84 protein-coding genes and 1 pseudogene (1 of these 85 running past the window's edge) are annotated in these 115,343 nt (G+C 66.2%); 48 read left to right on the forward strand and 37 right to left on the reverse strand.

What is annotated here, in order from left to right:
- Positions 1–94 precede the first annotated feature (94 nt).
- Positions 95–324: pseudogene (locus ASE91_RS20595) on the forward strand (integrase core domain-containing protein); the annotation flags it as partial.
- Positions 325–592: 268 nt separating this feature from the next.
- Here ASE91_RS20595 and ASE91_RS09310 read toward each other — a convergent pair.
- A complete protein-coding gene (locus ASE91_RS09310; RefSeq protein ID WP_056625368.1) occupies positions 593–1,312 on the reverse strand; it encodes a FadR/GntR family transcriptional regulator in 720 nt (239 codons plus the stop codon).
- Between the two features lie 140 nt (positions 1,313–1,452).
- Here ASE91_RS09310 and ASE91_RS09315 point away from each other — a divergent pair, with 140 nt between their 5' ends.
- From ASE91_RS09315 to ASE91_RS09330, 4 genes are all read left to right on the forward strand, one after another.
- The gene (locus ASE91_RS09315) at positions 1,453–4,266 is read left to right on the forward strand and encodes a TonB-dependent receptor (protein WP_235530397.1); all 2,814 of its coding nucleotides are present in this window, start codon (positions 1,453–1,455) and stop codon (positions 4,264–4,266) included.
- 102 nt (positions 4,267–4,368) lie between these two features.
- Positions 4,369–5,082, forward strand: coding sequence for a DUF6445 family protein (locus tag ASE91_RS09320; protein ID WP_056625373.1), 714 nt, complete (start codon positions 4,369–4,371; stop codon positions 5,080–5,082).
- The gene (locus ASE91_RS09325; RefSeq protein WP_268795955.1) at positions 5,079–6,602 is read left to right on the forward strand and encodes a tryptophan halogenase family protein; all 1,524 of its coding nucleotides are present in this window, start codon (positions 5,079–5,081) and stop codon (positions 6,600–6,602) included. Before ASE91_RS09320 ends, ASE91_RS09325 begins: the two co-directional genes overlap by 4 nt.
- 41 nt (positions 6,603–6,643) lie before the next feature.
- Positions 6,644–9,868, forward strand: coding sequence for a glycoside hydrolase family 2 TIM barrel-domain containing protein (locus ASE91_RS09330; protein ID WP_056625379.1), 3,225 nt, complete (start codon positions 6,644–6,646; stop codon positions 9,866–9,868).
- 70 nt (positions 9,869–9,938) lie between these two features.
- On the opposite strand, the gene ASE91_RS09335 is transcribed toward ASE91_RS09330, so the two are convergent.
- A complete protein-coding gene (locus tag ASE91_RS09335) occupies positions 9,939–10,817 on the reverse strand; it encodes a phosphodiester glycosidase family protein (protein WP_056625382.1) in 879 nt (292 codons plus the stop codon).
- A complete protein-coding gene (locus ASE91_RS09340) occupies positions 10,814–13,372 on the reverse strand; it encodes a TonB-dependent receptor (RefSeq protein ID WP_082453935.1) in 2,559 nt (852 codons plus the stop codon). The genes ASE91_RS09335 and ASE91_RS09340 overlap by 4 nt, the downstream gene beginning before the upstream one ends.
- 111 nt (positions 13,373–13,483) lie before the next feature.
- On the opposite strand from ASE91_RS09340, the gene ASE91_RS09345 reads away from it, so the two are divergent.
- A complete protein-coding gene (locus tag ASE91_RS09345) occupies positions 13,484–14,341 on the forward strand; it encodes a DUF6528 family protein (protein WP_056625386.1) in 858 nt (285 codons plus the stop codon).
- A 49-nt stretch (positions 14,342–14,390) separates the two neighbouring features.
- A complete protein-coding gene (locus ASE91_RS09350; RefSeq protein WP_056625388.1) occupies positions 14,391–15,542 on the forward strand; it encodes an ROK family transcriptional regulator in 1,152 nt (383 codons plus the stop codon).
- 53 nt (positions 15,543–15,595) lie between these two features.
- Here ASE91_RS09350 and ASE91_RS09355 read toward each other — a convergent pair whose 3' ends face one another.
- Positions 15,596–16,393 (reverse strand): N-formylglutamate amidohydrolase, encoded by a 798-nt coding sequence (locus ASE91_RS09355; RefSeq protein WP_056625391.1) that lies wholly within the window; start codon positions 16,391–16,393, stop codon positions 15,596–15,598.
- Positions 16,394–16,410: 17 nt separating this feature from the next.
- On the opposite strand from ASE91_RS09355, the gene ASE91_RS09360 reads away from it, so the two are divergent.
- The 8 genes from ASE91_RS09360 (at position 16,411) to ASE91_RS09395 (ending at position 30,624) form a co-directional block, all read left to right on the forward strand.
- Positions 16,411–17,316 carry a transglutaminase family protein gene (locus ASE91_RS09360; protein WP_235530399.1) on the forward strand — a complete coding sequence of 302 codons (906 nt, stop codon included), beginning with the start codon at positions 16,411–16,413 and terminating at the stop codon, positions 17,314–17,316.
- Positions 17,310–18,122 (forward strand): transglutaminase-like domain-containing protein, encoded by an 813-nt coding sequence (locus ASE91_RS09365; protein ID WP_056625395.1) that lies wholly within the window; start codon positions 17,310–17,312, stop codon positions 18,120–18,122. The genes ASE91_RS09360 and ASE91_RS09365 overlap by 7 nt, the downstream gene beginning before the upstream one ends.
- Before the next feature lie 428 nt (positions 18,123–18,550).
- Positions 18,551–19,801: an MFS transporter gene (locus ASE91_RS09370; RefSeq protein WP_056625398.1), complete on the forward strand. Its 1,251-nt coding sequence runs from the start codon at positions 18,551–18,553 to the stop codon at positions 19,799–19,801.
- Positions 19,802–19,841: 40 nt separating this feature from the next.
- Positions 19,842–21,092, forward strand: coding sequence for an arsenic transporter (locus tag ASE91_RS09375; RefSeq protein WP_056625401.1), 1,251 nt, complete (start codon positions 19,842–19,844; stop codon positions 21,090–21,092).
- A 131-nt stretch (positions 21,093–21,223) separates the two neighbouring features.
- Entirely contained in the window at positions 21,224–24,337 is a 3,114-nt protein-coding gene (locus ASE91_RS09380) for a TonB-dependent receptor (RefSeq protein ID WP_056625405.1), read from the forward strand.
- A 109-nt stretch (positions 24,338–24,446) separates the two neighbouring features.
- Positions 24,447–25,949 carry a tryptophan halogenase family protein gene (locus tag ASE91_RS09385; RefSeq protein ID WP_056625410.1) on the forward strand — a complete coding sequence of 501 codons (1,503 nt, stop codon included), beginning with the start codon at positions 24,447–24,449 and terminating at the stop codon, positions 25,947–25,949.
- Entirely contained in the window at positions 25,946–27,247 is a 1,302-nt protein-coding gene (locus tag ASE91_RS09390) for a sugar porter family MFS transporter (protein WP_056625412.1), read from the forward strand. The genes ASE91_RS09385 and ASE91_RS09390 overlap by 4 nt, the downstream gene beginning before the upstream one ends.
- Entirely contained in the window at positions 27,244–30,624 is a 3,381-nt protein-coding gene (locus tag ASE91_RS09395) for a glycoside hydrolase family 2 (RefSeq protein WP_056625416.1), read from the forward strand. The genes ASE91_RS09390 and ASE91_RS09395 overlap by 4 nt, the downstream gene beginning before the upstream one ends.
- 148 nt (positions 30,625–30,772) lie before the next feature.
- On the opposite strand, the gene ASE91_RS09400 is transcribed toward ASE91_RS09395, so the two are convergent.
- Complete coding sequence (locus tag ASE91_RS09400; RefSeq protein WP_056625419.1) at positions 30,773–33,178, reverse strand: TonB-dependent receptor domain-containing protein; 2,406 nt, start codon at positions 33,176–33,178, stop codon at positions 30,773–30,775.
- Between the two features lie 292 nt (positions 33,179–33,470).
- Here ASE91_RS09400 and ASE91_RS09405 point away from each other — a divergent pair, with 292 nt between their 5' ends.
- The gene (locus ASE91_RS09405) at positions 33,471–37,118 is read left to right on the forward strand and encodes a lamin tail domain-containing protein (protein ID WP_056625422.1); all 3,648 of its coding nucleotides are present in this window, start codon (positions 33,471–33,473) and stop codon (positions 37,116–37,118) included.
- Between the two features lie 46 nt (positions 37,119–37,164).
- Here the strand turns inward: ASE91_RS09405 and ASE91_RS09410 are convergent, their stop codons facing one another.
- The 3 genes from ASE91_RS09410 to ASE91_RS09420 form a co-directional block, all read right to left on the reverse strand.
- Positions 37,165–38,103, reverse strand: a complete 939-nt coding sequence (locus ASE91_RS09410; protein WP_056625425.1) for a glycerophosphodiester phosphodiesterase family protein — start codon at positions 38,101–38,103, stop codon at positions 37,165–37,167.
- A complete protein-coding gene (locus ASE91_RS09415) occupies positions 38,097–40,610 on the reverse strand; it encodes a TonB-dependent receptor (RefSeq protein WP_056625427.1) in 2,514 nt (837 codons plus the stop codon). The genes ASE91_RS09410 and ASE91_RS09415 overlap by 7 nt, the downstream gene beginning before the upstream one ends.
- A 75-nt stretch (positions 40,611–40,685) precedes the next feature.
- On the reverse strand, positions 40,686–41,828 hold the full coding sequence (locus ASE91_RS09420; RefSeq protein ID WP_082453954.1) for an ROK family transcriptional regulator: 1,143 nt from the start codon (positions 41,826–41,828) through the stop codon (positions 40,686–40,688).
- Positions 41,829–41,893: 65 nt separating this feature from the next.
- Between ASE91_RS09420 and ASE91_RS09425 the strand changes: the two genes are divergently transcribed.
- The gene (locus tag ASE91_RS09425) at positions 41,894–43,153 is read left to right on the forward strand and encodes an MFS transporter (RefSeq protein WP_056625431.1); all 1,260 of its coding nucleotides are present in this window, start codon (positions 41,894–41,896) and stop codon (positions 43,151–43,153) included.
- 23 nt (positions 43,154–43,176) lie between these two features.
- Here the strand turns inward: ASE91_RS09425 and ASE91_RS09430 are convergent, their stop codons facing one another.
- From ASE91_RS09430 to ASE91_RS09460, 7 genes are all read right to left on the reverse strand, one after another.
- On the reverse strand, positions 43,177–43,863 hold the full coding sequence (locus tag ASE91_RS09430; RefSeq protein WP_055997856.1) for a response regulator transcription factor: 687 nt from the start codon (positions 43,861–43,863) through the stop codon (positions 43,177–43,179).
- Positions 43,853–46,525, reverse strand: a complete 2,673-nt coding sequence (locus ASE91_RS09435; protein WP_056625435.1) for a sensor histidine kinase — start codon at positions 46,523–46,525, stop codon at positions 43,853–43,855. Before ASE91_RS09435 ends, ASE91_RS09430 begins: the two co-directional genes overlap by 11 nt.
- Before the next feature lie 26 nt (positions 46,526–46,551).
- A complete protein-coding gene (gene kdpC, locus ASE91_RS09440) occupies positions 46,552–47,148 on the reverse strand; it encodes a potassium-transporting ATPase subunit KdpC (RefSeq protein ID WP_055997862.1) in 597 nt (198 codons plus the stop codon).
- Between the two features lie 11 nt (positions 47,149–47,159).
- Entirely contained in the window at positions 47,160–49,208 is a 2,049-nt protein-coding gene (gene kdpB, locus ASE91_RS09445) for a potassium-transporting ATPase subunit KdpB (RefSeq protein WP_056625437.1), read from the reverse strand.
- A gap of 13 nt (positions 49,209–49,221) precedes the next feature.
- Positions 49,222–50,925, reverse strand: coding sequence for a potassium-transporting ATPase subunit KdpA (gene kdpA / locus ASE91_RS09450; protein ID WP_056625440.1), 1,704 nt, complete (start codon positions 50,923–50,925; stop codon positions 49,222–49,224).
- A 13-nt stretch (positions 50,926–50,938) separates the two neighbouring features.
- Positions 50,939–51,028, reverse strand: a complete 90-nt coding sequence (kdpF, locus tag ASE91_RS09455) for a K(+)-transporting ATPase subunit F (RefSeq protein ID WP_056397559.1) — start codon at positions 51,026–51,028, stop codon at positions 50,939–50,941.
- A gap of 112 nt (positions 51,029–51,140) precedes the next feature.
- Complete coding sequence (locus tag ASE91_RS09460; RefSeq protein WP_056625443.1) at positions 51,141–52,019, reverse strand: TorF family putative porin; 879 nt, start codon at positions 52,017–52,019, stop codon at positions 51,141–51,143.
- A 222-nt stretch (positions 52,020–52,241) separates the two neighbouring features.
- On the opposite strand from ASE91_RS09460, the gene ASE91_RS09465 reads away from it, so the two are divergent.
- Positions 52,242–54,167, forward strand: a complete 1,926-nt coding sequence (locus ASE91_RS09465) for a S9 family peptidase (protein ID WP_056625446.1) — start codon at positions 52,242–52,244, stop codon at positions 54,165–54,167.
- Between the two features lie 47 nt (positions 54,168–54,214).
- Here the strand turns inward: ASE91_RS09465 and ASE91_RS09470 are convergent, their stop codons facing one another.
- Positions 54,215–54,883 (reverse strand): anti-sigma factor, encoded by a 669-nt coding sequence (locus ASE91_RS09470; RefSeq protein WP_156357762.1) that lies wholly within the window; start codon positions 54,881–54,883, stop codon positions 54,215–54,217.
- Positions 54,876–55,439 carry a sigma-70 family RNA polymerase sigma factor gene (locus ASE91_RS09475; RefSeq protein ID WP_156357763.1) on the reverse strand — a complete coding sequence of 188 codons (564 nt, stop codon included), beginning with the start codon at positions 55,437–55,439 and terminating at the stop codon, positions 54,876–54,878. Before ASE91_RS09475 ends, ASE91_RS09470 begins: the two co-directional genes overlap by 8 nt.
- Positions 55,440–55,685: 246 nt before the next feature.
- Here ASE91_RS09475 and ASE91_RS09480 point away from each other — a divergent pair, with 246 nt between their 5' ends.
- From ASE91_RS09480 to ASE91_RS09490, 3 genes are all read left to right on the forward strand, one after another.
- Positions 55,686–55,955 (forward strand): hypothetical protein, encoded by a 270-nt coding sequence (locus ASE91_RS09480; protein ID WP_056397543.1) that lies wholly within the window; start codon positions 55,686–55,688, stop codon positions 55,953–55,955.
- Positions 55,956–56,348: 393 nt separating this feature from the next.
- Positions 56,349–59,363: a TonB-dependent receptor plug domain-containing protein gene (locus tag ASE91_RS09485; RefSeq protein WP_235530400.1), complete on the forward strand. Its 3,015-nt coding sequence runs from the start codon at positions 56,349–56,351 to the stop codon at positions 59,361–59,363.
- A 178-nt stretch (positions 59,364–59,541) separates the two neighbouring features.
- Positions 59,542–61,629, forward strand: a complete 2,088-nt coding sequence (locus tag ASE91_RS09490; RefSeq protein WP_056625460.1) for a catalase — start codon at positions 59,542–59,544, stop codon at positions 61,627–61,629.
- 207 nt (positions 61,630–61,836) lie between these two features.
- On the opposite strand, the gene ASE91_RS09495 is transcribed toward ASE91_RS09490, so the two are convergent.
- Positions 61,837–62,172, reverse strand: coding sequence for an AprI/Inh family metalloprotease inhibitor (locus ASE91_RS09495; protein ID WP_162233642.1), 336 nt, complete (start codon positions 62,170–62,172; stop codon positions 61,837–61,839).
- 249 nt (positions 62,173–62,421) lie between these two features.
- Here ASE91_RS09495 and ASE91_RS09500 point away from each other — a divergent pair, with 249 nt between their 5' ends.
- A complete protein-coding gene (locus ASE91_RS09500; RefSeq protein WP_056625466.1) occupies positions 62,422–64,011 on the forward strand; it encodes a serralysin family metalloprotease in 1,590 nt (529 codons plus the stop codon).
- Between the two features lie 39 nt (positions 64,012–64,050).
- Here the strand turns inward: ASE91_RS09500 and ASE91_RS09505 are convergent, their stop codons facing one another.
- From ASE91_RS09505 to ASE91_RS09540, 8 genes are all read right to left on the reverse strand, one after another.
- Entirely contained in the window at positions 64,051–64,254 is a 204-nt protein-coding gene (locus tag ASE91_RS09505) for a DUF5818 domain-containing protein (RefSeq protein WP_055997898.1), read from the reverse strand.
- 11 nt (positions 64,255–64,265) lie between these two features.
- Positions 64,266–64,466, reverse strand: a complete 201-nt coding sequence (rpsU, locus tag ASE91_RS09510; RefSeq protein ID WP_055997902.1) for a 30S ribosomal protein S21 — start codon at positions 64,464–64,466, stop codon at positions 64,266–64,268.
- A gap of 75 nt (positions 64,467–64,541) precedes the next feature.
- Complete coding sequence (locus tag ASE91_RS09515; protein WP_235530401.1) at positions 64,542–65,318, reverse strand: alpha/beta hydrolase family protein; 777 nt, start codon at positions 65,316–65,318, stop codon at positions 64,542–64,544.
- Positions 65,315–66,436, reverse strand: a complete 1,122-nt coding sequence (locus ASE91_RS09520) for a DUF3182 family protein (protein WP_056625474.1) — start codon at positions 66,434–66,436, stop codon at positions 65,315–65,317. The genes ASE91_RS09515 and ASE91_RS09520 overlap by 4 nt, the downstream gene beginning before the upstream one ends.
- 116 nt (positions 66,437–66,552) lie before the next feature.
- A complete protein-coding gene (locus ASE91_RS09525) occupies positions 66,553–67,857 on the reverse strand; it encodes a cation:proton antiporter (RefSeq protein ID WP_056625702.1) in 1,305 nt (434 codons plus the stop codon).
- A 201-nt stretch (positions 67,858–68,058) separates the two neighbouring features.
- The gene (locus ASE91_RS09530) at positions 68,059–70,398 is read right to left on the reverse strand and encodes a xanthine dehydrogenase family protein molybdopterin-binding subunit (protein WP_056625477.1); all 2,340 of its coding nucleotides are present in this window, start codon (positions 70,396–70,398) and stop codon (positions 68,059–68,061) included.
- Positions 70,395–71,384, reverse strand: coding sequence for an FAD binding domain-containing protein (locus ASE91_RS09535; protein ID WP_056625480.1), 990 nt, complete (start codon positions 71,382–71,384; stop codon positions 70,395–70,397). The genes ASE91_RS09530 and ASE91_RS09535 overlap by 4 nt, the downstream gene beginning before the upstream one ends.
- Positions 71,381–71,881, reverse strand: a complete 501-nt coding sequence (locus ASE91_RS09540) for a 2Fe-2S iron-sulfur cluster-binding protein (RefSeq protein WP_056625483.1) — start codon at positions 71,879–71,881, stop codon at positions 71,381–71,383. The genes ASE91_RS09535 and ASE91_RS09540 overlap by 4 nt, the downstream gene beginning before the upstream one ends.
- 184 nt (positions 71,882–72,065) lie before the next feature.
- On the opposite strand from ASE91_RS09540, the gene ASE91_RS09545 reads away from it, so the two are divergent.
- Positions 72,066–72,668, forward strand: a complete 603-nt coding sequence (locus tag ASE91_RS09545) for a hypothetical protein (RefSeq protein WP_056625486.1) — start codon at positions 72,066–72,068, stop codon at positions 72,666–72,668.
- A gap of 7 nt (positions 72,669–72,675) precedes the next feature.
- On the opposite strand, the gene ASE91_RS09550 is transcribed toward ASE91_RS09545, so the two are convergent.
- Positions 72,676–73,491, reverse strand: a complete 816-nt coding sequence (locus ASE91_RS09550) for a DUF2306 domain-containing protein (protein WP_056625489.1) — start codon at positions 73,489–73,491, stop codon at positions 72,676–72,678.
- A gap of 46 nt (positions 73,492–73,537) precedes the next feature.
- Between ASE91_RS09550 and ASE91_RS09555 the strand changes: the two genes are divergently transcribed.
- From ASE91_RS09555 to katG, 3 genes are all read left to right on the forward strand, one after another.
- On the forward strand, positions 73,538–74,386 hold the full coding sequence (locus ASE91_RS09555; RefSeq protein WP_056625492.1) for an exonuclease domain-containing protein: 849 nt from the start codon (positions 73,538–73,540) through the stop codon (positions 74,384–74,386).
- A 228-nt stretch (positions 74,387–74,614) separates the two neighbouring features.
- Positions 74,615–76,489: a glycoside hydrolase family 2 protein gene (locus ASE91_RS09560; RefSeq protein WP_082453939.1), complete on the forward strand. Its 1,875-nt coding sequence runs from the start codon at positions 74,615–74,617 to the stop codon at positions 76,487–76,489.
- Between the two features lie 107 nt (positions 76,490–76,596).
- Entirely contained in the window at positions 76,597–78,816 is a 2,220-nt protein-coding gene (gene katG, locus ASE91_RS09565) for a catalase/peroxidase HPI (protein WP_056625495.1), read from the forward strand.
- A gap of 72 nt (positions 78,817–78,888) precedes the next feature.
- Here katG and ASE91_RS09570 read toward each other — a convergent pair whose 3' ends face one another.
- Complete coding sequence (locus ASE91_RS09570; RefSeq protein WP_056625498.1) at positions 78,889–79,224, reverse strand: hypothetical protein; 336 nt, start codon at positions 79,222–79,224, stop codon at positions 78,889–78,891.
- Positions 79,225–79,410: 186 nt separating this feature from the next.
- Between ASE91_RS09570 and ASE91_RS09575 the strand changes: the two genes are divergently transcribed.
- The 3 genes from ASE91_RS09575 to ASE91_RS09585 all read left to right on the forward strand — a co-directional run bounded on the left by ASE91_RS09575 (position 79,411) and on the right by ASE91_RS09585 (position 83,073).
- Positions 79,411–80,607: an AAA family ATPase gene (locus ASE91_RS09575; protein WP_056625501.1), complete on the forward strand. Its 1,197-nt coding sequence runs from the start codon at positions 79,411–79,413 to the stop codon at positions 80,605–80,607.
- Between the two features lie 143 nt (positions 80,608–80,750).
- A complete protein-coding gene (locus ASE91_RS09580; protein ID WP_056625504.1) occupies positions 80,751–81,794 on the forward strand; it encodes a ParB/RepB/Spo0J family partition protein in 1,044 nt (347 codons plus the stop codon).
- A gap of 100 nt (positions 81,795–81,894) precedes the next feature.
- Complete coding sequence (locus ASE91_RS09585) at positions 81,895–83,073, forward strand: replication initiator protein A (RefSeq protein WP_056625508.1); 1,179 nt, start codon at positions 81,895–81,897, stop codon at positions 83,071–83,073.
- Between the two features lie 500 nt (positions 83,074–83,573).
- On the opposite strand, the gene ASE91_RS18775 is transcribed toward ASE91_RS09585, so the two are convergent.
- From ASE91_RS18775 to ASE91_RS09595, 3 genes are all read right to left on the reverse strand, one after another.
- Entirely contained in the window at positions 83,574–84,038 is a 465-nt protein-coding gene (locus ASE91_RS18775) for a hypothetical protein (RefSeq protein ID WP_082453940.1), read from the reverse strand.
- Between the two features lie 7 nt (positions 84,039–84,045).
- On the reverse strand, positions 84,046–84,477 hold the full coding sequence (locus ASE91_RS09590; RefSeq protein WP_156357764.1) for a hypothetical protein: 432 nt from the start codon (positions 84,475–84,477) through the stop codon (positions 84,046–84,048).
- 69 nt (positions 84,478–84,546) lie between these two features.
- Positions 84,547–85,770, reverse strand: a complete 1,224-nt coding sequence (locus ASE91_RS09595) for a threonine synthase (RefSeq protein ID WP_056625515.1) — start codon at positions 85,768–85,770, stop codon at positions 84,547–84,549.
- Positions 85,771–86,164: 394 nt separating this feature from the next.
- On the opposite strand from ASE91_RS09595, the gene ASE91_RS09600 reads away from it, so the two are divergent.
- From ASE91_RS09600 to pelF, 8 genes are read left to right on the forward strand one after another with little or no spacing between them, the layout of a single operon-like run.
- A complete protein-coding gene (locus ASE91_RS09600; protein WP_082453955.1) occupies positions 86,165–90,259 on the forward strand; it encodes a cadherin domain-containing protein in 4,095 nt (1,364 codons plus the stop codon).
- A gap of 37 nt (positions 90,260–90,296) precedes the next feature.
- On the forward strand, positions 90,297–91,694 hold the full coding sequence (pelG, locus tag ASE91_RS09605; protein ID WP_056625521.1) for an exopolysaccharide Pel transporter PelG: 1,398 nt from the start codon (positions 90,297–90,299) through the stop codon (positions 91,692–91,694).
- Positions 91,691–92,572, forward strand: coding sequence for an endo alpha-1,4 polygalactosaminidase (locus tag ASE91_RS09610; RefSeq protein WP_056625523.1), 882 nt, complete (start codon positions 91,691–91,693; stop codon positions 92,570–92,572). Before pelG ends, ASE91_RS09610 begins: the two co-directional genes overlap by 4 nt.
- The gene (locus ASE91_RS09615) at positions 92,569–94,275 is read left to right on the forward strand and encodes a hypothetical protein (protein ID WP_156357765.1); all 1,707 of its coding nucleotides are present in this window, start codon (positions 92,569–92,571) and stop codon (positions 94,273–94,275) included. Before ASE91_RS09610 ends, ASE91_RS09615 begins: the two co-directional genes overlap by 4 nt.
- On the forward strand, positions 94,272–95,723 hold the full coding sequence (locus ASE91_RS09620; protein ID WP_056625529.1) for a hypothetical protein: 1,452 nt from the start codon (positions 94,272–94,274) through the stop codon (positions 95,721–95,723). The genes ASE91_RS09615 and ASE91_RS09620 overlap by 4 nt, the downstream gene beginning before the upstream one ends.
- The gene (locus tag ASE91_RS09625) at positions 95,720–96,661 is read left to right on the forward strand and encodes a hypothetical protein (RefSeq protein WP_156357766.1); all 942 of its coding nucleotides are present in this window, start codon (positions 95,720–95,722) and stop codon (positions 96,659–96,661) included. Before ASE91_RS09620 ends, ASE91_RS09625 begins: the two co-directional genes overlap by 4 nt.
- Entirely contained in the window at positions 96,658–97,506 is an 849-nt protein-coding gene (locus ASE91_RS09630; protein ID WP_056625536.1) for a hypothetical protein, read from the forward strand. Before ASE91_RS09625 ends, ASE91_RS09630 begins: the two co-directional genes overlap by 4 nt.
- Entirely contained in the window at positions 97,503–98,984 is a 1,482-nt protein-coding gene (gene pelF / locus ASE91_RS09635; protein ID WP_235530402.1) for a GT4 family glycosyltransferase PelF, read from the forward strand. The genes ASE91_RS09630 and pelF overlap by 4 nt, the downstream gene beginning before the upstream one ends.
- Before the next feature lie 168 nt (positions 98,985–99,152).
- On the opposite strand, the gene ASE91_RS09640 is transcribed toward pelF, so the two are convergent.
- Both ASE91_RS09640 and ASE91_RS09645 read right to left on the reverse strand, forming a co-directional pair.
- Positions 99,153–99,365 carry a hypothetical protein gene (locus tag ASE91_RS09640; RefSeq protein ID WP_056625542.1) on the reverse strand — a complete coding sequence of 71 codons (213 nt, stop codon included), beginning with the start codon at positions 99,363–99,365 and terminating at the stop codon, positions 99,153–99,155.
- A 73-nt stretch (positions 99,366–99,438) separates the two neighbouring features.
- The gene (locus tag ASE91_RS09645; RefSeq protein ID WP_056625545.1) at positions 99,439–102,141 is read right to left on the reverse strand and encodes a TonB-dependent receptor; all 2,703 of its coding nucleotides are present in this window, start codon (positions 102,139–102,141) and stop codon (positions 99,439–99,441) included.
- 230 nt (positions 102,142–102,371) lie between these two features.
- On the opposite strand from ASE91_RS09645, the gene ASE91_RS09650 reads away from it, so the two are divergent.
- Complete coding sequence (locus tag ASE91_RS09650; RefSeq protein ID WP_235530403.1) at positions 102,372–102,641, forward strand: antitoxin; 270 nt, start codon at positions 102,372–102,374, stop codon at positions 102,639–102,641.
- A gap of 14 nt (positions 102,642–102,655) precedes the next feature.
- Positions 102,656–103,045: a type II toxin-antitoxin system VapC family toxin gene (locus ASE91_RS09655; RefSeq protein WP_056625711.1), complete on the forward strand. Its 390-nt coding sequence runs from the start codon at positions 102,656–102,658 to the stop codon at positions 103,043–103,045.
- A 17-nt stretch (positions 103,046–103,062) separates the two neighbouring features.
- Here ASE91_RS09655 and ASE91_RS09660 read toward each other — a convergent pair whose 3' ends face one another.
- The 3 genes from ASE91_RS09660 to ASE91_RS09670 all read right to left on the reverse strand — a co-directional run bounded on the left by ASE91_RS09660 (position 103,063) and on the right by ASE91_RS09670 (position 105,608).
- Positions 103,063–103,248, reverse strand: coding sequence for a hypothetical protein (locus tag ASE91_RS09660; protein ID WP_055997983.1), 186 nt, complete (start codon positions 103,246–103,248; stop codon positions 103,063–103,065).
- Positions 103,249–103,446: 198 nt separating this feature from the next.
- A complete protein-coding gene (locus ASE91_RS09665) occupies positions 103,447–104,535 on the reverse strand; it encodes an ABC transporter ATP-binding protein (protein ID WP_056625548.1) in 1,089 nt (362 codons plus the stop codon).
- The gene (locus ASE91_RS09670; RefSeq protein ID WP_056625550.1) at positions 104,532–105,608 is read right to left on the reverse strand and encodes a LacI family DNA-binding transcriptional regulator; all 1,077 of its coding nucleotides are present in this window, start codon (positions 105,606–105,608) and stop codon (positions 104,532–104,534) included. Before ASE91_RS09670 ends, ASE91_RS09665 begins: the two co-directional genes overlap by 4 nt.
- 130 nt (positions 105,609–105,738) lie before the next feature.
- Between ASE91_RS09670 and ASE91_RS09675 the strand changes: the two genes are divergently transcribed.
- From ASE91_RS09675 to ASE91_RS09715, 9 genes are all read left to right on the forward strand, one after another.
- Positions 105,739–106,998 carry a hypothetical protein gene (locus ASE91_RS09675; protein WP_056625553.1) on the forward strand — a complete coding sequence of 420 codons (1,260 nt, stop codon included), beginning with the start codon at positions 105,739–105,741 and terminating at the stop codon, positions 106,996–106,998.
- Complete coding sequence (locus ASE91_RS09680) at positions 106,995–108,278, forward strand: extracellular solute-binding protein (RefSeq protein ID WP_056625555.1); 1,284 nt, start codon at positions 106,995–106,997, stop codon at positions 108,276–108,278. Before ASE91_RS09675 ends, ASE91_RS09680 begins: the two co-directional genes overlap by 4 nt.
- The gene (locus tag ASE91_RS09685) at positions 108,275–109,156 is read left to right on the forward strand and encodes a carbohydrate ABC transporter permease (RefSeq protein ID WP_056625558.1); all 882 of its coding nucleotides are present in this window, start codon (positions 108,275–108,277) and stop codon (positions 109,154–109,156) included. Before ASE91_RS09680 ends, ASE91_RS09685 begins: the two co-directional genes overlap by 4 nt.
- Complete coding sequence (locus ASE91_RS09690; RefSeq protein WP_056625561.1) at positions 109,153–109,992, forward strand: carbohydrate ABC transporter permease; 840 nt, start codon at positions 109,153–109,155, stop codon at positions 109,990–109,992. Before ASE91_RS09685 ends, ASE91_RS09690 begins: the two co-directional genes overlap by 4 nt.
- A gap of 12 nt (positions 109,993–110,004) precedes the next feature.
- On the forward strand, positions 110,005–111,063 hold the full coding sequence (locus ASE91_RS09695) for a glycoside hydrolase family 130 protein (RefSeq protein ID WP_056625564.1): 1,059 nt from the start codon (positions 110,005–110,007) through the stop codon (positions 111,061–111,063).
- A 121-nt stretch (positions 111,064–111,184) separates the two neighbouring features.
- Entirely contained in the window at positions 111,185–112,177 is a 993-nt protein-coding gene (locus tag ASE91_RS09700) for a DUF1861 family protein (protein WP_082453943.1), read from the forward strand.
- The gene (locus ASE91_RS09705) at positions 112,174–113,067 is read left to right on the forward strand and encodes an aldo/keto reductase (protein ID WP_056625567.1); all 894 of its coding nucleotides are present in this window, start codon (positions 112,174–112,176) and stop codon (positions 113,065–113,067) included. The genes ASE91_RS09700 and ASE91_RS09705 overlap by 4 nt, the downstream gene beginning before the upstream one ends.
- 80 nt (positions 113,068–113,147) lie before the next feature.
- The gene (locus ASE91_RS09710) at positions 113,148–113,396 is read left to right on the forward strand and encodes an AbrB/MazE/SpoVT family DNA-binding domain-containing protein (RefSeq protein WP_056625570.1); all 249 of its coding nucleotides are present in this window, start codon (positions 113,148–113,150) and stop codon (positions 113,394–113,396) included.
- A complete protein-coding gene (locus ASE91_RS09715; RefSeq protein ID WP_055998013.1) occupies positions 113,389–113,784 on the forward strand; it encodes a type II toxin-antitoxin system VapC family toxin in 396 nt (131 codons plus the stop codon). The genes ASE91_RS09710 and ASE91_RS09715 overlap by 8 nt, the downstream gene beginning before the upstream one ends.
- 94 nt (positions 113,785–113,878) lie before the next feature.
- On the opposite strand, the gene ASE91_RS09720 is transcribed toward ASE91_RS09715, so the two are convergent.
- Positions 113,879–115,343, reverse strand: partial view of a TonB-dependent receptor gene (locus ASE91_RS09720; RefSeq protein ID WP_056625573.1) — the 3' end only. Its footprint extends 1,496 nt past the window's final position; the window shows 1,465 of its 2,961 coding nt (coding positions 1,497–2,961); the start codon falls outside the window, past its right edge; it ends in the stop codon at positions 113,879–113,881.

The raw sequence follows: 115,343 nt of genomic DNA on the forward strand, positions 1-115,343 counted from the left end.
ATCTCCATCCTCCGGTTCCAAAAACACCTTATCTCGGTGTCCACGGAACCGGCAGCAGCTCAGGGCGCACCGCACGAGCAGGCGGTATCGCTAGTTGACCGATCTGATCGCCAAGCGTGACAAGCCGAGGTGATCGTCAGCTACAATGGCACCCCTATCCCCTCGAATCCAGTACTGGCCCGGTTGGACGATGCGGATGTCCAGTGGCATGATATCATGCCGGGCGAGCCGGCGTCGAACGGGTTCGTCGAGAGCTTCGACGGTCGCATGTGCGACGAACTGCTCAACGAGACGCTGTTCTTCGCCATCGGTCAGGCTCGCTCGATTCCTGCCGCGTAGGGACCGAAAGGCCACGTTCGTCGCCTGCGTACGTTACCTTGACCGCATGGTTGCCGGCCTTAAACGGCAACGGACGGGCTTGATCCAGCCCGTTGTCTCACCCGCGCTCATGGTTAGCAATATTGGGCAGTTTTGGTTGCCGTTTGACGACAGGGGAAGCGAACGTCCCAATATCTTGTTAATTTCTTGTCTGACAAAGTAGTTATTTCGGTGCGAAACCGTAATGAATACCTAGGCAATGATTTCTTTACTCCTAATTTGACAGACATATTGCCATGGCACGTTCGGTATCCTGTCGAGCAAGATCGACGAGCAATTTGGTTGCTGTACGCGCCCCCGCGCCGTCGCTGCGCGCGATCATTTCGAACAGTGCCTGATGCTCCATTACGGGGTCGCGCGGCGTGCCGGCACGGTATTTGAAAAGCGTGGTCCACCGCACCGCCGCCGCAATGCTCCCTGACAGGCTGACCAGCAATTCGTTGCCGGTGGCCTCAAGGATGATGGCATGAAAACTCTGATCGGCCGCCTGCCCTGCCTCGCTGTCAAGGCCAAGCCGCGCCATCTCCTCAAGTGCATGCCCCATCCGTGTCAATTGGCGCGCCGTACGGGAAACCGCCGCCAATTCCGCCGCCGCCGGCTCTACGATCATACGAAGCTGGAACAGACTGCGCACGAACGCCAACGACGGAGGCTCACCCTCAAACATCCAGCCAAGCAGTTCTGGATCGAGCAGGTTCCATTCCTGTCGTTCACGAACGCGGGTCCCCGCCTTGGGCCGGCTTTCGACCAGGCCCTTGGCAGCCAGCATTCGCAGCGACTCGCGGATGACACTGCGCGATACGCTGAAACCCTCAGCGAGGTCGATTTCACCAGGCAGATAACTGCCCGGCTCGTGGCGGCCGGTGACGATCGCCACGCCCATACGGCGTGCCAATACAACGTTCGCCGGCTGTCCGCCGTTGCGCAGAGCCATTGCCCCCTCTCCCGATTTTTTTCAGCATAGCCGCGAAGGCAAAGCTGCGTCGAGCCGTGCGATTCCGTATTGTCAGAAAAATCTTATACGTTAATATGTCAGACAAGGCTCGATTCAGGGTCAGATATGGGGAGAGGTATATGAAGACCTTCAGGCACGCCCTTTTGGCGAGCGTTTCGTTGATGACCGCCGGCGGGTTCGCTGCCGCGGCGTCGGCGCAGTCGGCAGCCGAGACTACCGCCGATACGACCGCGGGTGATGGGCAGGATATTGTCGTCACCGGCGTGCGCGCCAGCCTCGGCACGGCGCAGGCGATCAAGCAGAATTCCAACCAGATCGTGGACTCGATCAGCGCGCAGGACATCGGCAAGCTTCCCGACGTGAACACGACGGAAGCCCTGCAACGCATCACCGGCGTCCAGATCCAGCGCCGCTACGGCGAAGGTGCCACCGATTTCGATCACCGCACCTCGCCCGCCATCGCGGTGCGTGGCCTGACGCAGACGCAGAACCTGCTCGACGGCCGTGCGGTCTACTCCGCTTCGGGCGGCCGTGCGTTCGATCTCGAAGGGATTCCACCCGAACTGCTTTCGGGCGTCGACGTCTACAAGAACGCGCCTGCCGAGATCATCGAGGGCGGCGTCGGCGGCGCGGTCAACCTGCGCACCCGCAAGCCGTTCGACACGGCGGGTCAGGTCATCTCGATGACCGCGCGCGGCAACTATTACGATCGCGTCGACAAATTCGGCGGCTCGATCTCGGGGTTGTACAGCAATCGCTACGACACCGGCATCGGCGAGATTGGGTTGCTGCTGAACGCGGTATATTCAAAGAGCCAGTATCGGCAGGACGGCCTGCTGGCCGGTCCGTTCGGCAATGCCCAGCCCGGGACGATCACCGGTGCGCCGACCAATGCGAAGATTCCCTATGGCTTCGAAGTCTATGACGACAGCGGCGACCGCAAGCGCCTGGGTGTCGCCGCTGCGGTGCAGTGGCAGGCCAATGACGACGTGCTGGTCACCGCCCAATATCAGGGGACCAAATACTGGTTCAACCGCACGGGCGCTTACTACTACGACGCGAACAATATCTCGGACACGTTCGTCAACGGCGTGCAAACCTTCTACGCTGCACGCGCCCTGCCCGGTGCCCCCTTCACGTTCAACGACGAAGGCTATGCGACCAGCGGCACCATCGCCCCGCAGACGTTTGAAACCGGCCGTTTCGATCAGGAACTGTGGAGCGCCAGCCAGAACTATACCTTCAACGTCGGCTGGCAGGCGACGGAGCGGGCAAAGGTCAATTTCGACGTCCAGTATCTGAAGTCCTATTACAACGCCGACCGGAACGGCCACGTCATATCGCTCTATACCCGGAGCGGGCAGACGTCGCTGACCACGCCGAATGCAACGGGCGTCATCTTCGATCTGCGCGGCAAATACCCGCGCTGGAATGTGACCAACCCCGCGCTGCTCAACACATCGGCAAACTATACCACGCCGTTCATCGCCGACTCGTTGCAGCGCAATGATGCCGACACGCTCGCGCTCGCCTACGACATCGAATATGACGTCGAAGGCGGTTTCCTGCAGAAGCTGCGCGCTGGCGGGCGGTATGCGGACAACAGCATCGATTTGCGCGGGACGTGGAACGGCCTCTGCGTCACCGCGCTGGGACCGGATGCGTCGTGCTCGGCTCCGGCCGGTACGCCGCTGATCCCGCTTTCCCGCAACCCGCAGCTTTCGATGCCCGGTCCGTCCAAGAACTGGTTCGACGGTAAGTCGGTGACGGGCGGCCTGCTTTACCCTGCTTTCCCCGCGGGCGACGGCGTCTGGGCACAGACCAAGGCACTGTACGCCCTGCTCGGCGCGAGGACCAAGGATGCCTTCACGCCCGGCGATCTCAACCAGCAGACCGAGAAAACCTACACCGCCTGGGCAGTGGCCGATTATGCGTTCGACGCAGGCGGTATCCGCATCGATGGCGGCGTAGGCATCCGCCTGATCAAGACCGACACGACGTCCGAAGGCGCTGCGTTCGCGACCGTCGTCAACAATGGCGTGACCAGCGTCGTCACCACGCCGTTCTCGGCGGGCAACAGCTATACCAAGGCGTTGCCCAGCGTGAACCTGCGCGCGCGGATAACCGATCAGTTCCAGATGCGCTTCGCCTACTCGAAGGGGTTGGCACGCGCCAACTTCGATCAGCTCTCGACGAACCTCACGCTGAACAACCCGAACCAGCTCGATACGCAGGGCCGGGCGAGCGCCAGTGCGGGCAACCCGCGCCTTAGCCCGATCACCTCGAACAATTTCGACGTGACGGCGGAATGGTACTTCGCGCGGGCGGGGTCGCTGACCGGTGGCCTGTTCTACAAGAAGGTCGACGGCTTCCTTGCACCCGGCTTCTATGAACAGACGTATCAGGGTCGGCGTTACCTTGTCAGCACGCAGGTGAATGCGGGCAACGGCACGGTGAAGGGCGCGGAAATCGCGTATCAGCAGTTCTTCGACTTCCTGCCGGGGATGTTGAGCGGATTAGGTGTCCAGGCGAACTACACCTATGTGGACTCCAGCGTCTCGAACCCCACCGGCGTGGCCAACTCGAACCTGCCGCCGGAACTGCCGCTCGAAAAGCTGTCGAAGCATAGCTACAATCTGATCGGCCTGTACGAAAAGGGTCCGGTCACGGCTCGCGTCGCGTGGAGCTGGCGGTCGAACTATCTCGATACGACGACGGGCAGCGGCGCCAACGGCTATGCGCAATATGCCAAGCCCTATGCCTCGCTCGATGCGTCGATCAGCGTCAACCTGAACGAACACATCGCGGTGTCGGCCGACGTCGTGAACCTGAACAACCGGATGAACGTCACCTACATCCAGACCGAGGCGCAGCCGCTTCAGTATCAGTTGAACGATCGTCGCTTCGGCCTGTCGCTCCGCGCGACCTACTAAGGACAAGGCGGCGGGACGAACCGCTCGTCCCGTCGCCCGGACGTTCCCTCCCCTGTCGGCGTGGTTCGCCACGCCGACCCTTTTTGCGCTATCGGATATGTCATGTCGTCCGCCCCGATCGCCGTCGCCCCGCCCACCATCACCGTCCGCCATGTCGGTCGCGAACGCGAACCGGTGGTCGTCATCGACCGTGCGACCGGACAGCGCGACGCATTGGTCGATTTCGCGGCGACACGATCGCGCTTCGCGCCGGCGACGGAGGTCGGCAGCTTCTATCCCGGTCTGCTCGGGCCAGCGCCGACGGCCTATGTCGACGCCATGGTCCGCCTCGTCCTGCCGCTGATCGCGGCGCATTTCACCGGTGTCCCGGTCCGGCCGGCCCGCGCCCGCGGCAATTTCTCGCTCGTCACGCTCGCCCCCGACGCGCTCAGCCCCGACCAGCGCGTGCCGCATGTCGATTCCGCCGACCGGTTGCAATTCGCGACCGTCCATTTCCTGTCGTCGGCCAATGGCGACGGCACCCATTTCTTTCGCCACCGCACCACCGGGTTCGAGACGATCGACGCGGAGCGCTTGGCGACCTTTCGCGCCGCCCTCGACGCGCAGATCGCCGATGTGCCCGCCGCCTATGCCGATGGCAGCGATGGCCCGTTCGAGGTGATCGACACGGTCGATGCGGTGCCCGACCGCCTGATCCTCTACCGCGCGGCGCTGCTTCATTCGGGGGCGATCACCGCGCTGCCCGCCGATGCCGCCGATCCGCGGCGCGGCCGGCTGACCGGCAATCTGTTCCTGCAATGCCGGATCGCGGCGTGAGCGTCCGTGCCGATGGCCCGCTGCGCCGGATCGCGATCGTCGGCGGCGGCACCGCCGGCTGGATGGCCGCTGCCGCGCTGTCGCGTCTGCTGGGACCGCACGGCCCGACCATCACCCTGATCGAATCCGAGGAGATCGGCACGATCGGCGTCGGGGAAGCGACGATCCCGCCGATCCAGGCCTTCAACGCGATGCTCGGCATCGACGAGGACGACTTCGTCCGCGCGACGCAGGGCACGTTCAAGCTCGGTATCGATTTCCACGACTGGGGCCGGGTCGGCCATCGCTATTTCCATCCGTTCGGCGTGTATGGCATCGATGCCGGCGCGGTCCCGTTCGAGTCGACATGGCGACGGCTGCGCGCCGCCGGACAGGCCGGGCCGCTCGCCGACTATTCGATCTGTGCCGCTGCCGCACACGCCGGGCGGTTCCAGCGGCCACAGCCCGGCAATACCCCGCTCGCCCAGATCGGATATGCGTTTCACTTCGACGCCGGCCTCTACGCCCGGTTCCTGCGTACCCGCGCCGAAGCGGCCGGCGTCGTGCGGATCGAAGGGCGGATCGTCGATGTTGCCCGGGACGGTGCCGGCGGGTTTATCGACGCCGTCGTGCTGGCCGATGGCCGGCGGATCGATGCGGATTTCTTCATCGACTGTTCGGGCTTTCGCGCCCTGCTGATCGAAGGGGCGATGAATGCCGGGTTCGAGGATTGGAGCCACTGGCTGCCCAACGATCGCGCGGTCGCCGTCCCCTCTGCCAATGCCGGCCCACCCTGCCCCTTCACCCGCTCCACCGCGCGTGCCGCTGGGTGGCAGTGGCGCATCCCGCTGCAGCATCGCACCGGCAACGGCTATGTCTATTCCAGCCAGTATGTGTCCGATGACGAGGCGGCGGCCACCCTGCTCGCCAATCTCGACGGACCGGCACTGGCCGATCCCCGCCCCCTGCGGTTCCGTACCGGGCGACGCGACCGGTTCTGGGTCGGCAATTGCGTGGCGCTCGGCCTGTCCGGCGGGTTCCTCGAACCGCTCGAATCCACCTCGATCCACCTCGTTCAGGCGGGCATCGCGCGGTTGCTGGAAATGCTGCCGACGCGCGCCTGCGATCCGGCCGATACCGCGCGGTACAACCGGTTGATGGCTGCCGAATTCGATCAGGTCCGCGATTTCGTGATCCTGCATTTCCACGCCAGCGACCGGCGCGACACCGGCTATTGGCGTGACCAGGCCGAACGCCCGATCCCGGAGACGCTGGCCGAACGGCTTGCCATCTATGCCCGCACCGGCCGCGTCTACCGCGAGGGCGATGAGCTGTTCACGAAGACGAGCTGGCTGGCGGTGATGGACGGTCAGGGCCTGGGCGCATCGACGCATGATCCGTTGGCCGATGCCCTGCCGCTGGACGCCGCCGCCGCGCGGTTGCAGCGGATCGGCGCGGTCGTCGCCGCTGCGGCTGCACAGATGCCGGCGCACGACGCCTTCATCGCCCGCCATTGCGCCGCCGGTGGCCGGCGCGGGTGACACTCGATATTCGACAAGAATCGGTAAATAGGGAGAAGCGGATGCGTACCATGTTCAGGATCGGCGTTGCCGTCGTGGCGATGACCGTCGCGGGGATCGCATCGGCGCAGAGCGACGCCCCCCGCGTCGATCCGGTGCAGGTCGATCCTGCCCGTCCCGACTGGGAGAATCCTTCCGTGAATTATGTCGGGCGGATGCCGGCGCGCGCGACCGGTTTTCCGTTCGAAAACCGCGCAAAGGCGCTGGCGGGGGACCGCACGAAGTCCGCACGCTTCCTGTCGCTGAACGGCGAATGGAAATTCGCCTTCTCGCCCAACACCACCGACGTGCCGACGGGGTTCGAACGCCCCGATTACGACGTGTCGGGGTGGAAGAGCATCAAGGTGCCGGCGATGTGGCAGACCGAAGGCTATGACCAGGCGCGCTACAACAACATCACCTATCCCTTTCCCGCCAATCGCCCGCTGATCCCGCACGCGACCAACCCGGTCGGTTCCTATCGACGCGACGTGGCGCTGCCGGCAGGGTGGAGCGGCGACGACGTGGTGCTGCACATCGGGGCGGCGGGCGCGGCCTATTACGTCTGGGTCAACGGGCAGAAGGTCGGCTATGCCGAGGACTCGAAGCTCCCGAGCGAGTTCGACGTCACCCGCTTCGTCACGCCGGGGCGCAACACCGTCGCGATCCAGGTCATCCGCTGGGCGGACGGCAGCTATCTGGAGGATCAGGATTTCTGGCGCGTGTCGGGGATCGAGCGCGAAGTCTATCTGATGGCCGCGCCGAAAACCCGTGTGCGCGACGTCTTCGTCCATGCCGGTCTCGACGCCGCCTATCGCGACGGCACGCTCGCGGTCGACCTGGCGGTGACGCCCGGCGCAGCGACGACGGCGCGCTACATGCTGCGTGACGGCGACCGCACGATCGCCGAGGGACGCGTTGGCGTGCCCGCCGGCACGGCGGAGCGGGTGGTGACGCTGACCGGATCGGTGCCGGGCGTACGGCCATGGACCGCCGAGACGCCCGATCTCTACACCCTGATCGTCGAACTGGCCGACGCGCAGGGCACCGTGCTGCAATCGACCGCCAGCCGCATCGGCTTTCGTACCATCGAGCTCAGGAACGGTCTCGTTTCGGTGAACGGAAAACCGATCACGATCCGCGGCGTCAACCGTCACGAACACGATCCCGAAACCTTCCACGTCGTCAGCCGCGCATCGATGGAACACGACATCCAGCTGATGAAGCGCAACAATATCAATGCGGTTCGGACGTCGCACTATCCCAACGATCCGTATCTCTACGAACTGGCCGATCGCTACGGCCTGTATGTGATGGACGAGGCGAATATCGAAAGCCACGCGTACATGGATTACGCGAACAAGCACCCCGATGAGCGCGCCCGGTTGCAGATCGGCTTCGATCCCGCGTGGCGCGCCGCGCATGTCGATCGCGTCGCCAACATGGTCGAACGCGACAAGAACCATCCATCGATCATTTTCTGGTCGCTGGGGAACGAGGCAGGCATCGGCCCCAATTTCGAGGCGGCGGCAGCGGCCGCGAAGGCGCGCGATCCCGGCCGTCTCGTCAGCTACCTCGGCTGGGGTACGTGGGACGGCATCCATGACCACCGACCCAACTGGTATGCCGACATCTATGCCCCGATGTACGACCCGGCGATCAAGATGGCGGATTATGCGAAGAACTGGAATTTCCGGCAGCCGCTGATCCAGTGCGAATATGCGCACATGATGGGCCAGTCAGGCGGCAACCTGCAGGAATATTGGGACACGATCTACGCCTATCCCAACAAGCTGCAGGGCGGGTTTGCCTGGGACTGGGTCGACCAGTCGATGTACCGCTATACCAGCGATGGCCGCCGTTACTGGGGCGATGGCGGCGAATATGGTCCCAATCCGGGCGGCGAGATCGAATTCGGCGACGGATTGCTGCAATCCGACCGGACGCCCAATCCGCAACTCTACGAGCTGCGCAAGGTCTATTCGCCCGTCCAGTTCGACGGCTTCGATCCGGCGACCGGACGGCTGACGGTGCGCAACCGGCATGATTTCCGCGACCTGTCGGGCTTCGCGTTCGACTGGGAAGTGCTGGAAAACGGCGTGCCGGTCGCCGCCGGTGCCCTGCCCCCGCTGACGACCGGCGCGCGTCGGGCGGAAACCGTCACCCTGCCGCTGGCCACCGTACAGCGCCGAGCGGACGCTGAATATTTCGTGACGGTCCACGTCCGGACGAAGGCGGACGCCGTACCGCTGGTGCCCGGCGGTACGCTGGTTGGATTCGAACAGTTCGCACTGGCCGGAACGCCAACCGTCGCCCCTGCCGCGGGCAGCGGGGCCGTGACGCTGCGCCAGAGCGGCGACGCCTTCGTCCTCGCCGCCGGCGCGACCACGCTGGAGATCGACCGAAAGACCGGCCTGATCCGCCGCTACGCCAAGGACGGCCGGGTCCTTGCGACAGGCGGCGTCCCGCATTTCTGGCGCGCGGTAACCGACAACGACATCGGCATCGGCACCGAAAAGCAGCTGGCGATGTGGAAGGCGATGAGCGACGCGCGCACTGTCACCGCGATCCGCGCCGATCGTGCCGCCGGAACCGTGACGGTCGGCTATAGCCTCGGCGACGGCGCGGCGCGGTTCGACACGCGCTACACGATGGCCGCCGACGGATCGGTCGCGGTCGACGGAACGCTGACCCCGATCAGGGCCGACTTGCCGCCACCGTTCCGCGTCGGGCTGGCCCTTGCCCTGCCGACCGACGTCACCGACGTCGAATGGTATGGCCGCGGTCCCCACGAAAGCTATGTCGACCGCAAGGGATCGGCCCCGATCGGGCTGTGGCGCGGGCGCATCGCCGAACAGAATCACGACTTCATCCGTCCGCAGGAAACCGGCAACAAGGTCGACGTGCGCTGGATGGAGCTGTCGGGCGCGGGACGCGGGCTGCGCGTACAGGGTGACCGACCGCTGATGATGAACGCGCTCGCCTTCCCCTATGCCGACCTCGATCGCCACGCACCGGGAACGTGGAAGTCGACCGACGTCGTGCCGCACGGACAGGTCACGTTGCTGGTGGATGCCGCGCAATGGGGCGTCGGTGGCGATACGCAGTGGAGCGAGTTCGGCAAGCCGCTGCCCCAGTACCGCACCGGCACCGGTCCCACCCGCGTCACGTTCCGCCTGACGCCGTTTGCCGGCACCGGCACCACCCCCGACAAGGCCCGCCCCGCCAGCGCGACGGGCGAGGAATGATCCGACGCGCCCCCCGGTGACGGCGCGCGTGCCGTCACCGGGGGGCGCGGCCGTTCGCGGATATCCCTTCCTATTGGCGAACGGATACCGGCGGGGCGAAGACCAGCAGCGCGTTCGCCACCGGCCGTTCGCGGCCAGCGATGCCGGTATGGATCGGGCGGTTGAGAACGACCGCGCCCTTCCCCTCGGCGACAGCAAGCGTCGAGGAGCCGCCACCGTCGAAGCTCATCGCATCGCTTGCGCCCAAGTCGCGAAACAGTGCGACCAGCGCCGCATTGTCCGCGCCCATGCTGTACCCCTTTTGCCGACCGTCCACGACGACGATCCACGCCCGCCGCCGATCCGCCGACAGGCCGATGGCCGTGCGCGGACCTTTTCCGCCCTCGGCCATCAGCGCGCGGTGGAGCGGAACGGCCTGCCCGCCCTGCAACAGATGCGGCCCGGCGGCGATGGCATCGCGCGTGCCCGCCGGACACCGCTGCCCGGCACGGATGTCGGTGCCGCGGCCAAGGCACAGGATCGCCGATACGCGCAGGTCCTGATCGATTTCGACCGGCGAAGCGACCCGCCCGCCACCGATCGCCGCACCCGATACCGACACCGGCTCGCCGTCATGGGGGTAATAATCGTCCCCCTTGGGCGATCCGCCAAAGAAGGGCAGGAAATAGCTGGCGTTGACCGCCACCTGCGCGCGGTTGACGATCAGGTCGTCGCGGACAATGTGTGCGACATACTCCATGCCGCGCGACCGGTCGGGCGGCGTTACCCCCAACCGGACGCCGGGACGCGTCAGGTCGAGCGTGACGATATGTACCACCACCGGTTCGTCGGCATCGACGCGTCGTTCCTGACGATAGGTAACACCGTCGAACAACGGCCTGTCCGCCGACGGCGCGGCAGCGGCCTGCCACGCCGTCACCGCCGCGAGGAGGCCGTGCCAGACGCTCACAGCTTTACCGCCGCGCCCAGCCAGAACTGGCGGCCGAAGAAATTCTGGTCGCGCGTGCCGAACCCGTCGAAATTCTCGCGATGGGCATCGGTGGCGTTGCGGACCTCGCCGATGATCTGGATCGCGCCGAACGTCATCCGCGTCTGGAGGTCGAGCTGGTCGAACGGCTGGTCATAGCGGTTGGTGAGCGGCGCGGTCGGGCTGATCGAGGTATATTGCCGGCCGATATGCGCGTAGCTCGCCCGCGCCTGCAACCAGTCGCGCTGGTAGAACAGCGCGGCATTGCCTTGGAACTCCGGCTGCTGGGTCAGCCGATTGAAGCTGCCTCCGGCCGGGAAACGCGACTTGCCGTTCAGATAGGTGGCGTTGAGCGACACGCCGAAATCGGCCAGCGGTCCGGGCAGGAAGCGCAGCTTGTTGACGACCAGCGCACCCTCGACCCCGAACACGCGTGATCCGGCAAGGTTCTGTGGCTGGGTAACCTGATAGGTGGTGCCGTCGATCACGGTCGTCCCGGCCGCCTGCGAATAGATGTCGTCGCGAATATCCTTGTAGAAGGTCGCCAGCGATATGAGGCCGGCATCGCGCGGCATGTAATATTCGAGGCTGGCATCGAAATTCTGCGCCACCCGCGGCCGCAGGTCGGGGTTGCCGCGCGTGAGGACCAACGTCGTCTGGTTCAGCGTTTCGTTGGTGCCAAGGTCGCTGGGGCTGGGCCGCCCGATCGCCTTGTAATAGCCGAGCCGCAGCTTGAGCGGATCGGTCAGTTCGTAGTTGAAGGTCGCGGACGGCAGCCAGCTGCCATAATTCGCGCCGCGCGTCAGCGGGGTCAGCGTGTTGCCGGCGACGCGGAAGCCGTCGATCGTCGTCTCGGTATCCTCATAGCGCACACCGGTGATCAGGGTATGGCGATCGCCGGTGTGACGCAGCAGGACATAGCTCGCCATCACCTTTTCACCGACGATATAGTCCGACCGCCGCGCGTTGAGCGTCGTCTGTGCGGTATTCAGCGTGAAGGCGGTCGGGTTCTGGCTGAAATAGCGCTGGAACGCGGTGAAATCGAGCAATGGCTGCGGCCGGCTCTGCCCACCGGTGTACGGCGGCGACCAGCGGTCGGGCAGCACGAAATTGGCGGCGGTCAGGCTGGTACCGGTCGCTCCGCTCCAGACCGCCTGCTGCGTGTCGAAATCGCGCGTCGCGGCACGGTATTTCAGCCCCGCACCGATGCCGAAGCCGCGATCCTGCGCGGTATCGCGATACCCCCAGTCGAACTGCCCCTCGCGCACCAGGTCGAGCGAACGATCGCGATAGGGGGTGTAGGAGGCGAAGGTGTAATTGGCCGGATTGGTGAAGGTCGCCGGATTGTCGAGCACCGCGATCGGCACGCCATCGGCCATCGTCTGGGTATAGGCGTTGGCGGCGCTGGTCGGCAGATTGAACTGCATCTGGTTCGACGCTTCGAGAAAAATGGCGCGCGACCAGCTGCCGCGCAGTGCGGCATGGTGGCCGTCGTCGCCGGTCCACTTCACCCGGCCCTGCGCGACATAGAGCGGCTTTTCGAGCGGGAAGTCGTTGAAGCGCAGGAAGCCGCCAGCGGTGTTGACGCGCGCGGTGCCGCCGGTGGTGCGGACGGTATCGACGGTCCCGCGCGTCAGCTGCTGCTGATGGCGCAATTCGTTGTCGGACTGCTGGAAGAACGTGCCCGACACCTCGGCCTGCACGCGCGGATCGGGACGCCATTCGAGCTTGGCGGTTCCGCCATAGCGGTCGACGGTGTTGGGATAGCCCGCCGAGATGATCCCGCTGGCGACGGTGACGCCGTTCACCTGCGTATAGCCGGTGGGGTTCAATCGCTCCTGATCGCGCCGCTTGCGGCTATAGGCACCGGTCAGCACGAACCCCCAGGTGTCGTCGACCCCGAACCGGGTCGCGAGCGTCGCATCGGCGCGATAGTTCACGCCGTCGTCGGTCGGCCGGTTGAAGCCCTTGCCGGGGACGGCGCGGCTGTCCGACAGGCCGATGAACGCATTGCCGACGAACGTACGGATACCGCGATCGAACGCCGATCGGCTGCGCAGATTGACGATGCCGCCGATCGCATTGCCCTCGACGTCAGGCGTGCGCGACTTGATGACCTCCAGCGCGGAGACGGCGGTCGTCGGGATCGCCTCCATGTTGAGCTGCCGGTTCTGCCGCTCGGCAGTGGCCAGCACCGCGCCGTCGAGCGTACCGACGGTGAAGTTCGGGTTCATGCCCCGGATGCCGACATAGCGGCCTTCATCCTCGTCGAACACGGTGGTGACGCCGGGCAGGCGGCGGAAGCTGTCGGAAATGTTGTAATCGGGCTGCTGACCGATCTCGTCGCTGGCGAGGAATTCGCCGATCCGGTCGTTGTCCCGCTTGGCGGCGATGGCCTGCATATTCTGGCGGGCATAGCCGGTGACGACGATATCCTCGCTGGCGGTGTCGGACGGCACCTCCTGCGCCAGCGCCGAAACCGGCATCACCGCACCGGCCAGCAACATTACCCGCCACGTCTTTCCAAAGCGTACCATCGTCGAAACCCCCCTGTTTTCTGAAACACGAATGCCATTTAATGACTATACGTGACATATAGGTGACGTGACGACACCGGTCGGGCGTGGAACCGTGCAGGGAGCGATAGGATGTTGACACTGCTGGCACTTTCCTTGGCGATGTCGTCCGGTCCGACAGCCTATGCGTGCGGGGACGATCAGGTGCGCGAGGTGCGAATCACCCCCGATGGCCCGGTCGAGGTCTGGCGATGGACTGCCCGCGATGCCCGCGACCTGCCGGCGGAATATCGGACGCGGCTGATGGCCCATATCGACGAATGCAAGCCGGTAGACCGCAACCGCGCGATCCTCGTCACCGCATCGACCGGCGGCGCGGTGCTGATCGATCGTGCCAGCGGACGGGTTCTGTTCCGGGCGCGGGTGCCGATGGCGCATTCGGCGGACCTGCTGCCGGGCGGGCGGATCGCCATCGCGCTGTCGATTTCGACCGAGGGCGACCGGTTGCAGCTATATGACCGACGGCATAGCGAGCAGGTGGTGCAGGATCTGCCGCTGCCATCGGGGCATGGCACGGTGTGGGATGCGAAGCGGCATCGGCTGTTCGCCTTGTCGCACGATCTAATCCAGTCGTTCCGGCTGACCGGTCAGGGGCGCACGTCGCAACTGGTCGAAACCGCGCGCTGGACGCTGCCGGGGCGGCGCGACGGCCACGACCTGTCGCCGGGCGAAGACGGGCGCTATTATGTCACGACGGACGATGGCGCGTGGCGGTTCGATCCCGAGAACGGCAGTTTCGTCCCCTATGCGCCGCTCAACCCCGCGCTGCGGGTGAAGTCGATAAGCGCGACGGCCGACCGCGTCGCATGGGTGCAAGCCGAGGAGAAGTGGTGGGCGAACGGCTTTACGGTGATGACGCCGGACGGTCGCGACCGCCGCCGCATCGCGCTCGACGGCATCCATCTCTACAAGGTCCGCTGGATACGATAGGTCTGCAGACAGGCTTGACAAGCCGGCTCCCACACGGCGCAACAACCTGATGAACGACGGTTATGCCGGTGCCTTTCACCCCCGCTTCCTGCGCGCCGATGGTCAGCGTACCGCGACCGCCAACGAACGGGTCGTCCTTGCGCTGCTGTCGCGGCGTGGCGCGGCTTCCCGTGCCGAGCTTGCCCGCGTCACCGCCCTCGCGCCCCATTCGGTGGGACGGCTGATCGAACCGCTGATCGAACGTGGGCTGGTACTGGCGGGCGCACCGGAAGTCGCGGGCCGGGGCAAGCCCGGTGCGCCGCTGCGCCTGAACCCCGACGCCGCCTTTTCGATCGGCGTGTCGGTGATGACCGACGCGGTAACGCTGGTCGTGGTGGATTTTACCGGCACAGTCCGCGCGCGGGCATCGGTCCCGATGGAGCGCGACGATTTCGATGCAGGCACCCGACAGATCGCGACCCTGATCGACGGGGCCGTCGCCGAAGCGGGGCTCGATCCGGCGCGCCGGCTGGGAATCGGCGTCGGTGTCACCGGCTATTTCATCGGGGACGGCGCAAGGGTCAATCCGCCCGCCTCGCTCGATTCATGGGCGCTGCGGCCGCTCGACACGCTGCTGGCCGACGCGTTGGGCGGTCCGGTCTGGGTCGACAATGACGGCAACGTCGCGGCGGTCGGCGAAGCGATGCTGGGCGCGGGGCGGACCTGTCCGGACTTTGCGTATCTGTACTTCGCGGCGGGATTCGGCGGCGGCGTCGTGGCGCGCGGCGCGCCGTTGCGCGGGGCGCACGGTAATGCCGGCGAGTTCGGATCGGTCCTGCCGACGGGATGGTATCAGCCGAATCTGGAGAATCTGCGCCGTCACCTCGCCGATCACGGCATGGCCTTTGACGGATTGCGGACAATGCTGCGCGATCTCGACTTGGCAGCGCCCGAGGTGGACGCGTGGGTCGATCGCTGCATGCCGTCCCTGGACCTCGTCGTATCGGCGATCTTCGCCGCGCTCGATCCGGAGATGATCGTGTTGGGCGGCCGGCTACCCGCAAGCCTCGCCGAACGCATGATCGCGAAGATCGACATCACCAACCCGACCCGGCGGGGCCATCACCGCCCCATGCCGCGTCTGGTGCCTTCCTCCATCGGCAGCGATGCGGCCGCGATCGGTGCCGCGATGCTCCCGACCCGAGCCGCATTCTTTCAGTAACCGGCCCCCGGATCGCCTCCCGGATCAATCGGGAGCGAGCCGCCGGCAACGCATCACCCTTCCTCCGTCGCCGATCCCGCCAGCAGACATCGTTCCAATATCGAAGCCCACCGCTGCTGGCCCTGCTGGTCGGCCAGAAGATCCTGCCGGATCTCGATCTCGGCATATCGGCGGCGCAGCGGATAGGCGTGCAGCGGGAGCGTATAGTCGACCTGATCCATCCGATACGGCTCGTTATCCCCGACGACGAGGTCGGCCTCGCGCCGCAGCGACGCGAGCAGGGCGAGGGCGAACGACGGATCGCCGCCATCGTGGAGGATGCCGGCGTGCCACGGCCGTGCCGGCCCCCCGGACATGGCGGGGGTAAAGCTGTGCAGCGCGACCAAGATGCTCGCCTGCCCTTCCCGATCGCGCCGCGCCAGCTCGTCCGCGATTGCGCGATGATAGGGCGCATGGATCGCATCGATCCGGGCGGTGCGGTCCTCGGGGGTGAGCGCGGCGTTCGCCGGCACGATCGTTCCGTCGCTTACCGCCGGCATCGCATCGGCGGAACCGGGCGCGCGATTGCAATCGACCACGAGACGCGAATAGGTCTGGCGGATAAAGACGGCGTCGAGCCGTTCGGCCAGCGCAAGGCCGAGACCGGCGACGCCGATGTCCCACGCGATGTGGCGGCACAGGTCGCGAGAATCGATTTCCATCATTCCCAATGACAAGGGGATGACATTGCCGGCGTGATCGCCGATGACAAGAAACGGCGATCGGCCCCCGGGATTGACGGTCACCACCGGCGAAGGGTCGGAATCGATCAGCAACGAAGCCTCGATGCGGGGATTACTGTTTGATGCCATTCGTGAATCTCTCGCACGTGACGACCTATCTGTACAAGCAGCCGGTGGCGTTCGGCGAGCACCGAATCATGGTCCGTCCGCGGGAGAGTTTCGATCAGCATCTGCTCGAAGCGACGCTGACGATCGATCCCGCGCCTGCCGAGGTTCGCTGGTTGCAGGACGTCTTCGGCAATGCCGTCGCGATCGCGACGTTCGAAGGGCGCGCGAGCCGGCTGTGCTTCACCAGCAACGTGCGCGTCCGTCACGAACCGGGCGACGTCCAGCACGTCGATATCGAGGAATATGCGCGCAGCTATCCCTTTACCTATTCGTCGGAGGATATGCCCGACCTGCTCCGTTCGATCGAGCGACAGCATCTCGACCCGCAGCGCGAGGTCGACAGCTGGGCGCGGCGGTTCCTGAATCCGGGGGGCGTCACCGACACGCTGGCGCTGCTGACGGCGATGACGACCGCGATCCGCCGCGAATTCACCTATCAGTCCCGCGCGGAAAAGGGCACGCAGACCCCGATCGAGACGCTGCGCCGCCGCAAGGGCACGTGCCGCGATTATGCCATCCTGATGATCGAGGCGGTCCGCGCGCTTGGCTTCGCGGCGCGCTTCGTCTCTGGCTATGTTTACAGCCCGTCGGGAACGCGTGACACCCGGATCGGCGGCGGCAACACCCATGCGTGGGTGCGCGTCTACCTGCCCGGATCGGGATGGGTGGAGTTCGATCCGACCAACGGCATCGTCGGCAGCGCCGGACTGATCCGCGTCGCGATCGCCCGCGACATCTACCAGGCGGTACCGATCTCCGGCACCTTCGATGGTTTTCCCGGCAGTTTCCTCGACATGCAGGTTTCGGTCGATATCACGGTGGACCCGTCTCCCTCGCGCGACGTTCCCATCCCCGCCGACAATATGGAGGCCGTTCGATGCTGATCCGCGCCGGTTACGACATCAGTTTCTCCGCCGACACAGCGACGCCGATGATGGCGATGCTGAGCGTGCATCCCTCGCGCCATCAGGATCTGCGGACCCCGCATCGTATCACCACCGTGCCGGATGTTGCGCTCCACGACTATGTCGACGCCTTTGGCAACATCTGCACCCGGGTGAGCGTGCCCCCCGGCGGCCTGACGCTCAGCTGCGACTTCGTCATCGAGGACAGCGGCGAGCCCGACATCCAGTCGCCGGACGCGATCCAGCACGACATCGCGGACCTGCCCCACGGCGTCCTCGTCTATCTGCTCGGCAGTCGCTACTGCGAAACCGACCGCATGTCGGAAACGGCATGGTCGTTGTTCGGGCATGTCCCGCCGGGATGGGGGCGCGTGGAAGCGATCGTGGCGTTCACGCACGACCATGTCGAATTTGGCTATCATCATGCCCGCCCCACCAAGACCGCGTGGGACGCCCACCAGGAACAGCAGGGCGTCTGTCGCGATTTCGCGCATCTGGCGATCACACTTTGCCGCTGCATGAACATCCCGGCGCGCTACTGCACCGGATATCTGGGGGATATCGGGATACCGCCGGTCGATGCCGCGATGGATTTCTCGGCATGGTTCGATGTGTATCTCGGCGGCGAATGGCACACGTTCGACGCCCGCCACAAACACCCACGCATCGGCCGCATTCTGATGGCGCGTGGCCGCGACGCCACCGATACCGCGCTGACCACGGTCTTCGGGCAGACAACGCTGACCCGTTTCGAAGTCCATACCGACGAGGTCGCCGCGATTTGACGATCCGTGAATCAAGACGCAGCGGCGTGATATCAGCTAGTTGTCTATTATCTGGCGCACTGGATCACTGATCGAACGCGACAACTGAATAAAATAAGCCTTCCAATGGAAGCCGTATCTAGCATCCCACGTAACTTTACTGCCTAAACAATTTGAAGTTGCTGACGACAACCATCCCCCGACGTACATCGACCGGTTCATTTAACATTATTTCTATATTGCATCGGAACTGATGCGCCATGCTGCTCGATTAGGCGCGAACCAAATGGTTGTTGACCATCGCTCTACTCGCCTGCCGCCAACGGTTCCTTCCGAACCAGACGCAGGAAGTCTCGCGATGCGTAGACCCGGTTGGGGTAGCACGACCGGCGCGCTGCGTGGCGCGTCGGTCGCCTGTTTGCGCGTAGGAACGACGGGAAATAGAGGCCATGGCAACCGCGATTTCCCCCTCCGGCGCGGCGCGCACCCCGCCCGCCAAGACGCCCGCCGGCACGCTCGACGCGCTCAACTTCTTTCTGGCGGACGTGCGCGACGGGCTGGGGCCGTATCTCGCCATCTATCTTCTGGTGGTGCGCGGGCCGTCGCATGGCTGGAACGAGGCGACGGTCGGGCTGGTTCTGACCATCGCCGGCATCGTCGGCCTGTTGTCGCAGACGCCGGCAGGCGGGCTGATCGACCGGGCGAAGAACAAGCCGCGCATCGTCATCGTCGCCGCGCTGCTGGTGACCGCCAGCAGCCTGTCGTTACCGATCGTATCGGGCTTCACGATGGTAACGATCACCCAGTCGATCGCCGCCGCAGCCGGCGCGGTCTTCGCCCCCGCGATTTCCGCGATCACGCTGGGGCTGGTCGGGCCGAAGCTGTTCGCCAAACGCGTCGGTCGCAACGAAGCGTTCAACCATGCCGGCAACGCGGTGTCGGCCGGGCTGGCGGGGGTGCTGGCATGGTCGTTCGGGCCGGTCGTCGTCTTCTGGCTGATGGCGGCGCTGACCGTCGCCAGCGTCGTGGTATCCGCCCGCCTGAACAACGACGATATCGACAACGCCGTCGCCCGCGGTCTCGACTGCGAACCCGAAGAGGGTTGCGAAGAGCCGAGCGGATGGAAGACGCTGGTCGAAAACCGCCCGCTGATGATCTTCGCGCTCGCCGCCTTCACCTTCCACCTTGCCAATGCGGCGATGCTGACCTCGGTCAGTCAGTTGCTCGGCCGCACGGTCGGAACCGACAAGGCGACCTCGCTCACCGCCGCGTGCATCGTCGCGGCCCAGCTGGTGATGGTACCGGTCGCGATCGTCGTCGGGCGCAACACCGAACGCTGGGGGACCAAGCCGATGTTCCTGATCGCGTTCGGCTTCCTCGCGATCCGGGGCGCGCTCTATACCGTGTCGAACGATCCGTGGTGGCTGGTCGGGGTACAGGCGCTCGACGGGATCGGGGCGGGCATTTTCGGCGCGTTGTTCCCGGTGATCGTCGCCGATCTGACCAAGGGGTCGGGCCGCTTCAACGTCAGTCAGGGCGCGGTGTCGAGCGTCTTCGGCCTTGGTGCGGCGCTGTCGGCGACGCTGGCCGGATCGATCATCGTCTGGGCCGGATACAGCGCCGGCTTCCTGACACTGGCGGCGATCGCGGCCATCGGCTTTATCCTGTACCTGACCGCGATGCCCGAGACGCACAAATGACGCGCCCGCCGCGCGGCCCCGACAAGAACGGACGCCACCGGTGATCCTCGCGACCGGGGCGACATGGGGAATTTGCGCCGCCGCGACCGCAGCGGTGATCGCGCGGCCGTTCCGCTGGCCAGAGGCGATATGGGCACTGGCCGGGGCTGCGCTGCTGCTGGCGCTCGGCCTGATCCCGGTATCGGCGGCGCTGACGGCGGTGGCGAAGGGCGGCGACGTCTATCTGTTCCTGATCGGGATGATGATGCTCAGCGAAGTCGCGCGGGCCGAAGGGCTGTTCGACTGGGTGGCGGCGACCGCTGCGATCCATGCGCGTGGATCGACCACGCGGCTGTTCGCGCTGGTCTATGTCACCGGCATCGTCACTACCACCTTCCTGTCGAACGATGCGACCGCCGTCGTGCTGACCCCGGCGGTCTATGCCGCCGCGAAGAAGGCGAAGGCCGATCCCCTGCCCCTGTTGTTCGCCTGCGCGCTGATCGCCAATGCCGCCAGCTTCGTCCTGCCGATCTCCAATCCCGCCAATCTCGTGCTGTACGGGGGCCGGATGCCGCCGCTGGGGCAGTGGTTCGCGTCGTTCGCCCTGCCCTCGCTGGCGGCGATCGGGGTGACGTTCCTCGTCCTGCGCTGGCTGGAGCGCGACCGGCTGGCGGGAACGTGCACCAGCATGGTCGAGCGCGCGCCGCTGACCGCCGGTGGCAAGGCGGCGTTCGTCGGGATCGTCGCCACGGCGGCGGTGCTGCTGGTGGTGTCGGCGCTCGACATCGAACTGGGATTGCCGACCGCGATCGCCGGGATCGTCACGACTTTGGTGGTGTGCGCCATCGCGCGCAATTCGCCGGTCGCGCTGCTGCGCGACATGTCGTGGAGCGTCCTGCCGCTGGTCGCCGGGCTGTTCGTGCTGGTCGAGGCACTGGACCTGACCGGGGTGATCGGACAGGTCGCCGCCGCGCTGCGTAGCGCTTCGGCCGATCCGGTGCCGGCGGCCGCGGCGTCGGGTACGATCCTCGCCTTCGCATCGAACCTGATGAACAACCTGCCCGCCGGGCTGGTCGCCAGCACCGCCGTCGCACAGGCACAGCCGCCGCGACTGGTGGTCGATGCGCTGCTGATCGGGGTCGACCTCGGCCCCAATCTGTCGATCACCGGCAGTCTGGCGACGATCCTGTGGTTGCAGGCGATCCGGCGCGAAGGCGAGGATGTCGGCTTCTGGCGCTTCCTGAAAATCGGTGCGGTGGCGATGCCGCTGGCATTGTTCGCCGCGCTGGGTACGCGGATCCTGCTGGGATAGCGACGCAAGCGATACGGTGCGGACTGGCGGGACGCCAGCGTTCCTGCATTGACAACGCCCCCCTTAAACAATAGCAAATTTGTTAATTAATAAGGGCCGCACCACAGCGGTCCGATCCATGGGGAGGCTCTATGCGCCGTACTTCGCTCTCGATCGTTCGTCCGATGTTGCTCGCGGCGGTATCCACTTTCGCCTTGCCATCGACGGGTTGGGCACAGACCGCGACCGGCAATACCCCGGATGCTTCCGCCGTGCCCGCCGACGGGGCGGCCGCTCCCCAACAGGTCGAAGGTCCGGGCGAAGAGATCGTCGTCACCGGCATCCGCGCATCGCAGGCCCGCTCGGTCGAGATCAAGCGCAACGCCGCCAGCGTGGTCGAGGCGATCAGCGCGCAGGACATCGGCAAGCTGCCCGACGTCACCATCTCCGATTCGCTGCAACGCATCCCCGGCGTCCAGATCCGGCGCGAGGCGGGCGAAGGCGGCGCGATCAACATCCGCGGCCTGCCACAGGTCACCACGCTGATGAACGGCGAACAGTTCCTCGGCGCCAATTCGGTGACGACGGTGCAACCGAACTTCACCGACATCCCGTCGCAGCTGTTCTCCGGCGCGACCGTGTTCAAATCGCCGACGGCGTCGCTGCAACAGGCGGGCCTGTCGGGCACCGTCGACCTGCTGACCCGCCGGCCGATGGACCTGAAGCGTGGCCTGACCCTGTCGGCCGCCGCCGAGGGGCAATATGGCGACAAGACCGAGAAGTGGAGCCCGTCGGCCAACGGCCTGGTCGCCTATCACGGCGAGCGGTTCGGCGTGCTGGTGTCGGCGGCGTACAGCGACCTGACGCTCGGCAACAGCTTCCGCGGCATTCAGGATTACGGCGTCGCGCTCAACACCGAAGCCGGCAGCGATGCGGTGCTGAACCGCGACGGTTCGGTCACGCCCGCGAACCCCGGCAATTTCGCGGTCGGCAACAACGGCGTCAGCCGGGGCCGGCCGATCCGCAATGCCGCCGGCAGCCTGCTGGGCTATGACGTCAACGGCGACGGCGACGTCAACGATGCGTTCATCACGCCGCAGTCGCACACCGCGTGGAACCGCATCACCAACCGCGAGCGCTTCGGTGCCAACGCGTCGCTGCAGTTCGAGATCAACGATGCGCTGAAGCTGACCGCCGATGGCTTCTACACCCGCCAGACGCAATATGACCGCACCGCCGGTTTCCAGTTCCAGAATGTCGACTGGCTGTCGTCGCCGTTCCTGCCGACCAAGTCGCGCGATACCGGCGCGGTGGTCAACGGCTACAACGTCAATACGGTACAGGAATATACCTACAGCCTGCCCAGCTTCGACAGCTATTCGGAGACGTTCCGCACCAAGAGCGAATCGCAGAATTACAATGTCCAGCTCGACTGGCAGCCGAGCGAACAGTTCAAGGGCACCGTTCGCGGTATCTATGGCAAGGCATCGCGCAAGCGCGATCAGGCCTATACCCAGTTCAGCCTGACCAACGGCACGCAATGGGCCTATAACGGCGTCGGCAACTATCCGGCATCGGTCGGTGGCGACCGTCAGTTCAATCCGACCGGCTACCAGATCTACAGCCAGACCGCGACCGTCGACTATTCGAGCGGCGCGCCGGTGTACGGCTTCTCGCCCGCCTTCCTCGCGCAGGCATCGGACCCATCGCGCTACGGCCTGAAGACGATCTCGTCGGAGGGGAACCAGTATCAGAATGGCGACCTGTGGGCGGTGCGCGCCGATGGCGAATATACCGCCGACAACGGCGTGAAGCTGTCGTTCGGTGGCCGCTATGGCGAACGCAGCGTCGACCAGTTCACCTTCGACCGCGTCTCGCCCTTCTATGCCGGCAACACCGACAATGCCGCCAATCCGGCCGGCGGTTGCCTGGTCAAGTGGAAGGCGTTCGACGTCAACCTGAACGACAACAAGTGCGCGGTGCGCGATGCGCAGGGCAATGCCTATACCGCGGGCTATACCCGGCAGGCGAACGACCCGGTCTTCGCCGGCCTCGTCAAGCAATATGCCCTGCCCGCCGGCGGCACGCCCGCGCTCTATGCGCTCGACCCGCACGCGATGGACGACAGCGAGGCGTGGCAGAACAAATTCTATCCGGGCAGCCAGAATCTGGTCAATCCGGCCGACAGCTTCACGGTCAACGTCCGCCAGATCTCGGGCTATGGTCAGGTGTCGGGTGAGGGCGAGTTGTTCGGCATGCCGTTCCGCGCCAATGGCGGCCTGCAGGTGGTCAATACCCGCCTGAACGTGCGACAGAACATCGTCGGCGCGCCGCAGCCGTACGGCGTATCGGGCGTCGATGCCGGCGACGTCGTGACCGAACGGGAGTTCACCGACTTCCTGCCCGCGTTCAACGTCGCGTTCGACGTGACCGACAAGCTGCGCGCGCGTGCCGCCTTCTCGAAGACGATGACGGTGCTCGACTTCCTGCAATGGGGCGGCGGTCTGAACGTCAACTACGCGATCAATACGCAGGTGAACCCGGCCCGGTTCGAGGCGCGCACCGCCGATTCACGCGGCAATCCGAACCTGAACCCGTGGCGCGCGACCAATGCCGAGGCGAGTCTCGAATATTATACCGGTCGTTCCAGCCTGCTGGCGCTCGGCGCATTCTACATCTCGGTCGACAGCTTCATCACCACCACCACCGAAACCCGCAACGACATTCCCGACAATGACGGCGTGATCCGTCGCCCGGTCATCACCAACACGTTGGCACAGGGCGAAGGCGGTACGCTGAAGGGCATCGAGGCATCGGCGCGCCAGTCGCTCGCCGATTACGGCGTGGGGGGACTGTTCGGCGGGTTCGGCGTCGATGCCAACTATACGCTGTCGCTGGGCGATGCCGGGCAGGTCGATCTGGCCGGCAACAAGATGCCGTTCCAGGACAACAGCAAGCATCAGGTCAACGCTGCCCTGTGGTTCGAGAAATACGGGTTGCAGGCGCGCGTCGCCTACAACTTCCGGTCGAAGCGGCTCGCCTCGTCCAACTATGGCGGCATCCGGGGGCTGGCCCAGTATCAGGAACCGACCAGCTATCTCGACGCGTCGATCGCCTATGACCTGACCCCGCACTTCAGCATCTATGGCCAGGCATCGAACCTGACCGGCGAGACCGAACGCTATTACCTCACGTGGCAGGATCAGGTGTTCAACGAGAATATCTACGAGCGTCGCTTCATCGCCGGCGTCCGCGCCAAGTTCTGAACGCGTCGGGGAGGGTCTGGCCCCTCCCCGCCTGCCCCGGCCATGCCGGGGTGACGTCCGCGGCGTTGGGCGATAGCATGGCATTGCGGAACGGGGACGAGGGGGACGGATGCCGAACGAGCCGGTTCGATCGATCGTCATCGTCGGCGGGGGCACCGCCGGATGGATGGCCGCGACCTATCTGGCGCGGCGGCTGACCCATCTGAACCTGTCGATCACCGTCGTCGACAGCGCCGCGATCGGCACGGTCGGCGTGGGCGAGGCGACGGTACCCGCGATCCGCGACTTCCTGTCGGCGATCGAACTGGGCGAACCCAACGTGCTGCGCGAAACCGGCGGCACGATCAAATACGGCATTCGCTTCGACGGGTGGGGCGGTGAGGGCCACCGGTTCTTCCACCCGTTCGGCCTGTACGGCGTCGGCGCGCAGGGCGTCGCCTTCCATCAATATTGGCTGAAACTGAACGCCGCCGGGCGCGCCGGGCCGCTGGCGGACTATTGCCTCGCGACGCAACTGGCCCGCAACGGGCTGTTCCTGCCGCCCGCCGACCAGCCCGCCAACGACCTCGGCGTGTTCAACTTCGCGCTGCATTTCGATGCCGCCGCCTTTGCCGCGATGCTGCGTCGCCTCGCGCTCGCCAACCGGGTCGCGCATGTCGACGGGCGGATCGGGGCGGTCGCGACCGATCCGGCGCGCGGCCACGTCACCGGGGTCACGCTCGACGACGGCCGCACGATCGAGGGCGACCTGTGGATCGACGCATCGGGATTTCGCAGCCTGTTGCTGGGCGACGCGCTGGGCGTGCCCTATGTCGACTGGCGACACTGGCTGCCCTGCGACCGCGCCGTCGCCATTCCCTGCACGGCGGCGCCGGGCGATCCGACCCCCTATACCGTCGCCACCGCCCGCAAGGCAGGCTGGCAATGGCGCATTCCGCTTCGCCACCGCATCGGCAACGGATCGGTCTATTGCAGCGCGTTCCAGTCGGACGGCGATGCCGAGGACACGCTGCTCGCCACGCTCGAAGGGGCACCGCTGGCCGATCCCAACCGGCTGCGCTTCACGACCGGTCACCGGGCGCGGTTCTGGAGCGGCAACGTCGTCGGCCTCGGCCTCGCCTCGGGATTCCTCGAACCGCTCGAATCGACCAGCATCTCGCTGATCCAGTCGGGGCTCGAACGCCTCATGGCGCTGTTCCCCGATCGAGACTGCGACCCGCGCCTTGCCGCCACCTATAACCGGCAATCGGTGCTGGAATTCGAACGGCTGCGCGACTTCCTGTTCCTTCATTACCTTGCCAATGGCCGTAGCGAGCCGTTCTGGCAGGCCATCCGCGCGGTCGAACCGCCAGAACCCTTGCAGATCAAGCTGGACGCCTGGCGTTCGGGAGGAGAATTCGTGCGAAACGAGTGGGATACGTTCCAGGACCCGAGCTGGTTGAGCCTGTATGCCGGGTTCGGCGACCTGCCCGCCCGCCATTCGCCGCTGGCCGACGCGATCGGTGAGGACGCGCTGGCCGACAGTTTCGCCCGGATGCGCGACGCGATCGGCAAGACGCTGGCCCATGCCGAACCGCATGGCCGCTTCCTCGCGCGGGTGACGGGCGCATGAGCGGCGCGACCCACACCCGCGCCGTGGTCGCGATGAGTCTCGGTGGCCTGTTGTTCGGGTTCGACACCGCCGTCATTTCGGGCGTGACCGACGCGTTGCGCAGCAACTATGCGCTGTCCGAAGCGGGCCTCGGCCTCGCCGTCTCCGCCGCCTTGTGGGGCACGCTGGTCGGTGCGTTGTTCAGCGGCGCGCCGGGCGACCGCTGGGGCAGCCTTGCCGTCCTGCGCGTCGTCGGGCTGCTCTATGTCGTGTCGGCGGTCGGCTGCGCCATCGCCACGACGCTGACCGGCTTCATCGCGTTCCGCGTGCTCGGCGGCCTCGCCATCGGCGCATCGTCGGTGCTGGTCCCCGTCTACATTGCCGAGATCAGTTCGGCGAAGCGGCGCGGGCTGCTGGTCGGGCTGTTCCAGTTCAACATCGTGGCCGGCATCCTGATCGCCTATCTCAGCAATTATCTGGTGGCCCAGGCGGTCGCCCCCGATCTGGCGTGGCGGTGGAAGCTGGGCGTGGCGGCGGTCCCGGCCGCGCTGTTCCTGATCCTGCTGACCGGATTGCCGCAAAGCCCGCGCTGGCTGACCGCCCGCGGACGCGGCGACGAAGCGGCCCGCGCGGCGGCACGGCTCGGCCTCGACGCGATTCCGCCTGCGACAAGCGGCGGCACCGGGCGGCTCGACTGGCGCGTGCACCGGATGCCGATCCTGCTCGCCGTCGCCATCGGGCTGTTCAACCAGTTGTCGGGCATCAACGCGATCCTCTATTATCTCAACGACATCTTTGCCGCCGCGGGCTTTACCGGCGTATCCGGCGATATGCAGGCGATCGCCATCGGTGCCGCCAACCTGATCGCGACCGTCATCGGCATGGGCGTGATCGACCGGGTCGGGCGCAAGCCGTTGCTGATCGGTGGCGGCATCGTCACCGCCGTCGCGCTGGGCGGCGTCGCACTGGTCTATATGGGACAGGCATCGCCCGCCCTGCTGCTGCCGCTGCTGATCCTGTTCATCGCCGCCTTCGCCATGTCGCAGGGCGCGGTGATCTGGGTCTATCTCAGCGAAATCTTCCCGACCGACGTGCGCGCGCGCGGACAGGCGATCGGCAGCGCGACCCACTGGGTCGCCAATGCCGTGCTGTCGTTCGCCTTTCCGCTGGTGGCGCATTGGGACCGGGCGCTGCCCTTCTGGGGCTTTGCCGCCGCGATGCTGGTACAGGCGCTGCTGGTCTGGCGCTTCTTCCCCGAAACCCGTGGCCGCGATCTCGAAGCGATCAGCGCCGACCTGACGAAAAGGACTTCCGCATGAAACTGGGCATGATCGCCGCGCTGCTGGGCGGCGTCGCCATGGCGGGGGTCGCGGGCGCACAGGTTCCGGTCAACGGGGGGCCGTATAATGCCAGCTTCCTGACCGGCGGGATCGGGATCGAACGCCTGGTCACCGGACCGGTGACACAGGCCGGTGCACCGTACAGCGTGACGTTGTGGGTCAACTCCGACGCGCGACAGGTTGGCGTGGTGCCGCTGGTCGCGCTGGGCGATGCGCGGGTCGTGGCGCTGACCGACGGGCGGCTGACGCTGAACGACGGGGGGACGACGCTGACCGGCCCGGCGATCGCGCCCGGCCGCTGGACGCAAGTCGCGGCCGTATCCGATGGCACGCGCGCGACCCTTTATGTCGACGGTCGCCGGGTCGCGACCGGCGCGGCCCGGTCCGCCGCGACCGACGGCGTGCTCCACGTCGCACGCGCGGTGCCCGGCCGTCCGCATTTCGGCGGTACGCTGGTCGGCGTTACGCTGGCTGACCGTGCGCTGTCGCCCGCCGCCATCGCCGCGATGCCGCGCCCCGACTTCGCCAATGTCCAGCTATGGGAGGTCGGCGTCACATGGCCGTTCCAGAAGACGGCCAATATCGGCCAGACCCAGCAGCAGGACGCATGGACCCTGCCGCAGTCGAAGGGCGATGCGTACAGCGTGGCCGTCGCCAAACCGGTGCCGAGCGCGCCCGCCATGCAGGTGACGGCACCGGGGCGGTGGCAGATCAATGGCTGGCAACTCGCCGCCGCCCCCGATGTCACCGGCGACGGCGCGGCGCTGTCGCGGCCGGGCAATCCCAGGGGCGCGTGGCGCGCGGCGACGGTGCCGGGCACCGTACTCCAGACGCTGGTCGATCGCGGCGTCTATCCCGACCCCTATTACGGCCTCAACAACCTCAAAATCCCCGAAAAACTGGCACGGCAGGACTATTGGTACCGCACCCGCTTCACCGTACCGGCCGAGGCTGCCGGCAAGAAGCTGACGATCGTGTTCGGCGGCATCAACTATGCCGCCGACATCTGGGCCAATGGCGTGAAGCTCGGCGCCACGCGCGGCGCGTTCATTCGCGGCCAGTTCGATTTCGTGCCTCAGGCGGGTGAGAACGTCCTCGCGGTAAAGGTCTCGCCGCCACCGCACCCCGGCATTCCGCACGAACAATCGGTCAGCGCCGGCGTCGGCGAAAATGGCGGGCAGCTGGCGATCGACGGCCCGACCTTCGTCGCGACCGAGGGATGGGACTGGATTCCCGGCGTCCGCGATCGCAATACCGGGCTGTGGCGGCCGGTCGAGCTGGTTGCCCATGGCGCGGTCCGCATCCTCGACCCGCAGGTCGTCACCGACCTGCCGCTGCCGCGCACCGACCGCGCCGACGTGCATGTGACCGTACCGATCGACAATAGCGGCCCCGCCGGACAGGTCACGGTCAAGGTCGCGTTCGAGGGGGTATCGGTCGAACGGACCGTGACCGCACCGACCGGACGCAGCGAGGTGCGCTTCACCCCCGCCGACTTCCCCGCGCTCACCGTCGCCAACCCCAAATTGTGGTGGCCCAACGGCTATGGCGAACCGCATCTCTACCACGCGACCTATCAGGTCAGCGACGCGAACGGCGTGTCGGACAGCAAGGCGCAGCGCTTCGGCATCCGCGAGGTCAGCTACGACCTGTCGCTGTTCGATGCGGCGGGCGCGCTGCGCCGGGTCAATGTCCAGACCACCGATGGCGGCCTTGCCGGGCAGAAGCTGATCGACGTCCGCCACGCCGCGATCAAGCAGACGCCGACCGGCTGGGCGGAATCGCTGACCCCGGCGGGTGAGGTGTCGAAGGCGGTGACGACGATCGCCGACACGCTGCCCGAACCGCATCTGACCATCCGCGTGAACGGGGTGCGGATCGCCGCGCGCGGCGGCAACTGGGGCATGGACGACGCGATGAAGCGCGTCAGCTACGACTGGCTCAGCCCGTTCTTCCGCCTCCAGAGCGAGGCGCACATGAACGTCATCCGCAACTGGATGGGCAACAATACCGAGGACGAGTTCTACGATCTGGCCGACGAGAACGGCATGATGGTCCTGAACGATTTCTGGCAATCGACCCAGAATTTCCAGATCGAGCCGGACGATGCCGCGCTGTTCCTCGCCAATGCCCGCGACACGATCGCCCGCTATCGCAACCATCCCAGCATCATCCTGTGGTTCGGCCGCAACGAAGGCGTCCCCACTCCGACGCTGAACGAGGGGCTGGACGATGCCGTGTTCCGGCTCGACGGCACCCGCTGGTTCACCGGGTCGTCGAACGTCGTGAACCTGCAGGGGTCGGGCCCGTATAACTACCGTGCGCCGGTCGGCTATTTCACCGACCTCGCCACCGGTTTCTCGGTGGAGACCGGCACCCCGTCGCTGTCGACGGCGGAATCGGTCGCGTCCTATGTCCCTGCCGCCGATCGCTGGCCGCTGGGCGACGTGCTCGCCTATCACGACTGGCATTTCGGCGGGAATGGCGACACCAAGACGTTCATGCAGACGCTGGCCACCATGTTCGGCCCCGGCAAGGATTTTGCCGACTTCGAACGCAAGGCGCAGATGATGAACCTCGAAACGCACAAGGCGATGTACGAAGGGTTCCTCGGCCACCTGTGGACAAAGAATAGCGGCCGGTTGCTGTGGATGACGCATCCGGCATGGCCGTCGAACGCGTGGCAGATCTATTCGTGGGATTATGACACCCACGCCGCCTATTACGGCGCGAAGAAAGCCGTCGAACCGCTGCACGTCCAGCTGAACCTGCCGGGTAACGAACTGGTCGTACTCAACACGACCCAGGCTGATGCGAAGGGACTGACCGCCAGCGTGCGGGTCGTCGGGCTGGACAATGCCGAACTGTTCGCGCGGTCCGAACGGGTCGATGCGCTGGCCAATCGCGCGACGCCGCTGGCCGCCGTACCGCTCGACACGCTCTATGCGGCGCATCCGGTGGTGCTGGTGCGGCTGACCCTGTCCGATGCGGCCGGCAAGGCCGTTTCGGACAATTTCTATTGGCGCGGGCGCGATACCGCTTCCTATCAGGCGCTGAACGCGCTCGCCCCGGCGACGCTGACGGCACGGATGGCGGTACCGGTGGTCGATGGCGGCGACCGGATGGTCGCGGTGAAGCTGTCGAACGACGGGCCGGTCGCCGCGCTGAACGCCAAATTGACGCTGCTCGACCGCAACGGGCAGCGTATCTTGCCCGCCTTCTACGACGACAACTACGTTTCCCTTCTCCCCAAAGAAACCCGCACCATCACCATCCGCTATCCTGCAACACTGGCCGCGCAGCCGGTCGTGACCCTGCGCGGATGGAACGTCGCGGAAACGAAGGTGCCGCAGTGAAACGATAATTTCCGGGTTACTGGCCCTCGCAGTCTGATGCCGACCACCGCGGCGGCATCGCTGTCGGGGGCGACCCCTGCCCGCCGGTGCGGTTCGCGACGATCCGCCATCGGCCGCCGCTCGCCGAGCGACGGCCGATGGCAAGGGATCAGAAACCCCGGCGCAGCGTCACGAACCACTGGCGCGGCGCACCGGCCAGCAGCGTCTGGTTGTCTCCCGAGGCGGTGTAGCCGTTGGTGCCGACCGTCGAGATATAGGCGCGATCGGTCAGGTTGGTGACGCTTCCTTCGATCGCAACGCCTTCCAACACGCCGCCCAGCCCGGTCAGCCGGCACCCGATGCTGGCATCAAGCAACACCCGCGCGCCGACCGACTGGTCGTTCAGATAGGTGAAGTAGCGCTTCGACATGTAATCGCCGCCGACCCGCGCGAAGAAGCGGTCGTCGTCATAGGCGATCTCGCCCTTGGCCATATGTTCGGGCGTGTCGACCACGGTCCGGCCCGCGATCGACTGTACCACCGTACCCGCCGCGTTGCGGACATCGTTCTGATACGTCGCCTTGTTATAGGAATAGCTGGCGAACAGCGTCAGCGGCGGCGCGATGCGATAGGTCGCGGCAAGCTCGGCGCCATAGCTTTCGACGCTGCCGGCATTGTTCAGCGTCGGCGGGTTGCCGATGATCCCCGCCCCGTTCGCAAACGTCAGCAGCCGGTTCGAAAAATCGACATAGTAGCCGACCGCCGACAGCTGCAACCCGCCCGAACGCAGACGCGCCCCGCCCTCGACCGTCTTCGACGTTTCGGGCTTCAGGGTCGAACGGATCGCGTTGAACCCGTTCTGGGTCGTCGCGAACGGACCGGTCGTCGCCGACGACACGAACGCCCGCAGGTTTTCGGTGTAGCTCGCGAACAGTTCCGCCCCGCCGCCCACGCGGAACAGGGCCGAGACCTGCGGCAGGAACCAATCCCGCGCCTGGATGTCGCCGACGACCAGCGACCCGGTGCGCAGGTTCGCCGAATTGCGCACGCGCAACCCCTTCCAGCCGCCGTTGAGCGTCAATGCGCCGAGATCGAGCGTATCGGCGACGTGATATTGCAGCGTTTTGGTATCGTATTTGCCGTCCCATTGCGTGCGGTACGGGTTGCTCTGGAACTGGCGCGCCGTGCGGTTCGGCGTGGCGGCGTCGTTCATGCCGTAGAAGCGGCGCGCCTGTTCGAACGTATTCGTTTCATACCACAGTCCGACTTCGATCCGGTTCGCACCGGTGGTCAGCGCCATGCGGGTCTGATTGCCGGCGCGATCGATGCCATATTCGGTGGTGCGGAAACCGAGCGGCGAGGCAAGGCCGGCGGTCGAGGTCAACGATGCCGGCAATACCGACCCATCCGGCCCCGCAGCCCCCGCCGGGGTCGGCGAATAGGGCGTGATCCACGATCCCTGCCCCTTGTTGTGATGATAATAGCTGGTCGACACCAGCGACAGTTCGGGCGTCAGCCGCGCATCGAAGGTCAACCCGCCCAGCCAGTCGCGCCGCAGCCCGGCGGCGTCGTAATAGGCGTCGTCGACGGTGCCGAACCCGGCCGGAAAGGCGAAGCCGGCCCCGGTCCATGGCGCGATGAAGCCCGTCGTCGATCCGTTGTTGGCGGCCGAATAGGCACTGCGCGCCGCCTGATTCTGGTACACCCGGCCGATCTGCAGCGCGAGCGGATAGTCGTTCGAGATATTGTCGGCGCGCAGGCCGCGCCGGGCGATGATGTCGTAGCTCAGATCCTGATAGTCGTTTTCGCGCCGGTCGGAGAAGTTGACGAACGCCGTGATGCTGCCGCGGGTGTCGATCTCCTTCACCAGCTTGGCATTGGCCTGATGCTGCCGCTGGACGCCGACGCCCTTCCACTTGTCGCTGGTCAGATAGCCATAGGACAGATAGCCCATCAGCCCGCCGCCGAGGTCGCCGGTGTCGATCCGGGAAAAGGCGCGGATCGTATCGTTGCTGCCATAGGTCCCCGACGCGACGATATCGGCGGTGTCGGACGGCTTGCGGCTGACGAATTCCAGCGTACCACCCAGATTGCTGGTCGATGCGGTGCCCAGCGCACCCGCCCCCTGTGCGACCGTGGTCGTCGCGATGTTTTCGGACAGGATCGCCCGGCTGATGTGCAGGCCGTTGACGTTGCCATAGCTCATGTCGCCCAGCGGCACGCCGTCCAGCGTGAACCCCAGCTGGTTCTGATTGAACCCGCGCAGCGAGATGCGCGTCGACCATTCATAGGCACCGAACGCGTCGGCCGACTGGAAATTGACGCCCGGCAGCTTGGCGGCCGCCTTCAGCGGCGACGTCCCCGGCGTCAGCCGTTCCATGTCGATCGCCGAAATCGTCTGCACCTGCCGCGTCTGGCCAAAGCCGAGCACGACGATTTCCTCGCCTTCCGCCGGCGCCGCTTCGTCAACCTCCGGGGCGGCGACGGGTGCTACGACCACGCGTTCCTGGCCGTACGCCGCGCCAGTCATGAGTGCGAGCGGCGCTGCGCCAACCAACCAGATGCGTACCGTCATGATAACCCCCTGCGACGTTCTGAACTGCCGTCCTGTCGGGGGGCGCTTGCGGCGGTATCGTGAAGTACGTGCGACGGTTCGGCGACCGATCGATGACAATGTGCCGCCAATGGCGGCAGGGTACGATCGGGCTCCAAACCCGCCGACTTGCGAGAACTCGACCGGTGCAAGCGATTATTAACCATCTGTCACGCAGCCGCAACGAACCCGTAATCCATCTGCCATGCGCAACGGGCAACCTGATGCACGAAGGCGGCCGGGGTCGCACCATCACATGCGGGGAATATCGGGTATGGATCTGTCCAAATATGTCCGGATCGGACGCTATGCCCTGCCCGAACCCACCCGCACCACCGCCCCCGCCGGCAACGTGCTGGGACAGGAAGCCTCGGGCGTCGCCTATAACTGGGACACCGACACGCTGTTCATCATCGGCGACGGCGGGCGTTCGATCACCGAGGTGAGCAAGTCGGGCAAGCTGGTCAGCACGATGACGCTGGGTGCCGGCAACAGTCCGCAGGGCACTGCCTTCTACGATCCCGAAGGCATCACCTATATCGGCAACGGCCAGTTCGTGTTCACCGAGGAACGCGATCGCAACGCCGTGCTCATCACCTATGAAGCGGGCGCGACCAAGACGCGCGCCGATGCGCAGGTCGTCAACCTCGGCACCTTCGTCAACAATATCGGTCTGGAGGGTCTGAGCTACGACCCGCTGACCAAGGGCTTCATCTTCGTCAAGGAAGCCGGACCGATCGGCGTGTTCCAGACGACGCTCGACTTCGCCAACAACACCGCCAGCAACGGGTCGGCCACGACCGAAAATTCGACGAACCTGTTCGATCCGGCGCTGCTCGGCCTGTCCGACGTCGCCGATGTGTTCGCGCTGTCGAACATCCCATCGCTGGCCGGCACCGCCGAAGCGGACAACCTCCTCATCATCAGCCAGGAAGAGGGCAAGATCGTGAAGGTCGATCGCGCCGGCAACATCCTGAGCGAACTGGTCATCCAGACCGATGCGGGCAATCCGCTGGGCGTCGCCGACCAGCAGCATGAGGGGATCACCGTCGATCGCAACGGCTTCCTCTACGTCGTCAACGAAAATGGCGGCGGCGATGCCGATCATCCGCAACTCTGGGTCTATGCCCCGGCCGACTTCCCCGATGCCGCGCCGAGCGCGATCACGCTCGGCAACGCCCTGTCCGCGATCGAGGAAAACAGCGGCACCGCCCGCCGGGTGAAGGTCGCCGACGTGCTGGTCACCGACGACGGCATCGGCGTGAACCAGCTCGCCGTCACCGGGACCGACGCCGCCTTCTTCGAAGTCGATTCGACCGGCCTATATCTGAAGGCCGGCACGAAACTCGATTACGAAACCAAAACCAGCTACGCGGTCACCGTCACCGTCGATGATCCCAATGTCGGCGGCGCGGTCGATGCCAGCGTCGATTATGTGCTGAACGTCACCGACATCGCCAACGAAGTCGTCAAGCCGACGCTGTTCATCTCCGAAATCGCGCCATGGTCGAGCAGCAACAGCCCGGTCGCCGCCGACTGGTTCGAAGTCACCAACAACGGCGACGTCGCGATCGACCTGACCGGGTGGAAGGTCGACGATAATTCGGCGCAATTCAGCAACGCCCGCGCACTGACCGGCATCGCCCGGATCGAGGCGGGCGAGTCGGTCATCTTCTTCGAAACCGCCGATCTGGCCGCGACGCAGGCGGCGTTCGTCGATGCATGGTTCGGGGGCAAGGCCCCGGCAGGACTGCAATTCGGTGCCTATACCGGGTCGGGCGTGGGCCTGAGCAGCAACGGCGATCAGGTCAATCTCTACGACACGAGCGGCGAAGTGCGCGCCAGCGTCAGCTTCGGCGCATCGCCCGCCGCCAGCCCGTTCGCGACCTTCAACAACGCCGCCGCGATCAACAATGGCGACGTAACCACGCTCAGCGAAGCCGGACGGAATGGCGCGGTCGCGGTCGGCAGCGGGACCACCGCCGCGATCGGGTCGCCCGGCACGGTCGGCAAGCTGTTCGTATCGGAAGTCGCGCCATGGGCCAGCGGCGACAGCCCGGTCGGGGCCGACTGGTTCGAAGTCACCAATTCGACCGGCCTCGCCATCGACCTGACCGGGTGGAAGGTCGACGACAATTCGCAATCGCCGATCGCCGCCGTCGCCCTGACCGGGATCGATCAGGTCGCTGCCGGGGAATCGGTCGTCTTCGTCAATGGCGGCGCGATCGAGGTTCAGGCGTTCGTCACCACGTGGTTCGGCGGCACGCTGCCCGGCGGCGTCCGGATCGGGACCTATACCGGATCGGGCATCGGGCTGAGCACCGGCGGCGATCAGGTCAATCTCTACGACGCCGGCAATATGCTGCGCGCCAGCGTCAGCTTCGGCCAGTCGACCGGCCGTCCGTCGCTCGCGACGTTCGACAACGCCGCCGGCCTGACCGGTCCGATCGCGCAGACCAGCACCATCGGCACCAACGGCGCCTATCAGGTGACGACCGTCAACGGCACCGAAACCGGATCGCCCGGATCGATCCGCACGGTGATCGACGACAGCAATGCAGCACCGACCGCCATCGCGCTCGCCAACGCGCTGGGCGGGATCGACGAAAACACCGGCACGCTGACCCGGATCAAGGTCGCCGACATCGCCATCACCGACGATGGACGCGGCGCCAATGCGCTGGGGCTGACCGGCAGCGACGCGGCCTTTTTTGAAGTCGACGCCAATGGCCTGTACCTGAAGGCTGGCACCAGTCTCGATTACGAAGCCAAGACCAGCTACGCGGTCACCGTCACCGTCGACGATCCGACCGTCGGTGCGACGCCCGACGCCAGCACCGAGTATGTGCTGAACGTCCGCGACATCGCCAACGAAGGCACCGGCCCGGCGATCCGCATCACCGAAGTCGCCCCATGGGCCAGCGGCGACAGCCCGGTACGCGCCGACTGGTTCGAACTTACGAACTTTTCGGATGCCGCGGTCGATATCGCCGGGTGGCGCGTCGACGATGATTCGCACAGCTTCGCCGCGTCGGTCGCACTGGGCGGCGTGACCGGCATCGCCGCCGGCCAGTCGGTGATCTTCCTCCAGACCACCGACCTTGCCGCGACGGTAAAGACCTTCGTCGATACGTGGTTCGGCGGACAGGCACCGGCCGGGCTGACCTTTGGCAGCTATACCGGATCGGGTATCGGATTGAGCGGAGGGGGCGATGCGGTCGTCCTGTTCGACGCCGCCGGGCGGGTCGCGGCCAACGTCACCTTCGGCGCGTCGACCGGTGTGCCCGCGCTGGCGACGTTCGACAATGCGGCGGGACTGAACAACGCACGACTGACGACGATCGCCACCGCCGGCATCGACGGCGCGTTCACCGTTCCCGGCAGCACCGGAAACAGCGAAACCGGATCGCCGGGTTACATCGCGCCATCGCAGATCGTCGGCGGGGCCGGTAACGACGTGCTGAACGGCACCGTCCTTGCCGACCGGATGATGGGCGGCGGGGGCAACGACACGCTGTCGGGCATGGCCGGCAACGACCGTCTGATCGGCGGGGCCGGATCGGACACGATGCGCGGCGGCGCGGGGGCCGATGCGTTCTTCTTCGCGATCGGCGACAACAGTCTGACGCGGGCCCGGGCACAGACGCTCGACCGCATCCTCGACTTCTTGGCGCAGGACGTGCTGGTCACCGACGTCGCGCTGTTCGATAGCGACGACAACGGCATCGTCACCTTCGGCCGCAACAAGGTGCTCGACCTGACCGGCGGCGGCCAGGTCAACATCATCGGCGACAACGGCAAGCGCGTCCTCGCGCTCGAGTTCGACGGCATCTGGCGCGACGAAGCGACCGGCATCGACCAGTATGTCTATAGCCTGGTCGGGTCCGCCGCCGGGGTCGGCACCCTCGACCTGACCGCCTGACGCATCGCCGGGGATCGGAAGCACGCGCCGCCGATCCCCCGGTTCCTTACCGTCGGGCGCGCGACTGCCGCCAGACCAGCAGCGCGTCGACCGCATCGGTCTGGATCAGGCGGACGCCGCTATCCGCCAGTCGTCCCCAGACCGCTTCGGGATCGCGCGCCGCGACCGCATCGCCGCCCAGCCCGGTCACGAACCCTTCGAACAGGGTGTTGACCCAGACGGCCATGCCCGCTTGCCGGGCAGCGGCGACGCTGGCCGGCAAGGTCGCGAGCGGCATCCGCGGCAGTTCGACCGCGATCGGACGGCGCCGCGCCCCCACCTGCTGCCGGATGATCGCCGGCACGTCGGCGGCGGCCGGATCGCCGGTGATCGGGATCGGCGCGAACGGCACCCGGTCATAGGGCGGCATGGCGGCCAGTGGCGGCGAACCGATCCCGGCAAAGGTCTTGACGATCACCCGGTCGGCCGCACCCGCACGCACGACCGCGTCGACAACCTCGCCATAGATCGCGTCCTTCACGTCGAGGTTCAGGACGATCCGCCCCTTGGCCAACGCCAGCAGTTCGTCGAGGGTCGGCACCCGTTCGTCGGTGAGCGCCGTTCCCGCCCCGCCTTCGTCGTCGCGCAGGCGCAGCGCGCGGATCTGCGCGAGGGTCAGGTCGGCGACCTTCCCCGTGCCATCGGTGGTCCGGTCGACGCTGTCGTCATGGACCATGACCAGATAGCCGTCGCGGGTGCGGCGCACGTCGGTTTCCATCACCTCCACCCCCATCGCCGCACAGCGTAGCAGCCCGGCGCGCGAATTTTCGGGAAGGGTCCCGTCCATCCCGCGCGTCGGAGCGGCGGCATGACAGCCGCGATGGGCGATGGCGATGATGCCACCTTTGGGATCGACGATCCGACGCATCGTATCGACCGGCCCCGCCTGTGCCGCCGAAGCGACGACACAGGCGAGGACGGTGGCGAGCAGCGGACGGATCACCATTTGCGGCTCACGATCAGGCGGAAGTTGCGTCCGAACAGCGGCCGGCCGAAGATCGCGGTCGGTACGCCCTGCCCGAACCGGTCGCCCGCGGTATTGCCTTCGGTAAAGCCATGCGCGTTGGTGATGTTGTCGCCTACGACCTGCACCTGCCAGTCGCCGCTGCTGACCGTCCCGCCCAATCCGAACGCGCCATAAGCGGGCAGTGCGGTGCTGTTGAAGAAGTCGGTATAGCGTCGGCCGACATAGTCATAGCGTCCATAGACGCTGACCGCCGCGCCGCCGATGTCGAGGTCGACGGTCGGCCGTACGTTCAGGAACAACTTCGGTTCGCGGATGATCTGCTTGCCGCTCGCCCTGCTGCCATCGGCGCCGGTATTGCTGCTGAAGTTCAGGTAGCGCGGGTCCTGAAACGTCACCGACCCGGCGAGCGAGAAGGGTCCGGTCAGGCGCAGCTGCCCATCGGCCTCCAGCCCCTTGGTCTCGGCAGTACCGATGAAGTTCGTCACCTGATCCGCGCGGCCTGTCGCCGGGTTGAACGCCGCGAAGCTGGCGTTCAGTGGATCGAACCGGGTGTAGAAGCCGGTGACGTAGAGATAGGAGCGACCGGCGGCGAACTTCACGCCCGCCTCGTACAGCTTGGCCTTGGTCGCGACGATCGCCGCCACCGGATAGTTCAGCGCGATGGTGGTGTTGGGCGGCACCTCCAGCTGCGATGCGCGGATATACGCGCCGATATTGCCGGTCGCGTCGTAATTGGCCCCGACTGTCCAGTTGGTCGCCTGCTGCTTCAGCCGCAACGTACCGATCGCGCCGGTGAACCCGCGCGTGGCATTGTCGGCCAGCGTGGTGGCGTCGCCCAGATTATAACTCGACGTCAGCCGGCCGAACCCGTCATAGCTATACCATTCGTGACGCAGGCCGGCATCGATCCGCAGCCGATCGGTCACGTCCCACGTGTCGGTGCCGTACAGCGCGACCAGCTGTCCGTCGGTCGCACCGCCGCCCAGCGTCGCGGCATTGGCCAGCGCACCATTGTCGGTGACATAGCCCAGCACCGCCCCCGTCGCGCTATAGGCAGCAAGGTCCAGCGTGCGCGGCCGCGACTTCACCTCGACCAGCAGATTCTGGTACGCGTTGAACGTCTTCTGACCCCAGAAAGAGGTATAGACCCCGGCGCGCAGATCGTGTGCGCCGATCGCGGTTTCCAGCTTGCGCGTGACCGACAGGTCGCCCTGCGTCGAATGGAAATCCGTTTCGACCGAACGATATTGCGCCTGCATCACCAGCCCGGAATCGGCGGCGGGGTTATAGGCGGTCTGCCCGCCCGTACCGGCGACGCTGTAGCCGAGGCGGCTGACGTTCGCACCGAAAGCGGTGGTCGCCGCTGCGCGGAAATTATTGGCGAACGTCGTCGCATCGACCGGGTTCGACGTCGAATAGAAGGCGTCGAAATGCAACTTGCCCTGCGTGACGCCACCCTTGGCCGACACGTGCCAGTCGCCGAAATCGCCTTCGTAATTCAGCGCGACGTTCCCGAATTGCAGATGCCGCCCATTGGCCAGATCGCCGCGCTGGTTCTGCAACACGCCGGCGCCGTCGCGATATTTGATGTTCACCTGTCGCAGCGACGGGCTGTTCAGCGTGCCGGTGAAATAGTCGATATAGCGGTCGAGGGTGACCGACGGATCACGCGGATCGGCGGTCGGGATCGACAGATAGAACAGGTTGTGGTCGTTGGTGTACTGTCCCGACAGCTTGACGAACCCATTGGCCAGATCATGGCGGATATTCGCGCGGATCTGCCCGCCGCGATCGGACGGGAAGCCGGAGTCGCGATAGCCGTCATGATGGCGCAGGAAGCCTCCGATGGCGTAATAGGTGTCCTTCGAAATCCGTCCCGCCTGATAGGCATCGAGCCGGTACAACCCGGTATCGCCCAGCGTCAGCTGCGCCTTGCCGCGCGTCGTCGCGCTGCCGGTCACGGTGATGACGTTGGCGATCGCGGCGGCGGTGCTGGCATAGATCGGTGCCGGACCGCCGCGAACGACCTCGATCCGGTCGGTCATCAGGTCGAGCCGGTTCATGCCGTCGCCCTGATTGAAGAAGAAGCCGTCCAGTTCCTGGAACAGCGGCAACCCGTCCTGCTGATAATAGAGGAAACCGCGATCGGTCGGAATGCCGCGCACGCGGGTGATGTTCTGCACCTCGCCGCCGGTCGCCTCGGCATGGATGCCCGGCAACGTCCCGATCAGGTCGGTCGTGCTTTTGGGCGCGATCTTCTGGATATCGGTCTGGCTCAGCGAATTGACCGCATAGGATACGTCGAAGCGGCGCTGCTGCCGCGCCGATCCGGTGACGATGATGTCCGATGCCGGCGCGTCCGTGGACTCCACGGTTTCGGCGGTCGGCGTCGTATCGCGCGGGGTCTGCGTGGTTTGCGCGATGGCCGGACTGGCGATGGCAAGCAGCGCGACGTACGCGACGCCGCCCAGGAATTTGGTGTGCATGGATGGAAGCCCCCTGTGGTTTCGTTGAGGAGCCCTTGGCGGCACTGCGTGACAGTTTTATTTGCTTACACGCAATTAAATCACAGCCTGGTGGGACGTGATCGAGTGGATCGGAATCATCGCCGCGCCGATGACCACCGCCTTGCTGCCGATGGTGGACGCGAGCACGGGCGGCAAGGTCGCCCGATACTTGTCGCCGCGACGGCGGCCGATCGCGTCCAGCCCGTCGGCGATGCGGCGCAGCAGCGGCAGCGGCAATGCGCCCGACACGATGATCGCGCCGGGATCGAGCCAGACGATGCCGCTCAGCACGGCCAGGTCCAGCTGCTCGATCACCCGGTCGGTCCAGCGGTCGATGATCGCACGATGCGTCGCCATCAATCCGTCGATGTCGGCCAGCGAATCGACCTCGACCCCCTCGGCGCGCAGGGTCCGCAGCAGGTCGATGCCCGATGGCCGGTCGCCATGACCGGGAAACAGCCGCCCGACCTCGCCGGCATTGCCATGTTCGCCGAGGAACAGGTCGCGCTCGGCGATCAATCCGCCGCCGACGCCATGCCCCAGGAACAGGGTCAGGACCGATCGATAGCGACCGATGATACCGTCCTGATAATATTCGGCCAGCCCGGCGACGCTGGCGTCGTTCTCGATCCACACCGGCATGCCCAGCACGTCGCCGATGATCTCGGCCAGCGGCACGTCGTCCCATCCCGCGACGCGGTCGACGACGGCGCGACGATTGCGGTCGCCCGACAGGGCATAGCCCGGAACGGCGACCCCCATGCCCAGAAACTGGCCGCGCATGAAACCGTGCGCCGCCGCCAGCGCCTGCAACCGCGCCTCGACGGCGCGGGCGAACACGCGGGGGTCGGGACTGTCGAACGGCGTCGTATCGTGTACCAGCGGCCAGCCGCGAAAATCGACCAGCACCAGTTCCAGCCAACCGGGATGCGGCGTCGCGCCGATCGCCCAGCCGCCGCGTCCCGACACGGTCAGCGGCACCAACGGCCGCCCCCGCGCCACCGCTTCGGGGGATTCGCGTTCCTCGATCAAGCCGAGCGCCAGCAGCGATTGGGTCAGCCGGGTCACCGTCGCGCCGTTCATCCCCAGCACCTGCGCCAGTCGCGTCCGCGGGGCGGTCCCCTCGATCCGCAACTGGATCAGGACCCGGCGTTGCGGTTCGCTGAGCGGGATGGGCGGGCGGTGCGGACGCGACATGATGCGGATGATATAGTTGCGACGTGTCAAATAAATGAAATCGCCGCCGCCTATGCGCAGCCACCATGCCCTCCCCTGCCGATCCCGTCCCGACGTCACTGCCCACCCGGATCGGCTACAGCATCGGCAATCTGGGCAAGAGCGTCGTCTGGACCAGTTTCGAAAATTTCATGCTGTTCTATCTGGTGTCGATCGCCGGATTGCCGCCGATGCTGGCAGGCGGATTGCTCGCGGCGGCGATGTTGTGGGACGGGCTGTTCGACCTCGGTATCGCGTTATGGGCCGATGCCCATGGCAGCGGCGACCGGCTGGGGCGGCTGATCGTGATCGGCGCGCCGATGTGCGCGACCGGTTTCTACCTGTTGTTCACGCTCGACCGGCCGGGGGCGATCGCGGCGGCGATCTTTCTGTGCCGGGTCGGCTATTCACTATGCGATGTCGGCCATAACACGCTGCTGGTGCGCGTCGCCCGGACACCGGGCGATGCATCCTCGGTATCGGGCTATCGACTGATCTTCAGTGCATGCGGTGCCGGGCTGGTGGCGCTGGCGTCGACCTGGAGCCTCGCCCCGTCCGACGCGGCGGCGCGGCAGGATGCGTTCGCCACCAGCGCGCTGATGGGCGGGCTGTTGTACGCGGCGACGCTCGGCATCGCCGTGATCGCGACCCGGCATCTGGGGGGACGAACCGGGCAGCGCCAGCCACTGTCGCCGCGCGACCGGTTGCGCGGATTGTGGCGGCACGAAGCGTTCCGCCGAACGCTGCTGGTCGCGGCGATCCAGGCGGGGATCGTGCCGCTGTTCCTGCGGACGCTGCCCTTTTTCGGGCAGGCTGTGCATCACGATGCGGGCTGGGCCGGACCCGCGCTGGCGACGATCACGCTGGGTCAGGCGCTGTCGCTGCCGGGCTGGATGGCGCTGTCCCGCCGCGTGTCGCCGATCGCGATCTCGCGGATCGGGCATGGCACGACCATCGTTGCGATGGCAGGGCTGGCGATCGGGTCGCGTGGGCCGATCGGCACCGCAATGCTCCTGTTGCTCGGCAGCGCGCTTGCCGCGATGAATCTGGCCATCTGGGCAATGCTCGCGCTGGTCGCGCAACGGTCGGCAGCGAACGAGGCGACCCCGGTCGGCCTGTTCCTGACCACCCTGAAATCCGCCGCCGCGCTCGGGAACCTGGCGTCCGGCGCGCTGGTCGCCATGGCACCCCCGCAATCGTCGGACAGCTGGTCGACCTTTACCTTCGGAGCGCTGCTGTTTCCGGTGGCCGGATGTGTCCTGACATTGCTGCTGTTACGCCCGCGCGCGTCTACCGCCGCAACTTGAGAAGATTCACCGACAGGCCGGCGTCAATGGTCGGCGCGTAGCCGATATCCGACGCCGAGCTCGTTGGCGATGACACTGCCCACCGGTCCCGGGGCTTCGAGTTTTTGGCGCAGGTTGCGGATGACGATACGCAAATATTCGACGCGCGGTTCCTCCTCCGCGCCCCAGCATGCCGCCAGCACCCGCTCATGCGTCACGACGCGGCCGATATGCCGCGCCAGCATGCCGAGCACGTCATGCTCCTTCCGGGTGAGGTGCAGCTCCTCCTCGCCCCGACGCACGATCCGCCGATCGAGATCGATGCTGAGGTCGCCGCGGCGGACGATCTTCTGCGTGGCGGGTGACACCCCCTGATGACGCAGCGCGACCCGCAACCGGGCGAGCAGTTCGTCGGTATCGAACGGCTTCGTCACGAAATCGTCCGCGCCGAGATCGAGCGCGGTCACCTTTTCGTCGGTCGCGTCGCGCGCCGATACGACGAGGATCACGATGTCGCCCTGCGCGCGCAACTGCGGGATGATGCTCAGCCCGTCGCGATCGGGAAGGCCGAGGTCGAGCAGGACGGCGCTGGGATGCTCGACCGCCGCCTGCCGCAGCGCACCCCTGGCATCTTCCGCCTCGACGACCGCATATTCGGCCCGCAACAGCGTGTTGCGGAGCAACCGGCGGATCGCCGCGTCGTCGTCCACGACGAGAATCTTAGCCGGCATGGCGAGGGGCGCTTTCGGTCGCGTGCGGTTGGACGATCAGGGCGGGCGGGAACACCAGCGCGAAGGCGGCACCGGTGCCGTCGGGGCGGTTGGAGGCTTCGACGGTCATGCCCATCGCCTCCGCGAACGCCTTGACGATGGCGAGCCCGAGGCCGGTCCCGCCGATCGCGCGATCGGACCCCTCCAGACGTTTGAACATTTCGAACACCTCGCGCTCGCGACCCGGCGGCAATCCCGGCCCGTGATCGAGGACCGCGAGCCGCAGCTCACCATACCGGTTTCGACCCTCGATCACGATGTCCGTCCCCGGTTCGCCATATCGGCCGGCATTGTCGAGCAGGTTCAGCAGGCAGTGATGGAGCAGCTGTGGATCGGCACGCACCAGCGGCAGGTCGGGCGGAACGTCCAGACGCACCGCATGTCCCTCCAGCGCCCGTCGGGCATCGTGCGCCGCCCCGGTGACCGCATCGCTCAGGTCGGTCGCCTCGATATTGAGTTTCAGCGCCCCCGCCTCGACCCGTGCCATGTCGAGCAGATTGGCGACGAAGCGGTTGAGCCGCTGCGCCTCGCTCTCGATCGTACCGATCAGTTCGGGCGTAACCCCGTGATGCAGTTCCGCCGCGGCGGCGATCACGGCGGTCAACGGCGTGCGCAGATCGTGGCTGACCGAGGATAGCAGCGCGGCGCGAAGCCGGTCACGGGTGCGGACCACATCGACGTCGCGCATCTCGGCCTGAAGCCGCAACCTTTCGAGCACCAGCGCGGACTGGTCGATCAGGCTGCCGAGCAGCGGCAACTGATCGGCGCGCACCGGGCTGCCGGCCTTGTCGCTGGCGACGCCCAGCACGCCGAGCACGCGGTCGCCCGCCTTCATCGGCTGGAACAGCCATTCCGAGGCGGCGAGCGTACCCGATCCCTTGCCCGCCGGGCTGCCGGTGTCGAAGGCCCAGCTGGCCGCGGCATTGTCCATCGTGTCGAGGCGATAGGTCGGGTCGCTGGCCGCGATGATGTCGAGCGCCGCGCCATGCCCACGGCCGAGCAGCACCACCTGTACGTCGAGCAGGCGGCGGACATCGTCACAGATCATCTGCGCGGCGATATCGAGATCGTTGACCCCGGCGATCTGGCGCAGGAAGCCGGCCAGCGTCGCGTTGGTCCGCGCGCTGGCGGTGGCCAGATCGGCCTGCGCGCGCACCCGCGCGGTCAGCTGGCTGGTCGCGATGGCGATGCCGAGCAGCACGATTATCGAAATCAGGTTTTCGGGATTGCTGACCGTCAGCGTCCCGGTCGGCGGCAGGAAAAAGAAGTTATAGGCGAGGCTGGAGGCGATGCCCGCGTACAGCCCGGTCCGCAGGCCATAGAGGCTCGCCGCCGCCATTACCGGCAGCAAATACAGCAGCGCCACGTTGCCGAGGTCGAGGATCTGAAACAGCGCGCTGGCAAGGGCGGTGATCGCCGCGACCATCGCGCTGGTGATCGCATAGCCGGCGGGCGTACCCCATTGTCCCGGACGTCGCCGGATGCGCTGCCGGCCCGACGTCGCGGTCGGCATCGGCAGCACGTGAACGGTGACGCCGGGGGTATCGCGGACCAGACGGTCGACGACCGACCCATGGCGAAGCTCGAACCAGCGCGAGCGGTCCGCCTTGCCCAGCACCAGCTGGGTGGCGCGCAGGTCGACCAGTACGGACTGGATGCCGGCCACGACATTCTCGGCGGGCACGGTCGCGACCGCACCGCCCAGCTGCGTCGCCAGCGTCATCGTCGCCGCGATCCGGGCGTGCTGTTCGTCGGTAAAGTGTGCGGCACGCGGCGTTTCGATGAATACCGCCGTCCATGGGCCGCGCAGACCATCGGCGACCCGCTTTGCGGCACGCACCAGCGCGTCGCAGCCCGGCAGCTCGCTGATCGCGACGACGATGCGGTCGCCCCCGGCCCATGTACCGCCGAGCCCCAGCGACCGAACATCGTCCAGCATCCGGGCATCGACGGCCTGCGCCGCCCGGCGGAGTGCCAGTTCGCGCAACGCGGACAGGTTCGATTTCGAAAAGAAGTGACCGAGGGCGCGGCTCGCTTCGGCGGGAAGATAGACTTTCCCCGCTTTCAACCGCTCGATCAGCTCGTCGGGCGGAATGTCGACGACCTCGATCTCGGCGATTTCGAGGATGCGGTCGGGCACCGTCTCGCGCACCCGCACCCGGGTGAAGCTGGCGACGATATCGTTCAGGCTTTCGACGTGCTGGATGTTGACGGTCGAATAGACGTCGATGCCCGCCGCCAGCAGCTCCTCGACATCCTGATAGCGTTTGGGATGACGGCTGCCCGGCGCATTGGTGTGCGCCAGTTCATCGACCAGCGCCAAACGCGGCGCACGGTGCAGGACGGCGTCGATATCCATCTCGCGCAGCGTACGCCCTTCATAGGCCACGTCGCGCCGGGCGACGATCTCATGGCCCCGCAGCAGCGCCCCGGTTTCGGCGCGGCCATGGGTTTCGACGACGCCGATGACGACATCGACCCCGTCGCGCTGCCGCGCTGCCCCTTCGGACAGCATTTCATAGGTCTTGCCGACGCCGGGGGCCGCGCCGAGAAAGATCTTCAGCCGCCCCCTGCCCTCCTGCTCGGCCGCGCGCAGAAGGGCGTCGGGATCGGGACGCGCCATGTCCGGTCCTGATCCCACCACCGGCATCAGCGCGCGGGCGACCGGACCGGCGCGCCGGGGGCCGCATCGAGCGCCTGATTGAGCGCGAGGACGTTGACACGGGGATCCCCCAGCAGCGCGGTTTCGGTGTTTCCGGTCACGATATTCCGAACGCGATCGGGCGAGATGCCGCGCACGCGCGCGATGCGCGGCACCTGTACCATCGCCGCCGCCGGCGACAGATCGGGGTCCAGCCCCGATCCGCTGGCGGTGACCAGATCGGCGGGCACCGCGCCGGTCAGCCCCTCACCCCGGCGTTTCGCGACATCCGGCGTTACCCGGTCGACCAGCGCCCGGCTCGTCGGGCCGAGGTTCGAACCGGACGAGGCGAGCCCGTCATAGCCCTTGCCGGCCGCCGACGGCCGCGTCTGGAAATAGCGGTCGGCGGTGAAGGCCTGTCCGACGACGGTCGATCCGATGACCCGGCCGGTCGTGTCGCGAACGAGACTGCCATTGGCCTGGCTCGGGAAGATCGCCTGGCCGATACCGGTCATCGCGAGAGGGTATGCCAGCCCAAGCAGCAGCGCGAACAGGATCGTCATGACGATCGCCGGACGCAGCGCGGTAGAAAAATCTTTGCCCATGATATCGATCCTTACGCGAGGCCGAGGCCACCGACCACAAGGTCGATGATCTTGATGCCGACGAACGGGGCGAGAAGCCCCCCCAAACCGTAGATGGCGAGGTTGCGTGCCAATAATGGTCCCGCCGCCATCGGCTTGTATGCCACGCCCTTCAGCGCCAGCGGCACCAGCAGCGGGATGATGACCGCATTGAAGATGATCGCGCTCAGGATCGCCGACTGCGGCGAGCCGAGGCCCATGACGTTCAGCACGCCGAGGCCCGGATAGAGCGCGACGAACATCGCGGGAATGATCGCGAAATATTTCGCCACGTCGTTGGCGACCGAGAAGGTCGTCAGCGCACCGCGCGTCATCAGCAACTGCTTGCCGAGGCCGACGACCTCGATCAGCTTGGTCGGATCACTGTCGAGGTCGACCATGTTGCCCGCCTCGCGCGCGGCCTGCGTGCCGGTGTTCATCGCCACGCCGACATCGGCCTGCGCAAGGGCGGGCGCGTCGTTGGTGCCGTCGCCGCACATCGCCACCAGCTTGCCGCCCTGCTGTTCCGTGCGGATCAACGCCAGCTTGTCCTCGGGCGTCGCCTGCGCGAGGAAGTCGTCCACCCCCGCCTCCGCCGCGATGGCAGCGGCAGTCAGCGGGTTGTCGCCGGTAATCATCACCGTGCGGATGCCCATCGTGCGCAGCTCGCCGAAGCGTTCGCGGATACCCGCCTTCACCACGTCCTTCAGGAAGATCGCGCCGAGCAGGCGACCGTCCTTGGCCACCGCCAGCGGGGTACCGCCGGCGCGTGCGATCTCGTCGGTGATGCGGCGCAGTTCGGTTGCCGCCGCCGTCTCGCCCGAACCGGGGTTCGCCTTCAGGATCGAGACGACGGCCCCCTTCTGGATCAGCGTGCCGTCGAAGCGGACGCCCGATACGCGGGTCTGGGCGGTGAACGGGATGACCTCCGCCCCGGCGGGCATCAGCCGTTGCAGATTGAACGCTTCGCGCGCCAGCACCACGATCGAACGGCCTTCGGGCGTTTCGTCCGCAAGGCTGGCGAACAGGGCGGCTTCGGCCAGTTCGGCATCGCTGGTGCCGCCGACCGCCCGGAACTCGCTCGCCTGCCGGTCGCCGATCGTGATCGTGCCGGTCTTGTCGAGCAGCAGGACGTCGATATCGCCCGCCGCCTCGACCGCGCGGCCCGATTTCGCGAGCACGTTGAAGCGGACGAGCCGGTCCATGCCCGCGATCCCGATCGCCGACAGCAGCGCCGCGATCGTCGTCGGGATCAGCGTGATGAGCAATGCGGCGAGGATGGCGATGGGGATGCTGCCGCCCGCATAGGCGGCGAAGCCCGGAATGGTGGCGACCGCGATCAGGAAAATGATGGTCAGACCGACGAGCAACAGCGTCAGCGCGATCTCGTTGGGCGTCTTCTGCCGTTCGGCCCCCTCGACCAGCGCGATCATGCGGTCGAGAAAGCCCTTGCCCGGCTCGACCGTCACCTTGACGCGGATCTCGTCGGAAATGACGCGCGTGCCCGCGGTCACGGCCGAGCGATCGCCGCCCGCCTCGCGGATCACCGGTGCACTCTCCCCGGTGATCGCCGCTTCGTTGACCGACGCGACGCCCGATACGACGTCGCCGTCCGACGGGATCAGGTCGTTCGTCTCGACCAGCACGACGTCGCCGACCCTCAGCTGGCTGGCGGGCACCGCGTCATATGCGCGGCCGTCGCCCTTCAGCCGCTTGGCCGTCAGTTCGGCCTTGGTGGCGCGCAGGCTCGCCGCCTGCGCCTTGCCGCGCCCCTCGGCCAGCGCCTCGGCAAAAGTGCCGAACAACACGGTCAGCCACAGCCAGACGACCAGCTGGAGCTTGAACCCGATCGTCAGGCCGTCCTGCCCGACGACGAGCAGGACGGTCATCAGCGCCGCAACGACGGCGGTGACGAACATGACCGGGTTGCGGACAAGCTCCCTCGGGTTGAGCTTCAGGAACGACGCCGTGATCGCGGGCAGGACGAGATCGGCTGTAAACAGGCTCTTGGCCGGATCTTTTTGTGATTGGGTTTTCGCCATGATGGCCCCCGTGTCAGAACAACTGGCCGCGGATCATCGCGAGATGATCGGCGATCGGACCGAGCGCGAGGCTCGGCAGGAAAGTGAGGCCACCCAGAACGAGGATGATGCCGACCAGCAGGCCGACCCACAGGCCGCCCGTCGTCGGGAACGATCCCGCGCTTTCCGGCGTGTATTTCTTCGCCGCGAGGCTGCCGGCGATCGCCAGCATCGGCACGATGACGAAGAAGCGGCCGACCCACATCGCGACCCCCAACAGTCCGTTGTACCAGGGCGTGTTGGCGGTCAGGCCGGCAAAGGCCGAACCGTTGTTCGCGACGGCGGAGGTGAAGGCGTAGAGGATCTCCGAAAAGCCGTGCGGCCCCTTGTTCAGCGGCCCGGCCAGCCCCTGTTCCAGCGCCGACGACAGGGCGGTCAGGCCGAGGATCATCAGCGGCAGCACCGCGATGGCGAGGACCGCCAGCTTGACCTCGCGCGCCTCGATCTTCTTGCCGACATATTCGGGCGTGCGGCCGACCATCAGCCCGGCGACGAACACCGCGAGGATGGCGAACAGCAGAAAGCCGTAGATGCCGGCACCGACGCCGCCGATCACAACCTCGCCCAGCTGCATGTTGAACAGCGGGATCAGTCCGCCGAGCGCCGTGAAGCTGTCATGCATCGCGTTGACCGCGCCGCACGACGCGGCGGTGGTGACGACCGAGAACAGTGCGGAGGCGGCGATGCCGAAGCGCACCTCCTTGCCCTCCATATTGCCGCCCGCGACGCCGATATGGTGCAGCACCGGGTTACCTACCGCTTCCGCCCAGTAGGTAACGGTCGTGCCGGCGAGGAACAGGATCATCATCGCCGCGAGGATCGCCCAGCCCTGTCGCGGATTGCCGACCGCCTTGCCGAAGGTCCAGGTCAGCCCGACGCCGATGACGAAGATCGACAGCATCTGGACGAAGTTGGTCAGCGCGGTCGGATTCTCGAACGGATGGGCGGAGTTGGCGTTGAAGAAGCCGCCGCCATTGGTGCCGAGCATCTTGATCGCTTCCTGCGAAGCGACCGGCCCCAGCAGGATCGACTGGCGCGCGCCCTCCAGCGTCTGCACGTCGACGACGCCGCCCAGCGTCTGCGGCACGCCGCTGGCGATGTAGAAGAGGGTCAGCGCGACGCAGAGCGGCAGCAGCAGGTAGAGCGTGATCCGCGTCACATCGGCCCAGAAGTTACCGACCGTCTTCGTTTCCCGCCGCGCGAACCCGCGAAACAGCGCAAAGGCCAGCGCGATGCCGGTCGCCGACGACAGGAAGTTGTGGATCGTCAGCCCCAGCATCTGGCTGAGGTTCGACATGGTGCTCTCGCCGCCATAGCTTTGCCAGTTGGTGTTGGCGGTGAAGCTGATCGCGGTGTTGAACGACAGATGCTCGCCGACACCGGCCAGATGCTGCGGGTTGCCCGGCAAGATGCCCTGCAGACGCAGCACCGCATAGGTGAACGCCATGAGGACCGCGTTGAACAGGAGCATGTGCACCGCGTAGCGGCGCCAGCTCTGCTCCTGCGAGGGATCGATACCCGACAACCTGTAGAAGCCCCGCTCGACCGGGCCGAGCAGGAGGTGAAGCGGGGTGCGTCGCCCTTCGTACAGCGCGAACAGCCACAGACCGACCGGCTTGGCGAGTGCCAGCAGGATGCCGGTAAAGGCGATGATCAGGAACCAGCCCTGAAGTGTCATGGTGCCGCCCCTTTCAGAAGCGTTCGGGGCGGATCAGGACGCCCACGAGATAGACGAGAAGGCCGAGCGCGGTCAGCGCCGCCAGCCAGAGATCGAGCGTCATGTCAGCGCTCCCTCACGCATTGTCGGAAAGGCGGACATAGGCGAGCGTCAGCGCCACCAGTCCGACCATGATCGCGACCCAGAGCAGGTCCTGCATCGGTGTTCTCCAAAGTTCAGAAGGCAGCGGTCAGCGCGACCACGACGGTGCCGCCGGCGATGTTGCCGGTGCCGTCCTGACCCTTGCTGAAACCGGGGCGGAGGTACGTCGCCTCGCGGTTCGAAATGTCGGTATCGACATAGCTGACGTTGAACGTCAGGTTCTTGTACGTGGCATCGGCACCCAGCGACCAATCCCAGTAGGTGCCGGTGGGCGAAACCGCGGTCGCGTTCGGACCGAGCCCGTCCTGTCCCCAGCTATGGCCGACATGCGCCCGCGCGGTGATCGGCGTACCGGCGAGCGCGAACGCGCCGTCGCCCCACAGATACAGGTTGTCGTCCCTGGCACCGGGATCGGTGTAGGTTCCGGCGGCAGCGGCGGCACCGGTGTCGTACCATTTGCCGATGGCCTCCTGCCTCGGCGCATAGGCAGCACCGGCGGTGAGCGTCGCCGGCCCGGCAATGCCGGTCAGTCTGGCATAGGGTTCGGCGAAATCGGTCTTGTCGGCACCACCCGGATAGAGGTACCAGGTCAGCCCGACGTCCAGCGTCGCGGTGTCGGACAGCCTCGCCTTGTACCCGCCGATCAGGTCGAGCTCCATATTGGCCCCGCCGAACGTGCCCCAGCCGGCAAGGTTCGAACCCCATGTTCCGATATACAGGCCGCTGTCGTGCGCGACGGTGATGCCGCCCTGCACCGCCATTTCCTGATCGGACTGCGATACGCCGCGGAACCGGTAATCGGACGCGATCGACGCCGACCCGCTGATCGTGATCGCCGGGGACGATGCGGTCCCGGCTCCCGCTTCCGCGTCGGCGGCGGGTGCCGACTGGGCTTGCGCCGCGGCCGGCAGCGCGAGCAGCGCCACGACTGCAGCCGCCTGATAAAACTTCATTCCTGCCATCCCTTTGCGCAGCAAACGTCGCATGACGCTGCCTTCAGGGACGCGCGATTAGGCCCATATCGCGTAGCAATTCGAGAGCGATTCCGGGTAATCGCATAGTGCGCGCATATAGATGTCGCTTTTTCGGGCGGTTTGGACGCCACGCGGCATGCGTGCGGCTTGGGATTGTCCCCACCCTTGACCTCGCGGTGCCCGGCATCCGACACTCATCGAATGATCAAGCCTTTCGTCACCACCGTCGCGCTGTTCGCCCTCGCCACCGGAACCGCTGCGCAGACCGTACCCACGCGGCAGGTCGGCACCGCCACCCTGTCGGGCGTGCCCGACATTCCCGCCGATGTGCGCGAGGCGGTGCAACGCTATCAGAACAGCCGCGCGGCGCAGTTCGAGGACTGGCTGGCCGACGGTTCGATGCTGATCGCCACGCGCTTCGGCGCAACCCAGCAACTGCATCATGTCGCGGCCCCCGGCGGCGCACGGACGCAGATCACCTTCGGCACCGAACCGGTCGCCGCAGCGACGACGATCCCCGGCAGCGACAGGTTCGTGATGACGCGCGACAGGGGCGGGGACGAGTGGTTTCAGCTCTACACGCGCGGTTTTACCGGTGTCGCGACGCCGCTGACCGAGGCCGGGACGCGCAACCAGTCGCCGGTCTTCAGCAAGGACGGTGCGCTGATGGCATGGGCGCGCGCGACCAAGGGCAGCGCCGCCTATGCGATCCTCGGCATCGATCCGAAGGCGGGCGGGAAACCGCGCACGCTCTACCAGTCCGATGGTGCGGTGGCGCCCGCCGATATCGCGCCCGACGCCGCGCGGCTGATCTTCGTGCGCAGCCTGTCCAACCGCGAGGACCAGCTGTTCGAGCTCGATATCGCGAGCGGCAAGGCAACGCGGATCGCGCCGAAGGCCGCTGCCGCGGTCTATGCCGATCCGCGCTATCTGCCGGGCGGCCGCAAGCTGATCGCCATCTCCGATGCCGGCAGCGACACCCGCCGGCTGGTCGAGATCGATATCGCTAGCGGTGCGCAGACGGTCCTGACCCCGGACCTGAAATGGGATGTGGAAAGCTTCGACCTGACCGATGACGGTCGCGTGCTGGCCTATGCCGTGAACGAGGACGGCTTCTCACGCATCGTGGTTCAGGATCGCATCACTCGCCGGGCGCTGCCGCAACCGGTGCTGCCGCGCGGGGTGCTGACCGCGCTGAAATTCTCGCCGGATGGCCGGAATCTGGCGATCGGCCTGACCTCGGCAACGTCGGCCGGCGACGTATGGAGTTGGCCGGTGACCGGCGGCGACCTGACGCGCTGGACGGTGTCGGAACTGGGCGAACTCGATCCTGTCACACTCGCCGAACCCGAACTGGTGCGATTCAAATCGTTCGACGGCCTATCCGTCCCCGCGTTCGTCTATCGCCCCCGGGGAGTGCCGGCGGGCACGCGGACGCCGGTCATCATCGACATCCATGGCGGTCCGGAGGCGCAGACGCGTCCGATCTGGAACTATGGCGCGCAATATTTCGCCAATGTGCTGAAGGCGACGGTGATCCTGCCCAACGTCCGTGGCAGCGATGGCTATGGCAAGCGCTACCTGAACCTCGACAATGGCGCGAAGCGCGAGGATTCGGTGAAGGATATCGGCGCGCTGCTCGACTGGATCGGCACGCAGCCCGGCCTCGATGCGGCCCGCGTCGCGGTCTATGGCCAGTCCTATGGCGGCTATATGAGCCTTGCCGTCATGACCAAATATTCCGACCGGCTGGTCGGCGGGGTCGAACGCTACGGCATCAGCAACTGGAACACCTTCCTCCAGAACACCGAAGCCTATCGCCGCGACAATCGCCGCGCCGAATATGGCGATGAGCGCGATCCGGCGATGCGCGCCGTGCTGACGCGGGTGTCACCGATCACCAACGTCGCGCGGATCACCAAGCCGATGCTGGTGATGCAGGGGGCCAACGACCCGCGCGTGCCACAATCGGAATCGGATCAGGTTGTGGCGCGCCTGCGCGCGAACGGCAACGACACGTGGTATGTGCTGTTCGCCGACGAAGGCCATGGGTTTCTGAAAAAGCCGAACAACGACCTGCGGCGCGAGGTGGAAACGGTGTTCCTGCGACGGCTATTCACGCGATAGAGCAGGATCGAAGCGTCCGCCATGCACGGGCATGGCGTCGCGCCGGTCTATGTCTGGGAAAGCGCGCCGCTGGCGATGACGGGGCCGGTCGGCGTCGGTTCGGGCGAACCGCCCAGCGGTTCGATCGATATCGCCAGCAGCTCGTTCGTCCCCAGCGCACCACGCTCGGCCGCCGGCAGGGTAAGCCGTGTCGCGCCGGCCCGATCGAGCAGACCGATCGAATGCGGCACACCATCGCGGATGATCCACAGCTGTGCGTCCTTCCCCGTCGGTGCCAGACCGCTGGTCGCGACGCGAACCTCGCTGGCGTCGAGATCGATCGACGCTGCGAAGGGCGCGCCGTTCTTGTCGGCGGGCACGAGTACCGCCAGCAACGTCTGCTGCACCCGCGGGGCCGGCGGCTCGACCGTACCCTTCGGCTGCGCGAGCAGGAACGCGACCGCAGCGGCCATCGCGCCGGCAAGCGGAACGAACGCCCATCGGAACCCCGATCGTTTCGTCGCGGGTACCGGGAAAATCCGGTCGGTCCGCCATGCCGGTGCCTCGACCGGACGAACATCGTCGAACAGCGTGGCAAACCGATGCCGCCACCATTCGACCTCGCGCGCGAAATGCGGGTCCGACAGCGACCGGCGCAACGCCGCCGATCGATCGGCACCGTCCAGCAAGCCAAGCGCGAACTCGGCGGCCATCGTTTCGGGATCAGGATCAGTCATCGCCGACACACCCCCGAAGCTGCAACAATCCGCGTCGAACCCAACTCTTCATCGTCCCCAGTGGCACCCCGCGGGCGTCGGCAATCTCGGCATAGGTCATCCCGTCCACGAACGCGGTCCGGATGGCGTCGCGCTGCGCGTGGGTCAGTTCGTTCAGACAGTCATAGAGTCGCTGCACGGTTTCGGCACGCTCCGCCGTCACCGCCTGATCCTGGGTATCGTCCGCGATGTCGAACGCCTCCTCGATCGGGCGCATCGGCCGCCGACCATGGCTGCGGACCCAATCGATCGATCTGTTTCGCGCGATCGTCGCCAGCCACGCGACCGGATAGATCGACCCGACCTGAAACGCGCCTGCCCGTTTCCAGATGATCGCGTACACATCGTGCAACACGTCTTCCGCCGAACTGCGGTCGCCGCAGATGCGCAGGCAGATGCCGAAGAGCTTGGCGGAGGTCATGCGATATAATTCGCCCAGCGCATCCCGATCCTCGGCCGCAACCCGTTCCAGCATGTCGCACAATCGGATGCGTTCCTCGAGGGCGTCGGTCGTCATATCCGGCACTGGTCCTTTGTCGGCGGGTCGTCGATCGGACAACGGATGGTTATGCGTCATTCCGCCAGCGAACAAGTGCCACAGCGCGAACGGGGGGGTCGTAGCACCGCGTCCATACCGCCGGAATGGGCAATCTGCCAACGCGATGCGCCAAAGGCAAAGCACGTAACCCCGGTAATCGGATATATCTTGCCAACCTCCCGCCATGGGGTATGTCGAACGCTGGTTTAGGGAAGGTGATACACGATGAAGAAGGTATTTGCATTTGGCGTCGCCGCCGGTTTGCTGTCGCTGGCCGCATGCAACAACACCCCGCGTGAACAGGCCGCCGACAATATCGAGGCGAACGCAGAGGCGGTTGCCGACAACCTCGAAGACGCGGCGGACGCCGTCTCGAACGACGTAGTCGAAGCAAATCTGGAAAACGCCGCCGAAGCAGTTCGCGCGACCGGCGAGAACCAGGCCGAAGACATGCGGACCCATGATGCCGACACCAACCTGAAGAACGGCATCTAACGAAACCGAACCCGCCGGTAGCGCCGACGCGCGGCAAGACCGGTCCGGAAAGGCGCCCACGGCAACGCGGGCGCCTTTTTTCGTTGTGGCTTCGCTGGCAGCCGCCGCTGGGGCCGGGCAGGTCAACGATCAATTGCCACGGTACCTGCCCAGTGCATGGCCGCTTCGATATCGCAGCGCGCTCTGCCACCCTGGTCCGGCGCACAGAGCGACCGCAGTACGCAGCACCCGGCCACCGTGGCATTTATGTGACAGAAAAGAAGTTAGTAGGTTCCGCCTACATTTTTGCTCTTGCCGGTTTCCCTGCCGAATACTCTTATATGAATAAGCCCTGTAGGGCGGACTAAACGGGGAAATTTTGTGAAGCTGTCACATCTTTATGTGGCCACGGCATTGACGCCGCTGGCTATCGCTATTGCTTTGCCTGCGTCGGCGCAGACCATCGCCACCGACACGCAAACCAGTCCGGTCCCCGACCCGACCCAGGTGCCGAGCGACGCCCAGAACCCGCAATCGCCAAACGCCGATGACGGTACTGCAGCGACCGGCACGGACATCGTCGTTACCGGTTCGCGCATCCGCCGCGATGAATTTTCGGTCGCGGAACCGATCACCGTCATCGGTCGCGCCGAGATCACGCAGGCCGGTTTCGCCAGCATCGGCGACGCGCTGCAAAGCAACGCGGTGGCGCAGGGCGCGTCGCAGATCAACAGCGCCTATGGCGGCTTCGTCACCGATGGCGGCGGCGGCGCGAACACGCTCGGCCTGCGCGGCCTTGGCCCCAACCGCACGCTGATCCTGCTCAACGGCCGGCGCCTGGCGCCGGGCGGCACGCGCGGCTCGCTGCTCGCCGCCGACCTGAACGTCCTGCCCAACGCGATCGTCGAGCGGATCGAGGTGCTGAAGGCCGGCGCGTCGTCGGTCTATGGTTCCGACGCTGTCGCCGGCGTGGTCAACATCATCACCGACCAGAAGCTAACCGGCCTCCAGCTGAATTTCCAGATGAACGTGCCCGAAGTCGGAGCCGGCATCGATCGCCGCGCCAGCGCCAGCTTCGGCTTCAACAACGATCGTTTGAGCGTTATCGGTTCAGCCGAATATCGCAAACGCGATCTCCTGTCGCGCAACGACGTGCCGTTCTTCGGCTGCCCGATCGGCGGTTTTCTGAACGGCGAGGGCTCGGCATTCGGTTCGGGCGACAATTTTTCGCCAGACGATCCCCGCGCCTGCTTCACGCTCGACAATGGCGGCGTGACCATCAACACGCTCGGTCTTCCAACGCGCAATGCGATCGGCCGCACCAGCGGCGCGGTCGGCAGGTTCAACCGGTTCGTGCCCGCGCCGGGCCAGACCACCGGTCCCTTCCCCGGCTATCTTGGCGTCGGCACCTATGACCGCGACACTTTCGATCCACGGCAGGAAGAAGAGCCGCTTCTCAACGACGCCGAAATCTATACCGGCTATCTCTCGGCCACTTACAAGCTCGACTTCCTCGGCAATGCCGAAGTGTATGGTGAATTGCTGGCAACCCGGCGCAAATCGTCGACGGATCTCTACCGCCAGCTCTCGCTCGACTATCTCCAGGGCAGCCCGCTGCTCCCCGAGTCAATCCGCAACGGCGTGTTCGCCAACCCGACCAACACGTCGAGCGGCCGGAACATCGCGGCACGTGCTTTCATCGGCTATGGCATGACCTCGTCGGCCCAGACCGTGGACTATGTCCGCGCATCTGGTGGTGTCCGTGGCGACTTTTTCTTCCCGAACTGGCGCTATGATGCCTATATCGGCAAATCGTTCAACGACGGCACCTATGAAGCCGAATCGTTCCTGATCGATCGGCTGGCCAATTCGCTGAACGTCACAGCGAACGGTAACGGTACCTTCAGCTGCGCCAGCATCGCCTCGAACGCGGGCTGCGTCGCCGCACCGTTCCTGACCGCGGCAGTGATCGGCGGCGACCTGCCGACCGATTTCCGCAACTATATCGTCCAGAACACGATCGGGAAGACGCGCTTCCGCGAAACGACCTACGCGTTTAACATCGACGGTCCACTGGTCCACCTGCCTGCCGGCGACGTGCAGGTCGCACTGGGTGTCGAGCATCGCCGGCAAAGCCTCGACGACCAGCCCGACCTGAATTCGGTAAACGGCAACCTGTATGGCCTGACCGCAGCGACGCCGACGGTCGGCAAAGACAATGTCAAGGAAGGCTTCGGCGAGATCTTTGTCCCGCTCCTAGAGGACAAGCCGTTCTTTTACCGCCTGAACCTCACCGGCTCGGCGCGCTATACCGACTATGCATCCTATGGATCCGACGTGACGTATAAGATCGCGGGCGAATGGGAGCCGTTCCGCGGCTTCGGTGTTCGCGGCAGCTATGGTACATCGTACCGCGCGCCGGCACTTGCCGAACAGTTTCTGGGTGCCACCAGCGGCTTTCTCGGCGCCAACAGCGATCCCTGCAGCGCATTGCCCGTCGCTGGCGAACAGTCGCCTAACCAGCAGATCATCGCGCGCAACTGCGCGTCGATTGGTCTGCCGGCGGACTTCGAACAGCGTAGCGGAATCACGTCGTTCCGTGTCGGCGGTGCCGAAGCGGGCCTGAGCGCCGAAACGTCGACCAACTGGACGATCGGTGCGGTCATCAGTCCGCGGCTGCCCGAAGCGGTCGGTCAGTTGTCGCTGTCGCTCGACTATTTCGACGTGAAGGTCGACAATGGCGTTTCGGACCTGAGCGGCACGACGATCCTTCAGCGTTGCTACGGCAATGCGAACTTCAATCCGACCGAAGGCTTCTGCCGGTTCGTCCAGCGCGATACCAACCAAGCCCTGACCGTGACGAGCAGCTTCGTCAACCTGTCGGAAAATATCGTCAAGGGCTTCGAATTCAACGGACGCTATGCCCGTGACCTGTTTGGCGGGAAGTTCATCCTGAACGCCAATGTTACCAAATATACCGAACAATCGACCCGCCTCTTCCCGGAAGAATTCCTGACAGATTCGAACGGGATCATTACTGCACCGGACTGGGTGGGTAACTTCGACGCGACGTTCAATATCGATTCGGTCACGATCCGCTATGGTCTGGACTGGACTGACGGTGATCGTAACCGGACTTATGACTATTTTGCGTTCGACAACCTGACCGGCGTGAGCGATCCGGAACTTGTTCAGGACTATCGCGATAACTATTACCTGGAAGCAAGCAACTACTTCCTCCATTCACTATCGCTGCAGTTCAATGTGCAGAAACAGTTTCAGTTCACGTTCGGTGTTCGCAATCTGCTCGACGCCAAACCGCCGCGGATCAGCGCGATCGGGTTCACGACCGTCGCGAACGCCCCGCTCTATTCGGGCTATGACTATGTCGGTCGGCAATTCTTCGCCAACGCCAACATCAAGTTCTGACAATCCGGAGGGCCCCGAGCAATCGGGGCCTTTCCATTCCCGCCCGCCCGTTTTGCAAAGGGCGATCCGGGACGATGTCGCGGCGGCGACGAGCGGCGACGATTTTAGACAAAGCGTTTTACCAGCGGCAACTTAGCGGGGTCGCGATCCGTTGGCATTCCGAACGAGAAGGATTGCCATGACCGATCATATTGCCCGCAACCCCGGAACCGGCGGCGAGACGCATCAGACGACCGACGCCGATCACCCGGTACTGACCACCAACCACGGCACGCCGATTTCCGACAATCAGAACCAGTTGAAGGCGGGCGCGCGTGGGCCCGTGCTGATCGAGGACGAAGTCTTCCGCGAGAAGATGAACCATTTCGATCACGAGCGTATTCCCGAGCGCATCGTTCATGCCCGTGGATCGGCCGCGCACGGCTATTTCGAATGCACCGACAGCCTGTCCGACATCACCGTCGCCGACCTGTTCCAGAAGAAGGGCCAGCGCACCGAGGTGTTCACGCGCTTCTCGACGGTCGCTGGCGGATCGGGATCGGTCGATACGCCGCGCGACGTGCGCGGCTTCGCGGTGAAATTCTACACCCGCGAAGGCAATTGGGATCTGGTCGGCAACAACATCCCGGTCTTCTTCATCCAGGACGCGATCAAGTTTCCCGACCTGATCCACGCCGCCAAGATGGAGGCCGATCGCGGGTATCCGCAGGCGGCGACCGCGCATGATACCTTCTGGGACTTCATCTCGCTGATGCCCGAATCGACCCATATGATCATGTGGGCGATGTCGGACCGGACGCTGCCGCGCACCTTCGCCAATATGGAAGGGTTCGGCGTCCACACCTTCCGCTTCGTGAACAAGGAAGGCACGTCGACCTTCGTCAAGTTCCACTGGAAGCCGAAGGCCGGTCTCGCTTCGACCATCTGGGACGAGACGGTCAAGATCGCCGGCGCCGATCCCGATTTCCAGCGGCGCGATCTGTTCGAACGGATCGACCGTGGCGATTTCCCGACATGGGAACTGGGCGTACAGTTGTTCGACGAAGAATTCGCCAACAGCCAGCCCTATGACGTGCTCGACGCGACCAAGATCATTCCGGAAGAGGTGCTGCCGGTCCGCATCGTCGGCCGGATGGTGCTCGACCGCTATCCCGACAATTTCTTTGCCGAAACCGAACAGGCAGCCTTCGTGCCGAGCCATGTCGTCCCCGGCATCGGCTTCTCGAACGATCCGCTCCTGCAGGGGCGGTTGTTCAGCTATACCGATACGCAACTCTCGCGGCTCGGCTCGGTCAATTTCCATCAGTTGCCGATCAATTCGGCAAAGGGTCGCGCCGAGGCGGCGGGCTGCCCGTTCATGAACCAGCAGCGCGATGGCCATATGCAGATGGCGGTTCCGAAGGGTCGCGCCAATTACGAACCGAACAGCCTCGCCAAGGCCGGTGAGGAAGCCGGCGCACGCGAGGACCCGGAAAAGGGCTACAAGACCTTCCCATCGGAAGAACAAGGCCAGAAGCTGCGCATCCGGCCCGAAAGCTTCGCCGACCATTACAGCCAGGCGCGGCTGTTCTTCCGGTCGATGGATCCGGCCGAACAGGCGCATATCGCCTCCGCGCTGGTGTTCGAGCTGTCGAAGGTGAGCCTCGACCACATCCGCACCGCAGTGCTGGCCAATCTGCGCAACGTCGACGAGGACCTCGCTACCCGCGTCGCCGACGGACTGGCGATGGACCTGCCCGAGGCTTCGCCGACCGCCGCACCGGTGCTCGATATGGCCCTCTCGCCCGCGCTGCGCATCATTCGCGGGCCGCTCGAAAAGCATACGCTCGAAGGGCGCACGGTCGGCATCCTCATCGCCGACGGTACCGATGCCGGTGAGCTGAAGACGCTGAAGGACGCGGTAAAGGCGGCGGGTGGCCATGCGATGACGATCGCGCCGAAGGTCGGCAAGGTTCCGCTGTCCGACGGATCGACCATCGCCGCCGATGCGCAGCTGTTCGGCCAGCCTTCGGTCACCGTCGATGCCTGTGCGGTGATCCTGTCGGACGAAGCAGCGCAAAAGCTGACCAAGGAAGGTGCGGCCGTCCAGTGGGTCATGGACGCGTTCGGGCACCTGAAGGCGATCGGCCACAACGCCGCCGCGCAGCCGTTGCTCGACAAGGCCGGGGTCGAGGCGGATGAGGGCGTCACCGACCTTGCATCCTTCGTCGAGGCCGCCAAGCAGCGTTATTGGGACCGCGAGCCGAAGGTCCGTACCCTGGCGTAATCGACGCGGCCGGAGGTTTCGCCCTCCGGCCCGTTCTCTGCGCGACCTCCGGTTCGATGAAACCGCAGCGAAAGCGCTGATTTCTTGCATTCGGCCGTACCTCCGCCTTGGCGGGGGTGCGGCCCGTTTTTGGTTGAGGGCGGGACGTTCGCCGCTACTTCTACCAAGTCCGCAGTAGATCCGCCGCCGGTCGCTGCCCCCCCTGCCCTACCCCCGGCGCAGCGTCGCCGGACCGCCCGACAGCGTCGCGGACCATCCGTCCGCACCGGTAGCGAACAACACGACCGTGCGCCGGTCGGCCGACGCCAGCGCGATGCCGTCGGGAGTCGGTCGCCATCCGACGACGCCCGGCACCAATGCGGTCAGGCATCCCGTCGCATCGTCGACCGCCCATGCATTGGCGGAATCGATCCGTCTGACAGTAAAATTGACGGCACAATCCCCCGCTTGCATGGCGATGATCCAGCGTCCGACCAGCGTGGCGGGCTCCTCCAGCCTCAAACTGCCGCTCGACGGTGCCGGTTCGCCGTGAAGTTGCGTCATCTCGATGTCCTTCTTCGTACCAAGCGTTGCGCATGCAGTCGTATTGATAAAGAATACCAATGGGGCGATACTGAAAGTCACTCCCCGAACGTACCGAAATACGCGTCCGCTCCATGTGATCGTGGCGCGTTTGTGTGGAGAATATCTGTGGCCGTAGCGCATTCCACAACTCCCGTTATCGGAAACCTGTCCGAACAATATTTCGATGGACCGAACGGTCCTGATCCGACATCGTTATTGCACCGGCTGATGAACGATAGCAACGCCATGATCGGCGGATATGACTTGCCGGCCATTTCGACAGCACCGACCCTGTCCACAGTCATGGCGATCCCTGCTCCAGGCGCATCGTTCGGCTTCGGGTGGGACGCGTGGCAGTCGCACCAGTCGTCCCAGACGGCGGCCGCCGCCGAGGGATGCCATTGCTGGGGCTGCATGAACGGCGGCACACCCGATCAGGGAACCGGATCGGGTCCGCAGGCGGCGCTGAACGGCGAGCAGCGCGGCGATGCCGGCCCGAACGGCAAGCAGTCGCTGACGATCGGCGAAGCCGCCGCACAGATCGGCCGCGCGAACCAGACGTGGAACGGTTCGACGCTGGGACAGGCGGCCGAGGTCACCTATGCCTTCCGCGCCACCGCGCCCACGTCGATGCCCAACGGTACCGCCGGGTTCTCGCGCTTCAACGATGCGCAGATCGAACAGACGACGATCGCATTGCAGGCATGGGCCGATGTCGCGCGCGTCACCTTTCGCCGGGTCGACAGCGGCAACGGGTATAGCAACAATGCGCAGATGCTGCTGGGCAATTATTCCAGCGGCGCGTCGGGGGCGGCGGCCTTCGCCTATTATCCCGGCAGCGGCGTCGGCGGCGACAGCTGGTACAACAGCTCGCTCAGCTACAACCGCGCGCCCGACAATCTGAATTACGGCGGGCAGGTGCTGATCCACGAAATCGGACACGCGCTGGGACTCGGCCATCCGGGCGATTACAATGCCGGCAACGGATCGCCAACCTATGCCAACAGCGCATCCTATTACGAGGATACGCGGCAATATTCGGTGATGAGCTATTGGTCCGAAACCAACACCGGCGGCGAAAATGGCGGCTATTATGCCGCGGCACCGTTGCTGGACGATATCGCCGCGGCCCAGCGGCTTTACGGAGCGAACAATACCGCCCGCACCGGCGACACCGTCTATGGCTTCGGGTCGAACACCGGGCGCGACTATTATACCGCGACATCGGGCAGCTCGGCGCTGATCTTCGCGGCATGGGACGCGGGCGGCAACGACACGTTCGACTTTTCGGGCTATGCCAGCGCGCAGTTGATCGACCTGAACGACGGCAATTTCTCCGACGTCGGCGGGCTGAAGGGCAATGTCGCCATCGCGCAGGGCGCGACGATCGAGAATGCGCGCGGCGGGTCCGGAGCCGACCGCATCCTCGGCAACGAAGTCGCCAACCAGCTGGTCGGCAATGCCGGCAACGACGTACTGATCGGCGGCGGCGGGGCGGACGTGCTGACCGGCGGCAGCGGGGCGGACGTCTTCGTCTTCACCGCGATCGGCGATTCGACGTCGAACGTCCGCGACCGGATCACCGATTTCGCCACCGGCGTCGACAAGATCGATCTGTCGGCGATCGACGCCGACCTGTCGCTATCGGGCGATCAGGCATTCAGCCAGGTCGCACAGTTCAGCGGCCGCGCGGGGCAGGCGGTGATCGCCAGCAGCAACGGCACGACGATGCTGTCCCTCGACCAGAATGGCGACGGCGTTGCCGACTTCATGCTGTCGGTCACGGGGACGCTGTCGGGCAGCGACCTGTATTGGTAAGCGACCACCGGGGCGGGCAGGATGCCCGCCCCGGGCGGTTCACGCGAGCAGGACGCTGTCGGCGTTCACCAGATCGGCGCCGACCAGCGTGCCGACCAGTCGGACACGCTTTTCGACTTCGTCCACCGGCGTACGGTGCAGTTCGAGCTGATACCGCCCGCCCAGATCACGCCGCAGGTAAAAGGCGCCACCTTCGCGGATCAGCGTTCCGCTTTCATCGATGCGGGTGCCGATGGTCGGCATCGCCGCCCGGCTCAGCGGTCGCGTTCGGCGCGCTTGCGGTCGGCCTTGCGGGCGCGGCTGATCGCGGCGGCGCGTTCGCGGGCACGCTTTTCCGACGGCTTTTCGTAATGCCGGCGCAGCTTCATTTCGCGATACACGCCTTCGCGCTGCAGCTTCTTCTTGAGCGCTCGCAGCGCCTGGTCGACATTGTTATCGCGAACGATGATCTGCATGAGGTATAAGGTCCTAGGTTGATTCGAATCGGCAAGAGCCGGTTTTGCCGGGCTATCCGGCACCGCCTATTACGATTAGCTTACATTTGGCAATCCGCGATCTGTCCTGCGGCTCGCGCGGACCATCTCATCGATCCAGTGCAGAAGCAAGGTCGTGTAGGTCCGCTGGTGCCGCGGATCGCGCATCGCGTGGGTCGCGCCGTGCAGAATCCGGTGGCTGAGCGAGTTCGCGTTGCGAAACGCCGACTGATAGGACAGCATCGCTTCGCGCGGAATTTGTTCGTCCTTTTCGGACTCGACGATCAGCACGTCGCCACGAAAGCCCGCACAGGCGGCGAGCGCCCGGTCACCCCGCTCGTCCTGCGGCTGCTGGCGATAGGCCCGCACCACTTCCTTGTCGAGCAGCGCCTTGGGCGTGTCCCAATGCGCGTCGGGGTACAGCGCCGGCACCCGCAACGCCATCCAGCGGATCGGACGCCGGGCACTCAGCAACGCCGACAGATAGCCGCCATAGCTGGTGCCGATCACCCCGATCGCCGCACGATCGATCAACGGGTGGGCTGCGAGATGGTCATAGGCGGCGATAACGTCATCGAGGCTGTTCTGACGCGTTACCTCGCTGCGGTCGGCGTCGCTGCCGGCATGGCCGCGCAGGTCGAAGGTGAAACAGACACAGCCGAGCCGCGCCAGTTCCTCGGCCTGTCCGAAATCCTCCGCCTGATCCCCGCCCCAGCCATGGACGAACAGGAAACCCGGCACCGGTGCCTCGGGTTCGATCAACGTACCGGTCAGCTTCTGTCCATCCACGCGCAGCGTGACGCGGCCTTCGTCCAAGCGCCCGGGATCGCTCACGCCAGCCTCACCGCATATTTGGTCATCGGCCCGACCCTCGGATCGACGCCGCGAAAATAGACCGTTGCCCCGGTCGGCGGATCGATCTCGGCATAGATCTCGACCGTCGAGCAGCGCACGGCATGGGTGTCGGGTTCGTCGCGCAGCGCCTCGAACGCGGCGATCTCGGCACCGCTGGCCCCACCGACGCGCCACGATTGCTCCAGCACGCCGATCCGCCGGGCACCCGCCGCATCGATACCCTCGATCACGTCATAGTTGCGGCGCGTCAGCAGCAGGTCGGGATAGGCAAGCTGCGCCGCGCGGTCGAACGCCCCGGCACAGGCCACCGCCCGCGCGATCGCCGGCAACAACGGCTCGGCAGCGAGCGTGTCGAGCCCGCCGCGCACGACATACAGGTCCGACCCGCCATATACCTCGCGCCCCTGATGATCGCGGGTCAGGTTCTGGCTACCCCAATAGCTGATCGTCCGGGCGGGGAGTTGGATGGTGCCGACGCTGTAGGTCACGACTTCGGTAAGATTTTCCTCCAGCACGATACCGCAATGGGCAAGGTCGGCATCGTCCTCGCGCGACAGGGCATCGGCGAGCGCGGCGTCGTCATGAACCACGACCTGCCCCAGTCCGGCCTTCGCACAGACGTCCTTGATCCGGACCGGGCCGTTGGCCAGCAGTGCCCGGCCGGCGGCCAGCGCGTCGGCCCGGCTGAACGCGGTATAGCCGGTCAGCGCGGCATCCCCCATCAGCCCGGCCATCGCCGGGGACCAGAGCGGCGGGCATCTGGCGTCGGGGTGCAACAGGCCATGAGTGATCGCCTTGGTCGCGACAAAGGCGGCGGGGACGACACCGCCCAGAATCTGGTCCCGCCGGCGAATACCCAGGTCCTTCGCCACCGCCGCTTCGATCGCGTCGCCCGGCACATGCAGCGTCGCATCCTCGACCGGTTCGCCGATACCGACGTCGAGCAGTCCGGCGATCCGGGTCAGCAACACCTCGCGCGACCGGTGGTCGTGCACGTTGCCGGTGCGGCGATCGGCATCACCCGGCGCGGCGACGACGCGGATCGGGGGGAGCGGAAGCACGGTCGGGGTCGGGTCGATCGCGGAAGCGTGAAGCATGCCGTTTCGCCTGCATCAGAGGAACGTCGCGCCAACGCACCGTGCCGCAAACCGGTTCAGCGATGCCAACAACTTCGCCGTCCGTACCGATCCCGACCGGCCGGCCTTGGGCGATGCTACCGCAATGACGGGCGGGCCGGGACGGACGCGACATCGTCGTCCTCGTTCAATTGACCCAGCGCCCCCGTCGCGCGCGCCTTGCGACCATAGACGATCTCGAACAGCGGCGACGCCATCAGCGTCGTCACGATCGCCATGATGACCAGCATCGAAAACAGCGCCGGGCCGATAATCCCCTTTTGCAGTCCGATATTGATGATGATGAGCTCCATCAGCCCACGCGCGTTCATCAGCGTGCCGACCGCCATCGCCGTCGCATTGTCCTGCCCGGTCGCACGCGCCGCCGCCCAGCACGCCACGCCCTTCGCCCCGACCGACCCGATCAGGATGACCGCCGTGACGAGGATCAGGTCGACGCTGTTGACCATCGTCAACTGCGTATTCAGCCCCGAAAAGGCGAAGAACATCGGCACCAGCAGCGCGGTGGTGAAGGGTTCGACCTGCTTGCGCACCTCGCGCGTCAGCACCCCGCGCGGCATGACCACGCCCAGCAGGAAGCCGCCGAACACCGAATGCATCCCCGCCGCATCCATCGCCCATGCGCTGAGGCCGAACAGCATGACCACGACCGCCAGCATCGGCTGTGTCACCCGCCCCTCGCGTTCGGCCCAGCGGGTCAGCGGGGCCAGCACCTTCGGCCCGAGCACGATCATGAACGCCGCGAACGCGCCGCCGCCGACGATCGCCTTGACCGCCACCTCGCTGCCGCCGCCGAAGCTGGCCAGCACGATCGCCAGCACCACCCACGCCCCGGCATCGTCGATCGCCCCCGCCGACAGCGATAGCGACCCGAGCGGCGTACCGGTCAGCCCGCGCTCATGAATGATCCGCGCCAGCATCGGAAACGCCGTGATCGAGATGCACGCCCCCATGAACAGCGTGACCTGCAGGCTCGTAATCCCCTTTCCGAACAGGTCGAGGCCGAGCAGCCACGGCGTCAGCGCGAGCGCGACGAGAAACGGCGCCGCCATGCCCGACAGCGACACGGCGATCGCGCTGCGTGCGTTCAGCCGGAAATGATCGGTGCGGAACCCCAGCCCGACGAGGAACATGTACAGCCCGACGCCCAGCTGCGCGCAGACATACAGGATCGGCTTGGCATCCTTGGGAAAGATCGCCGCCTGCAGATCGGGCGCGACCAGTCCCAGCAGCGACGGGCCGAGCACGACCCCCGCGATCATTTCCCCCACCACCTGCGGTTGGTCGAGAAAGCGTTTCCCGAACCAGCCCATCGCCCGGCACGCGCCGACGATGACGAAGATTTGCAGGAAAAATGCTACGCTCAGTTCCGGTAACGCCATCCGCCCCTCCCCCGGGTCGTTTCGTCCGACCGCTTCGGGCGGCCCGGTATTTGCCAACGAATTGCCGCAGCGACGGGCGAGGGCAAGCGGCATTCGCAGCGACCGCACGGATGCGGCTTCGTTTTTCCCTCGGCACGCCGCCGAATGTTGCCGCGACGCTACACCGCAGCGACGCGGATGCCGCCCGTGCCGCCGCCGTCCCTACAACAGCTTGTCGAGCGTGATCGGCAGGTTGCGGATGCGGCGGCCGGTCGCGTTGTGGACCGCGTTGGCCACCGCCGCCGCGACGCCGGTGATGCCGATCTCACCGATGCCGTGCGCGCCCATCGGCGTGTGCGGATCGGGAATGTCGGTCCAGATCACGTCGATCTCCGGCACGTCGAGATGCACCGGCACATGATATTCGGCGAGGCTGGGGTTCATGATCCGGCCGTTGCGTTCGTCGAACTGCGTCTCCTCCATCAGCGCCATGCCCAGCCCCATGACGATGCCGCCGCGAAACTGGCTGGCGGCGGTGCGCGGGTTCAGGATGCGACCGCAGTCGAACGCGCCGAGGAAACGGCGCACCCGCACCTCGCCCGTCACGTCGTCGACCCCGACCTCGCAGAACAGCGCGCTGTGCGAATGCATCGACCAGTGCATGAATTCGAGCGGGGGCGAGCCGGCCTCGGTCACGCTGATGCTGTCGCGCCCGGCGCGGCGCAGGATCGACGCATAGCTTTCGCGCCGGGCCGGATCGTCGAGCTTTGCCAGCCCCCCGCCCTCGCTGCCGATCTCCTTTGCCGACAGGCCGGCCAGCGGCGAATCATTGCCGGCCAGTTTCAGCAGTTCGGCGCTCAGCGCGTTGTGCGCGGCGATGACCGCCGCACCGATCGCCGCGGTCTGTTGCGATCCGCCGGCCATGATCGTGCCGGGAATGGCGCTGTCGCCATAGCCGACATCGACCCGGTCGAGCGGCAGGCCGAGCCGTTCGGCGGTGACGATCGCGGTGGTCGTGCTGGTGCCCATGCCCATTTCCGCCGCCGCGACCTCGACAAAGGCGCGCACGTCGTCGCCGTCGCGGGTCAAGGTCAGCCGGGCCTTGGCCCCGGGCATCCGGTAATAGGGATAGGTACCGGTCGCGCAGCCCATCCCGATCCGCCACGCGCCGTCGCGCCGCGTCGCCGTCTGCGGCCGGTCGCTCCATCCGAAGCGTTCCGCCCCCTGTCGCCACGCGGTGACGATATGCCGCGAGGAAAAGGGCAATCCCGATGTCGGGTCCCGGTCGGGTTCGTTGCGGATGCGCAGTTCGACCGGATCGATGCCCAGATCGTCGGCCAGTTCGTCGATCGCCGATTCCAGCGCGAAGGTGCCGACCGCCTCGCCCGGTGCGCGCATGAAGGTATTGGCCAGCATCTGCATCCGCGCCACTTCGACCTTCAGCGCGATGTTCGGCACCGCATAGGCCGACCGCGTGCCGAGGATGAAGGGTTCGGGCATCGCATTGTGCGGCGTCATCACCGACAGCCCGCTATGGACCAGCGCGGTGAAGCGGCCATCGGCCTGCGCACCGATCGCCACGCGCTGTTCGGTCAGCGTCCGCCCGCCGACGACGCGATAGACCCCCTCGCGCGACAGGGCGATGCGCACCGGTCGCCCGGCGAGCTTCGCGGCGGCGGCGGCAATCACCTGATGCTCCCACAACCCCTTCGACCCGAAGCCGCCACCGACATAGGGTGATGTCAGCCGGACCTTGTCGGGCTTCATCCCGAACACCTCGGCCATGGTCTGCGCCTGTTGCGCGACCATCTGGCTGGCGTCGTGGATCACCAGTTCGCCATCGATCCATGCCAGCGTCGCGGCATGCGGTTCGATCGGGTTATGGTTGTGGCGCGGTGTCGTATAGCGCCGGTCGACGCGGTGCGGTGCCGCCGCCAGTGCCGCCTCGGCATCGCCGATGTCGTTGCGCAGCGGCTGTCCCATGAACAGCCCCTGTTCGATACCCCTGGCCTTCGCCGCCGCCAGCGTCGTTACCGCCGGCATCTGACGATAGGTGAAACGCAGCAGCGAGGCGGCATGGTCGGCCTGCTCCTGCGTTTCGGCGAGGACGCAGGCGACCGGCTGTCCGTTCCAGTGTACCTGATCGTCCTGCAGGATCGGGATCGTGTCCGGCCCGACCGCACTCATCGACGTGCCGAACATCGCCGGGGTCTTCATCCGCGGCGCGTTGCGATGGGTCATCACCAGCACGACGCCCGGTGCGGCCTCCGCCGCCGCGCTGTCGATCGCGGTGATCCGCCCGCGCGCGATCGTCGCATAGGCGAGCGCGGCATAGGCCATGCCGTCGAACCGGAATTCGGCGGCGAACGGCGCGCCGCCGCCGACCTTCAACGGCCCGTCGAGCCGCGACACCGGCGTGCCGATCAACCCGTGCTTGCGCGCGATCAGCGGGTCGGGAACCCCGCCGGGAATCCAGTTGTCGGGGGCCAGCGGCACCAGCTTTTGCAGCGCGCCCATCACCAGTCCCTGTGCGGTCTGCTTGGCGCTGTCGATGATGCTCATGCCCGTGCTCCCGTCGCCAGTTCGCCCAACACTGCCGCCAGCGTCCGTTCCGCCAGCACCGGTTTGAATCCATTGTCGCGGAGCACCTGCGCATCGGCGAACTCCGCCGCCGCCGCCGCGCGGAACGCCGCTTCGCCCGGCACCTGCCCTTGCAGCGCCGCTTCCGCCTTCCTCGCGCGCCACGGCTTGTGCGCGACCCCGCCGAACGCGATGCGGACTTCGGCGATCCGGCCATCCTCGATCGTCAGCGCCGCCGCGACCGAGATCAGGGCAAAGGCATAGCTCGCCCGGTCGCGGACCTTGCGATAGGTCGAATTCGCCGCGACCCGGGCGGGCGGGACCTCGACCGCGACGATCAGCTCGCCGGGTGCCAGCACCGTGTCCAGATCGGGCCGGTCGCCGGGCAGCCGGTGGAACCGGTCGAACGCGATCGCGCGCATGCCATCCGGGCCGGCGACCTGCACCACCGCGTCGAGCGCGGCGAACGCCACGCACAGGTCGGACGGATGCGTCGCCACGCACGCTTCCGACGCGCCGAGCACCGCATGGATGCGGTTGAACCCGCCCAGCGCATCGCACCCCGACCCGATCACCCGCTTGTTACAGCGCGAACCGTCGGTGTCGTAGAAATAGGTGCAGCGCGTCCGTTGCAGCAGGTTGCCGCCGACCGTCGCCATGTTGCGGATCTGTGCCGATGCCCCCGCCAAGATCGCGCGGGACAGCACCGGATAGCGGCTGCGGACGGCGGGATGTTCGGCCAAGGCGGTGTTGCGCACCGCCGCGCCGATGCGCAGTCCGCCGCCATCGGTCTCCTCGATCGTGTCCGACAGACCGGTGACGTCGATCAGCCGGGTCGGCCGCGCCACCGTTTCGCGCATCAGGTCGACCAGATTGGTGCCGCCGCCCAGAAACGCGCTGCCCTCCCCCGCGCCCATCCGCAGCGCCGTCGCCACGTCGTCCGCGCGCGCATAGTCGAACGGGGTCATGCCGCTGCCTCCACGCTGTGCCGGATCGCATCGATGATGCCGTTATGCGCGCCGCACCGGCACAGATTGCCGCTCATCCGCTCCTGCACCTCTTCGCGGTTCAGCGTGACGGCGGCGGTCAGGTCGGCGGAGACGTTGCTCGGCACGCCGCGCTTCGCCTCGGCGATCATGCCCAGCGCCGAACAGATCTGGCCGGGCGTGCAATACCCGCACTGGAACCCGTCATGCTCGATGAACGCCTGTTGCAGCGGGTGCAGCGCGTCGCCCTGCCCCACCCCCTCGATCGTCGTGATCGACCGGCCGTCATATTGCACCGCCAGCGCGAGGCACGACAGGATACGCTCGCCATCGGCCAGCACGGTACACGCCCCGCACGCCCCCTGGTTGCAGCCCTTCTTGGTGCCGGTCAGGTGCAGCGTCTCGCGCAGATGGTCGAGCAGCGAGGTGCGGGGATCGGCCGGCGGCGCGACCGCCACCCCGTTGATGATGAGCGACACGCCTGTCTCCGTCGGAATGGCTGGATCGCGACAGGCTATCACAGTGCGAAACTTTGAAAAGCTGCCATTTTCGGTCGGTCCGGCACCGACTCGCTACCCGATATGGCGTATTTCCGGCCTGCCGCTCTCCCGTCATCATCACCAGGGCCGCCGCCCCACGCCGGCGACTAAGGGGAAAGCCACCATGCCGGATGCCAGGCTGTTGCGTACCTTCACCCGCAAGCGGTTCGATCCGGCGCGGATGCGGATCGATCCGGCCCGTATCGCGCAGTTGCGCGACACGCGCGCGGCGCGGATCGCCGCGCTGCTCGGCACGCGGAAACCCTATAAACTCGACACGCCGTGGCTGACGCTGCGTCCCGATCAGCCGATCGTGCCGGGCAAGGGCTGGGTCGAATATGTCAGCCCCAGTTCGGTCGGCATGGGGCAGTTCGCCGATGGCAGCTATATGTATGCCGCCTTCGACCTGATCTTTCAGAAGGACATGCCCTCGTCCTATTCGGTCGAACGGCCGCAGGTGCTGATCCGGCTGGTCGATCCGCCGGCGGCGACGATGCTGATCGAGGTCGACCTCCACTGCTATGATTTTCCGCCGGGCGATCCCGAATTCGAGGTGCAGGCGGCGAACCATCAGGTGATGACGATTTCGGAGGGGCATCGCGAAACCATCCTGTTTGTGATGCGCGACTTCGCCTCGATCCAGTCGGCATGGGCCACCGGCGAGAAATTCTGGGACCGCGACGGCAACTGGGCCTTTTTCGAGGCGCGGATCACGCCGGTCGACTGATCGCGCGTCACAGCGGCGTGCCGGTCACCCCGCTGACGAAACCCGGCCCCCAGAAGCGGGTGACGAACACCCAGGTCGCCAGCACGATGAACAGGCTGGCCGCAATGAGCGCCACGACCGCGCCGATCGCCAGCGCCGCGTGCGCCGGGCGACGTCGCGCACGGATGAACAGTTCGGCGACCAGCAGATTGGGCAGGTAGAAGGCGAACGCCATCACCGCGTCGAACGGGCCGTGGAAATCGCTGGCATGTCCCGCCTTGCCCATGGTCAGGAACCACAGGCCATATTCCATCCGGTACAGCCAGGATCCGATCACCAGCGCGAACAGGCGGATCGCCCAGGCCCGGTGCGCTGCGATCGATCCGCTCCACGCCCGCTGCCACGCCAGCACCGCCGCGCCGACGACCAGCAGGCCGTACAGGCCGAAGCCGACATCCATTACGATCCCGCCGATCGTGCCGCGCGTGGCGATGAAGCCTAGCCCCCCTGCCCCGGTCACCGCCGCCGCGACGACATAGACGCGGCCCAGCCACTGATGCAGCGCCGGCCACGCGGCCCGCAGGCGTCCGATCAACTGGATCGGGCCGAGCAGCAGCAACACGCCGCCCGTTACGAAATGCGCGCCGATTGCCACCGTGCCGACCGGTCCCGCACGGTCGAACAGCGCGGGTAGCGACGCGTTCCATTGCTCCGGATTGCCGCGCAGCGCCGCGCCGCCGAAGAACGCGACGATATACGCGCCGAACAGCGCCGCGATGATCCATGTCACCACGACCAGCAGCGTCGCCGCCCATCGTACCGCGTATTGCCCCGTCGTCCCCATCGCGGCACCCTTACGCTGGCCCGGATGGTCATGCTATGGCGACGCAGTGTCCGTGCCTTCCGTTCCGCCCGTCGATTTCGTCGTCATCGATGTCGAAACCGCCTGTTCGCGCGTCAGCAGCATCTGCCAGATCGGCATCGTCGGCTTTCGGGACGGCATCGAAGTCTTCGCCTACGAAACGCTGCTCGATCCTTGCGACGAATTCTTCCCGTCGAACGTCCGCATCCACGGCATCACCAGCGACCATGTCCATGGCAAACCCAATTTCGCCGATATTCATGCGACGGTCGGCAGCTATCTGACAGGGCAGGTGACGGTCGCCCATTCCTCGTTCGACAAGAGCGCACTGGCCGCCGCCTGTGCGCAGCACGGCCTGCCCCCGATCGAGACGCGCTGGCTCGACAGCGTCGGCGTCGCCCGCCGCGCGTGGCCCGAATTGCCCAGCCACCGGCTCAATATCCTGACCAAATTCCTGAAACTGCGCCACAAGCACCACGACGCGCTCAGCGACGCGCGGGCGGCGGGCATGGTCGTGGTGCGGGCCATGGCGCAGACCGGCCACGACCTTGCCACCCTGTTCGCACCCGCGCCCAAACGGGGTTCCCCGCCCAGAGCTGCCGGCGACGGCCCGCTGAAGGGGCATCGCATCGCCCTGATCGGTGCGACCCGCGACGGTCCGCTTGCCCATCGGCTTGCGGGCCTCGGCGCGCGGATCGTGGCAGGCGTCGGTACGACCACGACGCTGTTGGTGATCGGCAATGCCCAGACCTTTGGCCGGTTCGTCCACGCCCATGCCGATTATCGCCGCGCGGAAGAACTCAACCGCGCCGGTGCCGCGATCGAGATCGTCGAGGAAGATGTGCTGCTGGCGCGATTGGAAGCGGTGGCGGCGTAACCCGTCCGTGCCACGGAAGCTGCGGGAAGTCTGGTTCCAGCCCACCACCTCCGTCATTCCCGCGCAGGCGGGAATCCATCTGCGCCGACGTTCGCGATGGAGACGCAGCCAGAGCGTCTATGGGTCCCCGCCTGCGCGGGGATGACGATTGAGGCGATCAACCGAGCAGCCGGCCGGCTTCCCAGCTAACCCCTTGTCCCCCTTCCCCCCAACGGCAATGATGCCGCGATGATCGCCCGCCTTCCGCTCGCACTGCTCGGCGCGTTCGCGCTCCTGCTTCCCGCCCGCCCGGCCCTTGCCCAGACGCCGCCGGTACCGGTCGCGATGGTCGCGGGCGATCTGCGCCCCGGCACCGACCTGACCGGACAATGGCATTATTCGATCGATCCCTATCGCGCCGGGATGCGCGGCTTTCACGGCGAGGACGCGAACGTCACCGAACGCCGCTGGGCCGAGGTCGACGTGCCCGCCGAACTGCGTCGCAACCAGCAGTCGCTGTTCGAATATGACATGGCCGCCGCGCCGATCGCGACGCTGCCCGGCGGGTGGATGACGCATGCGGCGGAGATGCGCCATTATCAGGGGCTGGTGTGGTACCAACGCCATTTCAGCGCACAGCCGACCGCCGGCAAGCGCCGCTTCCTGCGGTTCGGTGCGGTCAATTACCGCGCGCGCGTCTTCCTGAACGGGCAATTCGTCGGCGAGCATGAGGGCGGGTTCACCCCCTTCGCGATCGAGGTCACCGATCGCATCCGGGCGGGCGACAACCAGATCACCGTCGCGGTCGATTCCGCGGTCGACGCCAGCAGCGTGCCGCCGCCGGTCACCGACTGGGAGAATTACGGCGGCATCACCCGTGACATCCGCCTGATCGAAACGCCTGCGACCTTCGTCGACGATGCGTGGGTCCGGATGACACGTAGCGGCCGGATCGCGATCGATGCGCGGCTGGACGGTACCACCGCCGCCAACGCGCTGTTGCGACTGACCATTCCGGCGCTGGGGGTCACGGTCTCGGGTCGTACCGATGCCGAGGGCCGCTGGCATGGCGAGACCGCCGCGCCCAGGCGCATGCGCCGCTGGTCGCCTGAAACGCCGACCCTCTACGACGTGAGCGTCGAGGCAGGCGAGGATCGCTGGCACGACCGCATCGGCTTCCGCACCATCGAACGCCGCGGGGCGCAGATCTTGCTCAACGGCCGTCCGGTCTTCCTGCGCGGCATTAGCGTGCATGAGGAAGAGTTCGGCAACAATCCGGCGCGGGCGATCACTCCGGCGGCGGCGCGCGCGCTGCTGGCAGAGGCGAAGGACGGCCTCCACGCCAATTTCGTTCGCCTTGCCCATTATCCGCATGGCGAGGTGACGACGCGCCTCGCCGACGAACTGGGCCTGCTCGTATGGAGCGAGGTGCCGGTCTATTGGCTGATCGCGTGGGACAATCCGGCGACGCTGCGTACCGCACGCAAAATGCTGTCCGACAATATCGTGCGCGACCGCAACCGTGCCTCGATCGCGATCTGGAGCATCGCCAACGAAACCCCCAATTCGCCCGCGCGCAACGCCTTTCTGGGGGCGCTGGCCGACGACGTCCGGCGGCTCGACGATACGCGGTTGCTGGGGGCGGCGCTGCTGACCGAACGGTCGACCAGCGACGGCCACCCGCTGATGACGATCAACGACCCGCTCGCCGACCGGCTCGATGTGATGGGCGTCAACACCTATAATGGATGGTATTCGCCCGACCGTCTGGCCGATTTGCCCGCCATTCGGTGGCGGGTGCCGACCGACAAGCCGCTGATCCTGTCCGAATTCGGTGCGGGCGCCAAGGCGGGGTTCCACGACGATCGCGCCGCCCCGCAAAAATTCTCGGAGGAATATCAGCGCGACTATTACCGCGCGACGCTGGAGATGGCGGCGCGTATCCCGACGCTTACCGGCCTCTCGCCATGGTTGCTCAAGGATTTCCGCTCGCCGCGCCGCCAGAACGGCTGGCAACAGGGCTATAATCGCAAGGGGCTGGTGTCGGAAACCGGACAGCGCAAGCTGGCGTTCGATGTGCTGGCGGACTTCTACGCCGGGCGTGCCCGACACGACGCGCAATAGCCGCGGTAGATCGAAAAAACCGATCGTTGGCATCGTTTCAAGTCATTAGCATATCATATCCCGCTGGTTCATGTTGCCGACACGACACGGTTGAGAGGAGTTTCACCATGGATGCCATACCCGAAGGCAGCCCGATCAACGATCCCAAGAAGCAGCCCGCGGCGATGCGCCGCCTGCTGGGGCACACCGCGCGCGACTGGTGGCCGGAAGCGCTGTCGATCGACATCCTGCATCAAAAGGGTGTCAGCGGGAACCCGATGGGCAACGACTTCGATTACCGCAAGCAATTCGAAGCGATCGATTATGCCGCGCTGAAGGCCGACCTGACCGCGCTGATGACCGACAGCCAGCCATGGTGGCCGGCCGATTACGGCCATTACGGCCCGTTCTTCATCCGCATGGCGTGGCACTCGGCCGGCACCTATCGCACCGGCGACGGTCGCGGCGGTTCGTCGGCGGGCCAGCAGCGGTTCGCGCCGCTCAATTCGTGGCCGGACAACGGCAATCTCGACAAGGCGCGTCGCCTCCTTTGGCCGATCAAGCAGAAATATGGCCGTCAGCTCAGCTGGGCCGACCTGTTCATCCTCGCCGGCAATGTCGCGATCGAATCGATGGGCGGCCCGACCTTCGGCTTCGGCGGCGGACGCGAGGACGTGTTCGAGCCGGAAAAGGACGTCTATTGGGGCACCGAAGAGGAATGGCTCGGCCAGACCCGCATCGATGAGGAAGCCGGCCTCGCGCTCGAAAGCCCGCTCGCCGCGATCCAGCACGGCCTGATCTACGTCAATCCGGAGGGTCCGGGCGGCTGCCCGATGCCCAAGGGTTCGGCACGCGACATGCGCGAGACCTTTGCCCGCATGGGTATGAACGACGAGGAGACCGTCGCGCTGACCGCGGGCGGCCATACCTTCGGCAAGGCGCATGGCGCGGGCGATCCGAGCCATGTCGGCCGCGAGCCGGAAGGCGCCGATATCGCCGCACAGGGCCTCGGATGGACCTCGACGCATGAGAGCGGCATGGGCGATCACACGATCACCTCGGGCCTCGAAGGGGCATGGACGCCGACGCCCACGAAATGGGACATGACCTATTTCGACATGCTGTTCGACCATGAATATGAACTGGTGAAGAGCCCGGCGGGCGCACACCAGTGGCAGCCGGTCGGCAACCCCGAGGATACGCTGGCCCCGGCCGCGCATACCCCGGAAAAGAAGGTGCCGACGATGATGTCGACCGCCGACATGGCGCTGAAGGTCGATCCGGCGTACAACGCGATCTGTCAGAAATTCCGTGCCGATCCCGATTATTTCGCCGATGTCTGGGCGCGGGCATGGTTCAAGCTGACGCACCGCGACATGGGGCCCAACGTCCGCCTGATCGGTCCGGAAGTGCCCAAGGAAGACCTGATCTGGCAGGACCCGGTCCCGAAGCTGGCCGGCGAACCGTTGGGCGAGGGCGATGTCGCGACGCTCAAGCAAGCGATCGCCTCATCGGGTCTGTCGCTCGCCGAACTGGTGACGACGGCATGGGCCTCCGCCTCGACCTATCGCGGGTCGGACAAGCGCGGTGGTGCCAATGGCGCGCGCATCCGTCTGGCCCCGCAAAAGGACTGGGACGTCAACGAGCCCGAACAGCTGGCGAAGGTGCTGGGTGTCTATGACGGCATCAAGGCCGATTTCGACGGCAAGGGCGGCATGACCGTCTCGATCGCCGACCTGATCGTGCTGGGCGGCGTCGTCGGTGTCGAACAGGCGATCGCGCCGACCGGCCACCATGTTGCCGTTCCCTTCACCCCGGGCCGGACCGATGCGACGCAGGACTGGACCGATGTCGAGAGCTTCGACGTGCTCGAGCCGAAGGCCGATGCGTTCCGCAACTATCTGCAGGTGCAGTTCAACGTTCCGACCGAGGAACTCATGATCGACCGGGCGCAGCTGCTGGGGCTCTCGGCACCCGAAATGGCGGTGCTGGTCGCGGGCCTGCGCGTGCTGGGGGCGAACCACAGCAAGGCGAAGGAACATGGCGTGTTCACGACGCGTCCGGGCCAGCTGACCAACGACTTCTTCGTGAACCTGCTCGATATGGGCACGGCGTGGAAGCAGGTCAGCGACGACAGCGATCAGGAGTTTGTCGGCACCGATCGCCATACCAAGGAGCAGAAGTGGACCGCGTCGCGGACCGATCTGGTCTATGGGTCGAACTCGCAGCTGCGGGCGATTGCCGAAGTCTATGCCTGTAGCGATGCCGGCGAGAAGTTCGTGCAGGACTTCGTGGCGGCATGGACCAAGGTGATGATGGCCGACCGGTTCGACCTCGGTCGCGCATAATCGTCGGGATCGGCGGGGAGCAGACAACGGCTCCCCGCCATTTTTTTGAGGCCGGCCGCGACGTAACGGCTATCAGGCGAAAGGATACCGCGAAGTGCGCCGGCCACGCTTGATCTGGCGCACCGCAGCGAGCTGCCCGGTCAGGATCGCGATCGCATCCGCCTCCTGCACGCTCAACGTCTCCATCGGCACATGCTTGAGTAGAATTTCCAGCACGTCGCCGATCCGGCCGATCTGTCGGCCATAGCTTCCGACATCGTCCAATATTTGCTGTTCGACTTCGGGCGCGGGTGTACTGCCCAGCTGAATGTTCACGAACCCGATCTGAGCACCTTGCTGATAGAAGCGCCACGGAATGATCGCCTGGATCAACTGTTCCGGTGCTATCGCGTAGGTCAGGGTTTTCATCGTGCATCTCCGCTTCCGGGGGTCGGTACAGATACGCGCGCCCTGTTGTTCATCGCCGACCTGATCCGGTCAAGATCGGCCCGAGCAAAACAGCTGCTGAACTTCCCACTGATTACGCTTGCTCGATTGAAGCACATGATGGCATATCAGTGCCCACAAGCTTCAAACTGCGGATCGGACCCAAACATGAATGCAATCGTCGCCCAGATCGGCGATCTTGCCGATGCCGGCGAGCGGATGATCGAACGGCTGCGGCGCAAGGCGTTCCTGCCCGAAAGCCGCAAGGCGCTCACCGTCCGCTTCGGCATTGCCGAAGCCGCGCAGTTGCTCGGCTGTTCGACCAACCGCATCCGCATGGCCGAAGACGATGGCCGCCTGCCCCCCGCCCCCGCCGCCGAAAACGGCCGTCGCCTCGGTTATAATGTCGAGGAATTGCTGCACATGCGGCGGGTGCTCGGCGCCTCCCCCGCCCGCGCACCGCTCGACGTGCCGGCGATCATCGCCGTGCAGAACTTCAAGGGCGGTGTCGGGAAATCGACGGTAACCACGCATCTTGCACATTATTTTGCCGTGCAGGGGTATCGCGTGCTGGTCGTTGATTGCGACAGCCAGGCGACGACCACGACGCTGTTCGGCTTCAACCCGCATTTCAACATCACGCGCGAAGAGACGCTTTACCCCTATCTCTCGATCGATCCAACGCAGAACGACCTGTCCTATGCGGTCAAATCGACGTCGTGGCCGAATGTCGACCTGATCCCGTCGAACCTCGAACTGTTCGACGTCGAATATGAACTGGCGGCGTCGGGATCGGACGGACAATCGGTGCTTGCCGCGCGGTTTCGTAAGCTAAAACAAGGGCTTATCGACCTTTCCCGACACTATGACATCGTCCTGCTCGATCCGCCGCCCGCGCTCGGCACGATCAGTCTGGCGGTGATGCAGGCGGCGAACGCGCTGCTGGTGCCGCTCGCGGCGACCACGCCCGATTTCTGTTCCACGGTTCAGTTCCTGTCGATGATGGATCAGGTGTTGCAGCAACTGGGCGGCGCCGGAATCGAGGTCGATTACAGCTTCGTTCGGCTGATCTGTTCGAAGTTCGATGGCAACGACCCCAGCCATGCGATGGTCCGCGCGATCATGGAGCAGAGCTTCGGCCCGGCGCTTCTGCCCGTTCCGATCCTCGAATCGGCGGAGATCAGTCACGCGGCGATGCGGATGATGACCGTCTACGAACTTGAAAAGCCGATCGGCACGCCCAAGACGCACAAACGCTGCCGCGCCAATCTGGACGAGGCATTGGGACAGATCGAGCAACTGGTCCGGCAGGGTTGGGGACGTGTCGCCCCGGCGGGGGAAGAGGTGCTGTATGCGGCGGTTTAACAGCGCGCAGCGCGGGGCGGAGGCGCTGAAAGCGCGAACTGCCCTCAAACCGCCCGGCCGGCGGGCGCAGCGCCCGACCGACGCGTTGGCGAAGGCCAATGCGGCGCTGGTAGCAAACCACCCCATCCACAAGGCCCATTCCCATGGCGCGTAAGCAATCCGATTACCTCGCCGCGTTGCTCTCCGACGAAGCCCCGCAGACTGCCGACGCCCCCCCTGCCCCGGCCGAACGCGGCTCCGATCGCCTGCGCGGTACGACCCTGCTCGGCCGGGAATCCGCGCTCGCCCGCGTCGCGTCGGGCGAGGTTCGTCAGGTCACACAGCTGCTGCTCGACCCGGCCCGCATCCGCATCTGGCCGGGCAACGCACGCTCCTACGCGCATCTGACCGAGGCGAGCTGCCGCGAACTGATCGATTCGATCATCGCCGAAGGCGGGCAGAAGGTTCCGGCCGTCGTGCGCCGGGTCGAGGGGGACGCCGCGCACGACTATGAGGTCATCGCCGGGACCCGCCGTCACTGGTCGATCTCGTGGCTGCGCGCGCACAGCTATCCCGACATGATGTTCGTGGCGCAGGTCGCGACGCTCGACGACGAAGCCGCCTTTCGCCTTGCCGATCTCGAAAACCGGGCGCGGGCCGACGTGTCGGACCTCGAACGGGCGCGCAACTATGCCGCCGCGCTCAAGACCCATTATGGCAACCACGCATCGCGCATGGCCGACCGGCTGAAGCTGTCGAAAGGCTGGCTGTCGAAGATGCTGCGCGTCGCGGCGCTGCCCGACCCGATCGTCGCCGCCTTCGCCTCGCCCGGCGATGTGCAGTTGAAGGGCGGCTATGCGCTGGCGCAGGCGCTCGACGATCGCGCCGATGCGGCGGTCATCGGCGGCGAGGCGAAGGTCCTCGCGCGCGAACAGCAGAACCGGCGCGACAAGGGCCTGCCCCCTGTAGCGGCGGCCGACGTCCTGCGACGGCTGATCGACGCGCCCAAGCGCGGCACAGAGACCAAGGACAGGTTCGTGTGGACGACGCCGCACGGCCGCGTCGCGGTGACGGCGCAGACGATCAATCGACAGGGAGTGACGATGCGGCTTCATGCCGGATCGGGTCTCGGCAACGACGAAATGGCCGAAATGGTGCGTCAGGCGCTGCGCGAACTGGAAGCCGACGGCCGTGGACTGCAACGGTGAGCGGCGGGGCGGTGCCTGTTTCCCCGGGGAAACATCGCCCGTCCCCGCCCTGCCCGCTCCCCAAGTTTCCCCGGGGAAACCCGCCATCGGACCCGATCGAATGACCCGCGCCACGCCCGAAAAGATCCCCGAACAGTTCGACCTGTTCCTCCCTTATCTCGCCGACATGCCGCTGCGCGATCAGCGCGAGATGATGGAGCGGCCGTTCTTCAGCCTTGCGAAGACCAAGCGGCTCAAGCCGATCGACTATCGCAGTCCCGACGGCAAGCTGTGGGTCCATGTCTCCGCCAACGCCGATTACGGCATGGCGACGATCTGGGATGCCGACATCCTGATCTATTGCGCCAGCGTGCTGGCCGATATGGCGCGACGCGGCGTCAACGACGTACCGCGCAAGCTGCACCTGATGCCCTATGACCTGTTGCGCGCGATCGGGCGGCCGACGACCGGGCGCGCCTACGAGTTGCTCGGGCAGGCGCTCGATCGATTGGTGGCGACGACGATCAAGACCAATATCCGTGCCGAGAACCGGCGCGAGGCGACGTTCAGCTGGCTCGATGGCTGGACCCAGTTGGTCGATGAAAAGACCGAACGCTCGCGGGGCATGACGATCGAACTGTCGAACTGGTTCTGGGAAGGCGTGATGATGACCGGCGGCGTGCTGTCGATCGACCGCGCCTATTTCGATCTGACCGGCGGGCGGGAACGCTGGCTGTACCGGGTCGCGCGCAAACATGCCGGCGGTGCCGGCGAGGCGGGTTTCGCGATCTCGATGCCCACCCTGTTCGAAAAATCGGGTGCAGAGGGCCAGTATCGCCGCTTCAAATTCGAAATCGCGAAGATCGCCGAACGCGACGAGCTGCCGGGCTATTCGCTGACGCTGGAACAACCGGCCGAAAAGCGCGAGCCGCTGCTGCGGATGCGCCGCCGCGCCGGGGGTGCCGCGCGCACTACCGTCGTCGGCGCGCCCCCTGCCCCCGCCCCGGTCGCCACGCCCGCGCCGTCCCCCGAACGGACCGAGGAACTGGTCGATGCTGCCGCCCTGATCCGGGCGTCGATCAAGGGCCTCGCGAATCGCGCGACCGACGGTGAGATCACGCCGCAGACGCTGTCGCTGCTTCGCAATGAATGTCCGGGCTGGGATTACCAGACACTGCACGCCGAATTCCGCGCGTGGATCGAGGCCGACAGCACCCGGACCCCGGTCAGCTATCAGGCGGCGTTTATCGGCTATGTCCGGCGTTGGGATGCACAACACCGACATGAACTCGGCCGGTAACGGCGGGGCAACGTAGCGGCGAGGCCCCGCCCCCCGTTCTTTATACGGCCCTTTTAACGCATACCGCCTTCGCAATGCCGGGATCGGCAAACCCGTAGAACCCCTCAAACTGTCCCCGAAAGATCGACCACCCCCCGCACCCGCGTTCCCGAAGTGTCGTGCGGCCCACGCCCCCAACAGCCAGTTGCGCATGAAATTGAATATCCCCACCCCAATTGAACGTCCCCTACCCCCACCACTGAAGAATTGATTCAATCGGAGCGGTCGACCGGACGGTATCAAGGAGCCTTCGACACTCCGGGAACGCCGTTCGACCCTTTGGGAACGATGGACCGACACTTCGGGAACGTGACGGCCGATCTATCGGGAACGAAGCGTCGAACTTTCAGGAACGCGAACACGCACGCGACTCGTGGTTGTGAGCCGGTTGGGAAGCTTATTCCGCGCCCTTAACCTGCTAACCTTTCAATAAACCGTCTAACCATTTCGATGGCTTGATTTCAGGTTTTGAAAGGAGCAGCTCGACCAGCAGCAAGGCGTTTGCGGGTAAGGGGAGGGTGTTCGTACAGATCGCGCAACGCCCTGTACCGAAAGCGATTCCACCAACGCTGCCAGCGATGTTCGGCCGCATCGTGCAGGATATGGCATCGCTGGCACAATGCAGCGAGGTTGGCGGCAGCGTTGTTACTGGGATCATGGTCGAGATGCGCACAAGCCAGCACCACACGGGTCATGCGCACGCGGGCAAGAGACACACGAACGGTTGCGATCCGTCGTCCGCGTGGCGACCGCCAGCAACGCTCGTCGGCATCCCACCAGCGACCATCGCCCAGATGCGGCACCCGCGCCAGATGGGGCCGGCCACATCGCTCGCAGCGGCCCCCGGCACGATCGAACCGGATCGTCGCAGACAGCTGTGTCCAGTCGATCGGGTAGAGCCAGCGGTTTTCGGCACGGATCGGCATGTCGATTCTATGAGTCGGTCGCCCGCGAAAGGGAAGCGAAATGTTCCCGTCCTGTCCCGCACGCCCGGGCCTGCCAGACGATATCGACAGCCTCGACAGGCTTTGGCCCCGGCGCGGGCAGGGCAGTGGGGCCTTCACCCGCCGCATAGCGCCGGTCGTGCGCCGGGACGACGATCACCGGCGCATCGCCGAACTGGTCCGCGATGATCTCGACGATAAAGCCGCACGCCTCGACCCAGGCATGGCTTTCCCATCCACCGACTGCACGAAATCCGAACGACGCGGACGCGGGTTTCCGTTCGTCGGCAGGCGGGATGCCCGACCGCAGGACGCCGACGATGCCCTGTTCGGCGAGCAGGCGGACAACTAACAGGCTGCTACGGACACGGGTGTAGCGTGACGGCGGCGATGGCAACGGACCACCCAGTCCACATGCCATGCCGGCCATACCGGCTCGACGAACCGCCGCGCGGCGGTCGCCAGTCTGGATAGCCGGCGTTGCATTACCTCATAACCGGTCGAAATCGATCTCCCCATGCCGGTCGAGCGTCGCGTCGGCGGGGGGCAGGGGGTATTTCAGCCCGGTCGCGCAGTTGAACAGCACGACGTCCTCTTCGGCATCGACCTCGCCATCGCGCAGCGCCTGCCGATACGCCGCCAGCGTCGCGCCGCCCTCGGGACACAGCAGCAGGCCATCGCGCCGTGCACAATCGTCCACGGCCTTCAGGATCGCCGGGTCCCCCACCGCCAGCGCCTTGCCCCCCGACTCTCGCACCGCGCGCAGGATCAAAAAGTCGCCGACCGCGCGCGGAACGCGGATGCCGGCGGCGACGGTGTGTGCGTCTTCCCAGCGATCGGCATGGTCCTGTCCCGCCTCGAACGCACGGACGATCGGTGCGCAGCCAGCGGCCTGCACCGCATACATGCGCGGCCGCTCCGACCCGATCCAGCCCAGCGCCTCCAGCTCGTCAAAGGCTTTCCACATACCGATCAGGCCGGTACCGCCGCCGGTCGGGTAGAAGATCGCATCGGGCAACCGCCAGCCAAGCTGCGCGGCGAGTTCGAGGCCCATCGTCTTCTTGCCCTCGATCCGGTACGGTTCCTTCAGCGTCGAAAAGTCGAACCAGCGGCCCTCGGCAGCGCCCTTCGCGACGATCGCCCCGCAATCGTCGATCAGGCCGTTGACCCGCCAGACCCGGCTGCCCTGCGCCGCGATCTCACGGACGTTCACTTCGGGCGTATCTTCGGGGCAGAAGATGATCGTCTCGATCCCGCAGCGCGCGGCATAGGCGGCCAGCGCCGCGCCGGCATTGCCGTTGGTCGGCATGGCGATGCGGCGTACGCCCAGCTCTTTGGCCATCGCCACCGCCATCACCAGCCCGCGCGCCTTGAAACTGCCGGTCGGCAGGCGGCCCTCGTCCTTGACCAACACCCGCGCGCCCCCGGCGCGGGGGATGGGGATCAGCGGCGTCTCGATCTCGCCCAGGCTGACGATGTTCGCGGCATGGCGGACCGGCAGCAACTCGCGCCATCGCCACAGATCGGTATCGCGCGCCGCCAGCGTATCGCGCGACAGCGCCGCTCCGACCGCCGCAAGATCGTAACGGACCAGTAACGGCTTTCCGACCCGCGACAGATTTTGGAGCGTGTCGGCGTCATACCGCTCCCCGGTCATCGAGCATTCGAGATGGGTGACGAAGGTCGGGCGATCGGCGGTGAGATTATCGTGCATGGTCAGTATAGTAGCGACCGATCCGTCCGGGTCCATGCGTTCGGGCATTAACCTTTTGCGGCAAGCATATCCTCGACCGACATCCAGTGCTGCGGCCGGTTCGTCAATCAAGGCCAGTATCAGCGTACATATGGTCGATTTCGTACGATTTAGTCCGTGGCGAACTCAACCTGATTGAGTATTGACATAGTTAATACCACAGGATTGTTGGTAAATTATCCGATCCTGTCCCGGTTCCGGACAATCCGTATCGACCTGATACGAATGACTGAACGATGAAGTGCCCTCCCCTTCAGGAAGTACTTGCGACGATCGCGACCAGATGCGAAGCGCGGCCAACCGAACCGCCGGGGGACCATGGCGAGGGATCGGTGACGACACAGGGATGGACAAGATGGCAAGCGCGAACCCGATCATGTTGGACGGCAATCTGGGCGACTGGAGCGCACAGGACCGTATCGATCGCGGGCTCGAGGACGGCTATGCCATCTATGCTAGGAGCGATGGCGACGCGTTCGCCTTCGCGCTGAAGGTGCCGGGCACCGTCGGGATCAACACGACGGTCTGGCTGAATACCGATCGCAACGCGCAGACCGGCTACCAGATTTTCGGCTTTGCCGGCGGGGCCGAATATAGCGTCAATTTCGATGCCGACGGATCGGTCGCGCTGTACAAGGGCGCACCGGGTGCCGCCGCCGCGATCGCCAACCTGCAGGCGGTGTGGTCGGACGATCGCTCGACCGTCGAATTCCGCGTCGACAAGGCCGCGATCGGCAACCCGCAGGCGATCGATACGCTCTACGACGTCAATGATTCGGTGTTCCTGCCCGGCAGCTATTCCGCGCCGCCGTTCACGGTCTTCAACGATGCGGGCTTCGCCGTCGACCCGGCGCAGCGCGTCGCGATCGTATGGTCGGAAAGCACCGCCAACGCCTATTTCAGCAAGACCGCCTATTCGCAGTTGTTCATGTCGGTGCAGGCGCAGGCGATGCAGGCGGGCGTTCCGTTCGACATCCTGACCGAAGACGATCTGACCAGCCTCGCGACCGTCGCCAAATATGACTCGATCATCTTCCCTTCGTTCCGCAACGTCGACGCGACCAAGGTCGACGCCATCGCGCAGACGCTGGAACAGGCGACCAAGCAATACGGCATCGGCCTGATCGCGGCGGGCGAGTTCATGACCAACGACGCGGCGGGCAATGCGCTGGCCGGCGACAGCTATGCGCGCATGAAGCTGTTGTTCGACGCGACGCGCGTGACCGGCGGTTTCCCCGCCGACGTGACGATCAAGGCGACCGACGCGAGCGGCCTCGTGCTCGACGGCTATACCGACGGGCAAGTCGTTCATGATTACAAGCAGGTTGGCTGGAACGCGTTCAAGAGCGAGAGCGGCACCGGGCAGACGATCGCGACCGCGACCGTGAACGGCGAGACCTATTCGGCGGCGATCGCGACCCAGACCGGCGGTCGCAACGTGATCTTTTCGTCCGAAGCGGTCATGGCCGACGAAAACCTGCTGCAAAAGGCGATCGATTATTCGGTGCATGGCGGCGGGCTGTCGGTCGGGTTGCAGATGACCCGCAACACCGGCCTGTTCGCGTCGCGCGTCGACATGGACCAGAGCCAGGAACGCGACGAAGTGAAGCCCGAAGAGGGCGCGCCGGGCATCTATGACAAGATGATCCCGATCCTTGCCGAGTGGAAGGCGAAGTATAATTTCGTCGGCAGCTATTACGTCAATATCGGCAACGATCCGGCCAATGGCCAGGCGACCGACTGGGCAGTGTCGCTGCCCTATTACAAGCAGCTGATCGACATGGGGAACGAGATCGGCACCCACAGCTATACCCATCCGCACGACACCAACCTGCTGACCGACGAACAGATCAGGTTCGAATTCGGCCAGAGCCGTGCAGAGCTGGAAGCCAAGCTGAGCGACTATCTCGGCCGGACCGTGTCGGTCGGCGGCGCAGCGGTTCCGGGCGCGCCCGAACAGATCGCGACGTCGCAGGAAATCCTGAAGTACGTGCAATATCTGTCGGGCGGCTATTCGGGCGTCGGTGCCGGCTATCCCAACGCCATCGGCTATATGAACCCGGCCAATGCCGCATCGAACCAGGTCTATATCGCGCCGAACACCTCGTTCGATTTCTCGCTGATGGAATTCCAGAAGAAGACCGTCGCCGAAGCCGAAGCGGTGTGGGCCAAGGAACTGGCCAATCTGACCGGCAATGCCGATGCGCCGATCATCGTGTGGCCGTGGCATGATTACGGTCCCACCACCTGGGCGATCGACAACGACGGCAACCCCACCAACGCCGGCAGCCCCTATGTCCGGTCGATGTTCGACAATTTCGTCGCGGCGGCAGCGGCCAAGGGCGTCGAGTTCGTGACGCTGGCCGATCTCGCCAACCGCGTGAACGCGTTCGACAAGGCGCAGGTCGTCAGCAGCGTCGTCGGCAACACCATCACCGCGTCGGTCTCGTCGTCGATGGGCAGCGGCCTGTTCGCGCTCGATGTCGACGGGCAAAAGGCGGGGCAGGTGATCCAGAGCGTCAAGGGCTGGTACGCCTATAACGACGACAAGCTATTCCTGCCGGCCAAGGGCGGCAGCTTCGACATCACCATGGGCGCGAAGGCCGACGACGTCACCCACATCACCCAGCTGCCGATGCGCGCATCGCTCGAAACGCTGTCGGGCGACGGCAGCGACCTGTCGTTCACCGTGGCGGGCGAGGGCAAGGTCGTGATCGACCTGAAGGCGCCGGGCACCAACTGGATCACCGTCGAGGGCGGCACGCTGGACTCGCTGGTGGGTGAGATCGCGACGATCGACATCGGTACGATCGGCACCCACGCCGTCAAGGTGACGCAGGTCGTCAATGTCGGTCCGACGATCACCTCGTTCGGCGGCGGCGATGCGGTGTGGCTGCCGGCATTGGCCGAAAACAGCATGGCGGTCGCCACGATCACCGCCACCGACGCCAATGTCGCGCAAGGCGACCGAGTCCGCTATTCGATCGAAGCGGGTCGCGAAGGGGCGCTGTTCACGATCGACGCGACGACCGGCGTGCTCAGCTTCATCAAGGCTCCCGATTTCGAAAACCCGCAGGATTCGGATCGCAACAACATCTATGACGTGAACGTGGTCGCCACCGACGCGCGCGGCATGGTCGACAAGCAGATGGTCTATGTCACGGTCAAGAACGTGACCGAACAGACCGGCGGTCCCGTCATCACCTCGTCCGGCGGCGGCAGCTGGGGCAGCATGGCGCTGAACGAGAATATGACGCTGGTCGGCACGGTCACCGCGACCGATCCCGACCTGCGCGACGGCGATGTCATTCGCTATTCGATCGCGCCGGGTGGCGAGGGATCGCTGTTCACGATCGACGCCGATACCGGCGTGCTGAAGTTCGCGGCGGCACCCGATTTCGAAACCGCCCGCGATTCGAACCGCGACAACATCTACGACGTCAACGTCGTCGCCACCGACTCGTTCGGCGCGACGTCGCGGCAGTTGCTGTGGGTCTATGTGAACAATGTGAAGGAGCAGACCGGCGGTCCGACCATCACGTCGGCGGGCGGCGGCGATCGCGGTTCGATCACGGTCCTCGAAAACGGCGCGACCGTCGGCACGGTCACCGCAACCGATCCCGACGTCCGCGACGGCGATGTCGTCCGCTATTCGATCGCGCCGGGTGGCGAGGGGGCGTTGTTCAGCATTGACGCGACGACCGGTGTCCTGAAGTTCAACACCGCGCCCGATTACGAAAACGCGCAGGATGCCAACCGCGACAATATCTACGACGTCACCGTCGTCGCCACCGACGCCAATGGCGTGACCGACCGGCAGATGCTGTCGGTGACGGTGAAGGACGTCGCCGGACTGAACCAGATCGGCACGCTGCGCGACGACGCGATGAACGGCACCGGCGAGGGCGATACGCTCGACGGCAGCTGGGGGCATGACGTCCTGAACGGTTTCGGCGGGAACGACCAGCTGACCGGCGGCTATGGCAACGACATGTTGAACGGCGGCGACGGCAACGACACGCTGATCGGCAATGATGGCAAGGACATTCTCGACGGCGGCAATGGCAACGACCTGCTGATCGGCGGCGACGATCGCGATGTGATGACCGGCGGGGCAGGGCGCGATGTGTTCCGTTTCGAACGGGAGGGCGATACCCTCACCTCGTCCGGCCTGCGCGACGTCATCACCGATTTCCGCGCCGGCGAGGACAAGATCGACCTGTCGGCGATCGACGCCAACATCTCGATATTCGCCCGGGGCGATCAGGCATTTGCCTTCATCGGCGAAAATGGCCGTTTCTCGGGCGGAGGACAGCTTCGCTATCGCTACGAAATGTCGGGCGGCAACGAATACACCGTCGTCGAGGGCACGACCTTCGGCAAGTCGGCCGATTTCTCGATCGCGTTGTTCGGGCATCACGTTCTGACGTCGGGTGATTTCTTTCTGTAAGGGATTGCCGGGCTAGGAAGCGTCGTCGGGGGCGCAAATGGCGGGAATCGGATTCAAACTGGCACAGGTTGCGCGCGAAGGCGGCGTCGGCGGTATCGTCGGCGCCGCTGCGCATGGTGCCGTCATCAGCGCGGGGCCGTGGTTGATGACCGCGGTCGCGATGGGGCTGCTCGAACGCTGGGCGGCGGTGCATCTGACGTCGGCCAACGGCATGATCCTGCAAACGGTGCTGATCTATGCCTTCAGCCTGTCGGCGCTGGCCGCGGCACCGATCGGTATCGTCGCGACGCGACTGGTCGCCGATCGCATTTTCGCGCGCGACGCGGCCGGGATACCGGGGATCGTCCTGCTGGCACTGGCGGCGGGCGGCGTGATCGGGCTGGCGGCGGGGGCATTGCTGTTCGGCGTGCTGGGACGATTGCCGTTCGCGCAGGCACTGGCCGCGAGCGTGGCGCTCGCGTGGCTGGCGCAGATTTGGATCGCGGGACCGATGCTGACCGCGCTCGACCGCTATCGCGCGGTGCCGGTCGCCTATCTCATCGGGACCGGCGTCGCGGCGGGCACGCTGTGGCTCTGGCCGCAGCGCGAGCTGGTCGGGGTGTTGCTGGTCGTGACCGGCGGCATCGGCCTCACGCTGGCGGCGATCCTGCTGGTGCTGCGCCGCCATTTCGCGGGCGACGTGGTGTTGCCGACACGCGATGCGATGCACCCGCGCCTTGCGCTCATCATCGCGCTGGCCGGCATTGCCGGGGTCGCCGCGATCTGGATCGACAAATGGATCTTGTGGTTCGGCCCGGCGAGCCGGGTCGCGATCGGCGCGCTGCGGCTCAACCCGATCAACGACGGAGGCAGTTTCCTCGGCCTGCTGACGATCGTACCGGGGCTGACGCTGTTGCTGATCGTCACCGAAACCCGGTTCGACCGCGCGTTCGGCAGCATGTTGGCGCGCTGCACCGGCACCTCGACGCTGGAGCGGATCGAGGAGGCGCGCGGCGAGGTCGTCCGGGTGATGGGGGACAGCCTGCGCCTGCTGGTGCTGGCGCAGATGCTGATCGCCGCCTTCGCGTGGGTACTGGCGGTGCCGTTGTTCGATGCGATCGGTGCCGATGTCCGCGCGATCTTCGCCTTTCGTCAGACGTCGGCGGGGGCGGTGTTCCACCTCGTGGTGATCGCGACGACGGTGGTGCTGGCCTATTACGACCTGTTCGGACGCATTCTGGTCACCTGGGCCAGCTTCGCCCTCGCCAGCGCGCTTGCTACGCTCGTCCAGTTCGATGCCGGTTTCGCGGCCTTTGGCTGGGGCTATATGGCCGGGGCAGTGGTGGGGGCGTTCGTCGGCCTCGCGCTGGTCGCGGAGGCAAGCACGAATATGACCTATCTGTTGTTCGTCGGAAACAATCCGGCGGTGGTCGGCCATGGTGGTCGCTGGCTATGATCGGCCGCAGGCAGGCGATGGCGATGGGCGCGGGCGCGGTGGGGCTGACGCTCGGGTTGCGCGGCGCGACGTCGGGACAGGTGCGCAGCGCGGGCGATGGCGATGCGGCGCTGCGCTGGGCGGTTGATTATGGCCCCGCGACCGATCCGGTCCTCGCCAGACGCTATCAGCTGCTGGTCCTCGAACCGCATCATCCGCGCCCCATCGCGCCGTTGCGCGGCGAGGGAGCGGTGCTGCTCGGCTATGTCAGTCTGGGCGAGGTCGAGAAGCGGCGGCCCTATTTCGCGGCGCTCGACCGGGCCGGGGCGCTCGGCATCGCCAATCCCGACTGGCCCGATGCGCGCCGTGCCGATCTGCGCCATCCGGCATGGACCGCGACGGTGCTGGACCAGATCGTCCCGCAAATACTGAAACTTGGCTATGACGGAATCTTCATCGATACCATGGATAATGCCGAGGCGATGGAACGGCAGGACCCCCTCGGTGCAAAGGATATGGTGGCGGCGGGCGCGCGCCTGATCGTCGCGATCCGGGAACGTTTTCCCGGAATCCGGATCATGCTCAACCGCGGCTACGCCCTGCTCGACCGGGTCGCGCCGTCGATCGATTATGTGCTGGGCGAATCGATGGCGTCGCGCTGGAACTTCGCGACCAAGCGCTACGACATGCTGTCCGACAGCGACTGGCAGTGGCAGGCCGACCGGCTGCGCGCGGCCAAAGCGATCAACCCGGCGCTGGTCGTGACCACGCTCGACTACTGGGACATGGCCGATCGCGGGCCGGTGGCCAAACTCTATGCCCGCGAACGCGCGGCGGGGTTTGCGCCCTATGTCTCGACGCTGGCGCTCGACCGGTTGTGGCCGGAGCCGACCGGATGAGGGCCGGCGACCAGCGCTGGCTGGCGATAGGCGTGCCGATGGCCGCGGGCGGGGCGGCGCTGGCCGCCGCGATCCTGCTGTTGCCCGGCCGGACCGAAATCCTGCATGTCGAGCGCCGCGCCCATCCGGTGACGGTGTCGATCGCGCTGCCGCCGCCGATGCCGTCGCCCGCGCCGTCGGCGGGACCGCAGCTGCCGGCGCTGGCCGATACGATCAAGCGCGCCGATGCCGCCGAGCTCGCCACGCTGACCGCGCAATTGCAGGCGGCGGGGCAGAAGGTCACGACGCTGCAGGTCGCCTATGACCTGAAGGCCGCCGGTCGCGGCACGGTCGCGCTCGCCTATCTGGCGGCACGGCCCGACGGCACGGTCGCCGGGACGTGGCCGCTGCGCATCGACCTGCTGGCGGAGGCGGGGCAGCGCGATGCCGCGGCGAAGCTGTTCGAAGCGGCGAGGGGCGTGCCGGGGCCGGCGATCGTCGCCGCCGCCTATACGCTCGAACGGCCCGACCTGCTGGTCGCCGCCGCCGAACGCGGCGCGATCCCGCGTCCCGATGCCGCGTTGTCGCTCGACCTTGCCCGCCGGTTGGAACGGGCGGGGCAGGGGGCGTGGATCGCGCGGCTCGCCCGGGTCGGCAGCGACTGGCGCGCCGGTGATCCGTGGCTGGCGATCCGCGTCGCGCAGGCGGCAGGCGACCAGCGCGCGGCGCTGGCGGCGGCGGGGCTGCTGCCCGGCGATCAGCGCGATGCCGCGCGCGAAGCGATCCTGACCCGTGCCGGCGACCGGGCGGGGCTGCGGCAGATGCTGCTTGCCCGTGCGCAGGTGCCGGGTACCGATCCGCTGCCGATCGCCGAGCAATTGCTGGCGGCGGGGGCACGCGACGATGCGGTCGGCGTGCTGGCGGCGGCGGTCGGGCAGGGTGGCCCCGACGGCCCGGCGGCGCGGCGGCTGCTCTATCTGCTCGGTCCGCGCCCCCACCAGAGCGACGTCGCATGGTTGCGGCAGCGCACCCTGAGCGGCGCGCCGGCGCAGCAGCTCGACTGGATCGCCGCCTATGCCGATCGCGACCGGCCGGGCGATGCGGCCGCGTTCCTCGCGCGCCATCCGCTGGCCGATCGCACGCCGGTGCTGCTCGAACGGTTGCGGCTCGCGCAGGCGACGGGGGACGATTCCGCCGGGCGCACGGTGCTGGCCCGGCTGTTCGACGGACGCGCGCTGTCCGCCGATGCGGTGCGCGCGGCGGGCGACGCGATGCCGCGCAGGCCCGACCCGGCCCAGCTCGCCGCGCTGCTCCGTGCCCGCGTCGCCACCGGCATCGCTGCGCCGCGCGACCGGATGGATCTGGCGTGGAGCGCGTGGAATGCCGGCGATGCGCCGCGCACGGTGCAGATCCTGCGCGACTATCTGGCGACGCAGGGCGACGATCTGCCCGCGCTGCGGCTGATGGCCGATGCGCAGGCCCGGATCGGCGGCGACCGCGCGGCGCGGCCATGGCTCGAAAAGGCGCTGGCCAAAACGCCCGGCGACAGCCGCGCCGCCGCCGAATTGCTCGACCGGCTCGGCCGTCGGCGCGAAGCGGTGGCGCTGGTCGAACGCCTGCGACAGGCGACACCGAACGACCGGCAACTGGTCGCGCTCCACGCCCGGCTGCTGATCGCCGATGGCCAGCCCGGGCGCGCCCGCATGGTGTTATCGCAACAATGATCGCCGCGCTGGTCCTGATCGCGGGCATTGCCGGCCCGGTGCTGCGCGTGCCGCCGGCGATCCTTGCCGATGGCGAGGTCGCGGGCGGCGATCCACAGCTGGTGTGGCCCGTCGGCACGACGCTAAGCGTCGAGGGCGATGGCGGCGAGATCGTCGTTCGCGCCGACCGTCCGATCGACGACCGAGCGATCAACCGGTTTCGCGATGCCGCCGGCGACGCGATCGGCGATCTGCGCTGGAACGATGACAGCCTTGTGCTGCGCCCCGCCGCCGGACGCACCCTGCGCTGGCGGCATAGCGATAATCGCATGACGATCGGCTTCACGCCGGGCGACGACGCGCCGGTCGCGGCGGTGGCGCAGGACGCCACCGACCTCGACCCGCAACTGCTGACGATCGAGGCCGATGTCGCCGCTGGCTATCCGGGCGAGGGCCGCCGTCGTGCGGAGACGCTGGCGACACAGCATCCGGCCGACCGGCGCGTGATCCGCATCCTCGCCGACGCCCGCAGCGCCGATGGCGACGCCGCCGGTGCGACCCGGCTCTATCGCCGCCTCGGCGCGACCGACCGCACCGCACGGCGCGCCGCCGCCTTCGCCCCCGGCGCGGCATCGGCCAGCGTGACGCTGCGCGACGGCAGCGACCTGTCGCAGATCGAGAGCGCCGCGCGCGTCGATGTCGCGCTGACCGATCGCACGACGGTCGGCGGTGGCGTGCGCCATATCGCCAGCACCATCGGCGACGACCATCGCGGATCGACCGTCGCCGAAGCCGGTGCCACCGTCCGCGTTGGCGACGAAGCCCGGATGCAGGCGGTGCTGGCCGGTGCCCTCGACAGCGGCGTCACCGGTGGCGGGGTGCGCTATGCCGCCGGTTCGGCGGAGGGACAGTGGCGCGCCGGGCTGACGCTGCATCAGCCCGATTATTCGACCCGCGAACAGGCGATCGACGATGGCTGGCTGTCGCGCGTTTCCGCAGGAGCCACCTATCGCATCGCGCCGGGGCTGGTGGGGCAGGTCGATGTCGGTGGCAATCGCTATGGCATTGCGGGCGAGGGTGGGGCGGTCGACACGATCACCCTGGCCGGCGGGCTCGACTATATCCGGCGGCGCGGCGGCTTCGCCTTCGGCCTGACCTATCGGTTGGAGGCCGAATATGTGCAGCGCCTGCGTGGGCAAATCGATTTCGCGACGCGCGAAAACCACACGGTGCAGGGGCTGGTGAGCGGCGCGATCGGCGAAGCGCAGCTGACCGGCCTCGCCGGATGGACGGTCGACCGCTTCGGCGGCGACGGTCCCAATGCCAGCCTCGGGCTGGCGCTGCCGATCGGCACCGCCTGGCGGGTCGAGGGGAGCGGCGGGATCAGCTCGGTCACGCGGCCGGGCTTTGCGGGGCAACAGATGTTCGCGCGCGCGGGCGTGACGCGCGGCCTGGGGAACGGGCGATGAGTGCAGGACGTCACCGGTCGCTGCGGATTGCCATGGAACTGGCGGCGGGCTTCGGGGTGCTGATCGCGCTCGACCGGCTGCTGCTGGGCGGCACGGCCTTTACCGGCGTCGATCCCAATCCGCTGTGGCTGCCGGTGGTGGTCATGGCGCTGGCCTATGGCACCTTTCCCGCGCTGGCGGCGGCGGGCATCGCCAGCGGGCTGTGGCTGGCGATCGGACACGAACCGGGCGTCGAGCGCGATTATCTCGATCACCTGCTGCACCTGTCGCTGCCGCCGCTGCTGTGGTTCATGGCGGCGGTGGCGATCGGCGAGGTGACGATGGTGCGCGCCCAGCGGCTCGTCCGGCTCGAACGGACCAAGAATACCGCGCGGCGCAACGTCGTCCGGCTGACCGAAGCGTTCCACCGTCTGGTCCATACCAACCGCGCGTTGCAGGTGCAGGTCGCGACCGACGACCGCAGCATCGGCCATGTCATCGCCACCGCCGCGCGTCTGGGCGATGTCGACCCGGCCGAACGCCGCGCCGCCATGGTGGCGCTGATCGCGCTCGCCGCGCACACCCGCGACTTCACCTGTTACCGGGTGGTCGGCGGCGAGGCGCGGGCATGGTTGCGCGGCGACGCGGCACAGGCGCGCGCCGACACGCTGCCGCCGCCGCTCCTGCTGATGGCGCGGCGCGGCGATGCGATCCATGTCGGCCGCGCATCGGATCGTGCCGCGCTGGTCGGGGTCGGCGTCGCCGCCCTGCCGCTGATCGACGGCGATGGCGACCGCGTGGTCGGCATGCTGGTGCTGCACGACCTGCCGTTCGAGGCGCTGGGCGCGCATCTGCTGGCCGAACTGACCGAAATCTGTCGCTGGCTGGTGCCGCTGCTGATCGACGAACCGCGTCGCCCCGCGATGCTGGCGGTCCGATCGCCCGGAAAGGTCGCATGATGCGCGCGATCGTCGCGCTGGCGGTGGCCGACGTGGCGATGCTGGCTTCGGCGCCGGTCTGGCCCGGCCCCGTGTTGCTGATCGGCCATATCGGCTGTTCGATCGCGGCGATCGTGCTGCGGCTGCGCGACGGTTGCGCATTGCGGTTCAGCGCGATCGTCTTCGGCATGATCGCTCCGGCGGCGTTGCTGGCGGGCGAATGGGCGAGCCGCACGCTGCCCGACGACGATCGTCCGCCGGCCCCGCTGCCCGAACCGGTCGTCCGGTCGGGCAAGGCGCAACGCGGGGCCAAGCTAACCGTCGCGCGAATGCTCGACGGCCGCGTGCTCCATGCCGACCCCGACGCGTTGCACTCGCTGGTCACGATCATGCGCCACGGACAGGTCGCCGAACGGCGGCGCGCGCTGGAAACGGTGGTGCGCTCGTTTCAGCCGTCGCTCTCGCCACTGATCGCGCTGGCGCTGACCGATGGCGATCAGACGATCCGCGCGCTCGCCGCCGCCGCATCGGCGCGCATCGTGCAGAATCTGGCGACCGGCCGCGCCGCGCTCGAATCGGCGAGCGGGCCGGAACGCGATGCGGCGCTGGCGGCGATGCTCGCCGATCATGCGCGCGGCAACGTGCTGTTGTCCGATACGCAGCGCGCGCATCTGCGCGCCGACGCGCTCGGCCTGATCGGCGACGACCCGCTCGACCCGACCCGGATCGAGGCGCTGTGGGCGGCGGGCGACTATGCCGCGATCGACGCGATCGTCGAACAGGTGCCGGTCGATGCCAGCGCGCATGATCGCGTCGCCCGTGCGACCGGATGGTGGCGCGAGCAGACGATCGGGCAGCATCCGTGAACGCGCGGATCAACCCCGGCCCGCCCGCCGATATCTGCCTGATCGTCGAAGGGGCGTATCCGTACGTCGTCGGCGGCGTATCGGGATGGTTGCAGGACCTGATCACCCACCTGCCCGAAATCCGCTTCGCCATCGTCGCGATCAAGCCATCGTCGGCACCGCTCGCGATGCAGCTGACCCCGCCCGACAATGTCGTCGAACTGGTCGAGATCGCGCTGGCCCCCGAAGCGACGATGCCGCGCGGCTATCCGGCGGCGCAGGCGGTGGCGATCGCCGACGCGCTGATCGATTTCGTCGACGGGGGCGGGGCGGGGACGCTCGGCACGCTGATCGCGCTGATCGACGGTGTCGGACGCCCGCTGACGCCGGGCGACATCCTCGCCCATCCCGCGACCTTCGCACGGTTGCGCCGCCATTATCAGGCGCTGTTGCCCAAGGCGTCGTTCCACCATTATTTCTGGGCGATGCGCGTCCTGCTCGGCGGGCTGCTCGCGGTGCTGACCGCGCCGCTGCCCCACGCGCGCGCCTATCACACCATTTCGACCGGGTTCGCCGGCCTGCTGGCGGCGCGAGCGGCACAGGTCAGCGGCCGGCCCGGCTTCATCACCGAACATGGCATCTATCTGCTCGAACGACAGATCGAGGTGATGATGGCCGAATGGATCGGCGATCAGGTCGATACCGGGCTCGCCATGGACCGCACCGTCAACGATCTGCGCGACCTGTGGGTGCGCGCCTTCACCAGCTATGCCAGTGCCTGTTACGATGCCTGCGATCCGATCGTCGCGCTGTACGGCGACAACAATGCGGTGCAGCGGCGACTGGGCGCGGCGACCGACCGGGTGCGGGTGATCCCCAACGGCATCGACGCACGGCGTTTCTCGCACCTCGCCGATGCCCGCGATCCCGACCATCCGCTGGTGGCGCTGCTCGGGCGGGTGGTGCCGATCAAGGACATCAAGACCTTCGTCCGCGCCTGCGCCATCGCCCATGTGCAGAAACCGCATCTGCGCTTCGTCGTGCTGGGGCCGGAGGACGAAGACCGCGAATATGCCGCCGAATGCAACCAGCTGGTCGCCGATCTCGGGCTGAACGATGTCCTGCATTTCGCCGGGCGGGTGCGGATCGAGGATTGGATGAACCGCATCGATCTGCTGGTGCTGACCAGCCTGTCCGAAGCGCAACCGCTGGTGATATTGGAAGGGGGGGCGTGCGGCATCCCGGTCGTCGCCCCCGATGTCGGCAGTTGCCGCGAGATGATCGAGGGGCGTGGGGCCCACGATCCCGGCCATGGCGGCATCGTCACGCCGCTGGTCAATCCGCAGGCGACCGCGGCGGGCATCTGCGCCATCGCCGGCGAACCGGCGGTACGCTGGGAAATGGGAGAGGCGATGCGCCGCCGGGTGCTGCGCGATTACGATCACCCGACGATCATCGGGTCCTATCGTGCGCTCTATGGGGACTTGATCGGGCGGTAGAGGTTGGCGCCTCTCCACCCAAACCCGTTCGGTTCGATCCGCTGCGAGCGAAGTCGAGAAGCGTCGGTCGAGAACGGCCCGCCTGGGGCGCTGCCTTCTCGACTTCGGTTCTCGACAGGCTCGAACCTGCGCTCGAAGCGAACGGGGGGGAGGGAAGGGCGGTTTGCCTTACGACAGCTTCTTGCCTCGCAGCGTGTTCAGCACCGCGATCGCCGCCACGCCGGCCAGCGCCGCGCTGGTCCACGGACGTTCCTTGGCAAAGCCGCGCGCCTTGTCGGTGATCGGGGCGTCGCCGCCGAAATGCTTCTTGAACGCGTCGGTCAGCTTGGTCTTGCCGTTCGAAACGGGGATGTCGCGATTGGTGATGAGCGTGTCGGCCATGAATCTACTCCTGATCGGTAAAGGTCGCGGGTCGTAACGCACGACCCGCGAACCGGTGCCATCACCGTCCCGATCAGAAGTTCAGCCGCGCACCGACGGCATAGCGCGGGCCATAGGTTTCGAACGCGATCACCCGTTCCTTATAGACCGAATAGGAAAAGGTCTTTTCGTTGAACAGGTTCAGCCCCTGCGCGAACAACGTCAACCGATCGTTCAGCGCATAGTTGATGCTCGCGTCCCAGATGCCATAGGCGTCGACGTTGACCGGCTGTCCGCGATTGCCCTGCTGCGTCTGTTCATAGGCGTTGCGGTAATTATAGGCGATCCGCGCCTGCAACGGCCCTTTTTCGTAAAAGGCCACGGCATTGTACGTCGTCGCATCGGGATCGACGAGGCTCAGGTTCGCCTGCACGCCCAGCCCGTCGAGCGGCGCGGGCAGGCCGGTAAAGGTATATTGCCCCGAAAATTCGATGCCGCGATAGCTGCGGCTGCCGATATTCTCCGGCCGCGTCCGCCGGAAATCGAGGCCGAGCAGCTGGATCGTCGACGTGACCGTTTCCGAGATATTGTCCAGATCCTTGGCGAACAGCGCGACGCTGACGAAGCTCGACCGGTCGAGATACCAGGTCAGCGCCGCATCGTAATTCCATCCGATCATCGGCTCCAGACCGGGATTGCCGTCGGTGATCGCCCGTTCGCGCGGGCGTGGGTTGATGTTGCGGATGAGCAGCAGGTCGGACAGCGTCGCGCGGGTCAGCGTCTTGGCGACCGCCGCCTGCAACACGACATCTTCGAACACGTCTACCTTGAAATTGGCGCTCGGCAGCCACTGCGCATAGGATCCGGTCTGACGGATCGGTTGCGCCGCCGACAGGTTGACGATCGGATCGCCGCCGGGCGGGGCGGGGGTGATGCTCAAAATCTCCTGCCCGAACCCGCGCGAGGTCACGTCGGTGCGGGTATAGCGCAGCCCGATATTGCCCGACCACGGCCGCGACCCGAAATCGCCGCCGAACGTCGCCTGCACATAGCCGCCGATCGTCCGTTCCTGCGCCGATCCGCTGTTGCCGGGCACCGGAATGACGCCGAAGCCACCGCCATTGGCCGCCAACGCCGCGCGCGCCGCCGCCGGATTGGCGAGCTGGTTGATCGCGGCATCGCTGAGCAGATAGCTGGCGAGATCCGCCGCCGAATAGGTCGGATAGGCGCTGTCGAACATTCCGCTGCCGAGGAAGTTCGTCGCCTCCGCCGGTCGCCCGAACACGGTCTGCGGCACGCCGACACCTGCCCCGCAATACAGGCATTGCAGCGCATCGGGCGTTTTGAACGAGAACCGCGATTTCTTGCGATCCGAGAAATTATACCCGCCCGAAATCTTCGTCAGAATGCCCATATCGGCATCCCATTTCAGGTTCGCATTGCCCTGATAGATCTGGTCCTCGACGCTGACTCCCTCATAGGTCAGGAACCCGGCCTTCGCGTTCGACGTGTCGAGCAGGTTGCCGAGGCCCGTATAGACCGGCAATCCGGTCGGCCCGATCGCAAAGCGCACGCCGGTCGGCGAATAGCTGGGCGTCGCCAGATTGCTTTCGAACCACGCCTGATTCCCGCCGGTATCGTCGGTCGCCTTCGACCACGAAAAATCGACCGAGCCGCTCAGCCGGTCCGACGGGGTCCACGCGAGATTGCCGCCCGCCTGATAGGTGGTGGCAAGTCGCGGACGGACCTGGTTGGTGATGTTCGGACCCGATGCGATGCCGGTATAGCTGGTGATGGTGTTGTTCGAATCGACCGTCGCGGCGGTGATGTCGCCGGGGCCGCCATAGACGAAGAACACCTTGTTATCGTCGTTGACGTCCAGTTTCGAATACAGGCCGTCGAGCGTGAACAGCAACGTGTCGCTCGCCCGCCACTGCGCGGTCAGCAGGCCCGACAGCCGCTTGCGACTGGTGCGGTTGGTGCCCCATTCGACATAGGTCGGCAGCGACACGCCGGTGAACTCAGGCGTCCCGTCCCTGTTCAGGTCGAGCGACTGGTTCGCTTCCCACCCGTCGGTGAAGATGCGCTTCCCCTCGATCTTGCGGTCGATATAGGAAAACGCGCCGAGAATGCCGAAATCGCCGCCGCCGAACGTCGTGCTGAACAGCCCCGACGCCTGTGGCGAGAATTGCCCGCGCAGCTTGTCGTAATTGGCCTGTCCCGACAGCGAGACTTTCGTGCCGCTGAAATCGAATGGCCGCGCGGTGTACATGTCGACCGTCGCGGCGATGCCGCCCTCGATCTGTGCGGCGGTCGGCGTCTTCGATACGTCGACCCGGTTGATGAGCTCGGCGGGCAGGATGTCGAAGCTGAACTCGCGCCCCTGATTCTCGGTCGCGAGGATGCGGCCATTGTACAGCGCGCTGCTGAACGCCGGGCCCAGCCCGCGGACGGTGATGAACTGCCCCTCGCCATTGTCGCGCGAGATGGTGATGCCGGGAATGCGCTGGATCGCTTCGGCGATATTCTGGTCGGGCAGCTTGCCGATATCGTCGGCGACGATCGAATCGACGATATTGTCGGCATTGCGTTTGATATCGGTCGCGCGGCGCAGACTTTCGCGCAAGCCGGTGACGATGATCTCGCCGTCATCGACGGAGGACGCCGCATCCTGCACCGTGCCGGCGGGCGGGGCCGGATTGTCGGCCCCCTGCGTCTGCGCCGTGGCGGGGGCAATGGTCAGCACCGTGGCCATCCCGGCCATCGTGAGCAAGCGGAACCGCGTATCGGATTTCATGCCGAATCCTCTCCCTATCGCTTCCCTTGTCACCATGCCGTTCGTGCGGTCATCGGTCGGAAGCAGCGACAGGTTTAACGATCAACCTGCCACGCGGCAAGCGGGCATGTGCGGTAGCGTGTTGAGATCGCGGGCGAGTCAGGCGGGACCGTTTTTGCGGATGCATGGATACCGGTGTTTTAACGCGCCGGTCCGCGTGGTATATACATGGCATATCCAACGGAGTGTCCATGATGGTCGAACCCGCCCCGAACCGCGACATCCGCGAGGCCAGGCTGTTCCGTAACAACCGCAGCCAGGCAGTCCGCATCCCGGCGGAGTTTGAATTTTCCGGCAGCCGGGTCCTGATCCACAAGGAAGGCAACCGCCTCGTCATCGAACCGCATCCGCGCCTCGGCCTGCTCGAAACGCTGCGATCGCTCCGCGACCTCGATGCGGCCGATGCGTTGCCCGACGATCTCGACGCCGGGTTGCTGCCGCTCAAGGACATCGATCTTTGAGCAAGCCGCGCTATATGCTCGACACCAATATCGTGTCCGATCTGGTCCGCCATCCGCAGGGGCGGGTGTTCGATCGCATCGCCACGCTCGACAGCGACGCGGTCTGCATCAGTATCCTTACCGCTGCCGAACTACGCTATGGCTGCGCGAAAAAGGCGTCGCCGCGCTTGACGGCGCAGGTCGAGGCGATCCTCGCAAGCATCGACATCCTGCCGTTCGACGTTCCCGCCGATCTGCGATACGGTGCCGTTCGCACCGAATTGGAGGCGGCAGGCATGCCGATCGGACCCAATGACCTGTTGATCGCGGCCCATGCGCAAGCCACCGGTGCGACGCTGGTCACCGCCAATGTCGGCGAATTCGCACGCGTGGGCGGCCTGCCGATCGAAAACTGGCTGGATTGATCAGCGACGCCCGGTCGTCAGATCGACTGCCACACCGCATAGCCGCTCAGCAGCGCCGATGCCGATCCCGACATGCCGACCAGCAGATAGCCCATATAGGTCAGCATCGCCGGATTGGGCCGCTCCATCCGCTTGTTGCGCGCCGCGCCCGACAGCACGAAACTCGCCAACAACCCATAGGTGAACACTGCCGTCTCGACCATCGCTCGCGCTATCCTTTGCCAGTGCGGGATGCCCCCCGGCTCTCCGCTGCCTGTCCTAAATCATAGCGCGATCGGACTAGCAAATGGTTAACCCGGAACCGATCGCCCGATTGAGGCGTTTCGTCGTGTTGGTTTTTAGTGTGGCAAAGACCCTTGTCCCCTGAGCTGACCGTTATGCGGTGCGACATCAGTATCAGGTTACGACGAAGCCCCGCCATCCGCCGCCACCCCAGCGCGATCGAACACCAGCACCCGCGCCGGATCGGCGTACAGCGTCACCGCGCCCGTCACCGCATGATGCCCGTCCAGTTTCGCGCGAAATTCGCCCCCCGCCGCCAGCTGTCCGTAGAGATAGGTCGAATGCCCCAGCGCCTCGACCGCCTCGACCATCATCGGCAGCGCGACGCCGTCCGCCCCCGGCTGCAACCGCAGATGCTCGGGCCGCAGCCCCAGCGTCACCCGCTCCCCCTCCGCCAGCGCGCCGGCCGTCCCGGCGATGCGCACGCCCCCGGCCAGTTCGAAGACCGCCGCCGTGCCATCGCGCGCCACGACCGTCGCCGGCAGCAGGTTGATCCGCGGCGAACCGATGAACCCCGCCGTAAAGATGTTGGCGGGACGGTCGTAAATCTCCAGCGGGGTGCCGACCTGCGCGATCCGCCCCTTGTCGAGGATCACGAGCCGGTCGGCCAGCGTCATCGCCTCGACCTGATCGTGCGTCACATAGATCATCGTACTGCCCAATCGCCGGTGCAGCGCCGCCAGTTCGTGCCGCATCCGCACCCGCAGATCGGCGTCGAGGTTCGACAGCGGTTCGTCGAACAGGAAGATCGCCGGATCGCGCACGATCGCCCGGCCGATCGCCACCCGCTGCCGCTGCCCGCCCGACAGCTGGTGCGGCATCCGGTCGAGCAGCGCATCCAGTTCGAGGACCGTCGCGGCATGGTCGACGGCCTGCGCGATCGTCGCCTTGGGCGTGCGGATGTTCTTCAGCCCGAACGCCAGATTCTCGCGCACGGTCATGTGCGGGTACAGCGCGTAGGACTGGAACACCATCGCCACGCCGCGATCGGCGGCGGGGGCATGGGTCACGTCGCGGTCGCCGATGCGGATCGTGCCGTGGCTGACGCTTTCGAGGCCGGCGATCATCCGCAGCACCGTCGACTTGCCGCAGCCCGACGACCCGACCAGCACGACGAACTCGCCCGACCGCACCTGCAGGTCGATGCCGCGGATCGTCTCGACCCCGTCATAGGACTTGCCGAGCCCTTCGAGCACCAGTGCGGTCATGCGCAGGTCCCTTCCCAGGCGGCGGCGCTGCTGTCGCCGATCACGAATTCGGCCTCGATGCCGATCGGGGCGGCCCCGCCGTCGGTGTCGCAGAGCAGCCGTTCGGCGGCCTTGCGGCCTTTTTCGAAGGCATTCTGCCGTACCGTCGTCAGGCGCGGCCCATCGGCAACGCGCCCCGGCGGGTCGATCCCGTCATAGCCGGTCACCGACATCCGCCCCGGCACCGGCCGCCCCAGCGCTTCGCACGCCGTCATCACGCCATGCGCCAACCGGTCGGAGAAACAGACGATCGCGGTCAGGTCGCGTTGACGCTGTAACAACCGGTCGACCGCGTCCGCGCCGCCTTCCTCCGAATTGCGCGTCTCGCACACGAGGATGCCGTGCCGGGCGATGCCGGCATCGTCGAAGGCGTCGCGACAGCCGAGGATGCGTTCGTGGACGACGTAATTTTCGTCCGAGAAATCGCGGTCGAGCGCGTAGATCTCGCCATGATCCTCAGTCCATGGAAAGGTGACGATCGCGATCCGGCGATGGCCGTGGTCGATCAGGTGCGACACCACCTGCCGCATCATCGCCCGATCATTGGTCAGCACGCTCGGCAGCCCCGGCGCATCGAAATCGACCACGACGGTCGGCAAACCGCGTGCCAGCGCCTTCTGGATCGTCGGATTGCTCTTGTACGGCGCGTTCAGGATATAGCCGTCGACGATCGCGGTCAGCGTGTCGCGCCGTTCGGGATGCCTGTCCTTCAGCGGGATCAGGACGATGTTGGCGCCTTCCTCCTCGCACACCGAAGAGATGCCGCGCAGGAACGCGATGTCGTGCGGATCGGTGAAGGCATAGCTCAGCTGGTCGTTGAACAGCACGCCGATCGCGCCGCATTGTCCGGTGCGTAGCGACCGTGCGGCGGGGTTCGGCCCTTCGTAGTGGACATGGCGGGCATGGGCGAAGATGCGGTCGCGCAGGTCCTTCGACACCTTTGCCGGGTTGTTATACGCATTCGACACCGACGTATGGGTGATGCCCAGATCGGCGGCGATCGATTTCAGCGTGGCGCGTTTGGGGCGCGGCATGGCATCCTCTCCATTCGGCCGTTCCGCCGGTTGGCCCCTGCCTACCGCGCCGCCTTGACAGCCGCAACTGCCAATGTTTAACGATAAACCCGCACCCCGAAACGGGGGCGGTGGAGAGGAACGGCCGCTTGTGAAGACGACCCTGCGCATCGGCGCGGCCGCGCTGCTAGCCCTTGCCATCCCCTTGCCGGGCGGGGCGGTCGCGCAATCGATTGCAGCGCCGACGCGACCAGCGATACGTGGCAACTTCGTCCACTTCGACCACCTCTATGCCGAACGCGACCTCAACGGCGAACGCGTCGGCATCCTGCATATCTATAGCGAAGCCCCTGACTATCGCTTCGCCATCGAACCGCGCGAAGGCTATACCTGCGTCGATGATGTGGCGCGGGGCATCGTCCTGCTCGCCGCCACCAACCCGGATGCGAAGCGGCGGCACCGGATCGAGATGCTGACCCGCTTCGTCCTGCGAATGCAGGCGGAGAACGGTTATTTCCACAATTTCCTGTGGGGCGATGGTCGCATCAATCGCGACTATCGCACCTCGCTCGCCGAGCTGAACTGGTGGTCGCTCCGCGCGCTGTGGGGGCTGGAGGCGGCGCTGCCGCACCTTGCCCCCGACACTGCCGCGCGCGCCCGCACTGCCGCCGACCGCCTCGTCGCGAACCTGCAGCGCGACCTGCCCGTCAGCGCCAGCGGCACGACGACGGTGGCGGGCCTGACCGTCCCGACATGGTTGCCGCTCGAATCGGGTGCCGATGCCGGATCGGTCGCGCTGCTCGGCCTGCTGCCGCACTGGCAACGCACACGCGACCCCGCGACCCGCGCCCTGATCGGACGGATCGGCGACGGGCTGGTCGCGATGCAGGCGGGCGATGCCAGGCGCTTCCCCCACGGCGCGTTCCTCAGCTGGCAGAATCGCTGGCACGCGTGGGGCAATGCGCAGGCCTATGCGCTGCTGCGCGCCGGCAAGCTACTGGGACGCGCCGACTTCACGGCCAGCGCCTTGCGCGAGGTCGATCATTTCTATCCCTGGCTGCTCAAGACGGGCATGCGCTCCGCCTTCGCGCTGCAAAAGGACGGGCAGGGGTTCAAAGCGGTCGAGGCCGAACGCTTTCCGCAAATCGCCTACGGCATCACCCCGATGATCCTCGCCGCGACCGAGGCGCATCGCCAGACCGGGGAAGGGCGCTATCAATTGCTGGCGCAGCGTCTGGGGATGTGGTTCGCCGGGCGCAACGACGCCCGCCAGGTGATGCTCGATCCCGCCACCGGCCGCGGCTATGACGGCATCATCGCCCCGGACAGAATAAATCCGAACGCCGGTGCGGAGTCGACCATCGAGGGGCTGTTCGCCGCCACCGCGCTCGCCGGAACGCCGCTGCCATGACCAGCAGGCGCGACGCCCTGCTGCTGGCGCTGGGCGGTGCGGCGCTGCTGGCCGGGTGCGGGCAACCGCGCAGCGAACGGCGCACCGACCGCATCCGGCTCTGGGTCGCGCCCAATGCGGCGGAGGAGGGGTTCTGGAAGATCGCCGTGGCGAAATGGAACGCCGCGCGGATCGGCCTGCCGGTCGAGTTCACGACCATCCCGACCGCCGGCAATTCGGAGGATACGGTGTTGTCGGCGCTGGTCGCCGGCACCGAACCCGATCTATGCACCAACGTCTTTTCGGGTTTCGCGGTGCAGCTGGCCGCGCTGGGACAGGTCGCCAATCTCGCGGTGATGCCGGGCTATGATGCGTTGCTCGACCGGCGACACATGCGATCGATCATGGCGGGATGGGAACAGGGCGGGCAGGTCGTGGCGCTGCCGATCTATTCCAGCCCGACGCTGATCTGGTGGCGGGCCGATCTGCTCGAAGCAAACGGCCTGTCCGCGCCACCGACCACCTATGCCGATGTCTATCGCTTCTGCGAACGCTATGCCGTGCGCGGCACGCGCTACGGGATGCAGGTCGTCGCCGGGCGCGCGTGGCAGGACCGCTGGTTCGACTATATCTCCTATTACTATGCCGCATCTGGCGGGCAGCCGTATCTCGCGGGTAACAAGGCGCTGTACGACAATCCGGCGGGGTTGCAGGCGGCGGGGTTCGTCGACCGCATGTATCGACAGGGCTGGACCGCGCTCGACTTCGATGCCGAGGAGCCGCTGATGTCGGGCCTTGCCGCCGGTGCGGTGCGCGGGCCGTGGGATGTCGAGCGGTTCGCGAACATCTATCCCGAGACGCTGGCGCGGATCGCGGTCGGGCCGATGATCGCGGAAGGCCCGTCGACGGGCACGCGCTCGACCTTTTCCGACAGCAAGGGCGTCGTCATCTTCCGCAACAGCCGCGTGCAGCGCGAGGCGTTCGCGTTCCTGAGCTGGGCGCTGGGCGACGAGGCGCTCAACCTGCTCTGGCTCCAGCGCACCGGCCTGTCGCCCGCGCGCGACGACCTGCTGACCAATCCCGCCTTCGCCGATTATTATCGCGGCAACGCCATCGCCCGCGCCTATGCGAACCATGTCGCCACCGCCCGGCCGCCCGCGCTGTCCGAACATACCATCGATATCCAGAAGATCATGAGCGCAAGGCTGGTCGAGCCGCTGATGCTGGGCGCGACCAGCCCCGCCGCCGCACTCGCCGATGCGGTCGCGCGGACGAACCGGATGCTGGAGGTGCAGGGATGAAGCAACGAACCGCCTTGTCGCGCGAAGCGGTGATCGGGCTGTCGCTGGCCGGTGCCTATCTGGCCTTCACCGCCGTGTTCTGGGCCTATCCCTTTTTCTGGCTGGCCAGGCTGTCGGTGACGCAGTGGCGGTTCTTCGACGAACCTGTGTTCACCGGCGCGCGCAACCTGTGGCTGACGGTGCAGGACCCGCAGTTCCTGCAGGCGTTGTGGAATGTCGTGCGGTTCTTGGGCATGTATCTGCCGATCGCGTTCGGCGGGGCGTTGATCGTCGCGTTCGGGTTGCAGCATGTCGGGCGGGGCAAGGCGTTCGTGGCGCTGTGTTTCCTGCTGTCGAACGTGTCGTCGGGGGTCGCGCTGTCGCTGGTGTTCGCGAAGGTGTTCAGCTCGACCGGGCCGCTCAACACGATGCTGTTCGATGTGGCAGGGGTGCGGGTGCCGTGGACCAACGATCCGACGCTGGCGATGCTGGCGATCGCGCTGGTCGTGTCGTGGAAGTTCGTCGGCTATTACGGGCTGATCCTCTATTCGGGGCTGCTGGCGATCCCGAAGGAAATCTATGACGCGGCGCGGCTCGACCATGCCGGGCCGTGGACGCGGCTGACGCGGATCACGCTGCCGATGATGAACCCGCAATTGATGATGGTGCTGACCTTCGCGATCCTCGTATCGTTCGGGCTGTTCACCGAACCGTTCATCATCACCGGAGGGGGCCCGAGCGACAGCACGGCGACGCCGCAGATGATGATCTACGAAACCGCGTTCCGCCGCCTGCAACCCAGCCATGCGGCGATGATGAGCATCCTCGTCGCGCTGGTCACCTATGCGCTGGTGCAGCTCGCCCGGCGGCTGTTCGAACGAAAGGTCGTGCTGGCATGAAGACGTTGCTTGCCAAACGCAGCATCGGCGGATGGGCGGCGACGATCGCCATCTATGCCCTCGCGCTGACATGGCTGTACCCGTTCGCATGGATGGTCGCCGCGTCGCTGAAACCCGCCGCGCAGATCTACAATACCGGGTTATTCGAGGGCGACTTCACGCTCGACAATTTCGCCTTCCTGTTCGCGACCGCCGACAAGCTCGACCGGCCGTTCCTCGGCGCGCTGGGCGTGTCGGCGGTGGTGACGCTGACCGTGACGGCATCGGTGCTGCTGACCTCCGCCTTCATCGCCTTCGGATTGGCGCGGATGCGGTTCCCGGGGCGCAAACTGTTCGGCGATTTCCTGCTGCTGCAAATGGTCATTCCGACCAGCATGTTCATCCTGCCGCTGTTCGTGCTGGTGAAGGAAATGGGGCTGCTCAATTCGCTCGCCGCGCTCATCCTGCCGTCGATGATGTCGGGCTGGGGCATCTACATGATGTCGCAGTCGTTCCGGACGATGCCCGAGGAATATTTCGATGCGGCCCGGCTCGATCGCGCCAGCCTGTGGCAGACGGTGACGAAGATCGTCGTGCCGCTCAACAAATCGATCATCGCCATCGTCGCGCTGTTCACCTTCACCGGCACCTGGGACAATTTCCTGTGGCCGCTGATCGCGATCTCCGACACCGACAAGATGCCGTTATCGGTACTGCTGGCGACGTTCAGCAAGCAATATGGCGGCTATGCCGGACCGGTGATGGCGGGTGCGGTGTTGCAGACGCTGCCACTGGTGCTGCTGTTCCTCCTGTTCCGGCGGCATTTCCTCCAAGGCATGTCGCTGTCGCTCAAATGAGAAGGTTTTCGCATGTTGCAGCGTGATCCGCGCAATCCCGTCGTCACGCCCGAAATGATCCGGCCGAGCCGCCCCGAATGGCGGGTGGACGGCAGTTTCAATGCCGGCGTGACCCGCTTCGGCGAGGAGACGATCCTGCTGGTCCGCGTCGCCGAGAGCGTAATCGCCGACGATCCCGACACGGTGACCGTGCCGCTGCTGGAGGAGGTGGACGGCGCATGGACCTGCACCACCCGCAGTTTCCGTCGCGACGATCCGGCCTATGACTTTGCCGACCCGCGCATGGTGCGCTCGCGCGCCGATCCGCGCGACGTGTTCCTGACCTCGCTGTCGCACCTCCGCTTGGCACGCAGCCGCGACGGGGTGGCGTTTGCGGTCGACGACGCGCCGTTCCTGTTTCCCGCCGACCGCAGCGAACGCTTCGGGTGCGAGGATGCGCGGATCACGGCGATCGAGGGGCGCTGGTACATCAACTACACCGCCGTCAGCGACCTCGGCATCGCCACCGCGCTGGCGGTGACCGACGACTTCGTCTCGGTCGAGCGCATCGGCATTATCCACGCGCCCGACAATCGCGACGTGTGCCTGTTCCCGCGCAAGGTCGGCGGCCATTATTGGTGCCTGCATCGCCCGGCGCCGCTGCACCTCGGCACGCCCGAAATCTGGATCGCCAAGTCGCCCGACCTGCTGCATTGGGGCGATCACCACCATCTGGCCGGGCGCACGTCAGCGGCATGGGAGGCGATGAAGATCGGCGGCGGCGCGCAGATGATCGAGACCGATCGCGGGTGGCTGCAAATCTATCACGGGGTCGATGCCGATCAGCGCTACAGCCTCGGCGCGCTGCTGCTCGACCTCGACGACCCACGGATCGTGCGCGCGCGGCTGTCCCATGCACTGGCGGTGCCGGACGAAGCCTATGAGCGCAGCGGCTTTTTCGACAATGTGCTGTTCAGCTGCGGCGCGTTGGTCGAGGGCGATACGCTGCACGTCTATTATGGCGCGGCCGACCGGGTGATGGCGGTGGGCACGGTGTCGCTTGCCGAATTGTGGCAGGCGATGGGGGTTTGAGGACACGCCCGACCGTACGCCCGCGCAGGCGGGAGTCCAGGGCCAAACAATGTAGCGCCCCGTTCGGAGCCCTTGGACCCCCGCCTGCGCGAGGGTACGGATGAGAGACAGGACAACATCCATGCACCATGACAGCATTCCGCGCGTCAAGACCCGCCATGCCGCCTTCGCCGCCGAGCCGCCACAGGGGCGGACGGGCAAGCTGACCTTTGCCGGGGTCGACGGGCTCGACGTCTACAACATCTCCGCGCCGTTCCGCGTCGGCGAGCGCACCGTCATCGCCGGGCGGGTCGAGGCGCGCGACAGCGAACATTCGACCGCGATCTTTTTCGAGGAAGCGGACGGCGTCTGGCACCCGATCGACGGCGCGCCGCGCCTTGCGTTGCAGGACCCGTTCGTGACCTTCGTCGGCGGTGAACTGGTGTTCGGCGGGGTCGAGGTCCGCTTCGGCGTGGGCGAGCCCGAATGGTGGACGGTCTTCTATCGCGGCAGCGACCTGTTCGACCTGAAACCGTTCTTTGCCGGGCCGCTGGGGATGAAGGATATTCGCCTGTGCGAACTGGCCGATGGCCGGGTCGCGGTGTTCACTCGGCCGCGCGGGGCCAAGGGCGGGCGCGGTACGATCGGCTATACCGAGGTCGCCTCGCTCGACGCGCTGACCGTCGACGCGATCGACGCCGCGCCGATGCTGGAGGGTATGTTCCACCCGCTCGACTGGGGCGGGGTCAACGAAGCGCATCTGCTGGCCAATGGCGAGATCGGGCTGGTCGCGCATATCGCCTATTTCGAGGACGATACGATCTATAGCGCGCGGCATTATTATGCGGTGTCGTTCGTGTTCGATCCGGCGAGCCGCCAGTGGCGCGACCTGCGCATCCTCGCCGGGCGCGATCAGTTCGGGCCGGGCGCGGCGAAGCGGCCCGATCTGGTCGATGTCGTGTTTTCGTCGGGCATCGAACGCATCGGCGCGGTGACGCGACTCTATGCCGGCACGTCGGATGCCGAGGCGCATTGGGTCGAGATCGTTTATCCGTTCGACGTGCCGCTCGCCGGCGAGGCAACGACCACCGACGCGCCGCAGTTGATCGTCGCGCCGCAGCGGTTACAGGCATGACGATGTTCAACATCGATCCTGGTCCCCGCCCGCTCGGCAAGAGCGATATCGTCGTTTCTCCAATGGCTTGGGGCATGTGGCGCTTCACCGGCGCGGTCGGACCGGCCCGCGCGCTGGTCGAGGCGGCGCTGGAGACGGGCATCACCCTGTTCGATACCGCCGATATCTATGGCACCGACACCCCGGCGGGCTTCGGGTCGGCTGAGGCGCTGTTCGGGCAGGTGCTGGCCGAGGCGCCCTATCTGCGTGAGCGGATGGTGATCGCGACCAAGGGTGGCATCCGCCCCGGCATTCCCTATCGTTCCGACCGCGCCTATCTGACGGAATCCGTCGACGCATCGCTGTCACGCATGGGGATCGACCGGATCGACCTGTACCAGATCCATCGCCGCGATTTCCTGACCCATCCGCAGGAGGTGGCGAAGAGCCTGACCGCGATGGTCGATGCCGGCAAGGTGCGCGGGATCGGCGTGTCGAACCATAGCCCGGCCGAGGTCGATGCGTTGCAGGCGTTTCTCGACCTGCCGATTCTGTCGACCCAGCCCGAATTCTCCCCGCTGCACAGCGCGCCGCTGTTCGACGGGACGCTCGATCAGGCGATGGCGAAGGACATGGCGGTCCTCGCCTGGTCGCCGCTCGGCGGCGGACGGTTGAGCGACGGCGCGCATCCGGCGGGCGCGCTGCTCACCGAACAGGGCGCGCGCTTCGGGGTCGATGCCGCGACGGCCGCGCTGTCGTGGGCGATGGTCCATCCGGCGCGGATCATCCCGATCATCGGATCGCAAAACCCCGATCGCATCCGCGCGGCGGCGGGGGCGCTGACGGTCGAGTGGACCCCGGCTGAATGGTATGCGGTGTTGCAGGCAGGGATGGGGACACCGCTGCCCTGACGATCCACCCGCCGGTTGTAGCGGACCCTGCGCATCTGTATATTGCTGGTCGGTCTGTAGCATCGCAAGGCGGCAAGTCGATGAATGCGCATAACGGTCGGTTGGTGAGCGGGGGGCGGTTGCAGCTGCCGTCCGACGTTCGTCGTGAGCTGGGACTGGCCGATGGCGATCAGGTCGTGATGCGGGTGGTCGACGGCGAACTGCATATCCGGCCGCGCCGTGACGTGCTCAAACGGATTCAGGCGATCCTGCAGCCCTATGTCACGCCGAACGGATCGGTCGTCGACGAACTGATCGCCGACCGGCGCGCCGAAGCCGAGCGTGGCTGACACGGTCTATGTCCTCGACGCATCGGCGGTGCTGGCGGCGTTCTTCGACGAACCCGGTGCCGACGTCGTCGCCGACCATATGAGCGGTGCGCTGATGAGTGCGGTGAACCTGTCCGAAGTCGTCGCCAAGCTGATCGACCGGGGCGCGTCGCCCGATCAGATCGCGGAGATCATGGCGCAACTGGATATCGACATCGTTCCACAGGACCGATCGCAGGCGATGGCCGCGGGGCTGCTGCGCCGGGAAACGCGGTCGTCGGGCCTGTCGCTCGGCGATCGCAGCTGTCTGGCGCTGGCGATCGATCGCAAGGCGGTCGCGCTGACCGGGGATCGGGCGTGGCTGTCGCTCGCCGAACCGCTGAAGGTCGAGGTCGTGGCGATCCGGTAAGGGGCGGACGCAGAAAAATGCCCCCGCCGGGGATGGGCGGGGGCAGGGGGGGAACTTTGAATTTCTCCCCTCCCTGACAAGGGAGGGGAGCGGCTCAGAACCGAACGTTGACGCCCGCGGTCACCGTCCGCCCGATGCGGGTCTCGAACAGCGTGTCCTGCCGGACGCTGTCGGTGTAGAGGACGTTGCGTTCGTCGGTCAGGTTGGTCGCTTCGACGATCAGCTTGATCTGGTCGGTGATGCCATAGGACGCCGACGCATCGACATAGAGGGTCGGCTTGTTGCCCTGAAGATCGCTGCCGGGCGAGGCTGGAATGCCGCGAATGAAGCGGTCGCGGTAATTCGCCGTCGAACGGATGCTGAACTTGTCGTCCTCGTAATAAAGCGTGCCCGACGCGGTGTTCTTCGACAGGCCGACCAGATCGTTGGTGGTGGTGACGGTCGGCACCCCGCCGACGCTGGCGAGGACATATTCGATCTCCGACGTCACCCGCGTATAGTTGCCGAGCACGCCGAAATTGCCGAGGAAGCCAGGCAGGAAGTCGAGGCGGAATTGCGCGTTGACCTCGAAGCCCTTGAGCGGACCGCCCGGCGTGTTGAACGGCTGCGACACGGTGAACAGTTCGTCGGGCGACGTCTGGCTGTTTTCGAGCAGCGCATTGGGCAGACCCAGCTGGTTGAACGGGATCTGGCTGTTCACATTCTGGATGTAGCTTTTGATATCCTTGTAGAAATAGGCGACCGACAACAGCGAGCCGGGCTTGAAATACCATTCGACCGCGGCGTCGAAGGTGTTGGCGCGGATCGGTTCGAGGAACGGGTTGTTGACGTTGCCGACCCGCGTCACCGGGTTCACCCCGCTGGTCGGCGTCAGGATGCCGAGCTCGGGTCGGGTCATCACCTTCGCCCCCGATATGCGGATCAGCAGGTCGCGCACCGGTTCGACGACGATGTTGGCCGATGGCAGCCAGTCGTCATAGCCGCGCCGCGCCTGCGCATACTGGCCGATCAGGTTGGTGGGTGACGTCTGTCCGGCGGGCGGTGCGACGGCGATATAGCCCGAGGTGGACAGGTCGGTCTTGACATAGCGCACGCCGACATCGCCGCGCAGCCCCAGCCCGACCATGTCGGTCAGGTCGAAATTGCCCATCAGATAGGCGCCCTTGACCTCTTCCTTCACCCGGCTGCGTCCCGCCCCGCATTCGACGCCGCAATAGCGGACCTGGTCGTAGCCGAAGGTCGATGCCCATTTGTCCGGATCGATCGCCGCCCATGCATTGGGCGCGCCCGATCCGAACAGGTCGCCCACACCCTCGATCCGGCGGGTGATGCTGGCGAGCGAGGTGCCGGCGGGGAGCGCCCGGACGACGGTGTCGGCGTTATAGGGGCGCAGGAAGGACGATACGAAATCGCTTTCGCGATACTGGCCGCCGGCCTTGACCGTGAAGCCCTCCGCCACGGTCCAGCCCAGATTGACCTCGCCGGTCATGTTATCGGTGGTGTTCTTGGACGGCTTGCCCTGAAAACTGAAGCCGCCAAGGACAGTGCCGTCGGACAGG

It is taken from the genome of Sphingomonas sp. Leaf62, from assembly GCF_001421915.1.
Lineage (GTDB): Bacteria > Pseudomonadota > Alphaproteobacteria > Sphingomonadales > Sphingomonadaceae > Sphingomonas.

Bases quoted from the DNA above. Each gene is read 5' to 3' on its own strand.
- ASE91_RS09310 (WP_056625368.1), bottom strand. From the start codon at position 1,312: ATGGCTCTGCGCAACGGCGGACAGCCGGCGAACGTTGTATTGGCACGC.
- ASE91_RS09315 (WP_235530397.1), top strand. From the start codon at position 1,453: ATGAAGACCTTCAGGCACGCCCTTTTGGCGAGCGTTTCGTTGATGACC.
- ASE91_RS09320 (WP_056625373.1), top strand. From the start codon at position 4,369: ATGTCGTCCGCCCCGATCGCCGTCGCCCCGCCCACCATCACCGTCCGC.
- ASE91_RS09330 (WP_056625379.1), top strand. From the start codon at position 6,644: ATGCGTACCATGTTCAGGATCGGCGTTGCCGTCGTGGCGATGACCGTC.
- ASE91_RS09340 (WP_082453935.1), bottom strand. From the start codon at position 13,372: ATGGTACGCTTTGGAAAGACGTGGCGGGTAATGTTGCTGGCCGGTGCG.
- ASE91_RS09345 (WP_056625386.1), top strand. From the start codon at position 13,484: ATGTTGACACTGCTGGCACTTTCCTTGGCGATGTCGTCCGGTCCGACA.
- ASE91_RS09350 (WP_056625388.1), top strand. From the start codon at position 14,391: ATGAACGACGGTTATGCCGGTGCCTTTCACCCCCGCTTCCTGCGCGCC.
- ASE91_RS09355 (WP_056625391.1), bottom strand. From the start codon at position 16,393: ATGGCATCAAACAGTAATCCCCGCATCGAGGCTTCGTTGCTGATCGAT.
- ASE91_RS09365 (WP_056625395.1), top strand. From the start codon at position 17,310: ATGCTGATCCGCGCCGGTTACGACATCAGTTTCTCCGCCGACACAGCG.
- ASE91_RS09370 (WP_056625398.1), top strand. From the start codon at position 18,551: ATGGCAACCGCGATTTCCCCCTCCGGCGCGGCGCGCACCCCGCCCGCC.
- ASE91_RS09380 (WP_056625405.1), top strand. From the start codon at position 21,224: ATGCGCCGTACTTCGCTCTCGATCGTTCGTCCGATGTTGCTCGCGGCG.
- ASE91_RS09385 (WP_056625410.1), top strand. From the start codon at position 24,447: ATGCCGAACGAGCCGGTTCGATCGATCGTCATCGTCGGCGGGGGCACC.
- ASE91_RS09390 (WP_056625412.1), top strand. From the start codon at position 25,946: ATGAGCGGCGCGACCCACACCCGCGCCGTGGTCGCGATGAGTCTCGGT.
- ASE91_RS09395 (WP_056625416.1), top strand. From the start codon at position 27,244: ATGAAACTGGGCATGATCGCCGCGCTGCTGGGCGGCGTCGCCATGGCG.
- ASE91_RS09400 (WP_056625419.1), bottom strand. From the start codon at position 33,178: ATGACGGTACGCATCTGGTTGGTTGGCGCAGCGCCGCTCGCACTCATG.
- ASE91_RS09405 (WP_056625422.1), top strand. From the start codon at position 33,471: ATGGATCTGTCCAAATATGTCCGGATCGGACGCTATGCCCTGCCCGAA.
- ASE91_RS09410 (WP_056625425.1), bottom strand. From the start codon at position 38,103: ATGGTGATCCGTCCGCTGCTCGCCACCGTCCTCGCCTGTGTCGTCGCT.
- ASE91_RS09415 (WP_056625427.1), bottom strand. From the start codon at position 40,610: ATGCACACCAAATTCCTGGGCGGCGTCGCGTACGTCGCGCTGCTTGCC.
- ASE91_RS09420 (WP_082453954.1), bottom strand. From the start codon at position 41,828: ATGTCGCGTCCGCACCGCCCGCCCATCCCGCTCAGCGAACCGCAACGC.
- ASE91_RS09425 (WP_056625431.1), top strand. From the start codon at position 41,894: ATGCCCTCCCCTGCCGATCCCGTCCCGACGTCACTGCCCACCCGGATC.
- ASE91_RS09430 (WP_055997856.1), bottom strand. From the start codon at position 43,863: ATGCCGGCTAAGATTCTCGTCGTGGACGACGACGCGGCGATCCGCCGG.
- ASE91_RS09435 (WP_056625435.1), bottom strand. From the start codon at position 46,525: ATGGCGCGTCCCGATCCCGACGCCCTTCTGCGCGCGGCCGAGCAGGAG.
- kdpC (WP_055997862.1), bottom strand. From the start codon at position 47,148: ATGGGCAAAGATTTTTCTACCGCGCTGCGTCCGGCGATCGTCATGACG.
- kdpB (WP_056625437.1), bottom strand. From the start codon at position 49,208: ATGGCGAAAACCCAATCACAAAAAGATCCGGCCAAGAGCCTGTTTACA.
- kdpA (WP_056625440.1), bottom strand. From the start codon at position 50,925: ATGACACTTCAGGGCTGGTTCCTGATCATCGCCTTTACCGGCATCCTG.
- kdpF (WP_056397559.1), bottom strand. From the start codon at position 51,028: ATGACGCTCGATCTCTGGCTGGCGGCGCTGACCGCGCTCGGCCTTCTC.
- ASE91_RS09460 (WP_056625443.1), bottom strand. From the start codon at position 52,019: ATGAAGTTTTATCAGGCGGCTGCAGTCGTGGCGCTGCTCGCGCTGCCG.
- ASE91_RS09465 (WP_056625446.1), top strand. From the start codon at position 52,242: ATGATCAAGCCTTTCGTCACCACCGTCGCGCTGTTCGCCCTCGCCACC.
- ASE91_RS09470 (WP_156357762.1), bottom strand. From the start codon at position 54,883: ATGACTGATCCTGATCCCGAAACGATGGCCGCCGAGTTCGCGCTTGGC.
- ASE91_RS09475 (WP_156357763.1), bottom strand. From the start codon at position 55,439: ATGACGACCGACGCCCTCGAGGAACGCATCCGATTGTGCGACATGCTG.
- ASE91_RS09480 (WP_056397543.1), top strand. From the start codon at position 55,686: ATGAAGAAGGTATTTGCATTTGGCGTCGCCGCCGGTTTGCTGTCGCTG.
- ASE91_RS09490 (WP_056625460.1), top strand. From the start codon at position 59,542: ATGACCGATCATATTGCCCGCAACCCCGGAACCGGCGGCGAGACGCAT.
- ASE91_RS09495 (WP_162233642.1), bottom strand. From the start codon at position 62,172: ATGACGCAACTTCACGGCGAACCGGCACCGTCGAGCGGCAGTTTGAGG.
- ASE91_RS09500 (WP_056625466.1), top strand. From the start codon at position 62,422: ATGAACGATAGCAACGCCATGATCGGCGGATATGACTTGCCGGCCATT.
- ASE91_RS09505 (WP_055997898.1), bottom strand. From the start codon at position 64,254: ATGCCGACCATCGGCACCCGCATCGATGAAAGCGGAACGCTGATCCGC.
- rpsU (WP_055997902.1), bottom strand. From the start codon at position 64,466: ATGCAGATCATCGTTCGCGATAACAATGTCGACCAGGCGCTGCGAGCG.
- ASE91_RS09520 (WP_056625474.1), bottom strand. From the start codon at position 66,436: ATGCTTCACGCTTCCGCGATCGACCCGACCCCGACCGTGCTTCCGCTC.
- ASE91_RS09525 (WP_056625702.1), bottom strand. From the start codon at position 67,857: ATGGCGTTACCGGAACTGAGCGTAGCATTTTTCCTGCAAATCTTCGTC.
- ASE91_RS09530 (WP_056625477.1), bottom strand. From the start codon at position 70,398: ATGAGCATCATCGACAGCGCCAAGCAGACCGCACAGGGACTGGTGATG.
- ASE91_RS09535 (WP_056625480.1), bottom strand. From the start codon at position 71,384: ATGACCCCGTTCGACTATGCGCGCGCGGACGACGTGGCGACGGCGCTG.
- ASE91_RS09545 (WP_056625486.1), top strand. From the start codon at position 72,066: ATGCCGGATGCCAGGCTGTTGCGTACCTTCACCCGCAAGCGGTTCGAT.
- ASE91_RS09550 (WP_056625489.1), bottom strand. From the start codon at position 73,491: ATGGGGACGACGGGGCAATACGCGGTACGATGGGCGGCGACGCTGCTG.
- ASE91_RS09560 (WP_082453939.1), top strand. From the start codon at position 74,615: ATGATCGCCCGCCTTCCGCTCGCACTGCTCGGCGCGTTCGCGCTCCTG.
- katG (WP_056625495.1), top strand. From the start codon at position 76,597: ATGGATGCCATACCCGAAGGCAGCCCGATCAACGATCCCAAGAAGCAG.
- ASE91_RS09570 (WP_056625498.1), bottom strand. From the start codon at position 79,224: ATGAAAACCCTGACCTACGCGATAGCACCGGAACAGTTGATCCAGGCG.
- ASE91_RS09575 (WP_056625501.1), top strand. From the start codon at position 79,411: ATGAATGCAATCGTCGCCCAGATCGGCGATCTTGCCGATGCCGGCGAG.
- ASE91_RS09580 (WP_056625504.1), top strand. From the start codon at position 80,751: ATGGCGCGTAAGCAATCCGATTACCTCGCCGCGTTGCTCTCCGACGAA.
- ASE91_RS09585 (WP_056625508.1), top strand. From the start codon at position 81,895: ATGACCCGCGCCACGCCCGAAAAGATCCCCGAACAGTTCGACCTGTTC.
- ASE91_RS18775 (WP_082453940.1), bottom strand. From the start codon at position 84,038: ATGCCGATCCGTGCCGAAAACCGCTGGCTCTACCCGATCGACTGGACA.
- ASE91_RS09590 (WP_156357764.1), bottom strand. From the start codon at position 84,477: ATGGCATGTGGACTGGGTGGTCCGTTGCCATCGCCGCCGTCACGCTAC.
- ASE91_RS09595 (WP_056625515.1), bottom strand. From the start codon at position 85,770: ATGCACGATAATCTCACCGCCGATCGCCCGACCTTCGTCACCCATCTC.
- ASE91_RS09600 (WP_082453955.1), top strand. From the start codon at position 86,165: ATGGCAAGCGCGAACCCGATCATGTTGGACGGCAATCTGGGCGACTGG.
- pelG (WP_056625521.1), top strand. From the start codon at position 90,297: ATGGCGGGAATCGGATTCAAACTGGCACAGGTTGCGCGCGAAGGCGGC.
- ASE91_RS09610 (WP_056625523.1), top strand. From the start codon at position 91,691: ATGATCGGCCGCAGGCAGGCGATGGCGATGGGCGCGGGCGCGGTGGGG.
- ASE91_RS09615 (WP_156357765.1), top strand. From the start codon at position 92,569: ATGAGGGCCGGCGACCAGCGCTGGCTGGCGATAGGCGTGCCGATGGCC.
- ASE91_RS09620 (WP_056625529.1), top strand. From the start codon at position 94,272: ATGATCGCCGCGCTGGTCCTGATCGCGGGCATTGCCGGCCCGGTGCTG.
- ASE91_RS09625 (WP_156357766.1), top strand. From the start codon at position 95,720: ATGAGTGCAGGACGTCACCGGTCGCTGCGGATTGCCATGGAACTGGCG.
- ASE91_RS09630 (WP_056625536.1), top strand. From the start codon at position 96,658: ATGATGCGCGCGATCGTCGCGCTGGCGGTGGCCGACGTGGCGATGCTG.
- ASE91_RS09640 (WP_056625542.1), bottom strand. From the start codon at position 99,365: ATGGCCGACACGCTCATCACCAATCGCGACATCCCCGTTTCGAACGGC.
- ASE91_RS09645 (WP_056625545.1), bottom strand. From the start codon at position 102,141: ATGAAATCCGATACGCGGTTCCGCTTGCTCACGATGGCCGGGATGGCC.
- ASE91_RS09650 (WP_235530403.1), top strand. From the start codon at position 102,372: ATGATGGTCGAACCCGCCCCGAACCGCGACATCCGCGAGGCCAGGCTG.
- ASE91_RS09655 (WP_056625711.1), top strand. From the start codon at position 102,656: ATGCTCGACACCAATATCGTGTCCGATCTGGTCCGCCATCCGCAGGGG.
- ASE91_RS09660 (WP_055997983.1), bottom strand. From the start codon at position 103,248: ATGGTCGAGACGGCAGTGTTCACCTATGGGTTGTTGGCGAGTTTCGTG.
- ASE91_RS09665 (WP_056625548.1), bottom strand. From the start codon at position 104,535: ATGACCGCACTGGTGCTCGAAGGGCTCGGCAAGTCCTATGACGGGGTC.
- ASE91_RS09670 (WP_056625550.1), bottom strand. From the start codon at position 105,608: ATGCCGCGCCCCAAACGCGCCACGCTGAAATCGATCGCCGCCGATCTG.
- ASE91_RS09680 (WP_056625555.1), top strand. From the start codon at position 106,995: ATGACCAGCAGGCGCGACGCCCTGCTGCTGGCGCTGGGCGGTGCGGCG.
- ASE91_RS09685 (WP_056625558.1), top strand. From the start codon at position 108,275: ATGAAGCAACGAACCGCCTTGTCGCGCGAAGCGGTGATCGGGCTGTCG.
- ASE91_RS09690 (WP_056625561.1), top strand. From the start codon at position 109,153: ATGAAGACGTTGCTTGCCAAACGCAGCATCGGCGGATGGGCGGCGACG.
- ASE91_RS09695 (WP_056625564.1), top strand. From the start codon at position 110,005: ATGTTGCAGCGTGATCCGCGCAATCCCGTCGTCACGCCCGAAATGATC.
- ASE91_RS09700 (WP_082453943.1), top strand. From the start codon at position 111,185: ATGCACCATGACAGCATTCCGCGCGTCAAGACCCGCCATGCCGCCTTC.
- ASE91_RS09705 (WP_056625567.1), top strand. From the start codon at position 112,174: ATGACGATGTTCAACATCGATCCTGGTCCCCGCCCGCTCGGCAAGAGC.
- ASE91_RS09710 (WP_056625570.1), top strand. From the start codon at position 113,148: ATGAATGCGCATAACGGTCGGTTGGTGAGCGGGGGGCGGTTGCAGCTG.